General features: G+C 45.0%; 67 protein-coding genes (1 of these 67 only partly in view). 23 read left to right on the forward strand and 44 right to left on the reverse strand.

The features are described 5' to 3' along the window. The 7 genes from iolD to betA form a co-directional block, all read left to right on the forward strand. A protein-coding gene (gene iolD / locus KPL72_RS13520) for a 3D-(3,5/4)-trihydroxycyclohexane-1,2-dione acylhydrolase (decyclizing) (protein WP_219703280.1) crosses the window boundary here: on the forward strand, window positions 1-338 show its end. 1,513 nt of this gene lie to the left of the window's left edge; only the last 338 of its 1,851 coding nucleotides appear in the window; its start codon lies beyond the left edge, outside the window; its stop codon occupies window positions 336-338. A 32-nt stretch (window positions 339-370) separates the two neighbouring features. Then, window positions 371-1,270 (forward strand): myo-inosose-2 dehydratase, encoded by a 900-nt coding sequence (gene iolE / locus KPL72_RS13525; protein WP_212916767.1) that lies wholly within the window; start codon window positions 371-373, stop codon window positions 1,268-1,270. 82 nt (window positions 1,271-1,352) lie between these two features. Then, window positions 1,353-2,855 carry a CoA-acylating methylmalonate-semialdehyde dehydrogenase gene (locus KPL72_RS13530; protein ID WP_212916768.1) on the forward strand — a complete coding sequence of 501 codons (1,503 nt, stop codon included), beginning with the start codon at window positions 1,353-1,355 and terminating at the stop codon, window positions 2,853-2,855. 261 nt (window positions 2,856-3,116) lie between these two features. Continuing rightward, window positions 3,117-4,847, forward strand: a complete 1,731-nt coding sequence (gene olsF / locus KPL72_RS13535; RefSeq protein ID WP_219703281.1) for a bifunctional ornithine lipid synthase OlsF — start codon at window positions 3,117-3,119, stop codon at window positions 4,845-4,847. Window positions 4,848-5,371: 524 nt separating this feature from the next. Further along, window positions 5,372-5,677, forward strand: coding sequence for an isoamylase early set domain-containing protein (locus KPL72_RS13540; RefSeq protein WP_212916770.1), 306 nt, complete (start codon window positions 5,372-5,374; stop codon window positions 5,675-5,677). A 307-nt stretch (window positions 5,678-5,984) separates the two neighbouring features. Further along, window positions 5,985-7,442, forward strand: a complete 1,458-nt coding sequence (betB, locus tag KPL72_RS13545; RefSeq protein WP_219703282.1) for a betaine-aldehyde dehydrogenase — start codon at window positions 5,985-5,987, stop codon at window positions 7,440-7,442. Window positions 7,443-7,477: 35 nt separating this feature from the next. Further along, the gene (betA, locus tag KPL72_RS13550; RefSeq protein ID WP_219703283.1) at window positions 7,478-9,145 is read left to right on the forward strand and encodes a choline dehydrogenase; all 1,668 of its coding nucleotides are present in this window, start codon (window positions 7,478-7,480) and stop codon (window positions 9,143-9,145) included. Between the two features lie 116 nt (window positions 9,146-9,261). On the opposite strand, the gene KPL72_RS13555 is transcribed toward betA, so the two are convergent. Next, entirely contained in the window at window positions 9,262-11,196 is a 1,935-nt protein-coding gene (locus tag KPL72_RS13555; protein WP_219703284.1) for a bifunctional 2',3'-cyclic-nucleotide 2'-phosphodiesterase/3'-nucleotidase, read from the reverse strand. A 477-nt stretch (window positions 11,197-11,673) separates the two neighbouring features. After that, window positions 11,674-12,351 carry a zinc metallopeptidase gene (locus KPL72_RS13560; RefSeq protein WP_219703285.1) on the reverse strand — a complete coding sequence of 226 codons (678 nt, stop codon included), beginning with the start codon at window positions 12,349-12,351 and terminating at the stop codon, window positions 11,674-11,676. A gap of 110 nt (window positions 12,352-12,461) precedes the next feature. On the opposite strand from KPL72_RS13560, the gene KPL72_RS13565 reads away from it, so the two are divergent. Next, window positions 12,462-13,040: a DNA-J related domain-containing protein gene (locus tag KPL72_RS13565; RefSeq protein WP_100186712.1), complete on the forward strand. Its 579-nt coding sequence runs from the start codon at window positions 12,462-12,464 to the stop codon at window positions 13,038-13,040. 145 nt (window positions 13,041-13,185) lie between these two features. Then, complete coding sequence (gene mltA / locus KPL72_RS13570; protein ID WP_219703286.1) at window positions 13,186-14,373, forward strand: murein transglycosylase A; 1,188 nt, start codon at window positions 13,186-13,188, stop codon at window positions 14,371-14,373. A gap of 97 nt (window positions 14,374-14,470) precedes the next feature. On the opposite strand, the gene KPL72_RS21265 is transcribed toward mltA, so the two are convergent. The 10 genes from KPL72_RS21265 to KPL72_RS13625 form a co-directional block, all read right to left on the reverse strand. Next, on the reverse strand, window positions 14,471-16,018 hold the full coding sequence (locus tag KPL72_RS21265; RefSeq protein ID WP_249422251.1) for an energy transducer TonB: 1,548 nt from the start codon (window positions 16,016-16,018) through the stop codon (window positions 14,471-14,473). Beyond that, complete coding sequence (locus KPL72_RS13585) at window positions 16,015-16,446, reverse strand: ExbD/TolR family protein (protein WP_212916778.1); 432 nt, start codon at window positions 16,444-16,446, stop codon at window positions 16,015-16,017. The genes KPL72_RS21265 and KPL72_RS13585 overlap by 4 nt, the downstream gene beginning before the upstream one ends. Continuing rightward, the gene (locus KPL72_RS13590; RefSeq protein ID WP_212916779.1) at window positions 16,443-16,868 is read right to left on the reverse strand and encodes an ExbD/TolR family protein; all 426 of its coding nucleotides are present in this window, start codon (window positions 16,866-16,868) and stop codon (window positions 16,443-16,445) included. Before KPL72_RS13590 ends, KPL72_RS13585 begins: the two co-directional genes overlap by 4 nt. Next, on the reverse strand, window positions 16,858-17,538 hold the full coding sequence (locus KPL72_RS13595) for a MotA/TolQ/ExbB proton channel family protein (RefSeq protein WP_212916780.1): 681 nt from the start codon (window positions 17,536-17,538) through the stop codon (window positions 16,858-16,860). Before KPL72_RS13595 ends, KPL72_RS13590 begins: the two co-directional genes overlap by 11 nt. A 196-nt stretch (window positions 17,539-17,734) precedes the next feature. Continuing rightward, window positions 17,735-18,688, reverse strand: a complete 954-nt coding sequence (gene corA / locus KPL72_RS13600; RefSeq protein WP_212916781.1) for a magnesium/cobalt transporter CorA — start codon at window positions 18,686-18,688, stop codon at window positions 17,735-17,737. Between the two features lie 294 nt (window positions 18,689-18,982). Continuing rightward, entirely contained in the window at window positions 18,983-19,726 is a 744-nt protein-coding gene (locus tag KPL72_RS13605) for an amino acid ABC transporter ATP-binding protein (RefSeq protein ID WP_212916782.1), read from the reverse strand. A gap of 12 nt (window positions 19,727-19,738) precedes the next feature. Further along, window positions 19,739-20,857: an amino acid ABC transporter permease gene (locus tag KPL72_RS13610; RefSeq protein ID WP_219703287.1), complete on the reverse strand. Its 1,119-nt coding sequence runs from the start codon at window positions 20,855-20,857 to the stop codon at window positions 19,739-19,741. 1 nt (window position 20,858) lies between these two features. After that, window positions 20,859-21,992 (reverse strand): amino acid ABC transporter permease, encoded by a 1,134-nt coding sequence (locus tag KPL72_RS13615; protein WP_219703288.1) that lies wholly within the window; start codon window positions 21,990-21,992, stop codon window positions 20,859-20,861. A 97-nt stretch (window positions 21,993-22,089) separates the two neighbouring features. Continuing rightward, the gene (locus KPL72_RS13620; RefSeq protein ID WP_012071755.1) at window positions 22,090-23,109 is read right to left on the reverse strand and encodes an amino acid ABC transporter substrate-binding protein; all 1,020 of its coding nucleotides are present in this window, start codon (window positions 23,107-23,109) and stop codon (window positions 22,090-22,092) included. A 271-nt stretch (window positions 23,110-23,380) separates the two neighbouring features. Further along, on the reverse strand, window positions 23,381-24,052 hold the full coding sequence (locus KPL72_RS13625) for a GntR family transcriptional regulator (protein WP_219703289.1): 672 nt from the start codon (window positions 24,050-24,052) through the stop codon (window positions 23,381-23,383). A 185-nt stretch (window positions 24,053-24,237) separates the two neighbouring features. Between KPL72_RS13625 and iadA the strand changes: the two genes are divergently transcribed. After that, window positions 24,238-25,407 (forward strand): beta-aspartyl-peptidase, encoded by a 1,170-nt coding sequence (gene iadA, locus KPL72_RS13630; RefSeq protein ID WP_249422252.1) that lies wholly within the window; start codon window positions 24,238-24,240, stop codon window positions 25,405-25,407. Window positions 25,408-25,450: 43 nt separating this feature from the next. Here iadA and KPL72_RS13635 read toward each other — a convergent pair whose 3' ends face one another. The 6 genes from KPL72_RS13635 to KPL72_RS13660 form a co-directional block, all read right to left on the reverse strand. After that, window positions 25,451-25,675: a DUF1127 domain-containing protein gene (locus KPL72_RS13635; RefSeq protein ID WP_212916788.1), complete on the reverse strand. Its 225-nt coding sequence runs from the start codon at window positions 25,673-25,675 to the stop codon at window positions 25,451-25,453. Window positions 25,676-25,822: 147 nt separating this feature from the next. Then, complete coding sequence (locus KPL72_RS13640) at window positions 25,823-26,407, reverse strand: LysE family translocator (protein ID WP_219703291.1); 585 nt, start codon at window positions 26,405-26,407, stop codon at window positions 25,823-25,825. 74 nt (window positions 26,408-26,481) lie between these two features. Further along, a complete protein-coding gene (locus KPL72_RS13645; protein ID WP_219703292.1) occupies window positions 26,482-27,309 on the reverse strand; it encodes an AraC family transcriptional regulator in 828 nt (275 codons plus the stop codon). 80 nt (window positions 27,310-27,389) lie between these two features. Then, the gene (locus KPL72_RS13650) at window positions 27,390-28,724 is read right to left on the reverse strand and encodes an MATE family efflux transporter (RefSeq protein ID WP_219703293.1); all 1,335 of its coding nucleotides are present in this window, start codon (window positions 28,722-28,724) and stop codon (window positions 27,390-27,392) included. A gap of 106 nt (window positions 28,725-28,830) precedes the next feature. Further along, window positions 28,831-30,075: a multidrug effflux MFS transporter gene (locus KPL72_RS13655; protein WP_219703294.1), complete on the reverse strand. Its 1,245-nt coding sequence runs from the start codon at window positions 30,073-30,075 to the stop codon at window positions 28,831-28,833. Window positions 30,076-30,138: 63 nt separating this feature from the next. Beyond that, on the reverse strand, window positions 30,139-31,497 hold the full coding sequence (locus tag KPL72_RS13660) for an amidohydrolase family protein (protein ID WP_219703295.1): 1,359 nt from the start codon (window positions 31,495-31,497) through the stop codon (window positions 30,139-30,141). A 565-nt stretch (window positions 31,498-32,062) separates the two neighbouring features. Between KPL72_RS13660 and KPL72_RS13665 the strand changes: the two genes are divergently transcribed. Together KPL72_RS13665 and KPL72_RS13670 are read left to right on the forward strand one after the other, a co-directional pair. Then, window positions 32,063-33,073, forward strand: a complete 1,011-nt coding sequence (locus tag KPL72_RS13665) for an ABC transporter substrate-binding protein (protein ID WP_219703296.1) — start codon at window positions 32,063-32,065, stop codon at window positions 33,071-33,073. Window positions 33,074-33,205: 132 nt separating this feature from the next. Next, entirely contained in the window at window positions 33,206-34,150 is a 945-nt protein-coding gene (locus KPL72_RS13670; protein WP_219703297.1) for a LysR family transcriptional regulator, read from the forward strand. Between the two features lie 104 nt (window positions 34,151-34,254). On the opposite strand, the gene KPL72_RS13675 is transcribed toward KPL72_RS13670, so the two are convergent. From KPL72_RS13675 to chvE, 7 genes are all read right to left on the reverse strand, one after another. Further along, window positions 34,255-35,763, reverse strand: coding sequence for an aldehyde dehydrogenase (NADP(+)) (locus tag KPL72_RS13675; RefSeq protein WP_219703298.1), 1,509 nt, complete (start codon window positions 35,761-35,763; stop codon window positions 34,255-34,257). A gap of 349 nt (window positions 35,764-36,112) precedes the next feature. Next, complete coding sequence (gene araD, locus KPL72_RS13680; protein ID WP_219703299.1) at window positions 36,113-37,873, reverse strand: L-arabinonate dehydratase; 1,761 nt, start codon at window positions 37,871-37,873, stop codon at window positions 36,113-36,115. Further along, the gene (locus KPL72_RS13685; protein ID WP_219703300.1) at window positions 37,870-38,640 is read right to left on the reverse strand and encodes an SDR family NAD(P)-dependent oxidoreductase; all 771 of its coding nucleotides are present in this window, start codon (window positions 38,638-38,640) and stop codon (window positions 37,870-37,872) included. Before KPL72_RS13685 ends, araD begins: the two co-directional genes overlap by 4 nt. Then, the gene (gene araD1, locus KPL72_RS13690) at window positions 38,637-39,605 is read right to left on the reverse strand and encodes an AraD1 family protein (RefSeq protein ID WP_219703301.1); all 969 of its coding nucleotides are present in this window, start codon (window positions 39,603-39,605) and stop codon (window positions 38,637-38,639) included. Before araD1 ends, KPL72_RS13685 begins: the two co-directional genes overlap by 4 nt. Before the next feature lie 23 nt (window positions 39,606-39,628). Continuing rightward, entirely contained in the window at window positions 39,629-40,828 is a 1,200-nt protein-coding gene (gene mmsB, locus KPL72_RS13695; protein ID WP_212916800.1) for a multiple monosaccharide ABC transporter permease, read from the reverse strand. 13 nt (window positions 40,829-40,841) lie between these two features. Next, complete coding sequence (gene mmsA / locus KPL72_RS13700) at window positions 40,842-42,380, reverse strand: multiple monosaccharide ABC transporter ATP-binding protein (protein ID WP_219703302.1); 1,539 nt, start codon at window positions 42,378-42,380, stop codon at window positions 40,842-40,844. Window positions 42,381-42,479: 99 nt separating this feature from the next. Continuing rightward, a complete protein-coding gene (gene chvE / locus KPL72_RS13705; RefSeq protein WP_219703303.1) occupies window positions 42,480-43,541 on the reverse strand; it encodes a multiple monosaccharide ABC transporter substrate-binding protein in 1,062 nt (353 codons plus the stop codon). Between the two features lie 293 nt (window positions 43,542-43,834). On the opposite strand from chvE, the gene KPL72_RS13710 reads away from it, so the two are divergent. Then, the gene (locus tag KPL72_RS13710; protein ID WP_219703304.1) at window positions 43,835-45,421 is read left to right on the forward strand and encodes a cation:proton antiporter family protein; all 1,587 of its coding nucleotides are present in this window, start codon (window positions 43,835-43,837) and stop codon (window positions 45,419-45,421) included. 84 nt (window positions 45,422-45,505) lie between these two features. On the opposite strand, the gene KPL72_RS13715 is transcribed toward KPL72_RS13710, so the two are convergent. The 9 genes from KPL72_RS13715 to KPL72_RS13755 form a co-directional block, all read right to left on the reverse strand. After that, window positions 45,506-45,676 (reverse strand): DUF6435 family protein, encoded by a 171-nt coding sequence (locus KPL72_RS13715; RefSeq protein WP_212916804.1) that lies wholly within the window; start codon window positions 45,674-45,676, stop codon window positions 45,506-45,508. 152 nt (window positions 45,677-45,828) lie between these two features. Next, the gene (locus KPL72_RS13720; protein ID WP_219703305.1) at window positions 45,829-47,250 is read right to left on the reverse strand and encodes an FAD-dependent oxidoreductase; all 1,422 of its coding nucleotides are present in this window, start codon (window positions 47,248-47,250) and stop codon (window positions 45,829-45,831) included. Window positions 47,251-47,368: 118 nt separating this feature from the next. Next, a complete protein-coding gene (gltB, locus tag KPL72_RS13725; RefSeq protein WP_219703306.1) occupies window positions 47,369-51,820 on the reverse strand; it encodes a glutamate synthase large subunit in 4,452 nt (1,483 codons plus the stop codon). Window positions 51,821-52,338: 518 nt separating this feature from the next. Then, window positions 52,339-53,895: an SPOR domain-containing protein gene (locus tag KPL72_RS13730; protein ID WP_219703307.1), complete on the reverse strand. Its 1,557-nt coding sequence runs from the start codon at window positions 53,893-53,895 to the stop codon at window positions 52,339-52,341. A 42-nt stretch (window positions 53,896-53,937) separates the two neighbouring features. Next, complete coding sequence (gene aroB, locus KPL72_RS13735; protein ID WP_212916808.1) at window positions 53,938-55,044, reverse strand: 3-dehydroquinate synthase; 1,107 nt, start codon at window positions 55,042-55,044, stop codon at window positions 53,938-53,940. Then, window positions 55,044-55,592, reverse strand: a complete 549-nt coding sequence (locus KPL72_RS13740; RefSeq protein ID WP_072840823.1) for a shikimate kinase — start codon at window positions 55,590-55,592, stop codon at window positions 55,044-55,046. The genes aroB and KPL72_RS13740 overlap by 1 nt, the downstream gene beginning before the upstream one ends. A gap of 42 nt (window positions 55,593-55,634) precedes the next feature. Beyond that, entirely contained in the window at window positions 55,635-56,816 is a 1,182-nt protein-coding gene (locus tag KPL72_RS13745) for a type IV pilus secretin PilQ (protein ID WP_219703308.1), read from the reverse strand. Then, complete coding sequence (locus KPL72_RS13750) at window positions 56,809-57,447, reverse strand: hypothetical protein (RefSeq protein ID WP_219703309.1); 639 nt, start codon at window positions 57,445-57,447, stop codon at window positions 56,809-56,811. Before KPL72_RS13750 ends, KPL72_RS13745 begins: the two co-directional genes overlap by 8 nt. Window positions 57,448-57,490: 43 nt before the next feature. Further along, the gene (locus tag KPL72_RS13755; protein ID WP_219703310.1) at window positions 57,491-58,453 is read right to left on the reverse strand and encodes a hypothetical protein; all 963 of its coding nucleotides are present in this window, start codon (window positions 58,451-58,453) and stop codon (window positions 57,491-57,493) included. A gap of 169 nt (window positions 58,454-58,622) precedes the next feature. Here KPL72_RS13755 and KPL72_RS13760 point away from each other — a divergent pair, with 169 nt between their 5' ends. Beyond that, the gene (locus KPL72_RS13760; protein ID WP_212916812.1) at window positions 58,623-61,067 is read left to right on the forward strand and encodes a penicillin-binding protein 1A; all 2,445 of its coding nucleotides are present in this window, start codon (window positions 58,623-58,625) and stop codon (window positions 61,065-61,067) included. Window positions 61,068-61,135: 68 nt separating this feature from the next. On the opposite strand, the gene KPL72_RS13765 is transcribed toward KPL72_RS13760, so the two are convergent. From KPL72_RS13765 to rpmE, 4 genes are all read right to left on the reverse strand, one after another. Beyond that, window positions 61,136-61,696: an LOG family protein gene (locus tag KPL72_RS13765; RefSeq protein WP_219703311.1), complete on the reverse strand. Its 561-nt coding sequence runs from the start codon at window positions 61,694-61,696 to the stop codon at window positions 61,136-61,138. Window positions 61,697-61,808: 112 nt separating this feature from the next. Beyond that, entirely contained in the window at window positions 61,809-63,077 is a 1,269-nt protein-coding gene (locus tag KPL72_RS13770; protein ID WP_212916814.1) for a malic enzyme-like NAD(P)-binding protein, read from the reverse strand. Between the two features lie 170 nt (window positions 63,078-63,247). Then, complete coding sequence (locus KPL72_RS13775; protein ID WP_219703312.1) at window positions 63,248-64,030, reverse strand: thermonuclease family protein; 783 nt, start codon at window positions 64,028-64,030, stop codon at window positions 63,248-63,250. Between the two features lie 8 nt (window positions 64,031-64,038). Continuing rightward, window positions 64,039-64,254 carry a 50S ribosomal protein L31 gene (rpmE, locus tag KPL72_RS13780; protein WP_072840831.1) on the reverse strand — a complete coding sequence of 72 codons (216 nt, stop codon included), beginning with the start codon at window positions 64,252-64,254 and terminating at the stop codon, window positions 64,039-64,041. A 266-nt stretch (window positions 64,255-64,520) separates the two neighbouring features. On the opposite strand from rpmE, the gene KPL72_RS13785 reads away from it, so the two are divergent. The 6 genes from KPL72_RS13785 (at window position 64,521) to KPL72_RS13810 (ending at window position 70,637) form a co-directional block, all read left to right on the forward strand. Then, entirely contained in the window at window positions 64,521-66,752 is a 2,232-nt protein-coding gene (locus KPL72_RS13785) for a primosomal protein N' (protein ID WP_219703313.1), read from the forward strand. A 76-nt stretch (window positions 66,753-66,828) separates the two neighbouring features. After that, complete coding sequence (locus KPL72_RS13790; protein WP_212916817.1) at window positions 66,829-67,446, forward strand: SPOR domain-containing protein; 618 nt, start codon at window positions 66,829-66,831, stop codon at window positions 67,444-67,446. 120 nt (window positions 67,447-67,566) lie between these two features. Further along, entirely contained in the window at window positions 67,567-68,118 is a 552-nt protein-coding gene (hslV, locus tag KPL72_RS13795; protein ID WP_212916818.1) for an ATP-dependent protease subunit HslV, read from the forward strand. A 73-nt stretch (window positions 68,119-68,191) separates the two neighbouring features. Beyond that, window positions 68,192-69,514, forward strand: a complete 1,323-nt coding sequence (hslU, locus tag KPL72_RS13800; protein ID WP_212916819.1) for an ATP-dependent protease ATPase subunit HslU — start codon at window positions 68,192-68,194, stop codon at window positions 69,512-69,514. 80 nt (window positions 69,515-69,594) lie between these two features. Then, window positions 69,595-69,978 (forward strand): gamma-butyrobetaine hydroxylase family protein, encoded by a 384-nt coding sequence (locus KPL72_RS13805; RefSeq protein ID WP_212916820.1) that lies wholly within the window; start codon window positions 69,595-69,597, stop codon window positions 69,976-69,978. A 38-nt stretch (window positions 69,979-70,016) separates the two neighbouring features. After that, entirely contained in the window at window positions 70,017-70,637 is a 621-nt protein-coding gene (locus tag KPL72_RS13810; protein ID WP_219703314.1) for a ubiquinone biosynthesis accessory factor UbiJ, read from the forward strand. A 27-nt stretch (window positions 70,638-70,664) separates the two neighbouring features. On the opposite strand, the gene KPL72_RS13815 is transcribed toward KPL72_RS13810, so the two are convergent. The 4 genes from KPL72_RS13815 to ilvA form a co-directional block, all read right to left on the reverse strand. Beyond that, window positions 70,665-71,534 (reverse strand): DMT family transporter, encoded by an 870-nt coding sequence (locus KPL72_RS13815; RefSeq protein WP_219703315.1) that lies wholly within the window; start codon window positions 71,532-71,534, stop codon window positions 70,665-70,667. A 23-nt stretch (window positions 71,535-71,557) separates the two neighbouring features. Further along, on the reverse strand, window positions 71,558-72,541 hold the full coding sequence (locus KPL72_RS13820; protein WP_219703316.1) for an asparaginase: 984 nt from the start codon (window positions 72,539-72,541) through the stop codon (window positions 71,558-71,560). A 134-nt stretch (window positions 72,542-72,675) separates the two neighbouring features. Beyond that, a complete protein-coding gene (gene argS / locus KPL72_RS13825; protein ID WP_219703317.1) occupies window positions 72,676-74,409 on the reverse strand; it encodes an arginine--tRNA ligase in 1,734 nt (577 codons plus the stop codon). 133 nt (window positions 74,410-74,542) lie between these two features. Next, window positions 74,543-76,048: a threonine ammonia-lyase, biosynthetic gene (gene ilvA / locus KPL72_RS13830; RefSeq protein ID WP_212916825.1), complete on the reverse strand. Its 1,506-nt coding sequence runs from the start codon at window positions 76,046-76,048 to the stop codon at window positions 74,543-74,545. Window positions 76,049-76,346: 298 nt separating this feature from the next. Between ilvA and rpiA the strand changes: the two genes are divergently transcribed. Next, the gene (gene rpiA, locus KPL72_RS13835) at window positions 76,347-77,018 is read left to right on the forward strand and encodes a ribose-5-phosphate isomerase RpiA (RefSeq protein ID WP_212916826.1); all 672 of its coding nucleotides are present in this window, start codon (window positions 76,347-76,349) and stop codon (window positions 77,016-77,018) included. Between the two features lie 42 nt (window positions 77,019-77,060). Here the strand turns inward: rpiA and KPL72_RS13840 are convergent, their stop codons facing one another. Beyond that, the gene (locus tag KPL72_RS13840; protein WP_219703318.1) at window positions 77,061-78,029 is read right to left on the reverse strand and encodes a zinc transporter ZntB; all 969 of its coding nucleotides are present in this window, start codon (window positions 78,027-78,029) and stop codon (window positions 77,061-77,063) included. A 147-nt stretch (window positions 78,030-78,176) separates the two neighbouring features. Between KPL72_RS13840 and KPL72_RS13845 the strand changes: the two genes are divergently transcribed. Beyond that, window positions 78,177-79,136 carry a class 1 fructose-bisphosphatase gene (locus tag KPL72_RS13845; protein WP_219703319.1) on the forward strand — a complete coding sequence of 320 codons (960 nt, stop codon included), beginning with the start codon at window positions 78,177-78,179 and terminating at the stop codon, window positions 79,134-79,136. A gap of 196 nt (window positions 79,137-79,332) precedes the next feature. Further along, window positions 79,333-80,301: a GlxA family transcriptional regulator gene (locus KPL72_RS13850; RefSeq protein ID WP_219703320.1), complete on the forward strand. Its 969-nt coding sequence runs from the start codon at window positions 79,333-79,335 to the stop codon at window positions 80,299-80,301. Here the strand turns inward: KPL72_RS13850 and KPL72_RS13855 are convergent. Further along, a complete protein-coding gene (locus KPL72_RS13855) occupies window positions 80,271-80,837 on the reverse strand; it encodes a hypothetical protein (RefSeq protein ID WP_212916830.1) in 567 nt (188 codons plus the stop codon). The genes KPL72_RS13850 and KPL72_RS13855 overlap by 31 nt on opposite strands. Between the last annotated feature and the right edge of the window lie 267 nt (window positions 80,838-81,104).

The following is an 81,104-nucleotide window of genomic DNA, read 5'->3' on the forward strand; positions in this document are numbered from 1 at the left end:
AACAAGCTGGCGGTGGCGCAGGCTTTAACAACCTTTTAGAAGACTGCTTCAGTGTAGCGGAAGGCGCACCGAAAACAGATTTTGCAGCTCATGCCAAAGCTCTCGGCGCTAACTCGGAAAAAGTCGCCAACATTGCAGAATTAGAACAAGCCCTTGTTCGCGCCAAGAATTCATCTATCAGTTATGTCATTACCTTAGATACCGACCCTCTGAAAACAACAGAAGAAGGGGGGCATTGGTGGGATGTAGCCTTAGCTGAAGTGTCTGAGCGCAAACAAGTCAACGACGCTCGTAAAGAATATGAACAGCGCAAAGCGAAGCAATTTAAACATTTGTAATATAACCAATTTACCGGTCGGAGAATAATAATATGAGCGTCAGAATCGGCATTAACCCATTAACATGGACAAACGACGATCTACCAACACTGGGAGCAGAAACCTCCCTTGAAACCTGTTTGACAGAAGGCAAACAAGCAGGCTTTAGCGGCTTCGAATTAGGCCAAAAATTCCCTCGCACGCCAGAAGTGCTTGGCCCTATCTTAAAAGCGCATGGTTTGGACTTGGTTTCAGGCTGGTTCAGCGGCGAATTATTAACCCGCAGTGTAGAAGAAGAGATCGAAGCCATTAAACCTCATCTTCACTTATTAAAATCCCTTGGTGCGAAAGCCATGGTGTACTGCGAAGTAACAGGCTGTATCCATGGACAAATAGAAACCCCATTGTCGCACCGCCCTATTATCAGCGAAGAAAAGATCGCTGAAATGAGTAAGAAGCTGACTCAAGTCGCAGACTACTGCCTATCTGAAGGCGTTCAAATTGCTTACCACCATCACATGGGAACCGTCATTGAAAGCCAACACGAAGTTGACTTGTTGATGAAATACACCGGCCCTTCTGTTGGCTTACTTTTAGATACGGGCCACATGACTTTTGCAGGCGGTAATCCATTAGAAGTTCAAGCAAAACACGCTGATCGTATCATTCACGTGCATTGCAAAGATCTCCGCCCTGAGATCTTAAAAGACGCTAAGAACCGCGATATAAGCTTCTTGAATGCGATGTTAAATGGCGTATTTACTGTACCTGGCGATGGCTTTATCGATTACAGCAGCTTGTTCAAACAACTTAAAGCCAGCAACTATTCTGGCTGGTTAGTGGTAGAAGCAGAACAAGATCCAGCCGTTGCGCACCCATTAACTTACGCAACGCTTGGAGCAAACAACCTAAAAGCGCTATGCGCTGAATCTGGGTTAGAAATCGTAAAATAATCGCCCTCTTTTATTCATGAGGCTAACGCTAGAAGAATAGTGTTAGCCTCAACAAAAACACATGCAAACGTTAGGTATTCTCATGAAAACATTAGGTAACTACATTAACGGTCAGCAAATTGCCAGCCAAAGCGGCCGTACAGGTCCAGTCTACAATCCAGCAACTGGCGCACAAAGTCTTAGTGTTGCACTTTCTAGTGCCGACGAAACTCGCACTGCGATTGAATCAGCACAAGAAGCGTTCAAAACATGGAGCAAGGTCACACCACTTAATCGTGCTCGTGTCATGTTTAAATTTAAAGCATTGTTAGAACAACACGCAGACGAAATCGCAGAGATGATCACCAGCGAGCACGGCAAAGTATTTTCCGATGCCAAAGGTGAGTTAACCCGTGGTATCGAAGTAGTAGAATTTGCTTGTGGCATTCCACACCTACAAAAAGGCGAACATAGCCTAAACGTTGGTCGCGGTGTAGACAGCATGTCTTTGATGCAGCCTCTTGGCGTTTGTGCGGGCATTTCACCGTTCAACTTCCCAGCCATGGTTCCAATGTGGATGTTCCCTGTTGCCATTGCCAGCGGTAACACTTTTGTGATGAAACCATCAGAAAAAGACCCTTCTGTTCCTCTACGTTTGGCAGAGTTACTTACTGAAGCGGGTCTTCCTGACGGCGTTTTCAATATCGTTAATGGTGACAAAGAAGCTGTAGATGTGTTGCTAACGGATGAACGAGTTCAAGCAGTTAGCTTTGTTGGTTCCACACCTATTGCTGAATACATTTATGCAACGGCCTCTGCTCACGGTAAACGCGTGCAAGCGCTTGGCGGTGCCAAAAACCATATGATCGTCATGCCAGATGCAGATCCAAGCCAAGTCGTTGGTTCCCTAATGGGAGCAGCATACGGCTCAGCGGGGGAACGTTGTATGGCGATTTCTGTTGCTGTCTGTGTAGGCGATGACGTTGCCGATAATTTGATCGACAGCTTAAGTATCGAAATCGACGGAATGCGCGTCGGCCCAGGTGTCGGCTTGCCAGAAGAGGCTCACATGGGCCCAGTTATCTCCAAAGAGCATTGCGCAAAAATCAAAGACTACATAGGTATCGGTGTGGAAGAAGGCGCAACTTTGGTTCGTGATGGTCGCGATTTTGTCTATCCAGGCAATGAAAATGGTTACTTCGTCGGACCGACCTTGTTCGACAATGTGAAACAAGGCATGCGCATCTATAACGAAGAAATTTTTGGCCCTGTTTTATGTGTTGTTCGCGCTAGCAGTTACCAAGAAGCATTGGATATGATCAATGCCCACGAATATGGCAATGGCACGTCGATCTTCACTCGTGATGGCGATACCGCTCGTCAATTCTGTGAAGACGTTCAAGTGGGCATGGTTGGCGTGAATGTGCCAATTCCTGTACCAATGGCATTCCATAGTTTTGGTGGCTGGAAACGCTCCTTGTTTGGCCCATTGCACATGCACGGTCCAGATGGCGTGCGCTTCTACACTCGCATGAAAACCATCACAGCACGCTGGCCAACAGGCCTTCGCGCTGGTGCAGAATTCTCAATGCCAACGATGAAGTAAGCATTTATAGACATAGTACCAAGCAAAGTTTTTCCCAATACTATTCTATGTAACGGGATCACCCTAGCTCAGTCGCAGATTGTTTATTGTCTAACTCTCTAGTAAGCGACTTTTTAGCCCACCTTTTGGTGGGCTTTTTTTGTCTCGTATTCATTAATATTTTAGGTCATATATCCGCCATACAAACGTCACGCTTCTGTCATATTAACGCTCTACTCTCATTAATAAGATATCTAAAACTTATTAGAGCGGAGCGTCACTGTGATACAAGTCGAGCAAATGATTGCCAGTAAATCCCCTCAGTTTTTCGATAAAAGCCCATTTATCACTCGCCCAACGTTAAGCGTGCTAAAGCGCTTATTCCACGAAAGTGAAGTAAACCAATTCCTGGAAAAAAACAACGGCTGTGTCGGCTTCGAATTTATTGATCGAGTACTGGATCACTTCAACTTTAGCTATCAAGTGAGCCAAGTTGATCGTCGAAATATCCCAGCTAGTGGACGGGTGATGATCATCGCCAATCACCCTCTTGGCGCCTTAGATGGTCTCGCTTTACTTAGATTAATCGGTGAAATCCGCCCAGATGTGAAAATTGTCGCCAATGATTTATTAATGGGCTTTGACGGTTTAAAGCAGCTGGTGCTGCCTGTCGATAACCTTGGTGGAAAAACCGGACGCCAACAGCTGAAAGCCATTATGAGCTGCTTACATAATGAAGAAGCGGTGATTATTTTCCCTGCCGGCGAAGTGTCTCGAATGTCGCCAAGCGGCGTAAAAGATCAGCACTGGAATCAGAACTATCTTAAGCTAGCGCAAAAGACCAACAGCCCCTTGTTACCGGTTCACATTGGCGGCCGAAATTCTATGCTGTTTTACACCAGCTCTATTTTGTATCGTCCGCTTTCCACAATACAGCTAGCTAACGAGATGTTCCGCCAACGAAATCGTAAAATCCCCATGCAAGTTGGCCAAGCCATTCCGATTCAAGAACTGGCAAAATTACCTTTAAGTGATAAAGAGAAAAACAAACTAGTAAAACGCCATTTGTACCGTATAGCCAAAGGCAAAAAGCCACTGCTGAAAACCGAAAAAACCGTTGAGCATCCACAAAATAGACAGATGATCAAACAAGAGCTCAAAATAGCCGAGCATCTTGGCAGCACCAAAGACAACAAACAAATTTACTTGGTTGATTACGATCCGATGTCGGTAACGATGAAAGAAATCGGTCGTTTGCGCGAAATCGCCTTCCGTAAAGTCGGTGAAGGCACAGGCGAGCGCTCTGATTTAGACAAGTTCGACCAATATTATCGTCATTTGATTTTATGGGATGAAGAAGAGCTCGAAATCGTTGGCGCTTATCGAATTGGCGAAGTCGCTAAATATATGAAATCAGACACGCCAAATCGTATCTACAGCGCCGAATTGTTCCAATACTCTTGCGACATGGAGCCCTACTTCGAACAAGGCATTGAACTTGGACGCAGCTTTATTCAACCAAAATATTGGGGCAAACGCAGCTTAGATTATTTGTGGTACGGTATTGGCGCATATTTAGACAGACACCCTGAAATCCGCTACATGTTTGGTCCTGTAAGTCTAAGCAACAGCTACCCACAAGTGGCAAAAGATTTCATCGTCTCCTTCTACAAACTCTATTATGCAGACAAGGAACACTTGGCGCGTTCATTCACGCCTTATCAAGTAAACGCAGAGCACTCTGACATCATTTCAGGCATGTTCAGCGGCGATGACTATGAAGAAGACTTTAGAATACTCAAAGAACAGCTCAGCCACTTTGGCGCCAGCGTACCGACACTGTTCAAACAATATAGTGAGTTGTGCGAGACGGGCGGAGTTCGCTTCTTAGACTTTGGTGTCGATGCCGACTTTGGCTACTGCGTGGACGGTTTAGTCCTAGTAGACCTAAATACAGTCAAAGAAGCGAAAAACAAACGTTACCGAGGTCACAACGCTGGCAATCAACCCTAACTCTAACTATCGCGAATCATGGTGATGTCCACGATAGTGGCGACTATGGGCATGATGACCATGAGCGTGATGTCCATGTGAATGGTCGTCTTCTTGTTGCCCAGATCGTTTGAAGAAAACAAGATAAACAATCTTAATGATCAGCATTACACTTAATAGGATAAGAACGACTGTTTGAATTTCCATAAAAACACCTCGTTATTTTTGTTGGTGTTATTTGAGTATAGGACATGAAAACTGTCTAAAATGTGAATTTACTGTTTAAAACGCATACAGTTTTGTAAGCCCTGAAATAGCGCATCTAACATCATGTTAGACACTAAAATGGATCGGGGCAGATAAAACCCAAAGCAAGCAATCAAGATTTTTGTTTAAGAATTAAGCAGTTATAAAATATGGCGTAAGCTTTGCTTTACGAATAAAAGAGCTTATTCAAAAAATCGTTTAAAAAACACGTTTCATCTACCCTCGGGCTTTTGCAGTAGCCTTACACATTTGTCTATCGCTAGACCATGGAGCTGGAAATGATTGAGAAAACCTATTTAAAAACCAAACCCGAATGCAAAGTGAAATTCGCCTTACCTGCTGAAGCGATTGGTGATGCCAAAAGCGTCGCTGTCGTTGGTGACTTTAATAATTGGGACAGCACAGCCAACCCAATGAAAAAACAGAAGTCTGGTATTTTTGTGTCGACGCTTAACTTGGATATCGAAACCTCGTACCAATTTCGTTATGTTCTGGACGGCACAGAATGGCTAAACGATGACATGGCTGACGCCTATGTTCCAAGCCCTATCAGCTACGACACCAACGGCGTCATCAGCCTGTAGTAGCACTTCTTAGTTTCTATACTGCCACAAACAATTCGTCTCGATTTTAGACTTTAAGCCGAGACGTTTTGCCTCTCTCTGCCTTGCTTTGAGGGATGTCTTATGCCCAATATTCCCACATTCAATCAGTAATACTCTTCGTACCATAACGTCATCTTTTTGCCCCAAAACCACTAATTCACGGATTCGAGCTGCAATTTATAGCCAAAATATGTACAATTGTTTTTATTAAACGCGCGTTTAATAAAAACTCAAATACCTCAATGACTCGAAACAGAGCATTGAAACAGACATAAAGAGGCACATCATGGCACATCAGCAGCAATACATTCATGGCCGCTACCATGCATCCACCAGCGGTGAACACTTTGAGACAATCAACCCTGCGACAGGCGAAGTGATTGCAACAGTAGAACACGCAGGACAAGCTGAACTAGATGCTGCTGTAGAGTCTGCAAAACAAGGTCAAAAAGTGTGGGCCGCAATGAGCCCTGCTGAACGCGGACGCATCCTTAAAAAAGCCGCTGAGCTATTGCGTGAAAACAATGAAGAACTTGCACGTCTCGAAGTATTGGACACAGGCAAGCCACTTCAAGAAGCCATTTGCGTAGACATTCAAACGGGCGCTGACGTGATCGAATATTACGCAGGCCTAACCGATAAAATCCAAGGCGATTACCAAGACCTTGGCAATGGCAACTTCTTCTACACTCGTCGCGAGCCACTTGGTATTTGCGCTGGCATCGGCGCGTGGAACTACCCTATTCAAATCGCTATGTGGAAATCTGGTCCTGCGCTGGCTGCGGGTAACGCGATGATCTTCAAACCATCAGAAGAAACACCACTTACTGCGCTTAAACTGGCTGAAATATACACCCAAGCGGGCTTGCCTGATGGTGTTTTCAACGTCATTCAAGGGGACGGTCGCACAGGTCAAATGATCACCAATCACCCAGACATCGACAAAGTCTCTTTCACTGGTGAAGTGGGAACAGGCAAAAAAGTCATGGCCGCTTCTGCACAATCTTTGAAGCAGGTAACCATGGAACTTGGTGGTAAATCACCAATGATCATCTTCCCAGACATGCCTGTCGATCAGGCTGTTTCTGCGGCGATGCTAGCCAACTTCTACACACAAGGCGAAGTTTGCACCAACGGTACTCGTGTATTCGTTCACGCTGACATGCTGGACGCGTTCACTAAAGAACTAAAAGAACGTACTGAAGCCATGATTATTGGTGATCCAATGGATATGAACACGCAAGTCGGCGCGTTGATTTCCAAAGACCACATGAAAAAAGTCTTGGGCTACATTCAAGCGGCGAAAGACGCTGGTGCGACCTTGTTATGCGGCGGTTACCAAGTTACTGAAAACGGCTTAGACAAAGGTGCCTTTGTTGCTCCGACTGTCTTCACCGATTGCACCGACGACATGCCACAGGTACGTGATGAAATCTTCGGTCCAGTAATGTCTGTGCTTAGCTTCACCGACGAAGACGAAGTAATTGCTCGCGCTAACGACACCAAACTTGGTTTGGCCGCTGGCGTCTTCACCAAAGACTTTGCTCGCGCCCATCGCGTTATTAGCCAAATGCAGGCTGGTATTTGCTGGATTAACGCATGGGGTTCTTCTCCTGCTGAAATGCCAGTGGGCGGTTACAAAGAGTCTGGTATCGGTCGTGAAAACGGCATCGAAACTTTGTACCACTACACACAAACCAAGAGTGTCTTTGTTGACCTAAACGACATTCAAAGCCCTTACTAAGCGAAGCACTTAACTCTTAATAGATGAGACAAGTCATGGCAAACGAAACGTACGATTACATTATCGTCGGTGCTGGCTCCGCAGGCTGTGTGCTGGCAGATCGACTGACAGAAAGTGGCGAACACAAGGTGTTGCTATTGGAAATGGGCGGCTCAGACAAGAGCGTCTTTATCCAAATGCCAACCGCCTTGTCTTACCCAATGAACACGACAAAATACGCGTGGCAATTCCACACAGACAAAGAACCTGGTCTTGATGGCCGTGAAATGCATTGTCCACGCGGCAAAGTACTAGGCGGCTCATCGTCTATTAACGGCATGGTTTATGTGCGTGGTCATGCGTGTGATTTCGACCAGTGGGAAGAAAACGGCGCCAAAGGTTGGAACTACCAAACTTGCCTGCCTTACTTTAAAAAAGCCGAAACATGGAAAGGCGGCGCGGACTTATACCGTGGCGGTGACGGTCCATTGTCGACCAACAACGGCAACGACATGACCTACAACCCGCTTTACCAAGCCTTTATCGATGCAGGCGAAGAAGCCGGTTACGGCAAAACTGACGACTACAACGCGTTTCGTCAGGAAGGTTTTGGCCCAATGCACATGACAGTAAAAAATGGCGTACGTGCTTCTACGTCGAACGCTTATTTACGTCGTGCCATGCAACGCCCTAATCTAACGCTCAAAACCGGCGTGCTAAGCCATAAAGTATTGTTCAGTGGCAAAACCGCCACAGGCATTGAGTTCAGCAAAAATGGCCAAACTCAACAAGTTACCGCCAACAAAGAAGTGATTCTATCGGCTGGCTCAGTTGGCTCACCTCAATTATTGCAACTGTCTGGAGTGGGCCCAAAAGACGTGCTCGAAAAAGCGGGCGTTCCTGTGCTTCACGAATTACCAGGCGTGGGTGAAAACCTGCAAGATCATTTGGAAGTCTACTTCCAGTACTACTGCAAGAAGCCTGTAACCTTGAACAGCAAACTTGGCTTAATCAGCAAAGGCTTGATCGGCACACGTTGGATGCTATTTAAAACGGGCCTTGGCGCGACCAACCACTTTGAATCTTGCGGTTTCATTCGCTCTCGTGCGGGTCTTAAATGGCCAAACATTCAATATCACTTCTTGCCAGCGGCCATGCGTTACGATGGTCAAGCAGCAGTTGAAGGTCATGGATTCCAAGTACACGTTGGTCCAAACAAACCTGAAAGTCGCGGTAAATTGTGGATTGAATCTGCGAATCCTGCCGCGAAACCGCGCATCTTGTTTAACTACATCTCCACCGAACAAGACAAGCAAGACTGGCGCGATACGATTCGCCTAACGCGTGAAGTGTTGCAACAATCAGCGCTAGACGATTATCGTGGCGATGAAATTCAGCCTGGCATGAATATCCAGAGCGACGAAGAAATCGACCAATGGGTAAAAGAAAACGTGGAAAGTGCTTATCATCCATCTTGTACTTGTAAGATGGGCGATGAAAACGACCCAATGGCCGTGCTCAACGAACAATGCCAAGTGCGTGGTTTGCAAAATCTACGCGTGGTGGATTCGTCAATCTTCCCGACCATCACCAACGGCAACTTGAACGCACCCACTATCATGGTGGCCGAAAAAGCCGCCGACATGATTTTGGGCAAAGACGCCTTGCCAAGCCTAAACGCGCCCGTTTGGATTCACCCAGAGTTTGAAACCAAACAGCGTTAATAAAAGGCAAAAAAGCTCACAAAAAAACGCCTGCTGAATCCTAGTAGGCGTTTTTTTGTTTAGGCGCTTCGTTCTATTTCAATAGCCGTTATTGCAACTCAGCTATTTCATCTGAGCTATTTAATTTGAAAGACAGCAAAACCATTTTCATCTAAAGACTGATACGTCATGTTTTTAGCCGCGGCTTCTTTTGCTTTTGGCGAGCTTGTAAACAAGACTTTTGCTTTGCCAAACTCGGTAAACGACCAATTGCCGTCAGCCGCTGGATTTATGGTTGTCTGGCTCAGTAGGTAATTTGCTACCACATCACGGTTCTTATCTGGAGCATCAATCACGATGGTTTCGCCATTAAGGTTAGGGAAATGACCGCCGCCGCCAGCGCGATAGTTATTGGTTGCTACCAAAAACTCATCTTTCATTCTTAATGGTTCGCCGTTAAACATCGCCTTGGTAATACGATGCGCGTCTTTATTCACCACTTCCCCATCTCCGTTGTAGCGAGCAGGCTGGGTGACATCGATCTTGTAAGAAATACCATCAATCACATCGAAGTTATAGGTTGGGAAAGACGCATTCACCAACTGTTGAGGCTCAGTTACATTAGGGTCGATCTGATTAAACTGCCCAGCAGCCGCTTCTAACCATTCCACCACTTGCGCACCAGTCAACTTCACCACTTTTAAATCGTTCGGATAAATGTACAAATCACTGACGTTTTTCAGGGCGATATCGCCTTTTGGCACATCCGTGTAATAGTCTGGACCACCGCGACCACCAGCTTTAAATGGCGCTGCGGCAGACAATATCGGAAAACCTTCATAAGACGTACCACGAACAATGTTTTCCACATACCAAATCTGCGCATTGTTCACGATCTGAATGGATGGATCATCCTGCACGAGTGCAAAGAAGCTATTAATGTCTGCAGTGGATTCACCCACTTTGCGACGCATATAAGCCAAAGTACCTTCGTGTTCGGTTTTCACAGCGTCATTAATGCTCGCATCGGCTTCAACCAAAGCTACAGTAGTTCGGCCTTCACGGCGAGAGATGGCACGCACTTCGGCCTTGCCATCGGCAACTTTCCAACCATTACCCGCTGGCTCTAGTTTTAAATCAATCACCCCAAGGTGAGATCCCCAGAACCCAGGCATAGTGGCAGGCTTACCAAACACCGTGCCTTTTTCGCCATCCACACCTTCAAAAGCGTCTAATGCTTTGTCGCCAGGAAAAATGCGATGAGAGTGACCAAATAAAATCGCATCAATGCCGTCTACTTTTGCAAGATGATAAGACGCGTTTTCTTCGCCTTTCATGTAAGGCGAGTTCATCATGCCACTGTGTGGAATCGCAATAATCACATCCGCGCCTTTGGCTTTCATTTCAGGCACGTATTTATTAGCGGTTTCGATAATGTCTTTGGCAATAACTTTATGGGTTAAATTGTCTTTATCCCAGGTCATAATTTGCGGTGGTACAAAACCAATGTAACCGATTTTGACCGTTTGTTTTTTGCCGTCAGAATCGACGAAGGTTTTGTCTTTGATGATATAAGGTTGGAAGTAAGGCTGATCGTTAGACGCATCGTTATCGCCATCGTCCACATAGACATTCGAGTTAACGTAAGGGAAATTAGCGCCACTTAAACTCTTCATTAAAAAGTCTAAGCCATAGTTAAATTCGTGGTTACCGATATTACCCACATCGTAATCCAACAAATTCATCGCTTTAAACGCAGGATGCGTCTCACCAAAGCGCAGCACTCGACCTTTGGCAACATAATCGCCCAACGGCGTGCCCTGTAATAAGTCACCGTTATCTACCAACACAGAGTTCGTTACTTCCCCACGCGCCGCCTTGATCAAAGTCGCCACACGAGACAAACCCACCGCATCACTTTGCTTATCGCCGTAGTAATCGTAATCCACCAAATTCATGTGAATATCCGTAGTTTCCATGACCCGCAAGTCAATAGTAGAAGCCTGCGCCATCGCAGCAAACAACAAAGAAGAGGCGAAAATCGACGCACCCTTAGGAACAAAAAACGTCATGAAAATACTCCATTCATACAATCATCTGCGTATCAAAATACTAACCAAAAAGTCAGTTTTCATATTAAGACGATTTTATGCGAAGTTCATGCCTTTTTTGTGACAGTTGTTTATCGATTTTGTGTGTATAAGAAGATCAAATACGTCGGATTACGGTCGTGCCTCCCTCATCCGACCTACAAGGCTTAATGTATCCATACAATGAGAACCAAACGGCGTTTTGATGAGGTAGGCGTACTTTCCTTAAGTTAGGGAGTGAAGAGAAACGCCGTTTGATTCGAGTCTTGTGAGGACGTGAGATGTCGGCATGAAGGCGTGACTTACATCAACACGTCGGATTACGGTCGTGCCTCTCTCATCCGACCTACAAGGCTTAATGCATTCATACAATGAGACCCAAAACGGCGTTTTGATGAGGTAGGCGTTAGTTTCGAAGAGAAACGCCGTTTGGTTTGAGTCATGTGAAAAGACAAAGTGCTACCGCTTAAACCATCGCCAAACAAAGAGGACTTTAATCAAAGCAGCGGCCACGTAGGTCATGGCACAGGCGGTTAAGATGCGTTTCACTTTGGGTAGGTCTTCCTGTGGGATGTAGTTGCCTTCTCTCAATATGGGTAGTGCTTTGTTGAAGCTGGCGTCCCATTCTTCCGGCAGTATCGCCAGTTGCACGATAACCGCTAATAACCCAGATAGGCCAACCACCAGCGCGTGTAAAGGCACAGCATAGGGAATATGCAACAACAGGCTCAGCGCTGGCCAGCCGACTAATAAACCTGCGGTAATCTTTCTCGCGCCATGAGCAAAAGGTAAATAACGTGAGCTTAAATGAGAGATCTTTTGTTTCTTTTCATGAGCAATGGCGTGTCCTACTTCATGAGCAGCCACGGCGACAGCAGTTAATGAGCGACCATTAAGTACACTCGGGCTAAGGCGAACCGCATGTTGTCCAAAGTCAAAATGGTCTTGGCCTTCTTGAGCCGCTTCTACTTTTACGCCATTCAGCTCAAAGCGTTTCACTAAGTGGGTCGCGAGTTCGCCACCTGTGCCCGCTAAATCGTCACGATCCGTGGCGTAGCGTTTTAAGGTAAATTTTACCCACGCGCTTGGCCCAACAAATAATAAAAGAGCAATGGCAATACCAATAATCCATAACATAACGTTGTCTTTCTACTATCCAAATTAACAAAAAATATCTGGCTCAACTTTGACCCTTTTTAGGTTCATCACATACACTGTAATAAATGCCTAAAGTATACGAGCTAGATATGAAAAATCCTTTAGTTGGTCCGATTCTCGCGATCCTAAAAAACCATCCAAATGGTATGAGTGAGTTTGACATACTAAAAGCGTTAAAAGATCAGCTACCAGAATTTAGCAAGCTCGCCGATGATGCGAATTTGCAGCTGTTTCGTCAGCACTTTCTTATCATGAATGCCTTATATCAGTTACAAAGCAGTCTTTGGCAAGAAGAAAACCTGATGTTAAACATCAGTGCACTTCGAATCCACCTACTTAGCGCATCAGAAATCCAATTGTCTGCCAGTACCAGTTTAAACGACAGCGTAGACGCAAAGTTAGCTGCTTACTATTTAGACTGGGAGGAGTACGAAAAAACCGATGAAGATGAAGTTTCTCGCCTTCTCAATAGCTTCTACAAAGGCATTAGTTTACCTGGTAACCGAGACTCTGCACTCAAAACCCTACAAATCGACAGCAGTAACCCAACCAAAGCAACGATAAAACAACAGTACCGCAAGCTGGCCCAAAAACATCATCCAGACAGAGGCGGCGACCAAGATGCGTTCATTGGACTCAGGCAAGCCTATGAATACCTAATGTTCTGATCTCTAAGGCGTTGGCAAAGTGTAAAACTCTTCTTCTATCGTTGCTTTCGATTCTATAAAAACTCAAGATGAACCTCGCTCTTTATTTGTGGTCAAAACTCGACCTTTTATTATTTTACCGATTCATTTTATAGAAACAGGGCTTATGATTTTTTCTTCTTTTTTACGACACCTTTTACCCTCTAAAACACACCGCCGCTTCCTAATCCGCCCACTTTGTCTCATTTCTTTTACTCTGCTTAGTAGTTGCAGCGTTAACGAAATCGACAACTCCAATGACTTTGAAAACAATGGCCGAGACACCGCGGCACTAAAGCGTGACACCTTATATTTAAAGGAAAGTCTTCCACCTGGCCTGCCAATGCCAGATGCCAGTTTCGAAAGTGGCTTACAGCAACAACTAAAGTACTTGAACCGTATTGGCGATAAAGATTTCGTACTTGAAAATACACAAACCAGTGTGGCGGATTTGAAAATCGTTGCACAAGAAATTGGTAAATGGCTACACAATCCCGCACAGCAACCGCAATTAATTGCTCACCAATTAGCAGGGCAAGATCAAAGAGGCAACGTACAAATAACTGGCTACTATGTGCCTATTTTGCCAGTCCGACACTTACCAGATGAAGTTTACCGCTATCCGCTTTACCGTAAACCAGCACAACGAAATGCCGACGGAAAATACCCGTCTCGTGAACAGATAGATTTTGAAAATGCACTGGCCGGACAAGGATTGGAAATCGCCTATACATCCAGTTTAGTCGACAATTTTTTCTTGCACGTACAAGGTTCCGGCGTGGTCGAGTATGAAAATGGCGAACGCAAACTCTTATCTTGGGGCGGCGTTAACGGACATCCTTATCGAAGCTTAGGAAAAGTGCTTATTGAAAAAGGCGAGATTGACCGAGCCAATATTTCGGCTCAAAGCATTCGCCAATGGCTAAGTGATCACCCAGATCGTAATCGTGAAATTCTATCTACCAACCCAAGTTATTTGTTTTTTAGCGAAGGCCCTCAAAATCCTGTTGGCGCAGCTAACGTACCATTAACACCTTTGTATTCTGCTGCAGTGGATCCAAAAGTCATTCCTCTTGGCTCTATTCTGTTGGCTCAAGTTCCTAAACTAGACGTTTATGGTAATTTAATCGGTCATGAGTTTCGTCTCTTGCTCGCCCAAGACAAAGGTGGCGCAATCAAAGGACCAGGGCATATCGATTGGTACCAAGGCGTAGGCGAGGAAGCGCACATTCATGCTGGTCAGTTAAAGCATTTTGGCAAGATTTGGTTATTGCTTCCAAAAAATCCAACACCTGAAAAGCTGATCGCACGCTAACCTTATTTCCAACAATGAAACGAAAACGCCGCGCTTTGATATTCAAAGCGCGGCGTTTCTTTGTTATCCAGCTCTTGATTTTATATTAGTTTGATCATCACATAAGGTCACTTAGCTTAAAGGACACGGGTAAGTTGATCCGTAACTCAGTTTCCGCCATTTCCTTTGAAAATTTAGGCAAAGGCGTAGAACGCTTTATCATATCCAATACCGCATTATCCAAACGTTTATGACCTGAACTCTCGGTGATCTTTACGTCTGATACAGAACCATCCGCGTGAGCAACAAAAGACAAGGAAACAACGCCCTCTTCATTGCGGCGACGGGATGCTCTTGGATAACGTTTATTCTGAGCAAATATCGATGTTAACTGTGTAAAATAGTTTGCCTTAGCGCCAGGATTACCGCCACTCGTTGCCGCGTTTGAGCTTCCTGTTGTTGCTTTTTGATTCGCCATTGATGGCGGTGCAACTTGTTTAGGAGCGGCTTTTACCACTGGCGCCGCTTTTTTCGGCTCTGGCTTGGGCTTGGGCTTTGGCTCAGGTTTCGATTTCGGTTTTGGCTCTGGTTTTGGCTCTGGTTTGGGTTTGGGCTCAGGCTTTTTAACTTCGATTGGTGATGTTTGCTTGATTTCAACAGGCTCTGGCTCTTTGATGATTTCTGGCTCAACAACTGGTTCTGGTTCAACCACAGGTTCAGGCTCAACCACAGGTTCTGGCTCAACCACAGGTTCTGGCTCAACCACAGGTTCTGGCTCAACCACAGGTTCTGGCTCAACCACAGGTTCTGGCTCAACCACAGGTTCTGGCTCAACCACAGGTTCTGGCTCAACCACAGGTTCTGGCTCAACCACAGGTTCTGGCTCAACCACAGGTTCTGGCTCAACCACAGGTTCTGGCTCAACCACAGGTTCTGGCTCAACCACAGGTTCTGGCTCAACCACAGGTTCTGGCTCAACCACAGGTTCTGGCTCAACCACAGGTTCTGGCTCAACCACAGGTTCTGGCTCAACCACAGGTTCTGGCTCAACCACAGGTTCTGGCTCAACCACAGGTTCTGGCTCAACCACAGGTTCTGGCTCAACCACAGGTTCTGGCTCAACCACAGGTTCTGGCTCAACCACAGGTTCTGGCTCAACCACAGGTTCTGGCTCAACCACAGGTTCTGGCTCAACCACAGGTTCTGGCTCAACCACAGGTTCTGGCTCAACCACAGGTTCTGGCTCAACCACAGGTTCTGGCTCAACCACAGGTTCTGGCTCAACCACAGGTTCTGGCTCAACCACAGGTTCTGGCTCAACCACAGGTTCTGGCTCAACCACAGGTTCTGGCTCAACCACAGGTTCTGGCTCAACCACAGGTTCTGGCTCAACCACAGGTTCTGGCTCGACTTCTGGTTCTACTTCTTCTTGAACCTCTTCAATCGGCTCTTCTACTGCTTCCTCAACCTCTTTTACTTCTTCTTGAGCAGCTGTATTTTGTGCCGCAGCACCAAGATCACCAACCATTCCCAAATCGAATTCAATACCTTGACTACCAGCAGCCTGACTACCTGCTGTAGGGGAATAAAATACAGCATAGAAAGCGCCAGCGTGAACAGAGAGAGCCAGACCACCAGCAATAATCCAATGACGCTTGGAAATCATTTATTCCCTCGCTCAAGCTGTGTCGCCAAACTTACTTTTGTAAGACCCGCTAAACGCACCTGATTAAATATCGGTCGTAGCTTTTCTAGAGAAATAGCACCATCGGCTTTGATTTGTACCCAAAAGCCCTCTTTATCTGAAGCAGAAGCAAACTGCTGCTCTAGATAGGCTTGAACATCATCGATGGCAAACAGCTTGTCATCAACATAAAGACTATCATCGGCGCCCAATACAATTTCAATATTGGGATCTGTAACAGCGCGGTTATCATTAATAGATTGTGGAGGCATTACAGGAATAGGATCTGCTTTTTGAATTTGCCCCGCCACCATAAAAAACACCAACATCAGAAACACCACGTTAATCAGTGGCACCATGTTGTCGTCGCTGCTGGCGTTTCTCGCGGCGTATTTTTGACCTATTTTCATTTTGTCTCCGGCGGCATCGCAAAAGCATTCGCAATAGACACGGTTTTTGCGCCATTGAGTTTTAAGCGATCAGCAAGATGCATCAAGGTCTGTAAGGTCACTCCGTCTTCTGCTTTGATGATAAAAACACCCTCGTTATGATCTGTGACGAGTGTTTGAAAACGGGACTGATCGGAGAAACTAACTGCTTTTCCATCAACCCAAACCTGATCATCATTTTGCTTCAATGTCAGGATAAGGTTGTCTTTTTCTTGAGGCGGCGTTTGAACATCGGATGCCACAGATAACGGTGTATCAACGATGCGCCAAGGCACAAAACTTGAGGTCAACATAAAAAACAACAGCAAGATAAACACCACATCGATTAGTGGTGTTAGGCTAATTGCGTTTTTACGTTTGGGCTGAGAAAGGTTAAGCGGCATGCAACATCTCTTGGTTGGCCTTTTCGACTAGATGCTTAGCCTGCTTGCTAGTAAAAACCTGAGTAACAGCATCATTCATGTTGTGTGCAATACGTTCTACTTTTCGCTCTAACCAGCTTTGCAGTGTGACGACGGGAATCGCTACTGCCAAACCCACTGCGGTGGTTAACAGCGCCTGCCAAATACCACCAGATAATACGGAAGGATCAACTTGGTTTCCCGCACCTTCCATTTGCTGGAAAGCGGTGATCATACCCAATACGGTACCTAGCAGACCTAACAATGGGCTCAAGGTCGCAATAATTTCTAAAGGACGTAGAAAAGAGCGAAGTTGATTTAGCTGATTCATCGCTCGGCGCTCTACTTCCTCACGAATCAAATCGGCACTGGTATTCGCGGCTAACAAAGCGCGCATGGTATAACCTACTAAAGCATCGATAGGACGTTTTTCATCTAACTGCTCAAGCGCTTTTTCACCATTTTCGTCACTACGCCATTCATCTAAGGCTAAATTACTGGTTTTTAAGCTCTCCGCGCGAAGTGAAGAAAACTGCCACAGTTTTAACAAAACAATTGTCAAAGCAACGACAGAAAATACCATCAGTATCCATACCACAGGTCCACCGACCTGCAAAAAGTCGACTATTTTCTGCTGTACTGAATCTTCCACGACACTCTCCAAAGAATAAAAAACATTAAACAAATGGTAGTCATTCTCAACCGCATTTTCAATAAGTAATTACTCAAATAAAAAGATATACAGGGCAGAAATGCACAGTAACTGTAAAGGCTAACAAGAAAAGCTGCATAACCATGTCAAACTCAACAAGATCATGCAGTTTTATAGAAGAAAGAAAATAAGCGGCTTACAACCAGCCGCGGTGTTTAAAATACCAATAAGGTGCAAATGCTGAAAACACCATCAAGCCTAACGCTGCCGGATAGCCGTAATCAAAGCCCAATTCAGGCATGATTTTAAAGTTCATCCCGTAAATACTGGCAACCAAAGTTGGCGGTAAAAACACCACCGAAGCGATAGAGAAAATCTTGATGATTTTATTCTGTTCGATGTTAATAAAACCCTGTGTCGAATCCATCAAGAAGTTGATTTTATCGAACAAGAAAGTCGTATGAGACATCAAGGTTTCCACGTCACGCATGACCTCACGAAGAGTTTCTGAATAGTCTTGTCGATTAGGTAAGTGACGCAGCAGAAAAGAAATATTGCGTTGCGTATCCATCAGACAAAGACGAATTTTGCCGTTACTGTCTTCTAAGCGCGCCAATTTTTCAATAATCGTATCCAGCTCTGTCTCGTCGTCTTCGAGTACAAGATGGCTCACACCTTCCAACTGACGATGATAATCTTCTAGCGTATCCGCGTGGTTCTCGACTTTATTTTCAAGTAAAGTCACCAACAAATGAGCGGCTGAATCCACCACAATGTGACCTCGTCGCGCACGCATACGCAACAACCTAAAATCAGCTAATTCTGTTTCACGAATGGTGATCAGCCTGCCTTGCTGCAAGATACAAGCAACGGTTGACGTTTTATGGCGCCCTTCCGTTTGATTTAAAAACAATGAGTGAACATGAATGCCTGCTTGGTCAACGAAGCAACGAGCGGACGCTTCAATCTCTTCGACATCATCGGATTCGGGAAGGTCTGTTCTCAATAACGCCTTAAGCTGTAATCGCTCGTCGTCATCGGGTTCTGCGGCGTCAATCCAGTTCGCCTCTTTTTGAAGGGTGGCAAAATTCTCATCTTCTTTGGAAATTTCTTGAATCAATCCATTGCGGATTTTAAAAAATCTTAACATGCTACTTCCTCGATATGCTCGGCACCTTATTTCAGCCTAATCACGTAATTTGGCACGGCTCGCAACCTATAGAATAAACACTGGAGATGTGTGTTTTATGACGTTGAAATAGGTTTGTATGGTTGCAAGAGCACTTATTGTATCTCACGCAGGAAAGAAACAGCAGGACAAAAAAAGAGGCAATACAGTGTGAACTGAATTACCCCCAAAAAGACCTTTTCCCTGGGAGGAGATGGTCCACTTCTTATCGAGTTGGATAAGAAACTTTAAATTTCATTGCTAAAACCAAAAAAATCAATGCGCTAAAATTTGATCCAAGAAAACTTTGGCCCGCTCTGTTTTTGGCTTCACGAAAAATTCTTCTGGCGGTGATATCTCAATTACACTGCCCGCTTCCATAAAGACAATTCGATCCGCGAATTCTTTGGCAAAACCCATTTCGTGAGTTACACAAATCATTGTCATGCCGTCTTTTGACAATGAGCGCATAATTTCCAGCACTTCAGAAATCATTTCAGGATCAAGTGCTGAGGTTGGTTCATCAAATAACATAATGTCAGGAGACATCGTTAGCGCTCTGGCGATGGCAACACGCTGCTGCTGACCACCAGACAGTTGACCTGGATACTTCTGCTCTTGATCACCGATTTTCACTTTATCAAGCAAATCACGCGCGACTTCATTCGCCTGTGCCACTGACATACCCAACACATGACGTAAACCAAAAGTACAGTTATCTAGCACCGTCATATGGGGGAAAAGATTAAAGTGCTGAAACACCATCCCCGTATGACGACGAATTTTCTCAATGTCTTTAACATTGTCACGGATGGTGATATCGCAAATAGTGATATCTCCTTCGTCGTGTTGCTCTAAATTATTAAGGCAACGAATCAAGGTGGATTTCCCTGAACCAGAAGGTCCACAAATTACGATGGTTTCGCCTTTGGCTACCGCTAAATCGATATCGCGCAGCGCATGATATTTACCGTACCATTTATTAACTTGATCCAGCTTTACTACTGTTTGTTCAGACATAATGCATTCCAATTAATGTTTTGTGCGTTTGATACGCCGCTCTAGATGCGCGCCGTACTGTGCAATAGAAAAACAAGCGATAAAGAAAAACGCCGAAATAACGATTGGACCTTCTGCATGAAGACCAAGCCATTCCGCGTTGTGAAAAGTCGCATTAATTGCGCCCATCACTTCTAATAAACCAAGAATCATCACCAAGGTAGTTTCTTTAAATAAACCAATAAAGTTGGTAATTAACGCAGGAACTGAGTTACGTAATGCTTGCGGCATAACCACATACGCCATAGTTTTCCAGTAGCCACAGCCCATCGCATAAGAGGCTTCAATTTGGCCTTTTGGCACAGCTTGGATCGCACCTCGAATGATCTCTGCTTTGTACACAGCCGAAACGAAAATCAGCACGAACAAGACTCGGAACAATACGTCGATAGATACGCCACTTGGCAAGAAAAGCTGCAACACTAAAGACGCCATGAACAAGAAGGTAATCACAGGTACAGAACGAATAATCTCGATGTAGCCGATGCAAGCCCAACGCAAGATAGGCAACTGTGAACGCCGGCCCAATGCTAAAAGAATGGCCACAGGCAATGATAAACACATGGCAATAATGCCCAAGAAGAAAGTCAGCGTCAGGCCACCCAACGCACTAGTTGAAATGTCTTCAAAGATAAAGCCACCTTTAAGCAACAACCAAAGCACTACAGGCAAAACGAGGATATAAACCACGATCCATTTTTGCGGGATTCGTTGACTAAACAATAAAGGAAAGACAAAAAGCCCAACAGCAAACGCCGAATTCACTCGCCATTGCTCTGATTCAGGAAAAGGCCCATAGATGTAATAATCCATGTATTGTCGGATCGGAATCCAACACGCAGCGCCCGGAGCACAATCCGCACGGCTTGTTCCACTAAAGGTGGCAGAGAAAAACAGCCAATCTAAAGCTTTTGGCAACAGTAAACACAAGAGTGCAATAATGGCCAAAGTGACTAAACTGTCTAGCCAAGTGTTGAAAAGGTTACGTTTTATCCACACAACAACTCGGCTAAAACTTAAAGGAGTCGATTTTTTTGCTCTCGCTTCAATCGGCTTACCGGTTATTTTTTCGATGCTCGCTTGATGATTCATCTTATCGCCCTTTCAACTGCATAGCTTTGTTGAAACGTCCCATAATGGCCGCCAGTATCAGATTCAAAATCCCATAACTCACCATCACGATCACGATGCACTCAATGGCTTGGCCTGTAATATTTAAACTACTCCCACCCATGGTGCCCATAATGTCCATAAAGCCAACCACCGAACCCAATGCAGCGGCTTTTAGTACGTTGATATAAATAGACGTCATTGGCGGAATAATAGAATGTAGAGCTTGCGGAATAATCACTTTATTCATCACAATATTAGACCTGACACCAAGCGCTAAACCGGCTTCCATTTGCCCTTTTGAAATAGCCAAAATACTGCCTCGAATGACTTCTGAACCATGTGCCGCCGAGTAAGTACTTACTGCAATGATAAGCATGATAAATTCTGGAGGAAGCGTCCAACCGTGTTTAAAATTAAAGCCAACTAATTTAGGTGCGGTAAAGCTAATAACAGGCGTAAATACAAGGCTCGCCAACACCGCCAAAACGATTGTCATGAGCAGTACAGAGATAATACGTCGCCCTGTTGTAGAGACTCTTTTGTTGACCAAAAAGCACAATACAATCCATAACGCAGCAAACACTAAAGACGCCAACAAACCGTAATTCCATTCCACGCTAGGAATGGATAAACCACGATTTGAAAGAAACGACACATCACCAAAATTAAACGCCTGACGCACACTTGGCAGCATCAGCGACAAGGTATACCAAACTGAAATATGCACCAAAATAGGTACGTTACGAACATATTCAACAAGGCAAAGAGATACTTTAGACAATAAAAAATTCTGCGACAAACGCATAACAGCCAAACACAAAGCCATTACAGTCGTTAATAAGATAGCTACAACGGCAAACGCAATCGTATTGACCATACCGGCTGCCCACGCCATTAAATGCGTAGAGGTTTTTGGATCGTAGTGAATCAAGCTATAGCTAATATCATAGCCTGCTCGCTGAAAAAGAAAGTCAAAGCCGCTAGTCAAACCCGCATCGCGCATATTGGTCGCAGCATTTAGGACAAGATAAGTAATCCCAAAACAAATGACTGCAAAAAATACGAGCTGTATCAGAGTGTCTCGAACTTTTCGGTTATATAAAAAAGAATGCATAAACAACTGCCATAGATGGTGCTTACAAGTGGAGCTTTCAAACGCTAATGACAATGAAAAGCCAGCTTACCTAAGGGTAAACTGGCTCAAATTATGATTAACGGAACGGGTAGGCGTATAACAGACCGCCTTTGGTATAAAGGTTATTTAAGCCGCGATCAAACTTAAGCGCGGAATCCTTACCTAAGTTACGGTCAAAGATTTCGCCGTAGTTACCTACTGCTTTAATGGCGTTGTAAGCCCATTTATCATCCAAGCCAAAGTTCTTACCTAAACTACCTTCAGTGCCAAGTAAGCGCATAACATCAGGTTTTGTGCTTTTTAGTTTTTCATCGACATTACTTTGAGTAATGCCCTGCTCTTCTGCTTCAATCAATGCCATTGCCGTCCAAGTGACAACTTGACGCCATTCATCATTGCCTTGTTTGACATAAGCACCAAGTGGTTCTTTAGAAATACGCTCAGGTAAAATAACGTTTGCTGATGGATCCGGCATACCTTGGCGATCTGCTGCCAGTGCTGAAGCATCATTGGTCACTGCATCACAACGATTCGCTAGATAAGCAGCGGTAGATTCTGCGCTACCCTCTACGATGAGTGCTTTATAACTTAAACCACGCGACTCAAAGTAGTCGTTAATGTTTTTCTCGCTCGTCGTACCTGGGTAAGTACAAATAGTCGCGCCGTCTAATTCTTCAATCGAGTTCACACCCAGTTCTTTTTTAACCATCAAAGCTTGGCCGTCATAGAACCAAGGTGTCGTGACATCAACACCATTCAAGCCATCACGCGTTGCGGTGAAAGTGGTAGAACGCGCCAACATATCAATTTCGTCTGTCACTAAAGCCGTCAAACGGTTACGCGAGTTCATTGTAATGAACTCAACTTTAGAGGCATCGCCAAATACAGCCGCAGCAACAGCCTTACAAAGCTCAACATCCAACCCAGTCCAATTACCTTTTGTATCAGGCGTTGAAAAACCCGCTTTACCAGGATGGATACCGCACTTCATAACACCACGTGCTTTTACTTCTTCTAGCTTGTCCGCTGCGTAAACAGAAGCACTAGCGGATAAAACCCCAGCACCAATGATCGCAGTCGCAATTAGTTTTTTCATTGTTGTAATCCTATATTGAGTTCCGATGTGACAAACAAAGAATACTTTGGATACATATTAAGAGTCAATAATGAATAAATGGATACATAAATTCAAGTTAATTACAGAATTTAGAACATACATAATTCAAAATAAGATAAGGCTAAGTCCAAATAAGGAGCATAGGTACAAGAAATTTGGTAGACGAATAACAATGCCTTCCTAAAGAAAATCCCTAAGAAGACTATTGAAAAGGCCATTGAGAAAATACATGCAGTTGATACTGGAAGGTTTAAAGTGAAGCGGTTTGACGACGTTTTAATTGCTGTGATTTTAACTGTTCGGCCAGTGCATAAGCACTCATCATGATATGGCTTTCCAGCGCGTAACAAGCGCCTTCTATGTCTTGCCGTTCACACCGATCTATCAATTCATCGTGTTCACGCAATGAGCGCGGCGTATTACGGTGACTCAAAATAAAAGACTTTAAGCGCGCATAATGGCGATGATGTAGGTCTTTGATCACATTTTGCATCAAAGGACGATTGGCAGGTTTATATAAGACTTCATGGAACAGATAGTTCAATGGCGTCCACTCTTCAGGTGCGCATTTTTTCAGACTTTCATTGATTTCACGGGCTTTTGCAATATCTTCAGTGCCCATTAAAGGAATCGATAATTCTAGCAATTTTACTTCAATTAAAGCTCTAAGCTCACATTTTTCAAGGAAACTTTCCGGGGAAATTGTTGTAACCGTTGCCCTGCCTGTGTCACGAATCTCAACCAGCTCTTCTCCTGCTAGTATCTGCAAAGCTTCGCGCACTGGCGTGCGGCTAACTTGATAAGTGCTGGCAATATCCACTTGCGAAAGTGCCATTCCTTCAGGATAAGTACCATCCAAGATCTTAGCTCGTATGTCTTCCGTAACCGACAGTACTGCTTTTTGTTTGTTATTTTCGCTCATGAAAGCCTATCTAATTGAGATTAATGAAGTTTCTGAATAAAACCGCATAAAATATGAACAAGATTTTAACATAGAGTCGTTATATCTGCGACTGTAGACAAGAGAAATACAGACGATTGCAACTTGATTAATGTACCCATTTGATATAAAAATACCAACAAAATGTATCCATTATGGTTTTATATATGTTCACTCTCGTCAAAAATGCAAATGTGTATGCACCTGAGGCACTTGGTATCAAAGATATTTTGATCGCTGCGGGCAAAATTTTAAAGATAGAAAGCAAGATTGATATCACAGGCATCGCTGATATCGATATTATTGATGCACAAGAACAAACACTCATCCCTGGTTTTGTCGATGGTCATGTACACTTAATCGGTGGCGGTGGCGAAGGCGGCTATCACACTCGTACGCCCGAAGTGCTACTCAGTCATTTAACACGAGCAGGCATTACCACGGTTGTTGGTTTATTAGGAACTGACAGTGCAACGCGCCACAATGAAAGCCTGTACGCTAAAACAAAAGCCCTGACTACCGAAGGTGTAAGCGCCTATATGTTTACTGGCGGCTACAAGGTTCCAACCGAAACAATTACTCAATCAATTCAGCGAGATATTGTTTTTATCGACAGAGTCATTGGCTTAAAAACCGCCCTTTCCGACCATCGATCTTCACAACCAACAATCGAAGAACTATCTCGCATGGCTTCAGAAGCCCGTGTTGCGGGTCTTATTTCTGGAAAGTGTGGTCGCGTGGTCGTACATCTTGGCAATTCCCAGAAAGGCTTTGGCCCGCTGTTTGAGGTAGTAGAACAATCTGACATTCCAGTTTCTCAGTTCATCCCGACTCACGTCAATCGCACCGAATTACTGGCAGATCAAGGTATGGAATGGTTGAAGCAAGGTGGTTTTGTTGATTTGACCGCTGGCATCAACCCAGACAAAGGTGCGACAGGCAGCGTTAAAGCATCCACGTTCCTCACTCGCTGCAAAGCACAAAACATTGATACCAGCCGAGTTTGCATTAGCTCTGACGGTAATGGCTCTGTGCCGATATTCAATGAAAAACGCGAGCTGATTGGTCTAAAAGTAGCGGGATTTGGCTCTTTACTCTATCAGCTAAAAGAAATGATTCAGGTCGAAAATATGTCGATCACTGACGCGGTTATTCCTTTCACTCAAGCACCAGCTCAATGCCTAGGATTGGCAAATGACAAAGGAGAAATATCGTTAGGAAAGGACGCTGACTTTTTGATCCTTGATGAAAACCTCGACATACAACACACCTTTGCTAAAGGCGTTTGTCACGTAAAAGATGGCGTAACACAAATAAAAGGCACATTTGAGGACTAAACAAAAAACTCCTTGCTCTTTTTTTTTGAGAGCAAGGAGTCTCCTACTCCCCCTCAGCGCTGTTCTTTTTTGCAGCTGCTAACTGAGGAGCAGCAATCAACTCTTTGATCAGAGTAAACACATTACCTTTGCCAACTTCGGCCTCAAAGCTGTCTTGCATGATGCCAAGGTCTTTGCGTAAATCATGAGACAGCGCGCTGAGTTTTTTACGCGTCTTATAACGCTCAAAACAACTAGAAAAATGCTTAAGTAACGCAATAATGATCATACCAATCCCCTAATCAAATAAACTGTCTGAGTGAGCAATGATAGACGGCTTAATACCAGCCAAACAGACGCAGACAGATCATTAAAAAGGCACACAGAATTCAATACAGACAATCTGTATTGTCATTTTTCACACATTCTGTGTGTTTTACGGATTAACAATAAATCGATAGGCAACATAGAATAACAACAGCGCCATCACACGGTTAACCCACGCCATTACCTTGGGGTTCATCGCGGCTTTTTTAAGACATGAACCGGCTATTAAATACACGCTCGGCGCCCCGCAAGCCATGACAGCCAACCCAAATGACCATAGAGCGATTTGCCAACCATCTATGTGATCTCGAGGAAATTGCACCGTAACAATCGGTACAATCGCCACCAAAGCTTTAGGATTACAAAGTTGTAATATCAGCCCTGTTTTAAAGCTCACTGCTGTATTTTTTGCCTTTATCGTCGAGGATTGAAAACTCGCTTGCAGAATTTTCACACCAAGATAAGCGATATAAATGCCACCCAATATGGCGATAATCGATTGGTATTCTTGAGGGATAATTTCTCCCCCTAAATAGCCGATCAGTAAGAACAAGATCAACATGGCAAGCCCTACGCCCACACAATACAAAAAAGCACGCCACCCCTGACCGTTCACACCAGCAAAAAGCGCCAGCATATTCGCAGGGCCAGGACTGTACATGACACCGAAGGCGTAGATGAGTATTTCGAGCATAGGAATCCCTCAAATGGATATTTGATTAAAAGAAGTAATAGTAAAAAGAGTTAAATATAGAGCGAGTGTTGCTGCTAGGTACGCAGCAAAGTACGCCTAAATTGATAAGGAGTGAGCCCAAACATGGGCTTAAAGCGTCGGTTAAAGTAACTCAGATCCGTAAAGCCAAAGGTAAACGCCACGTCGGCCGGAGACATTCCTAGCTCAAGCGCTTCTTTGGCACGGTTCATTCGATAGTTTTGCCAGTATTGGTGAGGCGTCATACCAAAATAATCACGGAAGCAGCGCAATAAATGGTACTTCGACATATGCGCCAATTGGCTTAATTCATCAAGTGACACTTCTGCACCCACATGAGCATGTAAATACTCGCGCACTCGCTCAAAGACAGGATCTTTCAATCGCGGCTTAGCTTCTATTTGAATGCCTTTTTGACGTGCCAAATATTCAGCAAATTCAAACAAAGCAGAGGAATATTCCAGTGCAGATGTAGCCGAACTTTCTACTAAAGCAGCCAAGCGTAAAATGTGTGTTTTGAGTACCACATCCTGTTGCACAGGAAGCTCGATACGAAAGTCTTGTGCTCGGCGAACGCCAGCGCTTTCAAGCATAGGGCTTAATTGGTCAGGATGAACATAGAGCATTTTGTAGTGCAGCGGATCGTCAGCACCGGAATGACCGTCGTGAGCGTCTTCTGGATTAAACACAATCACATTGCCAGCGTAGCTTTTGTGATGTTCACCCAAGGCGAAGAAATCCTGGCGACCCGATAAAGTTACGCCGAAAGAAAACTCCTCATGGGCATGAGTGCCATAGGAAAAATCGCTCATAGAAGCTTCCAGCAACATGACTTCATCAAGCACAGCGCTTTTTGCAAACTGAAAACGATTTTCTACTGACATAACAACCTCCCGAAACTAGCCTAAACCATAGTAATAGACTAGCGAAGAAAGACGATAAAAGATTGGACGATATTGCGGTATTAGGCCTTCCTGAGCGTTTTCTCCACCTGCTCAAGCGCTCTTCGATACATGTACCAAGCACAAATACCGGCAAGTATATTGCCAATCAGGACACCGAAGAAAAGTCCTTTGAGTCCAGCGAGTTCCGAGCCAACCCACAAACAAGGTAAGAAGAAAGCAAACAAGCGCAATGCCGATATTGTTAGAGCTGTGTAGGATTTTCCTAAGGCGTTAGAGATAGACACCATCAACATACAGATGCCGAGTAGACCTAAGCTCACCGGCACTATCATCAGATGCCAATGCAAGATCGTCGAGACTTCTTCATCACTGGTCATCAAGTTCGCCAATACTCCCGAGATAAAGAAGGTTATCACCGCAATCACTAGCTGAAACGACAATACAAAACGACAGGCAAGACGCACCACATAGCGCACATCATCCAAACGACCTTCGCCTAGTAATCGTCCGACCATGGGTGGCATGGACATAGTCAACGCTAACACGGCGACAATAGAGAAAAATTCAAAACGTGAGCCCAGCGCCCAAGACGCCACCGCCGCCGTACCAAACCCAGCAATCAGCTTAGTCGCCAACATAGAAGAAACTGGCGGCAGTAGCTGGCTAACCATCGCAGGTCCCATAATATGACCGATAGACGTCAGACTTTTGCCGACATTGAGATCTTGCCAATCAAAGGTAATCCAGTGCTTACGAGCGACTTGCGGCGCAACAATCAAAGTACCTAAAGCAAATGCCACCGTAGTTGCCATCGCGGCGCCATTCAAACCAAGATCAAAGGTGAAGATAAAAATAGGATCCAGCACCAAGTTAAGCACGCTGGTCACAATCATCATGATACCTGGCAACATGGTATTACCATTAGATCGACAAATGCTGTAATAAAAATAGATCAACGCCCCGACCCAAGCGCTGAGTAACCAGTGAGGCCAGTAAGAGTCAATAACAGGATAAACAGAATCTGGCGCACTCAATAGCGCCAAAATAGGATGACGTAGCAGCCAAATAATCACACTAAAGAAAGCAATCCCTATGCTTCCCATCATGAGCACCAAACCGCCTAATTGCTTGGCATAACGAATATTCCCTGCCCCCAAAGCACGAGAAATAATGGCCGTCGTCGCAATGCCTAAGCCCACTTGCAAACCAATCACAATCATCTGGATGGGCAAGGTAAAACCCTGCGCCGCTAAAGGTAAAATACCCAATTGTCCGATAAAGGCACTGTCCACCAGCTGGAAACTCATCAACGACAAAATGCCAAACATCATCGGCCATGTCATGGAAAAAAGTTGCTTAGCTAAGGAATCAGATTGGGATATTTGGGATGACATAGAAATAGGTGTGCTCTTACTAAAAAACTGAGCTTATATTCTAACCTACTTTACGGACAACTGGATGGCACTCACCTTCACCAAATGCAGTATGCGATGAAAAGTCTCATTCTTCAGTATGACGTTGGCTGTAATTGTATCCATACCTCAGCATGACTAAGGCAAGCATAGAAAAAAGTGCAAAACTGCTGGCCAAAGGAATAACCGTAAAGTTATAGAACTGCCCAGCGATGGTCGCCAACACGATGGCAATCAAGCTTGATAAAGACGAAATCAGTGATGCTCCAAGCCCAGCCACTGCCCCCAATGGCTCCATTGCCATGGCGTTCACATTGCCGAATACCATGCCGAGGCAAGAAAACATCACCATACCCAGCACCATGAAAAAAACAAAAGGCGGTACGCCAGCGAAAAATACCGCCACGACCAAAAGAACAAACGCTGTCGAACACATCACACTTAACGCGCCAACCACACAGCGTAGCATACCAACTCGCAGGACAATTTTGCCGTTTGAAAAATTGATAATAGAAGACCCTATCGCCAGCATGCCAAAAAACAAAGGAAAACGGTCGCCCGTATTATAGACATCCTGAAAAATAGACTGTGCCGTACTTATGTACAGCATCAAGGCACCAAAAATACAACCTAACAAAATGGTAAACGCCATCACATCTCGGCGGCTCAATATAAAACGTACATCCTTCATTAAACGCTTTCTATTCAATGGGACACGGTTGTCTTTTGATAATGTTTCAGGTTGACGTAACAAGAGCCAGCCACCAGCAACAGCGGCTTGTATCATTAATAACGCAAAAATCCAGCGCCAATCGGCCACTTTAATAACCAACTGCCCCAATGAAGGCGCAAGCATGGGGACAAGAATAAATACCATCATCACAAAGGACATAATGCGTGCCATAGCCGCGCCCTTGTACAAATCTCGAATCAAGGCGCGAGACGCAATTTTTGGCCCTGCAACACCAAATCCTTGGATAATACGCCCCAGTAAAAACACCTCGATGGACGACGCCAATAGCGCAATTATAGAGCCTACAATATAAATACTGATGCCAATTAAAATACTTTTTTTACGACCTATCGCGTCCGACAACGGACCAAAAACGATCTCACCAAACACCATACCCAGAATCATTGCCGAAACAATCCACTGAGTTTTTTGGTAATCCACAATCGCCAATGACTCAGCAATATTGGGAAACGCTGGCAACATGGCGTCCATGCTCAACGCTGTCAGCGACATCATTAAGGCAAACAACGCCACCAATTCTTTTTCAGCCAAGCGTTTTACTGACGATTCAATAGGTTGTGATGAATGAAAAAGCGACATCCCTTTCCTTAATGACGAATAAAATGGATCAATAGTTTACTCGCCTATTCAAGTATCTCGCAATTAATTAGATGGGGCTCTTGCCAATAATTCCAGCACCGCAGCTTTTACGTCATGAATTAACTCGGCTTCGTCCACGCCAAGTACTTGGCCGTTTTCAACCACTCGCTTACCGTTTACAAAGCTGTGTTTAATCAGCGCCGGTTCACCACATAAGATTGGCGCTTCTAACGGACTGTGTACACCAGAAAAGCGTGGTGCATCAAGGGAATACAAGACTAAATCCGCAGCAAAGCCTTCTGCTATTTTTCCCGTTTTTAGACCCAAAAGCTCGGCTCCGTTTTGGGTTCCCCATTTAAGCACTTGCGCCACATTCGTGGCAGCTGGGCCGCCTTGAGTACGATGCAACAACCAAGCTAGATTCAACTCTTGCAGCATAGAAGCATTCTCACTGGATGCCGATCCATCAACACCAAGGGTAATAGGAATGCCGGCTTTTTCCATTGCAAGAACCGGTGCAATGCCGCTGCCTAGTCGACAATTTGACGTTGGACAATGGGCGATTCGAGTCTTGGTCTGCGCCAATAATTCAATCGCATGAGCATCCGCTTGTACCAAGTGAGCAAACCACACATCGTCGCCTAACCAATCACAATGGGCGGCGTAATCAATGGCGCTCATACCAAAGTTTTGTTGCGCCATTTGCTCATCAAAAGACACTTCCAATAAATGTGAGTGGCGCAGCAGGTTTCGCTCTTTTGCCCACTGAGCATAAAGACGTAGGTCTTCTGCTGGCGATGTGTGAACCAAACTGGTCGGCGCGACGACCAAGCGTCGCATGCTGAATGGGCTGGCATCATGGTAGCGTTTGTAGGAAGCATCAAGACGATCTAATGACAGTTCCAATGATTCAGGAACAATGCCGCTGTCTTTCATGCCTTTATGACTGCCTTGCACCGTTGCGCCACCACGGCATAAAACTAAGCGAATACCTAAATCTTCAGCAGCTCGCCAAACAGCGTCTTCCAATTCTGGTGATGTGCTCGCATGGTACAAATAATGATGATCTGCACAGGTCGTCACACCAGAACGCAATTGCTCGTACAGACCTAATTTCGCTGCAACATACATTAAATCTGGCGTAATTTGCGGCCAAAATCGATACGGCACGCTTGCCAGCCATTCCCCTAAACCTTGGTTCAAACCAGCAGGAACGCCTTTTAGTATCGATTGAGCAAGATGATGGTGAGTATTCACAAACCCTGGGTAAACCACACAGTGAGACGCGTCTATTAACTCGTCATCAGGCTCGCGATTTAGCGTCGGAGCAATGGCGGCAATCACGCCATCTTTAATACGAATATCTTGAGGAAGCTCATAACCTGCAACGGCTTTGGCTTGGCGGATTAAATACTGGGGCATAACACTCTCCTTTTTAGGAAAGAGCAATGTCCAGGCCAAAAGGCTTAACCGCTTCTACTCTTTAATTCACATACAATTTAACTAGACCAAGCAAACCTTGTACCAGTCTATGCAACGGCAATGAGCACACAGCAAGCACCAACCATTCATCATATTTCACATGCTATTAATCATATTTATGGTGCGACGAGACTGCAACACGCCCAATTCAAGTGCAAAACAGAGCACTAACAACCGTATTATTGCCGAATTTATAGACAAGTGTATTTGGCCTGCTTGTTGCTTAGTCATTAGTAGCGCAAATAGTTTGCGTGACGCAATGAGTAGAAGCGGTCAAATTTGGTGTCGGGTTCCAACAAACCAAGTTCGGGCATTGCTCACTGCCTTGTCGACAACCCAAAGAGGATGTCGAAAGGGAAGTGACAGCCGTTTCTATCTAACTCGACTGTGTACCCAGCCCTCTCGCTCTTTCCTCATCTTGTTTTCTTTGTGGTTGTTTCAGTGACTGAGTTTGGTTTGCTTAAAAAAAGCAACGCCGAATCTATGATGAAGCATGGAGAAAACAATGAACAACCAACTAAGAACACCGCTATTTCGTCATCTATGCCTAGCTGGGGCCCTGGCATTTACAGCTTTGAATGGCAGTACCGTATTCGCTGCTGATGAAGTGAAGTTTCAGCTTGATTGGTTGCCTGGAGGCGACAAAGCGCCTGTTTATGTAGGTATTAGAAAAGGCTTTTTTAAAGAAGTTGATATAGACGTGAACGTTGCCAGCGGCCGTGGCTCTAATGATTCGATTAGCAAACTCGCCACCGGAAATGCCGATTTAGGTTTGTCCGACTTGGTCGCACTGTTAATGGCAAAAGCTCAAAACGATGTACCAGTTTCTGCGATTTATTCTGTATTTAGCAAAGCTCCCCATGCTTTCTTTGTACCTGCTGACTCAGACATTAACAGCGTAAAAGACGTTGCAGGTAAACGTATCGTCACCTCGCCTTATACCTCCTCAAATGTCTTTTTACCCTTGTTGTTAGAAGTGAATGACGTTGATCCAAACAGCATAAAATTGGTCAAAGCAGACGCTGGCGCCCTAAACCCAATGTTACTTTCCGGTAACACAGACGTCGTTATTTCATGGATAACTGATACCGTAATTTATCAACAACAAGCCAAAAGTGCAGGAAAAACCTTACGAGTATTACCTTGGTACGATGCCGGTTTAGAGTTTTATTCAACCTCTATCATCGCGTCTGATCGCTTTATTGATAAACACCCAGGCGTGACCAAACGCTTTGTTGCAGCTTATAAAAAAGCCATTGAATACACTTGGGCACACCCTGAAGAAAGCGGACAAATCGTTCATGATATGGTGCCTGAAGTCGATGCAAGTACCGCGACGGATACCATTAACTCCATCAAATCCTTGGTTTATAACGCAGTCAGCGATCAAGATGGCTACGGCGCATTTACCAAAGAAAGACTCGCCACCACATGGCAGTGGACCGCCAAAGCACAGAATATTCCTGTCGGAAGTTTTGACCCTGAAAGCGCCGTTAATCGCCAGTTTCAGCCTTAAATAAAGATCATCACCTTGTAAAAGAGAAACGGTAATAAAGCCCATTTATTTGGGCTTTTTTATTGCTATTAGACGCAAATAGCTTCTATTTAGAGTAAAATACCTCTATTAAAAACAATAACAGAGGTCGATATGGACATAGGTCTGGCCAAGCATTTAAAACTCAATCAACTACGCTTAATTTCGGTTATTTCCGAGCATGGTCAACTGGGCATTGCTGCTGATGAAATGGCAATGACACAACCTGCTGCGTCACGCATGTTGAGTGAAATTGAACAAACTATTGGTACGCGTTTATTTATTCGTCACGCCAAGGGTATGGAGCCAACCTTGGTTGGTCAAGCAGTGGCACGTCGTGCTCACAACCTTTTGGTTGAGCTTCGAGATCTTGCCCGTGAAGTTGGCGAACTAAAAGAAGGTGGCGGTGGCACCACGGCCATCGGCGCGGTAACCGGTGCAGCAGTAGGTTTTGTGATTCCAGCGATTCAGCAATTGCGTGCCATCGCCCCAAAGGCCGAGATTGATATCAATGTTGATACCAGTGATATTTTGGTACGGGATTTAATTGCTGGTCACAATGACTTCGTCCTCGCGCGAATCCCCAAACAATACGATGCCAACGAATTTGAAATTTACCCTGCGCGCACTGAATCGGTCAATCTATTGGTTCGCAAAGATCATCCATTAGCCAACTTAGATATTGTTAGGATAAAAGATCTGGCTCACTTTGAATGGGTTATGCAATCTCATCGCGCGCCAATACGCGAAGCGGTGGAAGCGGCTTTTATGGAAGAGCGCGCGGAGCTACCATTAAGCATCACCAACAGTACGTCTTTGCTCGCCTTAATTGCTATTCTCGTGTCATCAAATGCCATTGCACCTATCGCAAGAGAAGTCAGCGATTTGCTGATTGGTCATAAAGTACGAGCGGATCTAAGAGCGCTCAAACTAGACCGAAAAATAATCATGAGTCCTTATTATTTATTGCAAATGCGCGGTCGCCAATTATCGCCTCTTGCCAGTCAACTTAAGCGCTTGGTGCTTGCTGAGCTCGAACAGAAACCTACCAACACGTAAATACTCGCTCTTAACCTTTGCGAAACAGTAAAAAAAAGCGAGTCGGTTGCTTTCAAAACCGAACTCGCTTAATAACCCGCCTTGGGATATTTAATGCTTAAGAACTAGCCAGCTAGATCTTTTGGTAACAATGCTTTTGGAATATTTTGATAACAAACAGGACGCAAGAAACGACGAATAGACAAGGTGCCGACTGAGGTTGCACCGAAATTTGTCGACGCCGGATACGGCCCACCATGTACCATGGTATCGTTCACTTCAACTCCTGTTGGGAACCCATTCGCCAACAAGCGGCCCGCTTTGCGTTCCAACACAGGCAAAAGCTTCTGACAAGCCGCATGATCGCCTTCATCAAGATGAATAGTACAGGTCAGCTGGCCTTCCAAATGACGAGCCAACTCAACCATCTGCTCGACGCTTTCTGCCAGAACCACCAAGCCAAGAGGACCAAAAACTTCTTGATGAAGAGTTGGGTGATCTAGCCATGCTTGACCCGTTACCGTGAACAAGTTTGGCAATGCCGTTCTATCTGTTGTGTCTGCGTTACGAACAACCGATTCAATACCTGTTTTTTCTATTGCAGCAACACCAGAACGGTATGCATCAGCAATGCCATCCGTCAGCATGGTTTGCGCAGAGATCTCAGATAGAGCTGCACTCGCCGCTGCAATCATGGTTTTTGAATCTGCGTTATCCAACATCACCGCAATACCAGGGTTAGTACAGAACTGCCCTGCGCCCATAGTCAATGAACCCGCCCAGCCTTTACCTAACTCTACCGCTCGATTTTTAACCGCTTCCGGCATCACAAACATTGGATTCACAGAACCCAGCTCACCAAAGAAAGGAATTGGTTCTGGACGTGCTGCACACAAATCAAACAAGGCACGACCACCAGCTAAACTGCCAGTAAAGCCAACCGCTTTGATTAACGGATGCTGAACTAGAGCTTGACCAACTTGGCGATTACCGCCTTGAATCAAGGAGAAAACACCCGCTGGCATCTTGCAGCGCTGCATGGCCTTATCAACGGCTTGCGCCACTAACTCGCCCGTTCCCGGATGAGCAGAATGCCCTTTCACCACAACTGGACAACCCGCCGCGAGAGCCGCCGCCGTATCGCCACCTGCCGTTGAAAACGCCAACGGAAAGTTAGACGCACCAAACACTGCAACAGGACCAATCGGACGCTGCACCATGTACATATCAGGACGTGGCAACGGTGCGCGATCAGGCAAGGCTTCATCAAAACGACGATCCAAGTATTCACCCGATAAAATACGCTCAGAAAATAAACGCAGCTGACCTGTTGTACGACCGCGTTCGCCTTGCAAACGTGCTGCTGGCAAACCTGTTTCCTGTACACCGATCTCTGTAATTTGATCGCCTAGCACATCAATTTCATCAGCAATTGCATTTAGAAAAGCCGCGCGATCTTCACGAGTGGAATAACCAAATTCTTCAAACGCCGCTTCGGCGGCTTCTACCGCTGCGTCTACATCAGACACGCGACCAACGGCAAATTCATGAGAAGATCCTGTAGCAGGCGTTGAAGAAAATGTTGCGTCGCCCTTTACCCATGTACCGGCAATAAAATGCTGTCCCGTTAACATACTCACTCCTCTCTTTTTATTTAATTAAATAACCCCACCCCAAGAGGCGAGATATCGGTGTTTCATACGTCATTCCCGCGAAGGAGGCTGTTGCTAAACGACTTCCGTCGGTCTTGTATGTCGCGCATTTATGCCGACAAAAAACTCGTCACGACAAATTACGTCTTGTCGGGCTAAAGCCACGACCTACAAAACAATATACAAATCAACCCATTGTAGGCCGGATGAACCAAGGTATAATCTGGCTCTTTAATTAATGACTATCTTTTGGCACCGCAGCGCCTCGACANCAATATACAAATCAACCCATTGTAGGCCGGATGAACCAAGGTATAATCTGGCTCTTTAATTAATGACTATCTTTTGGCACCGCAGCGCCTCGACAACCTTTTAGGAAGTCAAAATCGGCACCCGTATCGGCACCTTGTACGTGGTCATGGAATAATTTGATGTAACCACTTTTTGGTGGTTCCAAATGACTTTTCCAGTTTGCTAAACGTGTTGCCATTTCTTCATCGGAAATGTCCACATGAAGACGGCGATTTTCTACGTCTAACTCAATCATGTCGCCATTTTGAATGACCGCCAATGGGCCACCAGCAGCCGCTTCTGGTGTGGTATGTAAAACCACAGTGCCATAAGCCGTTCCTGACATACGCGCATCTGAAATACGCACCATGTCTTTAATGCCCTTACGTAACACTTTTGGTGGCAAGCCCATGTTGCCAACCTCAGCCATACCTGGATAACCTTTTGGCCCACAGTTTTTTAGCACCATGACGCAGTTTTCATCGATATCCAAGGCTTCATCATTGATCTTAGCTTTGTAGTCATCAATGTCTTCGAATACCACAGCGCGGCCACGGTGTTGCAATAAATGCGCCGATGCCGCAGAAGGTTTCAGTACCGCGCCTTGTGGCGCAAGGTTACCTTTTAATACAACAATACCGCCTTTTTGTGTCAGTGCTTTTTCCACTGGCAAAATGACGTCTGGGTTCCAATTACGAACCTCTTTGACTTCTTCCCAAATAGATTCACCAGACACGGTAATGGCGTTTTTATGTAGTTTTCCAGCTTCTGCCAGATGCTTAATTACCACAGGCAAACCGCCTGCGTAGAAAAATTCTTCCATCAAATATTTACCTGATGGCATCAGGTTAACAATGGTGGCGATTTCTTGGCCCAATTTATCCCAATCATCTAGGGTTAAATCCACACCAACACGACCAGCAATAGCCAATAAGTGAATCACCGCATTGGTGGAGCCACCAATCGCGCCGTTGACGCGAATCGCGTTTTCAAACGCTTGGCGAGTCAAAATATCAGACGGTTTCAAATCGTCTTTCACCATGTCGACAATACGACGGCCAGTAAGGTGCGCCATCACTCGACGACGGCTGTCTACCGCTGGAATCGCTGCGTTACCCGATAACGCCATACCCAAAGCTTCTGCCATAGACGCCATGGTGCTAGCAGTGCCCATGGTGTTACAAGAACCCGCTGAGCGAGACATAGATTGCTCGGCCTCAAGGAAGTCTTCTTGGGTCATCTTGCCCGCTTTAATGTCTTCCGACATTTGCCACAAGGCCGTGCCAGATCCCACGCGCTCGCCTCTGAAGTAGCCATTCAACATCGGGCCACCAGATACAACAATCGCTGGAATATCGACACTACAGGCGCCCATAAGCAGCGCTGGAGTAGTTTTGTCACAACCTGCCAATAAGACAACGCCATCAAGCGGATTGGCTCGTAAAGCCTCTTCCACATCCATCGCTGCCATGTTGCGATACATCATAGCCGTCGGACGCAGTGAGCTTTCACCCACAGAGAACACAGGAAATTCCAGTGGCAAACCACCCGCCTCATAAATACCGTGTTTTACTCGATCAGCAAGATCACGAAGATGGGCGTTGCAAGGTGTAAGCTGCGACCACGTATTACAAATGCCGATCACTGGACGACCATCAAATAAATCCGCTGGCAAGCCTTGGTTTTTCATCCAGCTGCGGTGGTAAATATGATCACGTGAGGTACCGCCAAACCATTCGGTTGAACGTAATTTGCGGGGCCATGTTTTCGGTACGAACTTATTTTTCTCAGAATCACTCATACCCAACCTCCATCAACGATAAAGTTTTGCGCCGAGCACATTGCCGCCGCATCGGACCCTAAAAACAGCGCCATGTTGGCGATATGTTCAGGAAGCACTTTGCCTGTTAGGCATTGGCTCTGTTTAATTTTTTCTTCTGCCGCGTCATCAACCCACATGCGCAGTTGTTTTTCAGTCATCACCCAGCCCGGTACCAAGGTATTCACACGAATACCAGAACTACCCAAATCACGAGCAAGGGATCGAGTTAAACCATGGGTCGCCGCTTTGCTCGTGCCGTAAGTTGGATAACCGGCCGTTGCCATCATCCAGCCCACAGAACCAAAATTGATAATCGAACCACCACCCAATTTACGCATCATCGGCGCAACCGCTTGAGCGGCAAACATAGCGTGTTTGATATTCACACCTACTAGCTCATCAAAACGCTCTTCTGTCAGCGATTCTAAAGAATGACGTACGTCGTTGGCGGCGTTGTTCATCAAGACTGAAATTGGCCCAAACGCCTCTGCCGCAGCGCGGATTTTGCTTTGATAGTCTTGAATGTTGGTGATGTCACACACTTCAAAGCGCACTTCACAACCGTCTTTGGTCAGACGTTTGGCGAGCGCCGTACCGGCTTTTTCATCCAAATCCACAAAGGCCGTTTTTGCGCCTTGTTTGGCATACGCCTCAACAATCGCTGCACCAATGCCCGTTGCACCACCGGAAATAAAGACTGAGCGATCTTTTAAATCTGGGTAAACAGCGCTCTCTGTTTTATTCATAACGGCGCTACCTCGGTGTCGAGTTGATCCGCTTTCGCCAAGGCGTTGCGTAATGGCAAACCAAACGTCGGAGAGGAAATTTCAAAGACATCACCTTCTTGTGCTTGAATACCATCAGCAAACGACAAGGTCGCTGTGCCAAACATATGAACATGCAGATCGCCAGGCTGACGGAAAATCGAATATTTGAAATGATGATGTTCTAAGTTTTTAAAGGTGTGCGACATATTGTCTTCACCGGATAAAAAGCCTTTTTCCCATAAGGTTTTCTCGCCACGTTCGATGCGCGAATGACCATCGATGTGCATAGGCAATTCGCCCACCAGCAACTCAGGACCAAACGACGCTGGACGCAATTTTGAATGAGCCAAGTACAAATAGTTCTGGCGCTCTGTAATGTGATCAGAGAATTCATTCGCCAAGGTGTAACCAAGACGATGCACTTTGCCGTCTTCGCCAACTAAGTAAAAACCAGCGATTTCTGGTTCTTCACCGCCATCTAAAGCAAAAGATGGTGAAGGCAAAGCGTCACCCGGTGCAATCACACCAGCACCATTGCCTTTATAAAACCATTCAGGCTGAACACCTTCTTGACCGTCTTTTGGTTTGCCACCTTCAACACCCATTTGGAAAATTTTCATCGAATCGGTCAGCTCTTCGCTTTTCGCATGCATGGCATTGCGTGTTGCAGCGGAACCTAAATGCGTTAAACCGGTACCAGTCAGATACATGTGTGCTGGGTCTGGGTGACGCACAGGACAATCAAGCTGATTGTTCTTAGCAAGCTCAGTTAAATTTACCGACTCACCCAAACCATGTTTTTCAATAATTGACTTCAGCGGCACGCCATTTTTAACGGCTTCTTTTGCGAGTTCGTAAACACTCGATGCATGAAGAACAAGGTATGCTTCGCTGCCTTCACGACACACCACACCACCTTGTTTAATTTGAGATAAAAACAACATAAATCGCTCCTTAACCCGCGTTCTTAGCGCGCTTTTTGTTTGTTGTAGACGTCGAAGATAACCGCAGCGAGCAATACCAAGCCCTTAATAACCTGCTGCCAATCAATCCCTATACCCAATATCGACATCCCGTTATTCATTACGCCCATGATGAAGGCACCAATCACCGCACCGATGATTTTACCAACGCCGCCCGACATGGAAGCGCCACCGATAAATACGGCAGCAATAACATCTAACTCCATGGCGAAACCCGCTTTTGGCGTCGCTGTATTTAAGCGCGCAGCAAAGATCAAACCTGCCAATGCGGCCAACATGCCCATGTTGGCAAAGGTCAAAAAGGTTAAGCGTTCGGTATTAATGCCCGATAGCTTCGCCGCCTTAACATTGCCACCCAAAGCGTAGATGCGACGACCAATTGTGGTGCTGTTAGTCAAGAAGGTATAAATCGCGATCAACACCGCCATAGTCATCAACACGTTTGGCAAACCACGGTAAGTACTTAATAAATAAGATAAATAAATGATAGCGATAGCAACTAGAGCATTTTTCACAATGAAGAAAGAAAAAGGCTCATCTTGAATCCCGTATTTCAAGGCACGAGATCGACTGCGAGCGGCCAAGAAAACAATTGCACTAGCTGCCAACACACCTAACACCAATGCGGTCACATTTGGACGCCCCACACCAAACACATCCGGTATAAAGCCTGTACTTAATAGCTGAAAGCTTTTTGGAAATGGTCCCACTGACTGACCTTCCAGCAAAGCAAGAGTCAAACCGCGGAAAACCAACATGCCCGCCAAGGTGACGATAAAGGCTGGGATTTTCCAGTAGGCAATCCAATAGCCTTGTAAACCACCAATGATCAAACCAACAACAAGACACACAGGCACCACAACAATCGTTGGCAAGTCATAGTTAACCGACATCACGGCAGCCAATGCCCCAACGAAGCCTGCTACAGAACCAACCGATAAATCGATATGTCCCGCAACAATGACCAGTAACATGCCAATCGCCATAATGATGATGTAGCTGTTTTGTAAGAATAAGTTGGTTAAGTTAACCGGACGCATCAAGGTGCCATCGGTCAAAAACTGAAACATGCCCATGATCACAACCAGTGCGATCAACATACCGTAATCACGCATATGCGATTTCAAGTAGCTGGTAACAGACGGTGCCGATTGGACCACTGTAGAGGTTTCTTTTGTTGTCATTATTATTGCTCCGTTACGCTTTCACTATCATTGACATGATTTTCTCTTGGCTCGCATCAGCTTTGTCTAACTCACCAACAAAGCGGCCTTCGTTCATCACGTAAATACGATCACACATGCCAAGTAACTCTGGCATCTCTGAAGAAATCATCACCACGCCTTTACCGTCATCGGCCAGCTCATTGATGATGCTGTAAATTTCGAACTTAGCCCCCACATCTATGCCGCGGGTTGGCTCGTCTAGAATCAAAACGTCTGGCTGCGAATACAACCACTTACTCAACACCACTTTTTGTTGGTTACCGCCTGATAGGTTCATCACCTTTTGAAAGACGCTAGGAGTGCGAATATTGAGCGCTTGTCGATAATCCTCTGACACCTGACGTTCAATGTTTCCGTCAATTACACCATTTGAAGACACACGATCAAGGTTCGCTAACGTAGTGTTGGTCTGGATGGTTTCTTCTAGGATCAAACCCAGCTCTTTACGGTCTTCGGTGACGTACGCCAAACCACTTTTTATGGCCTTTGGCACGGTTGATAAATCGGCGATTTCGCCGCGTAAACGCACTTCGCCTTGGATGTTTTTGCCATAACTCTGACCAAACAAACTCATTGCCAATTCAGTTCGTCCTGAGCCCATCAAACCCGCAATCCCGACAATTTCACCGGCGTGCACGTTGAATTCAATATCATGAATCATCTGACGATCTAACGCATCGGGATGCCACACATTCCAACGGCTTACTTCCATGAGCGTTTTGCCTAAATGACCTTCTTGGGTCGGGTGCTTCCTTGCTGGGTAACGGTTCGCCATATCTCGGCCAACCATATCGCGAATAATGTCTGCTTCACTGATGCTCTGCGCATGACAATCTAGAGTAGATACAGAAGCGCCATCACGAATCACTGTGATGCTGTCTGCTACACGGCTGATTTCGTTTAATTTGTGGGTAATTAGGATGGAGGAAATACCCTGAGCTTTAAATTCCAACAATAGGTCAAGTAACTTCGCGCTATCGTTCTCTTGTAGCGCAGCCGTTGGCTCATCCAGAATCAATAACTTCACATCTTTGGCAAGGGCTTTGGCAATCTCAATAAGTTGCTGCTTACCCACTCCCAATTGACCCACTAAGGTCGAAGGAGACTCTTTCAAGCCGACTTTGGCTAACAATTCTTGCGTACGAGAATAGGTTTTTGGCCAATTAATCACGCCACCTTCTACATTCTCGTTACCTAAAAATAGATTCTCTGCGATTGATAAAAGCGGCACGAGCGCTAGCTCTTGGTGAATAATGATGATGCCTTTCTCTTCGCTGTCCGTTATGCCAGTAAATGCAACGGTTTCATCATTAAACAGAATATCGCCTTCATAACTTCCATGTGGATAAACGCCACTCAGCACTTTCATGAGAGTCGATTTACCCGCGCCATTTTCACCCACTAAAGCGTGAATCTCGCCAGCACGAACTTTAAGGTTCACCGCATCGAGGGCTTTTACTCCAGGAAACGTCTTGGTAATGCTGCGCATTTCCAAAATAATATTTTCCATAAAACATCCCATTAGCAGACGCGTTCTTGCCGTATCGACACACGGTCAACAACGCCTCTGCTGGTTTATTATTGTTGAATTAGGATACTAATCGTGCGCTTATTCGACCTGAGACTTCGTGTAATAACCACTACCTAGCAACACATCTTGCCAGTTGGATTTATCAACGGTTACAGGCTCAAGCAAATAACTTGGAACAACCTTAATGCCATTGTCATAGGTTGTAGTGTCATTGATTTCTGGTGTGGCATCATTCAATACCGCTTGAACCATACTTACTGTGACATTGGCTAATTCACGAGTGTCTTTGAAAACAGTGGAGTATTGCTCGCCTGCGATAATGGATTTCACTGATGGCACTTCCGCATCTTGACCCGTTACGATAGGCATTTTCAAATTGCCAGAACCGTAACCTACGCCTTTAAGTGACGACAAAATACCAATAGAAATACCGTCATAAGGAGACAACACACCGTCTATGTGTTTCTTGGTGTAATGTGCAGACAACAAATTATCCATACGTGCTTGAGCGGTCGCACCGTCCCAACGTAAGGTGCCTACTTTGTCCATGCCCATTTGACCAGAGACAACATTTACCTTGCCAGAATCAATCATTGGCTGAAGCACAGACATAGCGCCGTTATAGAAGAAATAAGCGTTGTTATCGTCTGGAGAACCACCAAACAACTCGACGTTGTAAGGACCTTTACCGCGTTTTTCCATACCGCTTACCAAAGACTTAGCTTGCAACACACCGACTTTGAAGTTATCGAACGTCGCGTAGTAGCTCACATAAGGGCTGTTTTTAATCAAACGGTCATAGGAGATAACTTTAATACCGGCAGCATCAGCGTTTTCCAGTGCATTAGATAAGGTCGTTCCATCAATCGCAGCAATGACAAGCACGTCAACGCCTTTTACGATCATATTTTCAATTTGAGAAAGTTGATTCGGAATTTCATCTTCGGCGTATTGCAGATCGACTTTGTAACCCGCATCTTTGAAGAGTTGCACCATGGAATCACCATCTGTGATCCAACGAGCGGAAGACTTAGTTGGCATGGCAATACCGACATAACCCTCAGCAGCCAAGGCACTCGCAGAGCTCAGTGCAGTGGCACCCAGTACTAAACCAGCAATGGCATTTTTTAAATAGTTCATTAGCTTCTCCTGTTACAGCCAAGGCAAGTACCATGAAGGAACAAGCTTCAGTGACCGTAGATTTTTTATGATTATTTTTTCGAGCCAATCAGGTCTTGAAAAACCTATCATCCAGAGTAGGCAAAATGTACATACCAATCAAATAGAATAAATGTTTGCCTTCATATCATTTTTGTTATGTGTATCGAATTGTAAGGATACCTCCAAATAGCCATATTACGTGCTGCACGCCTCAGTCAAATTTCGTATGATAAAAGCTCTCTTTACCGACTCTCTAACATTAGAAGGAATCTATGGAATTCATTTGGATCTTATTCGCATTCGCCTGCGGACTGGCCGTCAAGTTGATCAATTTACCGCCACTAATAGGTTTTTTGTTGGCTGGCTTTCTACTTAATTACGCAGGATTAGAGCCAAGCAATACTCTAGATTCTCTTGCCAACATTGGCATTACGCTGATGCTGTTTAGCATCGGCTTAAAATTGCATGTTAAGGACCTTTTAAAACGAGAAGTCTGGGCATCGACATTGAGTCATATGGGCATAAGCACCATAGTGTTTGCAGGTATTGCCTTACTACTTGGCACATTAAGTCTGCCCTACTTTGGCGTGCTGGATTTTAAAACCGCCGCGCTTATCGGTTTCGCACTCAGCTTTTCTAGTACTGTTTGTGTAATGAAATTGCTAGAAGAAGGCAGTGAATTAAAAACTCGTCACGGACAATTGTCCCTTGGCATTTTGGTTATGCAGGACATAGTCGCTGTGGTTTTTCTTGTCGCAGCCACAGGCAAAGTACCTTCAATCTGGGCACTGGGGTTATTTGGTTTACTGCTAATTCGTCCGCTTATCAATAAAATCGTCGACAAAGCGGGTCACGGGGAAATGCTGCCGTTAACAGGATTATTTCTTGCGCTAGGTGGTTATGAACTGTTTTATCTGGTTGGCGTAAAAGGCGATTTAGGCGCGCTGATCGTTGGTATTTTATTAGCATCTCACCCCAAAGCTGCCGAAATGAACAAGTCGCTAATGAATTTCAAAGACTTGTTTTTAATTGGTTTTTTCTTGTCCATCGGCTTCACCGCATTACCTACATTAAGCATGGTCGGCATGAGTCTAATCATTACTTTAGTGATTCTATTGAAGTTCGCACTCTTCTTCGTACTAATGACAAAAATGAAACTGCGCGGCCGAACATCATTTTTGTCATCGATCATTCTTTCTAACTACAGCGAATTTGGCTTAATTGTCGTTGCACTGAGTGTGGCAAACGGCTGGTTAGAAAAAGAATGGCTCGTCGTATTAGCGCTTGCGGTGTCTTTCTCCTTCGTCATTACCAGTATTTTGTACCGTAATGTGCACCGCATGTATCGTAAAAACAAAGACGTCATTCGTCGCTTTGAAAGCGCAGATTGTTTACCAGAAGATCGCTTTGTACAACCAGTAAACAGCGACATTCTCGTGGTGGGTTTAGGTCGAGTCGGACGCGGTGCGTTTGAGTCGTTGAAAGGTCTGGTTGGCGACACAGTCGCTGGTATGGATGCGGATCGCAATCGTATTAACCAAATGCAAGCCGACCAAGAAAACGTCTTCTACGGGGACGGTGAAGACGCTGACTTATGGGAACGTTTGGACACATCTAGAATTGAGCTCGTTCTGTTGGCATTACCTGCCACGGAAGACACCACTAATGTCGCCATACAGCTACGTAAAGCCAACTACACAGGCCAAATCGCAGCCATAGCACGTTATCAAGATGAAAGAGAAATCCTCATCAACAGCGGCATAGACAACGTCTTCAACTTCTACACCGAAGCGGGTACAGGTTTCGCCGAAGAGAGCTTGGCGCTTATTCGGCCAATGGACAACGCCATACCTTCTTAGTCACTAAAAAGCGCTAAGCACTTAAAAGTCAAAACTAAAAACGCGATGCCATGAATATAGCATCGCGCTTTTTATTGAATCTATTTATGCAGACCTAGCTTCATCTATTTTGGCTTTCACCACTTCGGCTTTTTCAGTCAATTCTGAATAGAGTCTGATATCGCCGCCACGTTGGGCTTGCATGGCTTTTTCTAGTAACTCGCCATATTCTTTGTCGAGTTTTTTAATCGGGTCGGACTTAAGAAAAGAAAACATAATTAGCCTGCTGTTGTGAATTTATAGAGTTAATACGACACGAACTGGAATTTAGATCTTTTTAACGTTACAAGTCACCAAAACAAAAACGCCAAGCAGATTTCTCTGATTGGCGTTTTAACTCAAAACTCCACAAGCTCGCGGCCTTGTAATTAGACGTCTAGGAAATCCATAATCCCTTCAGCTGCCTTACGACCTTCATCAATAGCTGTTACCACTAGGTCAGAACCACGCACCATGTCGCCACCAGCAAAGATTTTCTCGTTGGTTGTCTGGAACATGTACTTGCCTTTCTTCGGTGCGATAACACGTCCACGAGCGTCTGTTTCGATACCAAATTTCTCGAACCAAGGCGCAGGGCTAGCTTGGAAACCAAAGGCGATCAATACCGTGTCAGCAGGTATAATTTGCTCGCTGCCTTCAACAATCTCAGCAGTACGACGGCCGTTTTCGTCAGGCGCGCCCATTTGAGTTTCAACAACCTTGATGCCTTCTACTTTGCCATCACCAATGATTTCCACTGGCTGACGGTTAAATAGGAACTGCACGCCTTCTTCTTTCGCGTTTTGCACTTCTTTACGAGAACCTGGCATGTTTTCTTGGTCACGACGGTAGGCACAAGTCACGCTTTTCGCACCTTGACGAATCGCAGTACGGTTACAGTCCATTGCCGTATCACCACCACCCAAGACAACAACTTGCTTGCCTTTTAGATTCACGTAATCAGCTTCGTCTTCTTCGAAGTCTAGGCAATGATTGACGTTAGAAATCAGGTAATCCAAGGCATCATGAACGCCTGGTAAGTCTTCACCTGGGAAACCGCCTTTCATGTATTTATAAGTACCCATGCCTAAAAACACGGCATCGTACTCTTCCAATACATGTTCAAATGGTACATCGTCACCAACAGACGTTCCAAGTACAAACTCCACGCCCATTTCTTCAAAAATTTCACGACGGCGTGTCATAACGCTTTTTTCCAGTTTGAATTCTGGAATACCAAACGTCAGCAAGCCACCAATTTCTGGGTACTTATCAAATACGACTGGTTTGATACCGTTACGCACCAATATGTCCGCACAAGCAAGACCAGCAGGACCTGCACCAACGATAGCAACTGTTTTATTAACCGGTACTACGTTAGACATATCAGGACGCCAGCCCAAAGCAAACGCCGTGTCTGTAATATATTTTTCAACAGAACCGATCGTCACCGCACCAAAGCCACCTTCGCCAAGGGTACAAGCGCCTTCACAAAGACGGTCTTGTGGGCAAACACGACCACAGACTTCTGGCAAAGAGTTGGTTTGATGGCTCAACTCAGCTGCTTCTAAAATGCTACCTTCGCTTACTAACTTCAGCCAGTTTGGAATGTAGTTATGTACTGGGCATTTCCACTCACAATAAGGGTTGCCACACTCTAGACAGCGATGTGCTTGATCTTTCGCACCCGCTTCTTCAAATGGTTTATAAATTTCGACGAATTGCGCCTTACGAGTAATTAAAGGCTTTTTCTTAGGATCCTTACGGTCCACTTCGACGAATTGAAATGCGTTGTTCAAGCGCTCAGACATAAGCTGCTATCTCCTTGGCTGCCTGTAAACAGACAGCGCTTCTCTCAAATGGGTCAGACTGATTCGTTCACAGCGCTTGATTCGTTTCATTGCAAACCAAGCGCCATAACAGCGTGTTTTATTCCGGACGTTGACGAGTATTTGCCAATAGCGCGCCTAAACTCGCGGCTTTTGGCTTCACTAGCCAGAACTTGCCAATGTAGTCATAGAAGTTTTCTAGGATCTCTTGGCCCCATTCGCTGTCAGTTTCTCGGACGTATTCTTCGATCACAGAGCGAAGGTGTGAACGATACTCTTCCGTCAATTCCGTACCGATACGGTGAATTTCCACCAATTCGTGATTGTACTTATCCACGAAGGTACGGTCTAAATCGAGTACGTAAGCGAAACCGCCTGTCATACCCGCACCAAAGTTGTAACCTGTATTACCAAGCACAGTTACCATACCGCCAGTCATGTATTCACAGCAGTGATCGCCTGCGCCTTCGATAACCGTATGCGTTCCAGAGTTACGTACTGCAAAACGCTCACCCGCTGTACCTGCCGCGAACAATTTACCGCCAGTCGCACCATACAAACAGGTGTTACCGATAATGGCAGAATCTTGTGATTTGAAGATCGACCCTTTAGGAGAACGAATAACCAACTTGCCACCTGTCATGCCTTTACCAACGTAATCGTTAGCATCGCCTTCTAGGTACATGTTTAAACCACCTGCGTTCCATACACCGAAACTTTGACCAGCAGTACCAGTCAACTTCAATGTTAATGGCACATCAGACATACCTTGGTTACCGTAACGCTTCGCAATCTCACCAGACAAACGCGCACCGATAGAACGGTCACAGTTGGTCACGTCAAAAGCAAACTCGCCGCCTTCTTTTTCTTCAATCACGTCTTTAACTGTGTCCCACATTTTCAAAGCTAATAGGCCTTTATCGTGTGGTGGGTTAAATGGTGTTTCACAGTATTGTGCTTTATCAGCAGGGATTGCATCGTTTTTCAAGATCGGTGACAAATCCAAATTACGCTGTTTATCAGTTTCACCCGGCAAGATGGCCAACAGATCAGTACGACCGATCAAATCTTGTAAACGAGCAACGCCCAACTTCGCTAGCCATTGACGTGTATCTTCTGCCATAAAACGGAAGAAGTTTTTAATCATGTCTACTGTGCCGATGAAGTGTTCATCACGCAGCATTTGGTCCTGAGTCGCCACACCCGTAGCACAGTTATTCAAATGACAAATACGCAAGAACTTACAGCCCATGGCAACCATTGGCGTGGTACCAAAACCAAAGCTTTCTGCACCAAGAATCGCCGCTTTCACTACGTCCAAACCAGTTTTTAAACCACCGTCTGTTTGCAAGCGAATTTTGCCACGAAGATCGTTAGAACGAAGTGCTTGTTGCGCTTCTGCTAAACCTAATTCCCAAGGCGATCCCGCATGGCGAATTGACGTAATTGGCGATGCTGCCGTACCACCGTCATAACCAGAGATGGTGATCAAATCCGCGTAAGCTTTCGCTACACCAGCGGCAATCGTACCAACACCCGGTTCAGAAACCAGTTTCACAGAGATTAGCGCATCTGGATTCACTTGTTTCAAATCAAAAATCAGCTGTGCCAAATCTTCGATAGAATAAATATCGTGATGTGGCGGTGGTGAAATCAAGGTAACACCAGGAACCGCATAGCGTAGGCGAGCGATTAAGCCATTTACTTTACCGCCAGGTAACTGACCGCCCTCACCCGGTTTTGCGCCTTGTGCTACTTTAATCTGTAGTACTTCAGCGTTGACCAAATATTCTGGTGTAACGCCAAAACGGCCAGAAGCAATTTGCTTAATCTTAGAGCGACGCTCAGTACCGTGACGAGCTGGATCTTCACCACCCTCACCAGAGTTAGAGCGACAACCTAATTCGTTCATCGCTTGCGCTAGCGCTTCGTGTGCTTCTGGTGACAAGGCACCCAAAGACATACCCGCCGAGTCGAAGCGAGGTAGAATCTCTTCAATGGATTCAACTTTGTCCAAAGCAATGGCTTTCGCTTTATCAGACAAGGTAAACAAATCGCGCAACATAGACGCTGGACGGTTGTTAACTAGCTCTGTGTATTTGGTGAAATCTTCAAAGCGTCCACTGCCGACTGCCGTTTGCAAATTGCGAACCACGTCTGGGTTAAAGGCATGGTATTCCGCTTCATGGACGTATTTTAGGTAACCGCCCTGCTGAATTGGTTTACGCAATTTCCACGCGTTGCTCGCGATGGATTCTTGATCCTTTTGGAAATCTTCAAAACGTGCGCCTTTGATGCGGCTTGGAACGCCTTTGAAACATAGGTCAACCACTTTCGTGTCCAAACCAACTGCTTCAAATAGCTGCGCACCACGGTAAGAAGCAATCGTCGAGATCCCCATTTTAGAGATTATCTTCATCAAGCCTTTGTTAATACCTTTACGGTATTTCACGTGACAAGCAATTGGATCACCCAATACTTCGCCTTTATCTATCATGTCATTGATTAAGCGATAAGAAAGATACGGATAAACAGCCGTTGCACCAAAGCCTAATAACACAGCAAATTGATGAGGGTCACGTGCAAAACCAGTATCAGCGATGATGTTGGAATCACAACGCAAACCTTGCTTAGACAAATGATGATGTACCGCACCGACTGCCATTGGCGAAGGAATAGGCAAATGGCCTTTTGCGATATCACGATCCGTTAGAACCACAATAACTGCGCCGTTACGCACCACTTCTTCCGCTTTCAATTGCAAGTCTTTAATCGCTTGCTCAAGAGAAACGTTTTCTGGATTGTAATTGGTATTCAAACGCACCAAACGGAAACGGTGATCGTCTAATGCTAATAAACGACTGTATTTACGTGGTGACAGTACAGGCGATGACAAGATTATGCGATTTGCGTGTTTTGGCGTTTCTTCAAATAAGTTACGCTCCACACCAATACAGGTTTCCAACGACATCACCACAGATTCACGCAGTGGATCGATTGGTGGGTTAGTTACCTGCGCAAACTTCTGACGGAAATAATCTGTCACTGGACGAGTTTGACTAGACATAACCGCCATCGGCGTGTCATCACCCATAGAACCAACCGCTTCATGGCCACTTTCAGCCAATGGACGGAAAATTTGTTCGCGCTCTTCAAAAGATACTTGGAACATCTTCTGATACGTCAGCATTTCTTCTTTAGTGAAAGGTTCGAACTCAAGAGACGACTCTTCCAACAAAGATTCAATGCGAATCGCTTCCTGCTTCAACCATTTTTTGTATGGATGCATGGATTTAAGACGATTATCGATATCATCAGTGTGTAGTACTTTGCCGTTTTGTGTGTCAATAACCAACATTTGGCCAGGACCAACGCGGCCTTTCGACACAACATCTTCAGACTTATAGCCGTAAGTGCCGACTTCTGAAGCTAAGGTGATAAAGCCATTCTTAGTAATAACCCAACGAGCAGGGCGTAAACCGTTACGGTCAAGCATACAAATCGCATGACGGCCGTCAGTCATAACCAAACCAGCTGGGCCGTCCCAAGGATCCATGTGCATAGAGTTGTACTGATAGAACGCACGTAGCTCTGGATCCATGTTTTCAACGTTTTGCCACGCTGGTGGAATGATCAAACGCGCAGCACGGAAAATATCCACGCCACCGGTTACCAAGACTTCCAACATGTTATCCATGGAAGAAGAGTCAGAACCCGTCAAGTTAACAATAGGTTGAAGATCTTGCAGTTCAGGGATCAGCGGCGTGCGTAGTTTGCTGCTACGAGCCAATGCCCAGTTGCGGTTACCTTCGATGGTATTGATCTCACCGTTGTGCGCCAACATGCGGAACGGTTGTGCCAATGGCCATTTTGGTAATGTATTAGTAGAGAAGCGTTGGTGGAAAACACAAATCGCTGTTTGCATTTTTTCGTTGCCCAAATCTTTATAAAAGAAAGGCAAATCCACTGGCATCATCAAACCTTTGTATGCCAACACTTTGTCAGACAAAGAACAGATGTAGAAATTTTCGTATTGCGCTAGTGCGATTTCAGTTTGGCGGCGAGCGACAAACAAACGTGTTGCGAAAGTACGAGCGTCCATACGGTTGCTGTCGACAAATACTTGCTCGATACGAGGCAAGCAATCCATCGCGATAACACCAAGACAAGACGCATCAATTGGCACTTCACGCCAACCAACCACATTCAAACCTTCATCAGTCAATTTTTTCGTCAAAGTTTCACGTTGCTCACTGGCAAGCGTGTCATCTTGATCAAGAAACACCATGCCGATACCGTAAAGGTCAGACAAGGTGTGATTAAATAAAGCGTGTGCTTCACCACGTAAAAATAGATCCGGCTTTTGGATAAGAAGACCACAGCCGTCACCAGTTTTGCCATCAGCAGCGATGCCGCCACGGTGTGTCATACATGTCAAAGACTCAATGGCTGTCTTAAGTAATTCATGGCTAGTATTGCCTTCCATATGAGCAATTAAGCCAAAGCCACAGTTGTCTTTGAACTCGCCAGGACGATAAAGGCCTGCATTCATACACCAACTCCCACAGTTAAAACGTAAAATTATTAAAATTAGATATAAATTCGATTATCAGGTGGCTGGGCTAAAAAGCGAAAGCGTAAAGGAACCCCGCTTCGAGAATGACTATCATCTACCCTAAATACCACCGAAATGGACGATCATACTACCCTGACGAAGAGCACTACTCAAACGAGGCAAGGACTGCTTTATGTTATTTTGGCGTTTTTTAAAGGGGTTTTAGCGGCAAATATCGCGGACTTAGAGAATTATCTATGGCTGGAGTTTTTCCAAACAGAAAATTCCACTGTTCATTCATGTTTTTCAGGGAATTACAGTGATTTTTACTAAATTAAGAGGTTTGCTATACAAAAGTCTCACAAAAAGAGACTTTGACGACGTTTTATACACTTTGAATCAGCAGAAAACTCGGTATCGGAGATATAAAGCGTAAACAGTAAACGCAAAACAGCATGAGATCTTTGCGCTAAGTCCCGAGCGAAGCCAAGACGAGGCCGAAATCTCAGCAGATATCACTGGGCTTTCTTAATATCATCCTGAATACCACGAGCGCTTCGTGCCCAAGGATTAAGATCTCGGATATCTTTAGGAAGCGTTTCTGCCGCGGCAATAGCTTCGCTACGATTACGATAAGAACCATAAACCACGACAAACCAATCCTTGCCATTGTGCTTCGACTTAAAGTAACCAAAAGCATCCACACCACCTTGATCACGAATAAAATCCTGTACGGTTCCCTTATTATGAGTACCTAACAACTGCAAGGTGTAACGATTTGGGTTTTGCGATAACCACCATTCCGTTTTATCGAAGCGATCTTGTGAGACTTTTAGGTTAGCTTGTTCATTTCTAGTCGGCACCATTTCTGCTGGCGCATCGACAGTTGGAGCGGCTTGCGCTAAAGGCGCCTCAGAACGAATAGGTGCAGTAGAAATTGCTGGGGTTAACATAGATGACGTATTAGGCTGTTCTGCAGATGGAGCATTAGACATGCTTATCGCTGGCAATGAAGAGGACCCCGCAGGAATTGGCGGCAGTATAATTTCACCTTCTTGGCCGATCTTACGCTGCATTGCATCAATACGTGCAATCGTTTCCGCAGAGGATTGCCCTTGCCTTGGGCTTAAAGGGATCACATTACTACTTCTATCGGCCGAGGAAGTTATTGGCGTCTCTGATTTATCAGAAAATAACACGGCGACTAAAATGCCGAGCATGACCACTGAAAGCAGCGCCATATGCGCTAAAGGAAACCCCACAGCCAGATTAAAACGCATAGCAGATTTTGCAGGTTTATTACCATTGCCCATCATGGCCTGAGCAAGCTGATTAATTCGACCTGGGTAGCCACCAGACTCTTGATAAATCTGTTTCACTTGCTTGTCATTAAACGGCAAATTAATCCCGCCACCAACCGCACGTACCCTATGTAATAAGTAAGCACGTGTTTGCTCTAATGAGTAAGGGGCTAAAGTAAATGAATGACTCAGTTGCTCATAACGAGAGCGCTGATAGGCATCAAGATTGCGTGATAAGGAATATTCACTGAACAAGACAATATGAGGAACGGTTTGATTTTCTGTTGCCAGCGACATCATGTCTAGCAACATACTTACCGCATCGGTGTTTAGCTCTTGAGCATTATCAATTAACACCAAAGCCGCTTGGCCTTTTTCATCTAAGTCATGGGAAAACTTAAGCAAAGGGCCAAAAGTGGTTTCATTTGGAGGCTGTGTGAAATGACTAGCAAAACCAGCATACATGGCTTGCAGCAACTGCCCTGCCGTCATCAGCATAGTCGCTTTGACGTGACTAACAACTGTCGTGTCATCTTGGTGACGAGCAAATTCCATCAAAAATCGACTTTTGCCGCTGCCTTGTGGCCCTTGAACCACAGACAACAAACTACTGTAACGACTCAAATGCTCAAGCAAAGCCAGCTGCTGATTGCCTTCTTCAGACGCAAAATACAGCGAGGCGTCTTTCGAGCCAAAAGGATCCCTCAGCGTGGCTTTTGGGGGCTGATTAAGCGCATCCTCTAGATCAAACTGAAAGTCTGGCTTAGGCATAGTCGTCCTTCAACAATAAATAACTAACAAGAGTAAGCAATGTTAAACAAGCTTAGTTTGTTTACTCGCTTCAAGCGCATCTAAAAGACAAGAGTTAAAGTCTTCCATTGGAAAATCCGATGTTACAATCGCATCACCCAATGCGCCAAGCAGCACCAAACGCAAACTGCCATCGAGTACTTTTTTATCCAACGCCATGCGCTCAATGAAACACTCAAGCGTCATCTGGGCAGGTGGTAAAACAGGTAAATTTGCAGCTTGAAAAAGTGCCACAGAGCGACTGACATCTTCTTCTGTTAAATTGCCCATACGCCAAGAAAGATCAACGGCTAACACACTACCTGCCGCAACCGCCTCGCCGTGCAACCAATTGCCATAACCCATTTCGGTTTCAATCGCATGACCAAACGTATGGCCTAGGTTTAAAATAGCACGAATTCCGCCTTCTCTCTCGTCTTGTGCTACAACAGTGGCTTTCGCCAAACAAGACCGGTAAATCGCATCGCTAATTTTGTCGTTGTCTAATGCCATCAACTGAGGCATTTCTTGCTCTAGCCAATCAAAAAATGGCACATCGCAAATTAAACCGTATTTAATGACTTCCGCCATGCCTGCTGATAATTCACGTTGAGGTAAGCTCAGCAAGGTTTCAGTATCAATAATCACAGCTTGAGGCTGATAAAACGCACCAATCATGTTTTTCCCAAGCGGATGATTCACGCCGGTTTTTCCACCGACAGAAGAATCTACTTGAGAGAGCAAAGTCGTTGGCACTTGAATAAAAGGCACACCACGCTGATAAGTCGCCGCTGCAAACCCTGCCATATCACCCACCACTCCGCCACCTAAGGCAATAACAGTCGTGGTTCGATTATGCTTTGCTTCTAATAAAGCTGACATAATCATGCCATAGGTTTCTAGCGTCTTATAAACTTCACCATCAGGTAAAACACAGGTGTCGACTTTATAGTCCACCGATAACATTGACACCATAGACTCTAGATACAAAGGCGCAATGGTCTCATTGGTTACTATCATGACTTGCTTGCCATGAATGGCATCATCAAAAAGAGCTTTCTGCTGGCGAATGCCACTACCAATAAAAATAGGGTAGCTACGATCGCCAAGGTCAACGGTTAACGTGCGCATTAGGATACGGTTATCTCCATTTTAAGATGGCGCTTGATTGCGTCTAGCACCTTATTAGCAACAGAACGAGGATGACGAGAATCCGTTTCAATAACTAAAGTCGCTACTTCTCTGTATAGAGGGTCACGCACTTCAAATAGTTTTTTTAACGTTGCTCTCGGATCACCCGTTTGCAAAAGAGGACGATGAGTACTTTTTGAGGTGCGATATAATTGCTGGGCAACGGAAGCGTACAAATATACCACTAGCGCATTTTCTCGAAGAATGTCTCTGTTTTCTTCACGCATCACGATACCGCCACCGGTCGCTAAAACGCAATCGCCGGTGTCCGATTCAGCTATAGAGGCCAATGCTTGAGTTTCACGCTTACGAAAACCATCTTCGCCTTCCCGTTCAAAAATCCAAGGAATGTCGGCGCCGGCATTGTCTTCTATGACTTTATCGAGATCATAAAATTCTTTGCCCATCGATTGAGAAATCAAACGGCCTATCGTCGTTTTTCCTGCGCCCATCGGGCCTACTAAAATAATATTGGGGGCTTTTATCATTGTATTCAATTACGTCGGAATTAAGCAGATTTAGACTGCGGCCTAGTTAACTGACATTTGTAGCAGCTTTGGAGTAATAAATACAAGTAATTCAACCTTTTCTTGCTGTTCTGAACGTCTTTTAAACAACTCTCCCAGCCAAGGAATGTCGCTAAAGAAAGGAACTCGACTCTCAGATTCAAAGCTCTCCTCCCGAAAAATCCCACCTAAAACAAGCGTTTCTTGGTTTTTCACCACGACTTGTGTTTTTAGTCGATTCGTATTTAGGCTTGGAATACCATTAATGAGCTCCCCGACTGAATCCTGATGTATATTCAGCGACAACAAAATATGCTCACCCTCTTTCACAAAGGGTGTAACCTCCAACATAAGTGCTGCTTGGCGAAATTCAATGCTGACTTTGTCATCATTAACGGTTTGATAAGGCACCTCGGTTCCCGACTCAATTCGAGCCGGCTGACCTTCCGAAGTGACAATTTTGGGTTTTGAAACCACATCAGCCAGGCCTTCGCTTTCCATAATATCTAAGGTAAATGCTAATAAGCCGGAACCGCCGATGTTTGAAAAATCCAGATTTGCCGTTGGCGTCAGCGCACCTAAATCAATTGCACCTCCAATCGATGACCGAACGCCATCCGACAAAGTCGTTTGCCAGTTCACACCGAACTGTGACTGGGCGCTTCGACTTACCTGAGCAATTTGTGCGCTGATCTCAATTTGCCTTAATGGCGTGTCTAGCCAAGCGAGTGTTTCTTGAATACTGTCGGAAGAACCACAAAAATTGGCAATGATCGAATTCGTCCGATCATCAACAACTAAAGACATAGATGGGTGCAAGGTGCGTAAATGCACGCCAACGTCTTTTGCTTTGGCATGCCTCAATACCCAATATGATCGCTGACAAACAGAAGATGCACTTTCGATATTCTCGCTTGTTGATTCTTTCGCTGGCATAAGAACCGCAACTCGCCCTTGCCACTCTAGCTGAAGATGTGGTTGTTGAGCTACCGCTTCCATCACGTCTTTCCAGCTCGCATCTCTGATAGAAAGCGTTAAAACATCGTCAATTTCAGGGCTGATCACCACACTTTCATTCATTTGTGATGCCAACCAAGGCAATACTTCTTGTAATGAGCGCGATTCAAAATACACATCCATCGCTAATGCTATACGAGGAAAAATAAGAGAAAACATAAATAGACATTGAAGCAGCAACTTATTCATTATCACTACCTTGTCTGCGTACCACCACAGCCTGTTTAGAGCCATCTTTTGCCATCAGAATAACGCGATCAAAAGACACTTCATCGACAGAGACGCCCGCATCGGGCAACCAACTGCCTTCTCGAATCCAATGCCGAGTATCTTTATAGACTACTAGCGCCGATGTGTTTTCCCCCATCCTCATGGTCGATAATAACTGCCAATGATTTGGCACAAAGCGATTCATGTATAGCTTAGTCGGCAACCAATTATGGTATTCGCGATTGGCCTTAGGGGGTTGAACAGTAAACAACAAACGCCCTTGCCACTGGCCATCGGCCTTTCTTTGCCAAGACACAGAAAGCAAACCTAAAGCAAACCGCTCTTCGATCTTCTCAAGTACGGTCTGCCACTCCATCAGTGGTGCAACACCTTCGATAGACCATTGCGTTGGAACACCGTTTTTGGTGTCTTCAACTCTGTGTTGTAACCATGATTCGTCAAGCGATCTAATGTCGCGTAATAGATTGGCTTGTTGCTGAACTTTTTTCCAATCGTTCTCTGCATGATTCTTTAATCGCGTCTGTCGATTTAACCCATCTTGAGCTTGAGATAAAAACGGATACCAGATAGCAATTTGCAAAAGAATCAAAAGAAATACCCCTGAAGCATTGATATTTATGAATGACACAGCGTTAGCTTTTAAAAACTTCGATAGAAACATCCACCACCTCCTTTTGGCTCATTGGCGAAAAAAGAGAATGTGGCTGTTGCTCGATTTCCCAGCGCCAGTCTGGGTTATGTTTACGCCACTCCATTAGCAAAAGGCTAAGATCTTCTACCAATAATGTTATTTGAAGAAAAGCTCGCTCACCTTCACTTTCAAAATATGTGAGTCGAGCAGACATCGGCAAAGCCTGAACCAAGCCCAACACAGATTCAGAAAACTCATTGGTGTTTTGCGTTGAGGACCATGCGAATTGTGTTGCTTGTATTTGTTGATGCTCGATATGCGCCTGCGCCGACTGCTGATGCAAGGAAATAAAGTGGATAGAAGCAAAACAGTGAACCAACAAACTACACACAATTAAATACCAACAAAGCCGTCGAGCTTTTATGCGTTTTTCTTTTTCAGGATGAAACACAGACAAAGCTCGCCGTGAACAAGAAGCCCAAGAACGAGTACGCAACGGCATTGCGGCCCATTGACTTAACGGCATTAATAAACAGAACTTGGCAATCGACTGAAACGGCAAACACAGCTGCTCCCCCCATTCATTTGAGCAAGCAAACACCGTCAACTCAGACTGAGGCGTTGACAATTCCTCATATTGATAGCTCAACATCAAGGCATCAGGTGGCGAAAATGTCGTTTCTACGGCATAGCTCAAGGCTGCCAAAGGCCGTAATGATGAAGGAATGAAATGATCAACCCTATGCAGCGATACAGATAACCAAGCATCGGGAACCAATATAATGATTCGAGAGAGTTTAAGATTTTGATCGACCACCAGACCTTGTTGAATGGTGCTTAATTGCTGGGAATCGGGCTGTGAAGTATTACTTGAGAGAGAAAAGTCCACCAAGCTGGCGGCTTTATTAGAGTTATATAAGGTGCATTCTTGAGCAGAATAAACCGCCACAGAATAGTCAGACATGAGCTTCATCATTCATCCTTGAAATAGTAAGCAACAGAGTATTGTTTTCAGTTTGGCTTCCGTGCCAAATATTTACCAAGATAACACGATTTGATGCAAAGTTAACCGCCTATTCTGTGATCATCTTAGGTATAATGCCATTTTCTCATACTGCATTAATCGAACTTATATGGCTAAAACACTCAAAATACTTTTCTTCCTCGGTCTATTTGGAACGCTTTGCGCGATTGGAATTACCTACGCGATTTACTACAACGTAAAAGACCGCATTCCTTCCGTCGCCGAATTAAAAGACATCGAGCTAAGAATCCCACTGCGCATTTATACCGCCGACAATAAATTAATTGGTGAGTTTGGAGAGCAGCGCCGTTCCCCTATCGATTATGCAGAGATCCCAGAAAATCTAGAACATGCCATTTTGGCGGCGGAAGACACTAATTTTTATCACCATCCAGGCGTCGACATTCTTGGTTTAGGTCGAGCCGTTGTTCAGCTCATCACGACAGGTCAAAAACAAGGTGGTGGTAGTACCATCACCATGCAGGTAGCGCGTAACTACTTCCTTTCATTTGAACAAACCTACACCCGTAAATTTACCGAAATCTTTATCGCACTCAAAATGGAACGAGAGTTATCCAAACACGAGATTCTTGAGTTGTACGTTAACAAAATCTACCTGGGTAATCGCGCCTATGGTTTCGAAGCTGCAGCTCAGGTTTATTACGGCAAAAACTTAAGTGAACTAGATCTTGCGCAACTGGCCATGATTGCGGGCTTGCCAAAAGCGCCTTCACGTTTTAACCCTGTCGTAAACCCTTCTCGTGCGCTGATTCGTCGTAACTGGATTCTGCAACGAATGTTGTCACTCGGCATGATAAATAAAGACGCCTACCAAAATGCCGTTGAAGCACCAATTACAGCTAAGAACCACGGCGTTATGCCAGATATCGAAGCTGGCTACATCGCAGAAATGGTTCGCTCCGAACTTTACGGAACGTTCGGAGACGACCTTTACAGTACAGGTATGACTGTTTATACGACGATTGACTCAAAACGCCAAAAAGCCGCGAACGAAGCGGTTTTCAATGGCGTTTTAGATTACGACATGCGTCATGGTTACCGAGGTTCTATTGAGACTCGTGTTGACTTGATTGACGCACCATTAGAAGAACAAGAAAAAGCTCTACAAGACGTAGAGCGTTTCAAAAATTGGCAAACAGCATTGGTTATCTCAACGACAGAAACCACCGCTGATGTGCGTTTGGCGAATGGCGAGCGTGCCACCTTGCCATGGGATGCTGTCAAATGGGCAAGACCTTATATTAATGAGGACTCCCAAGGCGCTTCACCTTCCACCGTTTCGGATGTTTTGGTACCTGGCGATATTGTTCGCTTGCGCCCAGACAACCAGCAAAAATGGCTACTCGCGCAAAAACCTGAAGTGCAAAGCGCGCTCATTTCGCTAAATAGTAAAGATGGCGCAATTCAAGCGTTGGTGGGCGGTTTTAACTTCTACGAAAACAAATTCAACCGCGTCACGCAGTCTAAGCGTCAACCAGGGTCGAACTTTAAACCCTTTATCTACGCAAGCGCACTAGACCGAGGCTACACTGCGGCAAGTATTATCAATGATGCTCCTGTTGTCTTTAACGACTCCAACCTAGCGTCTGCTTGGCGACCAACCAACGATGGCGGAAAATTTTATGGCCCAACCCGTTTACGTCAAGCACTCTATCGCTCGCAGAATATCGTCTCCGTTCGCTTGCTCGACGAAATGGGTATTAGACCAACACTAGATTTCTTACGTCGTTTTGGGTTTGATCCAAACGAGTTACCACATAATCTATCTTTATCTTTAGGCAGTGCAAACTTATCGCCACTGCAAATTGCCACAGGCTATGCCGTTTTCTCTAATGGCGGCTATCAAGTACAACCGTATCTGATAGACAAAGTCATAGATAGGAACAATGAAACCTTATTCCAAGCCAATCCTGTTACCGTTTGCTTAACCTGCACTCCATTGGAAAAAACCAACGATGGCGAACAACAAATGGGCTTATTTAATACAACAGAAGGGATTCGTAGCTTGCCAATAGCACCACAAGTGCTTGATCCAGAAGTGAACTACATCACTTACGATATGATGCGAGATGTTATTAAATACGGTACCGGTCGACGCGCACGAGTACTCCAACGTGATGATCTCGCAGGCAAAACAGGTACCACAAACGATGGTCGTGATGCTTGGTTCTCGGGCTTTAATGGCAATCTAGTCACGTCGGTTTGGAGCGGTTTTGATAACTCATCGCCTCTAGGACGTGGTGAATGGGGTGGCTCTGTCTCATTACCGCCTTGGATTGATTACATGCGCGAAGCACTAGAAGGTACGCCGCCTGATTTCGTGACGAAACCGTCTTCTTTGGTTACAGTGAGAATTGATCCAAATACAGGTGAACGTGCGCTACCGGGGCAATCTAATGCGATTTTTGAAATATTCAGAAAAGACCATGTGCCAGCACAGCGTGACCTGAGCTTACCAACATTTAACAACAACGTTGGTAACGAGGCACAAGAAGAGAAACAAGAAAATAACGTACTAGAAAACTTATTCTGATTACAGTCTCGCTCTTTTAACCAAAAATGCCAGCCTAAGCGCTGGCATTTTTTATAACGGTAAACCCGTTAACTCCACTTAGGCAGAGGCGCTTGATAAGTTTTAAAAGCGGACACTAAAGTTTCCGGCGTATTCACGTTAATGATCATGTCGATATAAGACTGTTTCACAAATCCTGCCTTCTGCATGCTTTCCACCATAGTAAACAAGGGATCGTAAAAGCCATTTATATTGAAAAAAGCACAAGGCTTATCGTGTAACCCGAGCTGCCCCCAAGTCCATATCTCAAACATTTCCTCTAGTGTTCCTACGCCACCAGGAAGCGCGACAAAAGCATCGGCCAACTCACTCATCTTAGCTTTGCGCTCATGCATATTAGCGACAACATGAAGCTCAGTTAAACCTGTATGAGCAATTTCTTTGGACTCAAGGTGTGTAGGAATAACACCGATAACCTTACCACCAGCTTTTAAAGCTGAATTAGCAATAACTCCCATTAAGCCTACCTTGCCTCCACCGTAGACAACATCCACTCCTTGCCGAGCAAGGTATTCGCCTAAAGCTTTTACGCCATTGACATAATCAGGAGAGTTTCCCTCTGCCGAGCCACAGTAAATAGCCACTTTCATTCCATTCCTCCTATACGTTTATCCATGTTATTACAGTGTTTCATCTAAAAAATTTCGCAAAAAAAGGCGACTCCTTATGAGGGAGCCGCCTTTTTAGCAGATCACTATTCGATTAAGCACCGAAGTGATCAAGATTCTCTAGTGGGTAGAAAGCTGGGTATGGAAGCATAGCCACACCAGAATCAACCGCTGCACGAGCAACTGCTGCAGAAACAACATTAAGCAAACGAGCATCCATTGGTTTTGGCAAGATGTATTCTTTACCAAAGCTCAATGGTGCGCCGCCGTATGCAGCAACAACATCAGCAGGCGCTTCTTCTTTCGCAAGATCTTTCAGCGCGTGAACTGCAGCCAATTTCATTTCTTCGTTGATCTTAGTCGCGCGAACGTCTAAAGCACCACGGAAGATGAAAGGGAAGCCAAGAACGTTATTTACTTGGTTAGGGTAATCAGAACGACCAGTCGCCATGATCAAGTCATCACGAGTTGCACGAGCAAGCTCTGGATTGATTTCTGGATCAGGGTTTGAGCAAGCGAAAACGATTGGGTTCGCCGCCATTTTAGCAAGCTGATCAGCAGACAATAGATCTGGGCCAGATACGCCGATAAATACGTCAGCACCATCAATCGCATCATCAAGCGTGCGCTTGTCAGTATCAATCGCAAACATAGCTTTAAACTGGTTCAAGTCAGTACGGCCAGAGTGAATAACACCATTACGGTCAAGAACGAAGATGTTTTCGCGCTGTGCGCCACAAGCAATGATCAGCTTCATACAGGCTGTTGCAGCAGCACCAGCACCTAGACAAACGATTTTTGCATCTGCAATATTTTTACCTTGAAGCTCAAGCGCATTCAAAAGGCCTGCAGCGGTAACAATCGCTGTACCGTGTTGATCATCATGGAAAACAGGGATAGAACAACGTTCGATCAATTGACGTTCGATTTCAAAACACTCAGGCGCTTTGATATCTTCTAAGTTGATACCGCCGTAAGTGTTCGCAATACGAGCAACAGTATCAATGAATGCTTGTGGGCTTTCAGATTCAACTTCCACATCAACAGAGTTAATGCCAGCAAAACGCTTAAACAATAAACCTTTACCTTCCATTACTGGCTTACTTGCCAATGGACCTAGATTACCCAATCCAAGAATCGCAGAGCCATCAGAAATAACAGCAACTAGGTTACCTTTACCAGTGTAACGGTAAGCAGCTTCTGGATCTTTTGCGATTTCACGACAAGGCTCAGCCACACCTGGGCTGTAAGCTAGAGAAAGGTCACGAGCGGTCGCTGTTGGTTTCGTAATAGTTACGCTCAGTTTTCCTGGAACTGGATACTCATGGTAGTCCAGTGCAGCTTGCTTTATATCTTCTGCCATTATGATGTTTCCGTCTATTTGGTGTAATTAATTAGTTTTATCATAGCCAAACGGGGCCTTGTTCCCAAGCCTACAAAAGCTTCGAAAGTGGCACCTTATAATTTTGTGTCGTCAGAATAATCGATCTACTCAATACTTTAAAGCGTAAAACCATAGGAATATTCTATCAATCAATGTTTGAGAGAAGCTTTGATTTCAAGCAAGTCATTGGGATGTCTTACAGAAAGTACCCAAGACTTAAAGTCTGAATGTCGACTTTTCCTTTGATGCTGCCAACCACGCACTTCAATTTCCTTACCCTCAAGATAAAACACTTTTTGGGCGGGCCAATAATCAGTAACGCCTGGTGGTAAATTGATCACTAGATCCTGATCGGTTTCTAGCCACCAACCTCCTCGGTTCTGAGTAATTGAAGTGATGTTGACACGGGAGATTGCAAACCCAGCTTTTGGCTGCCATTGCAAATTTTGCTGCCATAATCCCTTATGCGCATTGCGAGCTGCGGTTTCAGCCGCCTCGAAACAGTCTTGATAGGCTAAGTTTGGAGGGACAGCAATACGATAACCAAGTCCTTGGGATAATAACTGACTCGTCAGTGAAATACGATCTTTATCGAAAAGGTAGTACAAATAACGACCATATCTATCTTGATCGTTTTTCGCTCTTTGTATGTAGACAAATTGATCGAGGCGAGAGCGGAGAAAGTCTGTTGCCGCGACAGCATAAGGCTCATGATTGCCTTTTTTGTGGTCAAGTTCAGGTGTATCTATACCCACCAGCCGAACTTTTCGGCCATCGGCAAGATGTATAGTGTCACCATCCACCACTCTCTTGATCTGAGCTTTTTCGAGCTCGCCTATTGCCGTACAAGCTTCATTGGCTTGAGCGACAAAGGACAAAAACAAAAAAAGCGCCAAGAGAACTTGGCGCTTTTTTAATGCGATCACTATCATGCCACCAATTACTTAGTAGTACGACGTGCTCCGAAACGTTTGTTGAAGCGATCAACACGACCACCAGTATCAACCATTTTCTGTTGACCTGTGTAGAATGGGTGACAGTTGCTGCATACGTCGACGTGAAGGTCGCTACCTAAAGTAGAATTTAGGTTTAGAGTGTTACCACAAGTACAAGTAGCAGTAACTGCAGAGTAATTTGGGTGGATATCTTTTTTCATCGTATATACCTTTAGGTTTGGTGTGCCGCCACTTGATCGATATAAATGGGCTTTCGCCGCGTCAAGCACCGCACGTTTCGTTGTACAGACATTGTACAGTGGAGCCAAGAGTCGCGTATTTTAGGGATCTATTGTCCAATCAGCAACCTTTTTTCATGCTTTTCTCATAAAATTGTGGCTCGCACCGACCCACTACTCTGACGTACACTTAAGAAATGATCAAGACATCCTATTTTTGCTTTACTAAACAAGGTCTAACCTAACGCATGTCAGAGGCGCTTCTTACTCCTTATCCTTTCATCAAAGTCGCTTTACCTGTGCCAATGCGCATACTGTTTGACTACAAAGTCCCCAAAGCGATTGCCCTAAGACACGAGCTAAAACCTGGCATGCGTGTCAAAGTTCCTTTTGGTAAAAGCAGTCGTCTTGGTGTTATTGTCGCACTTAGCGACACCAGTGATTGGGACCCTGAACAAGTCAAACCTCTGACATCGATGCACGACCAAAGCCCAGTCATTACCGAAGAGCTGATGGCATTATGCGAATGGGCCGCGCGTTACTACCATCATCCGATTGGTGATGTTATTTTTCACGCGTTGCCAGTCTTACTTCGCAAAGGAGAAAACGCTGAATTCCGCACAGAAAACTGGTGGCTTACCACGCCAGAAGGGCAAACACTACCTCTTGAACAACTCAGTAGAGCACCACGCCAACAAGACTTTTTAAAAGCCGTACAACAGCACCCCAATGGCTTAAGCCAACATGCTGCATCAGTTTTAGACCTTGCCCCTGCCGCCGGAAAAAGTCTAGAAGAGAAAGGTTTGCTGCGCCGAGAGCCTCGCTCTTTTAATAAAGGGGGAGAAAAGCACGCACATCAGACTCAAGTCCCACCGACACTTAACCCTGAACAAATGCGCGCAACAGAACATTTATTAGATTACCGTCATCAATTTAACGTTGCGTTATTGGACGGTGTGACAGGCAGCGGTAAAACGGAAGTGTTTCTTCGAGTCATGGAACGCTTGATCGAGGAAGGAAAGCAAATTCTTGTCATGGTGCCAGAGATTGGCCTGACACCACAAACCCTGAAACGCTTTGAAATTCGCTTCAATACCGACATTGTCCTAATGCATTCTAATATGAGTGATCGAGAACGTTTGGATGCTTGGTTATTAGCGGCAAGCGGCCATGCCAAAATTATTATCGGCACAAGATCTGCGGCTTTTATCCCAGCCCCCAACCTTGGCATGATTGTCATTGATGAAGAACATGACACCTCTTACAAGCAACATGAAGGCTTTCGATATCATGCTCGCGATCTTGCCGTTAAACGCGCCCAAGCACTAAATATTCCGGTGCTACTTGCCTCGGCTACACCGTCTTATGAGAGCCTAACCAACGCCCTGCAAAAGCGCTTTGCTTGGCTCAAACTTCGTCAACGAGCAGGCAATGCCCATATCCCAGAAATGGAAAGAGTGGACCTGAGAGGCAAGACTCTCATTCATGGTTTTAGCGAACATGCTCTTGCCAGTATGAAACTGTGTTTAGAACGCAAAGAGCAAGTCTTGGTGTTCCTAAACCGCCGCGGCTACGCGCCAACCTTAATGTGTCACCAATGTGGCTGGATTGCCGCTTGTGATCATTGCGACGTTAACCTAACCGTACACAAACGTGCTAACAAACTACACTGCCACCATTGCGACACACAAAAAGCATTGATTCATACTTGCCCTGAATGTCAGTCTGAAGAGTTATTTACCGTCGGCGAAGGTACCGAGCAAATTGAAACTCAGCTCAGCACACTTTTTAAAGAAGTACCGATTTTACGTATTGACCGTGACAGCACTCAGCGTAAAGCAGCCATGGCAAAGCTCACCCAAAAAATCCATGAGCATGACCAAGCCATTCTTATCGGTACGCAAATGCTTGCGAAAGGTCACCATTTCCCTAACGTCACACTCGTCATCATCATGGATGCTGACGCAGGTCTGTTTTCTTCAGACTTTCGTGGTATGGAGCGCACCGCTCAGCTCATCATCCAAGTCGCAGGTCGCGCAGGTCGCGCCAAAAAGCCTGGACACGTTTTGCTACAGACATATCACCCAGATCATGCGGCTATTGAATGTTTATGCAATCTCGGTTACGAACACTTTGCTATTGATGGCTTGTCGGAGCGTAAATCGCTCTCACTTCCCCCCTTTTATCACCAAGTTATCATTCGCGCCGAATCAGGCAATGAACAAGAAGCCATGCAGCTTTTAGCCGCTATGAGAAACGACCTTGAACCCCACTTTGCCAAGGACGTTTATTTGGTTGGCCCTTATGCTGCCATCATTGTTCGCAAAGCGGGACAGCACCGCGCTCTGATTTCGATCAAAGCCGCGCAGCGTGCGCCTTTACATCAGGCGACGCAAATGATGACCGAATGGTTAGAGCAATCTACAAAACAACATAGAATTCGTTTCGCAATTGATGTAGATCCACTGGAAACTTACTGATCTTGCACGCATAATGTGCGCAACTCTCACTCTGTTTATTTATTTACGCTAAAGCTAAAAGCAAAAAGCCCAAATTATGTTTAATCCTGTTCAAATTGCAGCAAAAGGAAGTCGCCCAAAAAAAGGCGCAACACGTCGCACTCCGCCGCCGCCAAAACGAAAAACCGCCTGGTGGTTATGGCTTCTGGTCCCCGCAATCCTCGTGGCTTTTATTTACGGGTTAACGCAACTGAACCAAGTTGCCCCCAAACCAAAGCCGATAGTAATAGAAAAACCTAAGGCCGTAGCACCTAAACCAACAGCTGCCCCCGTAAAAGAGAAAGCGCCAATCCCCGTGCCAGCGGCACCGAAAAAAGACACTTTTGAATTTTATCAAATACTGCAGAATAGCGAAGTAGATACCAGTCACGTTGATGCCTATCAGTCTACACCTCGTGGCGAGCAAGATTTTTATTACATGCTGCAAGCAGCTTCCTTCCGTAATCCAGAAGATGCTGACCGCATGCGCGCAAAGCTGATTCTTTCTGGAATGGTAGAAACGAGTATTCGCAAAACGACCGGTCAAGGCGAACAACCTTGGTATCGTGTTGTACTTGGCCCTTATGAATCACGCTCTAAAATGAACCGTGCAGAAGATAAGCTCGTTTCTATGGATATTGCGTCCTACTCTTATAAAGTCAAAAAAGAGCAATAACCCTCCTTTACCATCTCGTATAGATTGCATACGGAAAGTGAAAGCTGACTCTGTATGCAATCCTTGCTTGAAATCCTCCGGCTTGCCCCCATTTCGTTAGAATCGAAACTGGAGTAGACCATGACAACGATTCTTACTGTACGCAAAGGCAATCAAGTCGTCGTAGGCGGCGATGGACAAGTATCTTTAGGCAACACTGTGATGAAAGGCAACGCTCGTAAAGTGCGTCGTCTATACCGTGGTGAAGTGATTGCTGGCTTCGCTGGCGGTACAGCGGATGCTTTCACCTTATTCGAACGCTTCGAAGGTCAGCTAGAAAAACACCAAGGCCATCTTGTGCGTGCTGCGGTAGATCTTGCTAAAGACTGGCGTTCAGACCGAGCATTGCGCAAACTAGAAGCCATGCTTATTGTCGCCAACAAAGAAAGCACCCTAATCATTACCGGCACTGGCGATGTGGTCGAACCACAACACGGCGCATTAGCCATTGGCTCGGGCGGCAACTTCGCAGAAGCAGCGGCTCGCGCCTTGATTGACAACACTGACTTATCAGCCAAAGAAATCGTTGAGAAAAGCCTCAACATCGCTGCTGATATTTGCGTGTTCACTAATCACAGCTTAACTATCGAAGAAATCACTATAGATGCACAGCTTGAAGATAAGTCTAAGTAACATTCTATCAACATAGAAAAGCAGACTTTAAAGCAACGCAACCATCATTCAAGAACATAGAAGAGAATTGATAATGAGCAGCATGACCCCAAGAGAGACGGTTAACGCCTTAGACAACCACATTATTGGTCAGCAAAAAGCAAAGCGTGCGGTCGCCATCGCGCTGCGTAACCGCTGGCGTCGTATGCAACTTCCTGAAGAAATGCGTGCGGAAGTCACCCCTAAAAACATTTTGATGATAGGGCCAACCGGTGTTGGTAAAACCGAAATCGCGCGTCGTTTGGCTAAGCTTTCTAACGCACCTTTCATCAAAATCGAAGCAACTAAATTCACCGAAGTGGGCTATGTTGGTCGCGATGTTGAGTCAATAATCCGCGATCTAGTCGAGATGGCGATCAAGATGCTTCGCGAACAAGAAACTGCGAAACTGCGTCACAAAGCCGAAGATGCTGCGGAAGACCGCATTCTAGATGTGCTATTACCACCAGCTCGTGGTGGTGATCCAGAACTAGAAGACAACAGCACACGTCAGACTTTCCGTAAGAAATTACGCGAAGGTCAATTGGATGACAAAGAAATCGACATCGACGTTGCCGATTCACCAATGGGCGTGGAAATCATGACACCACCTGGCATGGAAGAAATGACTAGCCAGCTGCAAAACATGTTTTCTAGTTTTGGTTCACAAAAAACCAAAAAGCGTAAATTGAAAGTCAAAGAAGCATTGCGCCAAGTTCGTGACGAAGAAGCTGCTAAACTGGTCAATGAAGAAGAACTAAAAGCGCGTGCGGTTGAAGCCGTTGAGCAAAACGGTATCGTCTTCTTAGATGAAATCGATAAAGTCGCAAAAAGCTCTGAACGCTCTGGCGGCGAAGTCTCCCGCGAAGGCGTGCAGCGTGATCTATTGCCTTTGGTCGAAGGTTGCACGGTTAGCACAAAATACGGCATGATCAAAACCGATCACATCCTATTTATTGCGTCTGGTGCGTTCCACTTGTCTAAACCATCGGATTTAATTCCTGAGCTACAAGGTCGCTTGCCAATTCGCGTTGAACTAGATGCGCTAACCGTAGACGACTTCAAACGTATCTTGGTTGAGCCAAGTATGTCGTTAACTAAGCAATATGTTGCTCTCGCTAAAACAGAGCACATCAACTTAAACTTCACTGAAGAAGGCATCCATCGTATCGCAGAGATCGCTTTCCAAGTGAACGAACGCACAGAAAACATCGGTGCTCGTCGATTGCACACGGTACTTGAACGTCTACTTGAGGAAGTGTCCTATTCCGCTAGCGACATGCCGAATGACCAAACGGTCGACATTACCGCCGCATACGTTGATGAACAGCTTGGCGAAATCGCTGAAAACGAAGACCTAAGCCAATACATTCTGTAATTGACTCATACTTCTACAAGAAAAGCGTTTCTTTAGAAACAGCCCCTTCATTGAAGGGGCTTCCATAGGATACTGAGATCATGACAACGCCTACGCCAACGACTATCAATTATCACAAGCAATCCCGTGAATTGGCACTCACTTTCGCCGATGGCCAAAGTTTTCGACTTAGCGCTGAGTTCTTACGCGTCCACTCGCCTTCTGCCGAAGTACGCGGTCACGGTATGCAAATGCCAATTCTGCAATACGGCAAAAAACACGTTGGCATAAACAATATAGAAGGTGCGGGCAATTATGCGCTGAAAATTTCCTTCGACGATGGTCACGACACTGGCCTCTATACTTGGGAATATCTCTACAATATTGGCAAAAATCACGACGAACTCTGGCAAATGTACCTAGATCGCCTTGAAAAAGAAGGCCAGACGCGTGACACTTCGGTAATTCAAATTCACCAAGTTTAGTTTTAATCGCATTCACACCATCATCGGGAAGATTTTTTATGGGCTCAATCAGTTTATCGGCACTCAGCGCCATTGAAAATGCGATCAACCTCGCCCTTAAACAAGACACACCTTCCCAAGACCGCCTAAGCAAATTAGCAGGGCAACAAGTTTTTCTTTATGTGGAAGACTTCGCCTTTATTTTGCAGATCCATATTCTCGAACAAGGTGTGATGCTTAATCGCCCTGAAAGTCTAGATGAGATCGAACTAGATCCTCGATTGGACACACTTGTTCAAGGGCCGAGCGCGGCGTACCGAAAATTGCTAGATGGCGATGGTTTCTTTGACGGTGACCTACGCATTCAAGGCAATGCTCAAGCCTTAATGACACTGCATAAAGTGATGGAGAACTTTGAATTCGATTGGGAAGGATTACTTGCTGATCATATTGGCGATTTATCCGCAGCCGCCTTGGCTCGACTACTTCGCGCCCAATGGTCTTGGAGCAAAGAATTCGCTACCAACGCCAGAATGCAGATGGTTCATCACCTACAAACTGACAGTCAGCTACTGCCAAGCAAAATCGAATTCGACAACTTCGTCGATGAAATGGAACGCTTCAGTACCTTGATTGATCGTGCTGAAGCTAAGCTGAGGATTCTAGAGAAGAAAGCCTAAGAGTCCTTGAGAAAATCGCTTTTCTTCTCAATTATCACTGGTTTTTGCCCGACTGAAATACACACCAACAATCGTTATCACAAAGCCGATAATTTGAATGCTTGTCATTGATTCATTGAATAAGAAATAACTTTCTACCGCTGCTAACGGTGGGGCTAACAGCAACATAGTGGAAACTTGTGAGGCTCGAACTTTTCTTAATAACCACACCATTAAGAAAACACCGCCGCCAGATAACACAAGCACGCCCCAGATAACGAGTAAGAAAGATTCCAGCTGAACTGCAAATAAGGTTTCACCCAGCAACAGCATAAAGCCAATGGAGACGACGCTCGCCGCAAGGTTTTGTATCGCCATAGAACTAAAAATATCAGATGATGATATCGACATTTTTTGGTAGGTGACACCAAGTGACAAGGCAAATATCGCTGTGCAAGCCAAGGTAAACGTCAGCAAAGTGACGCCTCCGTGACTCATATCTAACTCTAGTGCTGGACTGATTACTAACACGAGCCCTACGATACCAACCAACATGCCAATGACGCCTTTAAAGGACGTTTTTTCCTTGATCAACAAGAAGGCAAGTAAGGTCACCAATGCTGGCTGTAATGCGCCGATTAAGGCCATAACGCCAGCGGGTAAGCCTTTGGCGATGGCCACATAGGCAAAGCCAAGGTAGAAACCATTCATCAACATACCAGCAATGATGTGCTTGGGTAACTCTTTCAATGAAGGAAAGCGTCGACGCTGCCACAAGGCAATGGCAAGAAACAGCAAACCTGCCAAAACAAAACGAATACTCAAAAAGACGTTAGGATCAATCAGACCCACGATGAGTTTGCCCGTGATAAAACCTGTTGACCAAATCAGCACTAAGAGCACATATAAAAATGCCATGTAAATTCCCTTTTAGCTTTCCATTAGGAAAAGTGTTTTTTAATTTTTTCGCTCGAAAGACCTAAACCGATCAAGAAGCTCAATTTCACAAACGCGGCTTCGTAAGTCATATCTGTTCCTGACACCACGCCCGCTTTCACCAAAGCCGAACCCGCCGCATAAGCGCCCGCGGCGATGCTTCCAGCGCCACATTGGCTCACATTAACAATAACAACACCGCGGTCTGTCGCAGCTTTTAATAGCGCTAAAAGAGCAGGATCTTTATCGGGGGCATTGCCTGCGCCATAGCTTAACAACACAGCACCTTTTACATTCTCACTCAACAAGCCTTGCCAGTGAGCGACCTGCACACCTGGGAAAACAGGCAGAATAGTCACTGCGCCTTCGTTCATCTCAGGAATCTGAATGGTCATTGGTTGCTTCACAACATCCGTAGAGCGCCAGCGCCAATCAATACCTAATACGCCTCGCTCTGGACAGTTTGGCGAGCTGAAAGCTTGCCAGTCACTGGTGTGAGCTTTATGAGCTCGGTCGCCTTCTATCAATCGCCCTGCGAAGAATAAAAACACGCCATTGCTATTCTTTTCACAGTTAAGTTCTTCACAAGCGGAGATGGCGCCCATGACATTTATCATCGCATCAGTACGCACCTTATACATGGGCACTTGCGAGCCAGTCACGATAATAGGTTTGTCACTGTGAGCAAACATAAAAGACAACGCCGCTGAGGTATAAGCCATGGTGTCTGTACCATGCAAAACAATAAAAGCATCGAAGTCATGCCATTTGCTTTCAATATCACGAGCGATGGTTTGCCAGTCTTTTGGCGTAGCGTTAGAAGAGTCAATCAAAGTTGCATAACTTGCAATCGCAAAATCGTGGGCAAGCTCATCGGATTCGTTTAAATGTTGGGTAAGATGATCAGCAAAGGCCGCATCGGGAATTAAGCCTTGATCCGAAGGCACCATACCAATAGTGCCGCCTGTGTAGGCAATATAAATTTTCATCTGCTGATTCTTCCTCTTTATTAATCCTATTTTACGTGCGGATTATGTCACTTAAGATTTAAAACATAAAAGGCGCTAATCGAGCAGAAAAGCGCCTTTTATTTTATTCATTAAAACAAACCGGTAGAGAGATTTTACATGCGCTCTAAGGTTTCAATCCCTAGCAAAGACAAGCCAAGTTTCAGAGTTGAAGCCGTGTTCAACGCCAATTGTAAACGGCTATGTTTCACTTCGTCTTCAGCATTCAAAATAGGACAAGCTTCATAGAAAGTCATAAAGGTTCCCGCTAAGTCGTACAAGTAAGCACACAAGAAATGTGGCATACCGTCGTTAGCAACCTGTTGAATGGCCTCTTCAAACTGACACAATTTCATCGCCAAGGCACGCTCTTGTGGTTCTTCAACCGAAATTTCACCTGTCAAGCTCGCCACATCAATCTCAGAGCGTTTAACGATGCTCGCTACGCGAGAATAAGCGTACAGCAAGTAAGGTGCAGTGTTGCCTTCGAAGCTCAGCATGGTATCCCAGTTGAAAACATAATCACTGGTACGGTTTTTCGATAAATCCGCGTATTTCACCGAAGCAATACCGACCACACGGCCAATGTTACGCAACTCTTCTTCGCTCATTTCTGGGTTCTTCGATGCCACCAATTGATAAGCACGCTCTTGAGCCTCTTCCAACAAAGAAGACAATTTCGCCACGCCACCAGAACGAGTTTTGAATGGCTTACCGTCGCTGCCCATTACCGTACCAAACGGCATGTGTTCCAGTTGTGTTTCTGGTTTCACAAAGCCCGCTTTACGAGACAAAGTAAAAATCTGTTGGAAATGCAAAGACTGGCGCGCGTCCACAAAATACAACACACGGTTGGCATTCAAGGTATGTTGACGGAAACGCACCGCTGCTAAATCAGTTGTGGCATACAAGAAACCACCACCGGTTTTTTGGACGATAATAGGTGTGATCTCGCCTTCTTTATTGGCGAACTCTTCCATGAAAACACATTGCGCGCCATTGGACTCTTGCAGCAAACCTTGATCTTTTAGCTCATTGATAACGTTCTGTAAGTCATCGTTATAAGCACTTTCTGGCATCACGTGCTGACGCTCTAAAGAAACACCTAACATCTTGTAGGTTTCTTCACAGTGGGTCATGGAGATATTGATAAACTCATCCCAAAGCGCCAAACATTCTTCATCACCAGACTGCAGCGCCACAACCAATTCACGAGCACGAGCAGCGAAAGCTTCGTCCTCGTCAAAGCAGGTTTTCGCCGCACGATAGAAGGTTTCAAGATCAGAAAGCGCCATGCTGATTTTGGTATTCTCAGCACGTAAGCGTTCCATGTAAGCCAACAGCATACCGAATTGCGTACCCCAATCACCTACGTGGTTTTGACGAACAACGTGATGACCAAAGAATTCTAACGTACGCACAACAGCGTCACCAATAACGGTAGAGCGCAAATGACCAACGTGCATCTCTTTGGCAAGGTTTGGTGCAGAGTAATCAACAACAACGGTTTCTGGAGCCTCAACAGGGTTTACATCAAGACGCTCGCTGGTACGCAATTGCACCAACTCTTTGCTCAACCAAACGTTCTTCAAGAAAATATTAATAAAACCCGGTCCGGCGATTTCGACCTTATCGGCAAGATCAGACAGATCCAATTTCTCTAGTGTGGCTTGGGCAAAATCACGAGGATTCATTTTTAGCGCCTTCGCTGCGCCCATAATGCCATTAGCTTGGTAATCACCAAATTGAACCTTTGCCGATTGACGAACTAACGCTTGTGCCGTATCAGACGCGCCAGCCGCAACCATAGCCGCTTGAATGCGTTGATTTAGAAGTGTTTGAATATTCACAGGGAGACCTTTAAGCAGTAAGTTTGTCGCTTACAATAGCGACTTACTAGAATCACACAGCCCTCTGATCGTTACCAATCAGAGGGCTGAATTCAAAAAATAGTTGCACTAATGATAAACGATTTTCGCGCTTTTAGCGAAAGAACAGCTTGCAAGCTTCGTTGTTATTTTCGTCCTGATATGGATAACCTAGCTCATCTAAGAATTGAGTTACATCGGTTTCTTCACCTACCGCTTGCAACCCCACCAATACACGACCATAAGCATCACCATGATTGCGATAATGGAACATGGAAATATTCCATTGTCCGCCAAGCGTGTTCAAGAATTTCAACAAAGCACCTGGGCGCTCTGGGAACTCAAAGCTATACAACAGCTCGCCTTTATCGCTTCGTAAATGCCCACCAATCATGTGACGGACATGAACTTTGGTTGTTTCATCATCGGTTAAATCTGTGATTTCGTATTCTTTTAAATCTTCCAATAGCTCTTTGCGACTATGCGGACTACCACCTAGCGCGACGCCAACAAAGATCACCGCTTCTTGATCGTCACCATAACGGTAGTTAAACTCAGTGATGTTACGGCCTACCAAGGCTTGACAGAAATCTTTAAAGCTACCTGGATGCTCTGGAATTTTCACCGCAATAATGGCTTCGCGTTTTTCGCCTAATTCCGCGCGTTCGGATACATGACGCAAGCGGTCAAAATTCACATTAGCACCACTATTAATAGCGATAAGTGTTTGGCCTTTGGCACCTTCGCGCTCGATGTATTTTTTCAAGCCAGCTAAGGCACACGCACCGGCAGGTTCAGTAATCGCGCGAGTATCATCATAGATGTCTTTGATCGCCGCACACATTTCATCTGTGGTAACAGTAATCACTTCGTCGACTGTGTCTTTTGCAATAGCAAAGGTGTTTTGTCCGATTTCAGCCACCGCGACGCCTTCCGCAAAAATACCAACAGTCGCTAAACGAGTTGGTTTGCCTTTTTCTAAAGCAATTTTTAGACAAGCAGCATCTTCAGGTTCTACACCGATGATTTTGATATCGGGACGAAGGTACTTGATATAAGCAGAAATCCCAGCAATCAAACCACCGCCACCAACAGGAATAAAAATCGCGTCGATATTACCTTCGTGCTGATGCAGGATTTCCATGCCGATCGTGCCTTGACCTGCAATCGTATCCAAATCATCGAATGGATGAACGTAAACTTGACCCGTTTTCGCCATGATCTCACGTGATTTTGCCGAGGCTTCGTCAAAGGCATCACCAAACAAAATCACTTCTGCACCGTGATTACGTACAGCGCTAACTTTTACTTCTGGCGTGGTCGCTGGCATCACAATCGTCGCTTGAATGCCAAGCTTTTTCGCCGCCAAAGCCAAGCCTTGCGCATGATTACCAGCCGATGCTGCAATAACGCCACGAGCACGCTCTTCTGGTGTTAACTGACAAATCTTGTTGTATGCCCCACGAATTTTGAAAGAGAAAACTGGCTGCAAATCTTCTCGCTTCAAAATAATCTCGTTACCCAATCGATTCGACAGTTGATTGGCTCGAGACAGTGGTGTTTCTACGGCAACGTCATAAACGCGCGCCTGTAGAATCTTTTTGATCATGGTATGAGGCATAGTGTTTCCTAAACGAATATAAATCGACAACACGATGTTCTTAACGACATCTACGCTGACTGCTAGTCAAAAAAAACCGAGTAGGAAATATACTCTTTCACCTCTCTTGGCGCAAAGACAGATCACGTCTAAATCCACATCAAAAAGGCATAAAATCGATAATTAGCTTGATCAGGCGGGGTAACAATCACATCTTGAAGCGCCTATAATATCACCACCATCAGAGGTGGCTTATCATAAAAAATAAGCCGAATAATACCGCCCCCTAGTAAAATTATAATAGAAGGTGAACATCACCATGACTCAAGACGAATTAAAACAAGCCGTTGCAGAAGCTGCGGTTGCTTACATTCTTCCTATGTTAGAAGCCGATACTATCGTCGGTGTTGGCACAGGCTCTACGGCAAATCTATTCATTGATGAATTAGCCAAGCACAAAGGTTTATTTGACGGCACAGTGGCAAGCTCTGAAGCTTCTACAGAACGTCTGAAAAAACACGGCATTCCTGTCTATGATTTGAACAGCGTTGACAGCATTCGCGTGTATGTTGATGGTGCGGATGAGTCGAATGACAATCTGCATTTGATCAAAGGCGGTGGCGCAGCGCTCACTCGCGAGAAAATCGTTGCTGCATGCAGTGATGAGTTTGTCTGCATCGCGGATGAATCTAAGTTGGTAAAAATCCTAGGAGATTTTCCGTTACCAGTTGAAATCATTCCAATGGCACGCGGCCATGTTGCACGCGAATTGGTAAAATTAGGCGGAGACCCGGTTTATCGTGAAGGCGTTGTTACGGACAACGGCAACCATATTCTTGATGTCTACAATTTAGAAATTCTTGATCCAATAGCACTAGAAAAAAGCATCGACGGCATTGTTGGTGTAGTGACGAATGGATTGTTCGCAAAACGCTCCGCGGACATTTTGCTATTAGCCACGAAAGATGGCGTTAAAACACTGAAAAAATAATCTTCAGTGTTTTAAATCATAAGATATGAAAAAGCCGCTAAATTAAAACCAGCGGCTTTTTCTCATTAACACAAATTGCCCACCGCCTAACAACACCAAAACTACGCAAAACAACCAAAAAGCAGCGCTGCTATCAGTTCCAGGCATACCGCCAATGTTGATACCAAACAAGCCAGTTAAGAAGCCCAACGGCATAAAAATACCTGACAGAATCGAAAGTACATACATTCGAGCATTCATTTTTTCAGCTTGTAAGTTGGCAAACTCTTCTTGCATCAACAAGCAACGCTCGCGCAGCGACTCCAATCCTTCCACATAACGAGTGATATCGTTGGCAGCTTCCTGCACTTGTGCGGTTTGCTCCGGTGTCATCCAGGTAATAGATTCTTGCGACAATTTATTAATGGCTTCTTTTTGTGGAACCAAGAAGCGTCTTAGGCGAATAGTTTCAAGACGGCGCTGAACAAGTGAATCTCGCTGGCCAGCTTCTATGCCTTCACCAATACTTTCTTCTAAATCCGCTAGCTCATCTTCTAAGCCAGTAATGATTTTCGCCATGCGGCCAGTCAGGGTTTCTGTCAGCGTTGCAACAATATCACCTGTATTTGTTGGGCCTTCGTTATTAGCCAGATCCTTTACGACATCTTGTACAGACAACAACTTACGACGACGACTAGAAACAATAAAATGAGGCGTTACCCAAAGACGTAAAGACACCATGTCAGAAGGATTAGACTCTGGGTTTAAATTCACCCCACGCAGAGTTAGTAATAACCCCTTACCCATTTTTACCGTACGAGGGCGAGTTTCCTCAGCAAATAAAGCCTCTACAGCCGTCTCAGGTATACCTTCTAAGCTAGATAACCAATCATAGCCATCTTCTTGGAGAGCATCCAAATGCACCCAACGACAACCTTGATCAGGCAAGATTTTTGGTAACTCCGAAACAGGTAACGACGTAGCGCCGCCTTGACCATCCAGTTCTAGGTTGTGTACAACAAACGCAGACATATTTATTCCTCTCAACATTTTGCGTAGATTATCTGAAAACGTTGGTTTTCCCTATTTATTTTGCCTTCATATTCCTACCTTGGCTGACACTCAATGTCTAGAGTGGCATAATTTAAGCAACTTCAAATAACAAGGAAATGCCAAACCATGCAAAACCTACCCGATGTTTTAGCAACCAGCGCGACACCGAAAACATTACAAGATGTGTTAACGGTTACTACTGACACCTGCATCGCTATTTCAGATGCGCTAAAACAAGGCTCGCTTGCAGGTATTCTAGGAATGGCTGGTAATGAAAATGTTCAAGGCGAAGAACAGAAAAAGCTGGATGTCATCTCTAACGACATGTTGAAAGATGCACTCGTTGCTTGTTCGGCTGTTAGAGCCATTGCTTCAGAAGAAGAAGATTACATTGTTCCTGCAAACACAGATGGCGAATACCTCATTGCCTTTGATCCATTAGACGGCTCTTCTAACATCGACATCAACGCAATGGTCGGGACTATCTTCTCGATCTATCACCAAACAGGTGACAAACCAGCAACCGAAGCTGATTTTTTGATTCCTGGCAAAGAACAAGTCGCAGCAGGCTATGTTCTCTACGGCCCATCAACCATGTTGGTTCTTACCACTGGCAATGGCGTCAATATGTTTACTTACGACCCAACCAAACGTGTCTTCACGTTAACCCATGAAAAAGTGCAAGTGGCAAAAGACACTCAAGAGTTCGCTATTAACATGTCTAATCAGCGTTTCTGGTCTGCGAATATGCAGAGCTACGTGAATGATTTAGTAAAAGGAAAAGAAGGTTCTCGTGGTAAGAACTTTAACATGCGCTGGGTAGCAGCTATGGTGGGTGACGTACACCGTATCCTTTGTCGCGGCGGTATCTTCATCTACCCTTGGGATAACAAAGATCCATCTAAAGCTGGCAAACTACGTCTAATGTATGAAGCTAATCCAATGGCAATGTTGCTAGAACAAGCTGGCGGTAAAGCCCACACTCACACTCAACGCATTCTAGACATCCAGCCAGAAGCTATTCACCAACGCGTTGCCGTCATACTAGGTGCCACGAACGAAGTGGATAAGTGCCTAAGTTATTAACATTAACTTTGTTTTAAAATAAAAAAGGAGCTTCGGCTCCTTTTTTATTAGTCATTTTCCCATCATAGTCAAACTTCACTAATGTCATATATTTTTCTAAATAGAAACACTTCTTATTAAAAATTATATTTAATACTTTGGCTGAACATGGCCTGACGTTGAATTCCGCGAAATAAAAAGGTTGTATAGATAGATTATGGCAGATAAAACAATAAAACTTGGTTTAATTCATTATCCAGGAACATTACGATCCGCACTTTATGGACTGGAAGAATTATTTTTAATGGCTAGCCAGATCTGTACAGAACAAGGTGTTAATGTCGTCTTCGAACCACAAATTATCGACTCTCACACACTAAGGTCTGATACTAATTTAGATGTGTTGATGCTGCTCCCTAGCTACGATGAAGAGTTTTATATTAATCCTGCACCAGAGTTACTTGATTGGCTAAACTCTCAACATAAAAAAGGAACCATAGTAGCAACAACCTGCGCAGGGGCGTTTATCGCAGCCCGAGCCGGCTTATTAGAAGGTAAAGCATGTACAACTCATTGGAAGCTGGAAAATCAGTTTAAAGAAACTTTTCCTCATATAACCTTAAAAACAGGAGAAATAATAATCAACCAAGGAGATGTTATAACATCAGGCGGAATGATGTCTTGGTTGGATCTAGGTTTTGAGTTGGTTACCCTATACAGTAAATCAAGCGTATTAAGAGAACTTGGTCATATTCTTGTTATAGACACATCCCAACGTGAACAGCGCTATTACCACAAATTCACTCCTCGCCTTAATCATGGTGATGATACTATATTAAATCTACAACACTACCTTGGCACTCACTACCAAGAACGCCTCTCCATTACGATGTTAGCAGACAAAGCCTGTTTAAGTGAGCGCACACTTCAACGTCGATTTTTCAATGCAACAGGACTGAAACCTACTCGATATATACAAAATCTTAGGATACAAAAAACCTGTGATTTACTCGAAACCACCTCACAACCCTTCGAAAGTATTGCTTATTCTATGGGCTACCAAAGCGCTAGCGCACTCCGCAAACGCTTTATCGAAGAAATGGGACTAACACCTAAAGCTTTCCGGGAACGTTTTTACCTAGCAAACAAGCCTTATCATGAAAAAGAAAGTGGGCCTTTAACATAACCCTTTTCACTCCAATTTCTTCTAATAATAGGAGAGATAAAGACCATTAAAGCAATTGCCAAAAACAAGCAGACACCATATAAGATCAGAAAATGCTGAAAAGATAAATACTCTGATAATGGACGTGCCACTCCCAAGAAACCAGCAAATGTCCATGAGCATGTGCTAATGGCTCCAGGGATGGTCATGACCAGCATATCCGTATAACTTAGTTTAGCTTTCTGGGCCTTTTTAAAAACAATATTATGTATCAGAGTCGCATTAATGGTTAAAACACTCACACAAACCAATTTCGCCAAAAGCTTATCAGATGCAAGAATCAACACAGGGTCAAAAGACGTATCAATAAAAACAACTCCAGTCCCTGTAATCCACAGCCCACCAAGCAAGAAGCTCATCTGACGTCCCAATAACTGCAACTCAAATAAATTCGAACGTCGGAAAAACAGATTAAAATCACTTATATATAATTTACTTATAGCAAATGCGAAAACAATCAAATGAAGGAAAATTAACACTGTTCGCAATGCATCCATAAAAACTCTGCTCCAATATTTACAAGAACTTATAATCTCGTAATAGCTAACGAAATCGATATAACTTTCGATCTATATTACGGAATGAAGTTTTTTACAAACAGATGAATAAGTGACAAAAAACACTTTGTTTCAGACACTAGTAGCTTAAGTAAAAGAGAACAGGCACTTTAGTACTGGATTCACGCAGACGCGTTGAGCTTGCGAAACAGGCGCAAGCGAAGGTAATGACAAGATGGCATTCCTACAGGCAAAAGAATTTTCTGC

The organism is Marinomonas lutimaris (assembly GCF_019426345.1).
Classification (GTDB): domain Bacteria; phylum Pseudomonadota; class Gammaproteobacteria; order Pseudomonadales; family Marinomonadaceae; genus Marinomonas; species Marinomonas lutimaris.

Excerpts from the sequence above, each read along its gene's own strand:
- KPL72_RS13675 (WP_219703298.1), bottom strand. The coding sequence starts at position 35,763 with ATGTTAACGGGACAGCATTTTATTGCCGGTACATGGGTAAAGGGCGAC.
- KPL72_RS13810 (WP_219703314.1), top strand. The coding sequence starts at position 70,017 with ATGGGCTCAATCAGTTTATCGGCACTCAGCGCCATTGAAAATGCGATC.
- KPL72_RS13785 (WP_219703313.1), top strand. The coding sequence starts at position 64,521 with ATGTCAGAGGCGCTTCTTACTCCTTATCCTTTCATCAAAGTCGCTTTA.
- KPL72_RS13685 (WP_219703300.1), bottom strand. The coding sequence starts at position 38,640 with ATGAATAAAACAGAGAGCGCTGTTTACCCAGATTTAAAAGATCGCTCA.
- KPL72_RS13845 (WP_219703319.1), top strand. The coding sequence starts at position 78,177 with ATGCAAAACCTACCCGATGTTTTAGCAACCAGCGCGACACCGAAAACA.
- KPL72_RS13710 (WP_219703304.1), top strand. The coding sequence starts at position 43,835 with ATGGAATTCATTTGGATCTTATTCGCATTCGCCTGCGGACTGGCCGTC.
- KPL72_RS13740 (WP_072840823.1), bottom strand. The coding sequence starts at position 55,592 with ATGATAAAAGCCCCCAATATTATTTTAGTAGGCCCGATGGGCGCAGGA.
- KPL72_RS13815 (WP_219703315.1), bottom strand. The coding sequence starts at position 71,534 with ATGGCATTTTTATATGTGCTCTTAGTGCTGATTTGGTCAACAGGTTTT.
- KPL72_RS13565 (WP_100186712.1), top strand. The coding sequence starts at position 12,462 with ATGAAAAATCCTTTAGTTGGTCCGATTCTCGCGATCCTAAAAAACCAT.
- araD1 (WP_219703301.1), bottom strand. The coding sequence starts at position 39,605 with ATGTTGTTTTTATCTCAAATTAAACAAGGTGGTGTGGTGTGTCGTGAA.
- hslU (WP_212916819.1), top strand. The coding sequence starts at position 68,192 with ATGAGCAGCATGACCCCAAGAGAGACGGTTAACGCCTTAGACAACCAC.
- KPL72_RS13760 (WP_212916812.1), top strand. The coding sequence starts at position 58,623 with ATGGCTAAAACACTCAAAATACTTTTCTTCCTCGGTCTATTTGGAACG.
- KPL72_RS13625 (WP_219703289.1), bottom strand. The coding sequence starts at position 24,052 with ATGAGCGAAAATAACAAACAAAAAGCAGTACTGTCGGTTACGGAAGAC.
- KPL72_RS13660 (WP_219703295.1), bottom strand. The coding sequence starts at position 31,497 with ATGCCCCAGTATTTAATCCGCCAAGCCAAAGCCGTTGCAGGTTATGAG.
- KPL72_RS13650 (WP_219703293.1), bottom strand. The coding sequence starts at position 28,724 with ATGTCATCCCAAATATCCCAATCTGATTCCTTAGCTAAGCAACTTTTT.
- KPL72_RS13620 (WP_012071755.1), bottom strand. The coding sequence starts at position 23,109 with ATGAAAAAACTAATTGCGACTGCGATCATTGGTGCTGGGGTTTTATCC.
- chvE (WP_219703303.1), bottom strand. The coding sequence starts at position 43,541 with ATGAACTATTTAAAAAATGCCATTGCTGGTTTAGTACTGGGTGCCACT.
- aroB (WP_212916808.1), bottom strand. The coding sequence starts at position 55,044 with ATGCGCACGTTAACCGTTGACCTTGGCGATCGTAGCTACCCTATTTTT.
- betA (WP_219703283.1), top strand. The coding sequence starts at position 7,478 with ATGGCAAACGAAACGTACGATTACATTATCGTCGGTGCTGGCTCCGCA.
- KPL72_RS13755 (WP_219703310.1), bottom strand. The coding sequence starts at position 58,453 with ATGTCTGACTATTCTGTGGCGGTTTATTCTGCTCAAGAATGCACCTTA.
- KPL72_RS13610 (WP_219703287.1), bottom strand. The coding sequence starts at position 20,857 with ATGAATCATCAAGCGAGCATCGAAAAAATAACCGGTAAGCCGATTGAA.
- iolE (WP_212916767.1), top strand. The coding sequence starts at position 371 with ATGAGCGTCAGAATCGGCATTAACCCATTAACATGGACAAACGACGAT.
- araD (WP_219703299.1), bottom strand. The coding sequence starts at position 37,873 with ATGAGTGATTCTGAGAAAAATAAGTTCGTACCGAAAACATGGCCCCGC.
- KPL72_RS13670 (WP_219703297.1), top strand. The coding sequence starts at position 33,206 with ATGGACATAGGTCTGGCCAAGCATTTAAAACTCAATCAACTACGCTTA.
- KPL72_RS13615 (WP_219703288.1), bottom strand. The coding sequence starts at position 21,992 with ATGCATTCTTTTTTATATAACCGAAAAGTTCGAGACACTCTGATACAG.
- KPL72_RS13805 (WP_212916820.1), top strand. The coding sequence starts at position 69,595 with ATGACAACGCCTACGCCAACGACTATCAATTATCACAAGCAATCCCGT.
- iadA (WP_249422252.1), top strand. The coding sequence starts at position 24,238 with ATGTTCACTCTCGTCAAAAATGCAAATGTGTATGCACCTGAGGCACTT.
- mltA (WP_219703286.1), top strand. The coding sequence starts at position 13,186 with ATGATTTTTTCTTCTTTTTTACGACACCTTTTACCCTCTAAAACACAC.
- mmsA (WP_219703302.1), bottom strand. The coding sequence starts at position 42,380 with ATGGAAAATATTATTTTGGAAATGCGCAGCATTACCAAGACGTTTCCT.
- KPL72_RS13665 (WP_219703296.1), top strand. The coding sequence starts at position 32,063 with ATGAACAACCAACTAAGAACACCGCTATTTCGTCATCTATGCCTAGCT.
- gltB (WP_219703306.1), bottom strand. The coding sequence starts at position 51,820 with ATGAATGCAGGCCTTTATCGTCCTGGCGAGTTCAAAGACAACTGTGGC.
- corA (WP_212916781.1), bottom strand. The coding sequence starts at position 18,688 with ATGTTAAGATTTTTTAAAATCCGCAATGGATTGATTCAAGAAATTTCC.
- KPL72_RS13640 (WP_219703291.1), bottom strand. The coding sequence starts at position 26,407 with ATGCTCGAAATACTCATCTACGCCTTCGGTGTCATGTACAGTCCTGGC.
- KPL72_RS13770 (WP_212916814.1), bottom strand. The coding sequence starts at position 63,077 with ATGGCAGAAGATATAAAGCAAGCTGCACTGGACTACCATGAGTATCCA.
- KPL72_RS13745 (WP_219703308.1), bottom strand. The coding sequence starts at position 56,816 with ATGAATAAGTTGCTGCTTCAATGTCTATTTATGTTTTCTCTTATTTTT.
- KPL72_RS13645 (WP_219703292.1), bottom strand. The coding sequence starts at position 27,309 with ATGTCAGTAGAAAATCGTTTTCAGTTTGCAAAAAGCGCTGTGCTTGAT.
- KPL72_RS13730 (WP_219703307.1), bottom strand. The coding sequence starts at position 53,895 with ATGCCTAAGCCAGACTTTCAGTTTGATCTAGAGGATGCGCTTAATCAG.
- KPL72_RS13655 (WP_219703294.1), bottom strand. The coding sequence starts at position 30,075 with ATGTCGCTTTTTCATTCATCACAACCTATTGAATCGTCAGTAAAACGC.
- KPL72_RS13855 (WP_212916830.1), bottom strand. The coding sequence starts at position 80,837 with ATGGATGCATTGCGAACAGTGTTAATTTTCCTTCATTTGATTGTTTTC.
- rpmE (WP_072840831.1), bottom strand. The coding sequence starts at position 64,254 with ATGAAAAAAGATATCCACCCAAATTACTCTGCAGTTACTGCTACTTGT.
- KPL72_RS13715 (WP_212916804.1), bottom strand. The coding sequence starts at position 45,676 with ATGTTTTCTTTTCTTAAGTCCGACCCGATTAAAAAACTCGACAAAGAA.
- KPL72_RS13790 (WP_212916817.1), top strand. The coding sequence starts at position 66,829 with ATGTTTAATCCTGTTCAAATTGCAGCAAAAGGAAGTCGCCCAAAAAAA.
- KPL72_RS13765 (WP_219703311.1), bottom strand. The coding sequence starts at position 61,696 with ATGAAAGTGGCTATTTACTGTGGCTCGGCAGAGGGAAACTCTCCTGAT.
- mmsB (WP_212916800.1), bottom strand. The coding sequence starts at position 40,828 with ATGACAACAAAAGAAACCTCTACAGTGGTCCAATCGGCACCGTCTGTT.
- KPL72_RS13840 (WP_219703318.1), bottom strand. The coding sequence starts at position 78,029 with ATGTCTGCGTTTGTTGTACACAACCTAGAACTGGATGGTCAAGGCGGC.
- hslV (WP_212916818.1), top strand. The coding sequence starts at position 67,567 with ATGACAACGATTCTTACTGTACGCAAAGGCAATCAAGTCGTCGTAGGC.
- KPL72_RS13720 (WP_219703305.1), bottom strand. The coding sequence starts at position 47,250 with ATGTCTGAGCGCTTGAACAACGCATTTCAATTCGTCGAAGTGGACCGT.
- KPL72_RS13605 (WP_212916782.1), bottom strand. The coding sequence starts at position 19,726 with ATGTCTGAACAAACAGTAGTAAAGCTGGATCAAGTTAATAAATGGTAC.
- KPL72_RS13590 (WP_212916779.1), bottom strand. The coding sequence starts at position 16,868 with ATGCCGCTTAACCTTTCTCAGCCCAAACGTAAAAACGCAATTAGCCTA.
- KPL72_RS13540 (WP_212916770.1), top strand. The coding sequence starts at position 5,372 with ATGATTGAGAAAACCTATTTAAAAACCAAACCCGAATGCAAAGTGAAA.
- KPL72_RS21265 (WP_249422251.1), bottom strand. The coding sequence starts at position 16,018 with ATGATTTCCAAGCGTCATTGGATTATTGCTGGTGGTCTGGCTCTCTCT.
- KPL72_RS13560 (WP_219703285.1), bottom strand. The coding sequence starts at position 12,351 with ATGTTATGGATTATTGGTATTGCCATTGCTCTTTTATTATTTGTTGGG.
- KPL72_RS13850 (WP_219703320.1), top strand. The coding sequence starts at position 79,333 with ATGGCAGATAAAACAATAAAACTTGGTTTAATTCATTATCCAGGAACA.
- KPL72_RS13530 (WP_212916768.1), top strand. The coding sequence starts at position 1,353 with ATGAAAACATTAGGTAACTACATTAACGGTCAGCAAATTGCCAGCCAA.
- KPL72_RS13775 (WP_219703312.1), bottom strand. The coding sequence starts at position 64,030 with ATGATAGTGATCGCATTAAAAAAGCGCCAAGTTCTCTTGGCGCTTTTT.
- KPL72_RS13555 (WP_219703284.1), bottom strand. The coding sequence starts at position 11,196 with ATGACGTTTTTTGTTCCTAAGGGTGCGTCGATTTTCGCCTCTTCTTTG.
- KPL72_RS13585 (WP_212916778.1), bottom strand. The coding sequence starts at position 16,446 with ATGAAAATAGGTCAAAAATACGCCGCGAGAAACGCCAGCAGCGACGAC.
- KPL72_RS13820 (WP_219703316.1), bottom strand. The coding sequence starts at position 72,541 with ATGAAAATTTATATTGCCTACACAGGCGGCACTATTGGTATGGTGCCT.
- rpiA (WP_212916826.1), top strand. The coding sequence starts at position 76,347 with ATGACTCAAGACGAATTAAAACAAGCCGTTGCAGAAGCTGCGGTTGCT.
- ilvA (WP_212916825.1), bottom strand. The coding sequence starts at position 76,048 with ATGCCTCATACCATGATCAAAAAGATTCTACAGGCGCGCGTTTATGAC.
- KPL72_RS13635 (WP_212916788.1), bottom strand. The coding sequence starts at position 25,675 with ATGATCATTATTGCGTTACTTAAGCATTTTTCTAGTTGTTTTGAGCGT.
- betB (WP_219703282.1), top strand. The coding sequence starts at position 5,985 with ATGGCACATCAGCAGCAATACATTCATGGCCGCTACCATGCATCCACC.